This is a genomic window from Lysobacter oryzae DSM 21044, assembly GCF_059568595.1.
In genome coordinates, this window is sequence record NZ_JCANTQ010000014.1 from 166,144 (window position 1) to 266,497 (window position 100,354).

At 68.1% G+C, this 100,354-nt stretch carries 104 protein-coding genes, 1 tRNA gene and 1 pseudogene (1 of these 106 cut by a window edge); 43 read left to right on the plus strand and 63 right to left on the minus strand.

The genetic code is table 11. The annotated features are described in order from the left end of the window. The 5 genes from BP05_RS14715 to BP05_RS14735 all read left to right on the plus strand — a co-directional run. On the plus strand, window positions 1–830 hold the 3' portion of the coding sequence (locus tag BP05_RS14715; RefSeq protein ID WP_496364779.1) for a sensor histidine kinase. It extends 379 nt beyond the left edge of the window; 830 of the gene's 1,209 nt are visible here — the last part of the coding sequence; the start codon falls outside the window, past its left edge; the stop codon is at window positions 828–830. Beyond that, window positions 827–1,480, plus strand: coding sequence for a response regulator (locus BP05_RS14720; RefSeq protein WP_496364781.1), 654 nt, complete (start codon window positions 827–829; stop codon window positions 1,478–1,480). The genes BP05_RS14715 and BP05_RS14720 overlap by 4 nt, the downstream gene beginning before the upstream one ends. Window positions 1,481–1,719: 239 nt before the next feature. After that, a complete protein-coding gene (locus BP05_RS14725) occupies window positions 1,720–2,799 on the plus strand; it encodes a polyketide cyclase (protein ID WP_496364783.1) in 1,080 nt (359 codons plus the stop codon). 108 nt (window positions 2,800–2,907) lie between these two features. Then, the gene (locus tag BP05_RS14730) at window positions 2,908–3,276 is read left to right on the plus strand and encodes a DUF423 domain-containing protein (RefSeq protein WP_496364785.1); all 369 of its coding nucleotides are present in this window, start codon (window positions 2,908–2,910) and stop codon (window positions 3,274–3,276) included. A 3-nt stretch (window positions 3,277–3,279) separates the two neighbouring features. Next, the gene (locus BP05_RS14735) at window positions 3,280–3,954 is read left to right on the plus strand and encodes a DNA-3-methyladenine glycosylase family protein (protein WP_496364787.1); all 675 of its coding nucleotides are present in this window, start codon (window positions 3,280–3,282) and stop codon (window positions 3,952–3,954) included. Window positions 3,955–3,970: 16 nt separating this feature from the next. On the opposite strand, the gene BP05_RS14740 is transcribed toward BP05_RS14735, so the two are convergent. The 8 genes from BP05_RS14740 to BP05_RS14775 all read right to left on the minus strand — a co-directional run bounded on the left by BP05_RS14740 (window position 3,971) and on the right by BP05_RS14775 (window position 9,193). Next, complete coding sequence (locus tag BP05_RS14740; RefSeq protein WP_496364789.1) at window positions 3,971–4,768, minus strand: M15 family metallopeptidase; 798 nt, start codon at window positions 4,766–4,768, stop codon at window positions 3,971–3,973. A 9-nt stretch (window positions 4,769–4,777) separates the two neighbouring features. Further along, window positions 4,778–5,269, minus strand: coding sequence for a hypothetical protein (locus BP05_RS14745; RefSeq protein ID WP_496364791.1), 492 nt, complete (start codon window positions 5,267–5,269; stop codon window positions 4,778–4,780). Window positions 5,270–5,471: 202 nt separating this feature from the next. Further along, window positions 5,472–5,657, minus strand: a complete 186-nt coding sequence (locus BP05_RS14750) for a hypothetical protein (protein ID WP_496364793.1) — start codon at window positions 5,655–5,657, stop codon at window positions 5,472–5,474. A 30-nt stretch (window positions 5,658–5,687) separates the two neighbouring features. Then, window positions 5,688–6,212, minus strand: coding sequence for a PH domain-containing protein (locus BP05_RS14755; protein WP_496364795.1), 525 nt, complete (start codon window positions 6,210–6,212; stop codon window positions 5,688–5,690). Then, entirely contained in the window at window positions 6,209–7,012 is an 804-nt protein-coding gene (locus tag BP05_RS14760; protein ID WP_496364797.1) for a CPBP family intramembrane glutamic endopeptidase, read from the minus strand. The genes BP05_RS14755 and BP05_RS14760 overlap by 4 nt, the downstream gene beginning before the upstream one ends. After that, window positions 7,009–7,194 carry a type II toxin-antitoxin system antitoxin gene (locus BP05_RS14765; protein ID WP_496364799.1) on the minus strand — a complete coding sequence of 62 codons (186 nt, stop codon included), beginning with the start codon at window positions 7,192–7,194 and terminating at the stop codon, window positions 7,009–7,011. Before BP05_RS14765 ends, BP05_RS14760 begins: the two co-directional genes overlap by 4 nt. Before the next feature lie 107 nt (window positions 7,195–7,301). Further along, window positions 7,302–8,165 carry an SPFH domain-containing protein gene (locus BP05_RS14770; RefSeq protein ID WP_496364801.1) on the minus strand — a complete coding sequence of 288 codons (864 nt, stop codon included), beginning with the start codon at window positions 8,163–8,165 and terminating at the stop codon, window positions 7,302–7,304. Between the two features lie 113 nt (window positions 8,166–8,278). Next, window positions 8,279–9,193, minus strand: a complete 915-nt coding sequence (locus BP05_RS14775; RefSeq protein WP_496364803.1) for a hypothetical protein — start codon at window positions 9,191–9,193, stop codon at window positions 8,279–8,281. Between the two features lie 95 nt (window positions 9,194–9,288). Between BP05_RS14775 and purT the strand changes: the two genes are divergently transcribed. Both purT and BP05_RS14785 read left to right on the plus strand, forming a co-directional pair. Continuing rightward, window positions 9,289–10,488, plus strand: coding sequence for a formate-dependent phosphoribosylglycinamide formyltransferase (gene purT, locus BP05_RS14780; RefSeq protein ID WP_496364805.1), 1,200 nt, complete (start codon window positions 9,289–9,291; stop codon window positions 10,486–10,488). A gap of 49 nt (window positions 10,489–10,537) precedes the next feature. Then, on the plus strand, window positions 10,538–10,930 hold the full coding sequence (locus BP05_RS14785) for a hypothetical protein (protein ID WP_496364807.1): 393 nt from the start codon (window positions 10,538–10,540) through the stop codon (window positions 10,928–10,930). Window positions 10,931–10,949: 19 nt separating this feature from the next. Here the strand turns inward: BP05_RS14785 and BP05_RS14790 are convergent, their stop codons facing one another. The 5 genes from BP05_RS14790 to BP05_RS14810 all read right to left on the minus strand — a co-directional run bounded on the left by BP05_RS14790 (window position 10,950) and on the right by BP05_RS14810 (window position 14,644). Next, on the minus strand, window positions 10,950–11,282 hold the full coding sequence (locus BP05_RS14790; protein ID WP_496364809.1) for a hypothetical protein: 333 nt from the start codon (window positions 11,280–11,282) through the stop codon (window positions 10,950–10,952). 93 nt (window positions 11,283–11,375) lie between these two features. Next, window positions 11,376–12,125 carry an arginyltransferase gene (locus BP05_RS14795; RefSeq protein ID WP_496364811.1) on the minus strand — a complete coding sequence of 250 codons (750 nt, stop codon included), beginning with the start codon at window positions 12,123–12,125 and terminating at the stop codon, window positions 11,376–11,378. A gap of 106 nt (window positions 12,126–12,231) precedes the next feature. After that, the gene (locus tag BP05_RS14800) at window positions 12,232–13,077 is read right to left on the minus strand and encodes a hypothetical protein (protein WP_496364813.1); all 846 of its coding nucleotides are present in this window, start codon (window positions 13,075–13,077) and stop codon (window positions 12,232–12,234) included. Window positions 13,078–13,080: 3 nt separating this feature from the next. Beyond that, entirely contained in the window at window positions 13,081–13,998 is a 918-nt protein-coding gene (locus tag BP05_RS14805; protein WP_496364815.1) for an acyl-CoA thioesterase, read from the minus strand. Between the two features lie 73 nt (window positions 13,999–14,071). Next, window positions 14,072–14,644 carry an N-acetylmuramoyl-L-alanine amidase gene (locus tag BP05_RS14810; protein ID WP_496364817.1) on the minus strand — a complete coding sequence of 191 codons (573 nt, stop codon included), beginning with the start codon at window positions 14,642–14,644 and terminating at the stop codon, window positions 14,072–14,074. A 56-nt stretch (window positions 14,645–14,700) separates the two neighbouring features. Here BP05_RS14810 and BP05_RS14815 point away from each other — a divergent pair, with 56 nt between their 5' ends. The 5 genes from BP05_RS14815 to BP05_RS14835 all read left to right on the plus strand — a co-directional run bounded on the left by BP05_RS14815 (window position 14,701) and on the right by BP05_RS14835 (window position 19,488). Further along, window positions 14,701–15,198, plus strand: a complete 498-nt coding sequence (locus BP05_RS14815) for an MOSC domain-containing protein (protein WP_496364818.1) — start codon at window positions 14,701–14,703, stop codon at window positions 15,196–15,198. A 63-nt stretch (window positions 15,199–15,261) separates the two neighbouring features. Next, a complete protein-coding gene (locus BP05_RS14820; RefSeq protein WP_496364819.1) occupies window positions 15,262–15,786 on the plus strand; it encodes an alpha/beta hydrolase in 525 nt (174 codons plus the stop codon). Beyond that, the gene (gene rlmKL, locus BP05_RS14825) at window positions 15,783–17,924 is read left to right on the plus strand and encodes a bifunctional 23S rRNA (guanine(2069)-N(7))-methyltransferase RlmK/23S rRNA (guanine(2445)-N(2))-methyltransferase RlmL (RefSeq protein WP_496364821.1); all 2,142 of its coding nucleotides are present in this window, start codon (window positions 15,783–15,785) and stop codon (window positions 17,922–17,924) included. Before BP05_RS14820 ends, rlmKL begins: the two co-directional genes overlap by 4 nt. Before the next feature lie 4 nt (window positions 17,925–17,928). After that, the gene (locus BP05_RS14830) at window positions 17,929–18,534 is read left to right on the plus strand and encodes a class I SAM-dependent methyltransferase (RefSeq protein ID WP_496364823.1); all 606 of its coding nucleotides are present in this window, start codon (window positions 17,929–17,931) and stop codon (window positions 18,532–18,534) included. A gap of 93 nt (window positions 18,535–18,627) precedes the next feature. Beyond that, entirely contained in the window at window positions 18,628–19,488 is an 861-nt protein-coding gene (locus tag BP05_RS14835; protein ID WP_496364825.1) for a pirin family protein, read from the plus strand. Between the two features lie 74 nt (window positions 19,489–19,562). Here the strand turns inward: BP05_RS14835 and aqpZ are convergent, their stop codons facing one another. From aqpZ to BP05_RS14875, 8 genes are all read right to left on the minus strand, one after another. Further along, window positions 19,563–20,273: an aquaporin Z gene (gene aqpZ, locus BP05_RS14840; RefSeq protein WP_496364826.1), complete on the minus strand. Its 711-nt coding sequence runs from the start codon at window positions 20,271–20,273 to the stop codon at window positions 19,563–19,565. Between the two features lie 112 nt (window positions 20,274–20,385). After that, a complete protein-coding gene (locus tag BP05_RS14845) occupies window positions 20,386–20,826 on the minus strand; it encodes a hypothetical protein (RefSeq protein WP_496364828.1) in 441 nt (146 codons plus the stop codon). A 207-nt stretch (window positions 20,827–21,033) separates the two neighbouring features. After that, window positions 21,034–21,894, minus strand: a complete 861-nt coding sequence (locus tag BP05_RS14850) for a pirin family protein (RefSeq protein ID WP_496364830.1) — start codon at window positions 21,892–21,894, stop codon at window positions 21,034–21,036. Continuing rightward, on the minus strand, window positions 21,891–22,277 hold the full coding sequence (locus BP05_RS14855; protein ID WP_496364832.1) for a hypothetical protein: 387 nt from the start codon (window positions 22,275–22,277) through the stop codon (window positions 21,891–21,893). Before BP05_RS14855 ends, BP05_RS14850 begins: the two co-directional genes overlap by 4 nt. A gap of 75 nt (window positions 22,278–22,352) precedes the next feature. Further along, complete coding sequence (gene nfi, locus BP05_RS14860; protein WP_496364834.1) at window positions 22,353–23,027, minus strand: deoxyribonuclease V; 675 nt, start codon at window positions 23,025–23,027, stop codon at window positions 22,353–22,355. Next, window positions 23,027–23,551: a phosphoglycerate mutase family protein gene (locus BP05_RS14865; protein WP_496364836.1), complete on the minus strand. Its 525-nt coding sequence runs from the start codon at window positions 23,549–23,551 to the stop codon at window positions 23,027–23,029. Before BP05_RS14865 ends, nfi begins: the two co-directional genes overlap by 1 nt. Before the next feature lie 44 nt (window positions 23,552–23,595). After that, window positions 23,596–27,069, minus strand: coding sequence for a transcription-repair coupling factor (gene mfd / locus BP05_RS14870; RefSeq protein ID WP_496364838.1), 3,474 nt, complete (start codon window positions 27,067–27,069; stop codon window positions 23,596–23,598). A gap of 420 nt (window positions 27,070–27,489) precedes the next feature. Beyond that, window positions 27,490–28,107, minus strand: coding sequence for a GNAT family N-acetyltransferase (locus tag BP05_RS14875; protein ID WP_496364840.1), 618 nt, complete (start codon window positions 28,105–28,107; stop codon window positions 27,490–27,492). A 75-nt stretch (window positions 28,108–28,182) separates the two neighbouring features. On the opposite strand from BP05_RS14875, the gene BP05_RS14880 reads away from it, so the two are divergent. The 3 genes from BP05_RS14880 (at window position 28,183) to BP05_RS14890 (ending at window position 30,813) form a co-directional block, all read left to right on the plus strand. Continuing rightward, complete coding sequence (locus BP05_RS14880) at window positions 28,183–28,533, plus strand: MmcQ/YjbR family DNA-binding protein (protein ID WP_496364842.1); 351 nt, start codon at window positions 28,183–28,185, stop codon at window positions 28,531–28,533. After that, a complete protein-coding gene (gene chrA, locus BP05_RS14885) occupies window positions 28,517–29,812 on the plus strand; it encodes a chromate efflux transporter (RefSeq protein WP_496364844.1) in 1,296 nt (431 codons plus the stop codon). Before BP05_RS14880 ends, chrA begins: the two co-directional genes overlap by 17 nt. Before the next feature lie 86 nt (window positions 29,813–29,898). After that, window positions 29,899–30,813 (plus strand): cation diffusion facilitator family transporter, encoded by a 915-nt coding sequence (locus tag BP05_RS14890; protein ID WP_496364846.1) that lies wholly within the window; start codon window positions 29,899–29,901, stop codon window positions 30,811–30,813. Window positions 30,814–30,837: 24 nt separating this feature from the next. Here BP05_RS14890 and BP05_RS14895 read toward each other — a convergent pair whose 3' ends face one another. Further along, the gene (locus BP05_RS14895) at window positions 30,838–31,695 is read right to left on the minus strand and encodes a 23S rRNA (adenine(2030)-N(6))-methyltransferase RlmJ (protein WP_496364848.1); all 858 of its coding nucleotides are present in this window, start codon (window positions 31,693–31,695) and stop codon (window positions 30,838–30,840) included. An 85-nt stretch (window positions 31,696–31,780) separates the two neighbouring features. Here BP05_RS14895 and creB point away from each other — a divergent pair, with 85 nt between their 5' ends. Beyond that, on the plus strand, window positions 31,781–32,467 hold the full coding sequence (gene creB, locus BP05_RS14900; protein WP_496364850.1) for a two-component system response regulator CreB: 687 nt from the start codon (window positions 31,781–31,783) through the stop codon (window positions 32,465–32,467). A gap of 10 nt (window positions 32,468–32,477) precedes the next feature. Beyond that, on the plus strand, window positions 32,478–33,926 hold the full coding sequence (gene creC / locus BP05_RS14905) for a two-component system sensor histidine kinase CreC (protein WP_496364852.1): 1,449 nt from the start codon (window positions 32,478–32,480) through the stop codon (window positions 33,924–33,926). A 23-nt stretch (window positions 33,927–33,949) separates the two neighbouring features. On the opposite strand, the gene BP05_RS14910 is transcribed toward creC, so the two are convergent. After that, window positions 33,950–34,210, minus strand: coding sequence for a hypothetical protein (locus BP05_RS14910; RefSeq protein WP_496364854.1), 261 nt, complete (start codon window positions 34,208–34,210; stop codon window positions 33,950–33,952). Between the two features lie 228 nt (window positions 34,211–34,438). On the opposite strand from BP05_RS14910, the gene creD reads away from it, so the two are divergent. Next, window positions 34,439–35,833 (plus strand): cell envelope integrity protein CreD, encoded by a 1,395-nt coding sequence (gene creD / locus BP05_RS14915; RefSeq protein ID WP_496364856.1) that lies wholly within the window; start codon window positions 34,439–34,441, stop codon window positions 35,831–35,833. Between the two features lie 49 nt (window positions 35,834–35,882). On the opposite strand, the gene BP05_RS14920 is transcribed toward creD, so the two are convergent. From BP05_RS14920 to BP05_RS14950, 7 genes are all read right to left on the minus strand, one after another. Next, entirely contained in the window at window positions 35,883–36,431 is a 549-nt protein-coding gene (locus BP05_RS14920) for a phosphatase PAP2 family protein (protein ID WP_496364858.1), read from the minus strand. Beyond that, window positions 36,428–37,609, minus strand: coding sequence for a glycosyltransferase family 4 protein (locus tag BP05_RS14925; RefSeq protein ID WP_496364860.1), 1,182 nt, complete (start codon window positions 37,607–37,609; stop codon window positions 36,428–36,430). The genes BP05_RS14920 and BP05_RS14925 overlap by 4 nt, the downstream gene beginning before the upstream one ends. Window positions 37,610–37,705: 96 nt before the next feature. Then, window positions 37,706–39,625, minus strand: a complete 1,920-nt coding sequence (gene dxs / locus BP05_RS14930) for a 1-deoxy-D-xylulose-5-phosphate synthase (protein WP_496364862.1) — start codon at window positions 39,623–39,625, stop codon at window positions 37,706–37,708. A gap of 257 nt (window positions 39,626–39,882) precedes the next feature. Next, window positions 39,883–41,004, minus strand: a complete 1,122-nt coding sequence (locus BP05_RS14935; RefSeq protein ID WP_496364864.1) for a hypothetical protein — start codon at window positions 41,002–41,004, stop codon at window positions 39,883–39,885. Window positions 41,005–41,164: 160 nt separating this feature from the next. Beyond that, window positions 41,165–41,863, minus strand: a complete 699-nt coding sequence (locus BP05_RS14940; RefSeq protein WP_496364866.1) for an HNH endonuclease — start codon at window positions 41,861–41,863, stop codon at window positions 41,165–41,167. 111 nt (window positions 41,864–41,974) lie between these two features. Further along, complete coding sequence (locus BP05_RS14945; protein ID WP_496364868.1) at window positions 41,975–43,765, minus strand: acyl-CoA dehydrogenase C-terminal domain-containing protein; 1,791 nt, start codon at window positions 43,763–43,765, stop codon at window positions 41,975–41,977. 109 nt (window positions 43,766–43,874) lie between these two features. Further along, complete coding sequence (locus BP05_RS14950; protein ID WP_496364870.1) at window positions 43,875–44,354, minus strand: LEA/WHy family protein; 480 nt, start codon at window positions 44,352–44,354, stop codon at window positions 43,875–43,877. Window positions 44,355–44,740: 386 nt separating this feature from the next. Here BP05_RS14950 and BP05_RS14955 point away from each other — a divergent pair, with 386 nt between their 5' ends. Together BP05_RS14955 and BP05_RS14960 are read left to right on the plus strand one after the other, a co-directional pair. After that, window positions 44,741–45,787, plus strand: a complete 1,047-nt coding sequence (locus BP05_RS14955; RefSeq protein ID WP_496364872.1) for a hypothetical protein — start codon at window positions 44,741–44,743, stop codon at window positions 45,785–45,787. Between the two features lie 363 nt (window positions 45,788–46,150). Then, on the plus strand, window positions 46,151–47,200 hold the full coding sequence (locus tag BP05_RS14960; protein WP_496364874.1) for a hypothetical protein: 1,050 nt from the start codon (window positions 46,151–46,153) through the stop codon (window positions 47,198–47,200). An 86-nt stretch (window positions 47,201–47,286) separates the two neighbouring features. Here BP05_RS14960 and BP05_RS14965 read toward each other — a convergent pair whose 3' ends face one another. The 5 genes from BP05_RS14965 to BP05_RS14985 form a co-directional block, all read right to left on the minus strand. Next, complete coding sequence (locus tag BP05_RS14965) at window positions 47,287–47,940, minus strand: response regulator (protein ID WP_496364876.1); 654 nt, start codon at window positions 47,938–47,940, stop codon at window positions 47,287–47,289. A 76-nt stretch (window positions 47,941–48,016) separates the two neighbouring features. After that, the gene (locus BP05_RS14970) at window positions 48,017–48,733 is read right to left on the minus strand and encodes a sensor histidine kinase (RefSeq protein ID WP_496364878.1); all 717 of its coding nucleotides are present in this window, start codon (window positions 48,731–48,733) and stop codon (window positions 48,017–48,019) included. After that, window positions 48,726–52,049, minus strand: a complete 3,324-nt coding sequence (locus tag BP05_RS14975; RefSeq protein WP_496364880.1) for a protein kinase domain-containing protein — start codon at window positions 52,047–52,049, stop codon at window positions 48,726–48,728. Before BP05_RS14975 ends, BP05_RS14970 begins: the two co-directional genes overlap by 8 nt. Then, window positions 52,046–52,942 carry an FHA domain-containing protein gene (locus BP05_RS14980; RefSeq protein ID WP_496364882.1) on the minus strand — a complete coding sequence of 299 codons (897 nt, stop codon included), beginning with the start codon at window positions 52,940–52,942 and terminating at the stop codon, window positions 52,046–52,048. The genes BP05_RS14975 and BP05_RS14980 overlap by 4 nt, the downstream gene beginning before the upstream one ends. Before the next feature lie 83 nt (window positions 52,943–53,025). Next, on the minus strand, window positions 53,026–53,880 hold the full coding sequence (locus BP05_RS14985; RefSeq protein ID WP_496364884.1) for a DUF6689 family protein: 855 nt from the start codon (window positions 53,878–53,880) through the stop codon (window positions 53,026–53,028). A 344-nt stretch (window positions 53,881–54,224) separates the two neighbouring features. On the opposite strand from BP05_RS14985, the gene BP05_RS14990 reads away from it, so the two are divergent. Further along, window positions 54,225–56,720 (plus strand): S8 family serine peptidase, encoded by a 2,496-nt coding sequence (locus BP05_RS14990; protein ID WP_496364886.1) that lies wholly within the window; start codon window positions 54,225–54,227, stop codon window positions 56,718–56,720. A gap of 225 nt (window positions 56,721–56,945) precedes the next feature. On the opposite strand, the gene BP05_RS14995 is transcribed toward BP05_RS14990, so the two are convergent. Then, a tRNA-Phe gene (locus tag BP05_RS14995) sits at window positions 56,946–57,021 on the minus strand. A gap of 165 nt (window positions 57,022–57,186) precedes the next feature. Between BP05_RS14995 and BP05_RS15000 the strand changes: the two genes are divergently transcribed. Continuing rightward, the gene (locus tag BP05_RS15000; RefSeq protein ID WP_496364888.1) at window positions 57,187–57,639 is read left to right on the plus strand and encodes a DUF6491 family protein; all 453 of its coding nucleotides are present in this window, start codon (window positions 57,187–57,189) and stop codon (window positions 57,637–57,639) included. A 7-nt stretch (window positions 57,640–57,646) separates the two neighbouring features. Here BP05_RS15000 and BP05_RS15005 read toward each other — a convergent pair whose 3' ends face one another. Genes BP05_RS15005 through ftsY form a run of 4 tightly spaced genes read right to left on the minus strand, consistent with a single transcriptional unit; the run spans window position 57,647 to window position 61,418 of the window. Continuing rightward, window positions 57,647–57,919, minus strand: a complete 273-nt coding sequence (locus tag BP05_RS15005; RefSeq protein ID WP_496364890.1) for an oxidative damage protection protein — start codon at window positions 57,917–57,919, stop codon at window positions 57,647–57,649. A 3-nt stretch (window positions 57,920–57,922) separates the two neighbouring features. Further along, window positions 57,923–58,990, minus strand: a complete 1,068-nt coding sequence (gene mutY / locus BP05_RS15010; RefSeq protein WP_496364989.1) for an A/G-specific adenine glycosylase — start codon at window positions 58,988–58,990, stop codon at window positions 57,923–57,925. A 17-nt stretch (window positions 58,991–59,007) separates the two neighbouring features. Beyond that, on the minus strand, window positions 59,008–60,285 hold the full coding sequence (locus tag BP05_RS15015; protein ID WP_496364892.1) for an AsmA family protein: 1,278 nt from the start codon (window positions 60,283–60,285) through the stop codon (window positions 59,008–59,010). Further along, window positions 60,282–61,418 carry a signal recognition particle-docking protein FtsY gene (gene ftsY / locus BP05_RS15020; protein WP_496364894.1) on the minus strand — a complete coding sequence of 379 codons (1,137 nt, stop codon included), beginning with the start codon at window positions 61,416–61,418 and terminating at the stop codon, window positions 60,282–60,284. The genes BP05_RS15015 and ftsY overlap by 4 nt, the downstream gene beginning before the upstream one ends. 65 nt (window positions 61,419–61,483) lie before the next feature. Between ftsY and rsmD the strand changes: the two genes are divergently transcribed. The 7 genes from rsmD to BP05_RS15055 all read left to right on the plus strand — a co-directional run bounded on the left by rsmD (window position 61,484) and on the right by BP05_RS15055 (window position 67,023). Continuing rightward, on the plus strand, window positions 61,484–62,161 hold the full coding sequence (gene rsmD, locus BP05_RS15025; RefSeq protein ID WP_496364896.1) for a 16S rRNA (guanine(966)-N(2))-methyltransferase RsmD: 678 nt from the start codon (window positions 61,484–61,486) through the stop codon (window positions 62,159–62,161). After that, window positions 62,158–62,661 (plus strand): pantetheine-phosphate adenylyltransferase, encoded by a 504-nt coding sequence (coaD, locus tag BP05_RS15030; RefSeq protein ID WP_496364898.1) that lies wholly within the window; start codon window positions 62,158–62,160, stop codon window positions 62,659–62,661. The genes rsmD and coaD overlap by 4 nt, the downstream gene beginning before the upstream one ends. A 58-nt stretch (window positions 62,662–62,719) precedes the next feature. Continuing rightward, window positions 62,720–63,211, plus strand: coding sequence for a hypothetical protein (locus BP05_RS15035; protein ID WP_496364900.1), 492 nt, complete (start codon window positions 62,720–62,722; stop codon window positions 63,209–63,211). Window positions 63,212–63,276: 65 nt separating this feature from the next. Further along, a complete protein-coding gene (locus BP05_RS15040) occupies window positions 63,277–63,528 on the plus strand; it encodes a YfhL family 4Fe-4S dicluster ferredoxin (protein ID WP_496364902.1) in 252 nt (83 codons plus the stop codon). A 65-nt stretch (window positions 63,529–63,593) separates the two neighbouring features. After that, on the plus strand, window positions 63,594–65,321 hold the full coding sequence (gene ggt / locus BP05_RS15045; RefSeq protein WP_496364991.1) for a gamma-glutamyltransferase: 1,728 nt from the start codon (window positions 63,594–63,596) through the stop codon (window positions 65,319–65,321). A gap of 80 nt (window positions 65,322–65,401) precedes the next feature. Further along, complete coding sequence (locus BP05_RS15050; RefSeq protein WP_496364904.1) at window positions 65,402–66,292, plus strand: MBL fold metallo-hydrolase; 891 nt, start codon at window positions 65,402–65,404, stop codon at window positions 66,290–66,292. Then, window positions 66,289–67,023, plus strand: coding sequence for a TMEM43 family protein (locus BP05_RS15055; RefSeq protein ID WP_496364906.1), 735 nt, complete (start codon window positions 66,289–66,291; stop codon window positions 67,021–67,023). Before BP05_RS15050 ends, BP05_RS15055 begins: the two co-directional genes overlap by 4 nt. Before the next feature lie 9 nt (window positions 67,024–67,032). Here BP05_RS15055 and upp read toward each other — a convergent pair whose 3' ends face one another. Next, window positions 67,033–67,665 (minus strand): uracil phosphoribosyltransferase, encoded by a 633-nt coding sequence (gene upp, locus BP05_RS15060; RefSeq protein WP_496364908.1) that lies wholly within the window; start codon window positions 67,663–67,665, stop codon window positions 67,033–67,035. A gap of 152 nt (window positions 67,666–67,817) precedes the next feature. Continuing rightward, window positions 67,818–69,314, minus strand: coding sequence for an aminotransferase class III-fold pyridoxal phosphate-dependent enzyme (locus BP05_RS15065; protein WP_496364909.1), 1,497 nt, complete (start codon window positions 69,312–69,314; stop codon window positions 67,818–67,820). Window positions 69,315–69,434: 120 nt separating this feature from the next. Here BP05_RS15065 and BP05_RS15070 point away from each other — a divergent pair, with 120 nt between their 5' ends. The 6 genes from BP05_RS15070 to secF all read left to right on the plus strand — a co-directional run bounded on the left by BP05_RS15070 (window position 69,435) and on the right by secF (window position 75,610). Beyond that, window positions 69,435–69,866 carry an Lrp/AsnC family transcriptional regulator gene (locus tag BP05_RS15070; RefSeq protein WP_496364911.1) on the plus strand — a complete coding sequence of 144 codons (432 nt, stop codon included), beginning with the start codon at window positions 69,435–69,437 and terminating at the stop codon, window positions 69,864–69,866. Between the two features lie 60 nt (window positions 69,867–69,926). Continuing rightward, complete coding sequence (queA, locus tag BP05_RS15075; protein WP_496364913.1) at window positions 69,927–70,991, plus strand: tRNA preQ1(34) S-adenosylmethionine ribosyltransferase-isomerase QueA; 1,065 nt, start codon at window positions 69,927–69,929, stop codon at window positions 70,989–70,991. A gap of 79 nt (window positions 70,992–71,070) precedes the next feature. Then, window positions 71,071–72,204, plus strand: a complete 1,134-nt coding sequence (gene tgt / locus BP05_RS15080; protein ID WP_496364915.1) for a tRNA guanosine(34) transglycosylase Tgt — start codon at window positions 71,071–71,073, stop codon at window positions 72,202–72,204. Window positions 72,205–72,386: 182 nt separating this feature from the next. Then, on the plus strand, window positions 72,387–72,725 hold the full coding sequence (gene yajC / locus BP05_RS15085) for a preprotein translocase subunit YajC (RefSeq protein WP_496364917.1): 339 nt from the start codon (window positions 72,387–72,389) through the stop codon (window positions 72,723–72,725). A gap of 58 nt (window positions 72,726–72,783) precedes the next feature. Next, a complete protein-coding gene (gene secD / locus BP05_RS15090; protein WP_496364919.1) occupies window positions 72,784–74,649 on the plus strand; it encodes a protein translocase subunit SecD in 1,866 nt (621 codons plus the stop codon). A gap of 13 nt (window positions 74,650–74,662) precedes the next feature. Then, entirely contained in the window at window positions 74,663–75,610 is a 948-nt protein-coding gene (gene secF, locus BP05_RS15095) for a protein translocase subunit SecF (RefSeq protein ID WP_496364921.1), read from the plus strand. 74 nt (window positions 75,611–75,684) lie between these two features. Here the strand turns inward: secF and BP05_RS15100 are convergent, their stop codons facing one another. Further along, entirely contained in the window at window positions 75,685–76,503 is an 819-nt protein-coding gene (locus tag BP05_RS15100) for an inositol monophosphatase family protein (protein WP_496364923.1), read from the minus strand. 96 nt (window positions 76,504–76,599) lie between these two features. Here BP05_RS15100 and BP05_RS15105 point away from each other — a divergent pair, with 96 nt between their 5' ends. The 3 genes from BP05_RS15105 (at window position 76,600) to BP05_RS15115 (ending at window position 80,592) form a co-directional block, all read left to right on the plus strand. Beyond that, on the plus strand, window positions 76,600–77,403 hold the full coding sequence (locus tag BP05_RS15105) for an RNA methyltransferase (protein ID WP_496364925.1): 804 nt from the start codon (window positions 76,600–76,602) through the stop codon (window positions 77,401–77,403). 100 nt (window positions 77,404–77,503) lie between these two features. Beyond that, entirely contained in the window at window positions 77,504–78,424 is a 921-nt protein-coding gene (locus BP05_RS15110) for a phosphate/phosphite/phosphonate ABC transporter substrate-binding protein (RefSeq protein WP_496364993.1), read from the plus strand. 35 nt (window positions 78,425–78,459) lie between these two features. After that, the gene (locus BP05_RS15115) at window positions 78,460–80,592 is read left to right on the plus strand and encodes a putative bifunctional diguanylate cyclase/phosphodiesterase (protein WP_496364927.1); all 2,133 of its coding nucleotides are present in this window, start codon (window positions 78,460–78,462) and stop codon (window positions 80,590–80,592) included. Window positions 80,593–80,612: 20 nt separating this feature from the next. Here the strand turns inward: BP05_RS15115 and BP05_RS15120 are convergent, their stop codons facing one another. Next, window positions 80,613–81,251, minus strand: a complete 639-nt coding sequence (locus BP05_RS15120) for an exopolysaccharide biosynthesis protein (protein WP_496364929.1) — start codon at window positions 81,249–81,251, stop codon at window positions 80,613–80,615. Beyond that, a complete protein-coding gene (locus tag BP05_RS15125) occupies window positions 81,235–82,563 on the minus strand; it encodes a hemolysin family protein (RefSeq protein ID WP_496364931.1) in 1,329 nt (442 codons plus the stop codon). Before BP05_RS15125 ends, BP05_RS15120 begins: the two co-directional genes overlap by 17 nt. Before the next feature lie 306 nt (window positions 82,564–82,869). On the opposite strand from BP05_RS15125, the gene BP05_RS15130 reads away from it, so the two are divergent. Both BP05_RS15130 and BP05_RS15135 read left to right on the plus strand, forming a co-directional pair. Further along, entirely contained in the window at window positions 82,870–83,496 is a 627-nt protein-coding gene (locus tag BP05_RS15130; protein WP_496364933.1) for a DUF47 domain-containing protein, read from the plus strand. Window positions 83,497–83,506: 10 nt separating this feature from the next. Further along, the gene (locus BP05_RS15135) at window positions 83,507–84,628 is read left to right on the plus strand and encodes an inorganic phosphate transporter (RefSeq protein ID WP_496364935.1); all 1,122 of its coding nucleotides are present in this window, start codon (window positions 83,507–83,509) and stop codon (window positions 84,626–84,628) included. A 67-nt stretch (window positions 84,629–84,695) separates the two neighbouring features. Here BP05_RS15135 and BP05_RS15140 read toward each other — a convergent pair whose 3' ends face one another. Then, entirely contained in the window at window positions 84,696–85,106 is a 411-nt protein-coding gene (locus tag BP05_RS15140) for a type III secretion system chaperone family protein (protein WP_496364937.1), read from the minus strand. A gap of 77 nt (window positions 85,107–85,183) precedes the next feature. On the opposite strand from BP05_RS15140, the pseudogene BP05_RS15145 reads away from it, so the two are divergent. The 3 genes and pseudogenes from BP05_RS15145 to BP05_RS15155 form a co-directional block, all read left to right on the plus strand. Then, window positions 85,184–85,516, plus strand: a pseudogene (locus BP05_RS15145) (MGMT family protein); the annotation flags it as partial. A gap of 154 nt (window positions 85,517–85,670) precedes the next feature. Next, entirely contained in the window at window positions 85,671–86,333 is a 663-nt protein-coding gene (locus tag BP05_RS15150; RefSeq protein ID WP_496364939.1) for a rhomboid family intramembrane serine protease, read from the plus strand. A 14-nt stretch (window positions 86,334–86,347) separates the two neighbouring features. Next, window positions 86,348–87,268, plus strand: coding sequence for a hypothetical protein (locus BP05_RS15155; RefSeq protein ID WP_496364941.1), 921 nt, complete (start codon window positions 86,348–86,350; stop codon window positions 87,266–87,268). 46 nt (window positions 87,269–87,314) lie between these two features. Here BP05_RS15155 and BP05_RS15160 read toward each other — a convergent pair whose 3' ends face one another. From BP05_RS15160 to BP05_RS15240, 17 genes are all read right to left on the minus strand, one after another. Next, window positions 87,315–89,363: a M13-type metalloendopeptidase gene (locus BP05_RS15160; RefSeq protein ID WP_496364943.1), complete on the minus strand. Its 2,049-nt coding sequence runs from the start codon at window positions 89,361–89,363 to the stop codon at window positions 87,315–87,317. 190 nt (window positions 89,364–89,553) lie between these two features. Further along, entirely contained in the window at window positions 89,554–91,626 is a 2,073-nt protein-coding gene (locus BP05_RS15165) for a M13 family metallopeptidase (RefSeq protein WP_496364995.1), read from the minus strand. Between the two features lie 283 nt (window positions 91,627–91,909). Then, window positions 91,910–92,590 (minus strand): YoaK family protein, encoded by a 681-nt coding sequence (locus BP05_RS15170; RefSeq protein ID WP_496364945.1) that lies wholly within the window; start codon window positions 92,588–92,590, stop codon window positions 91,910–91,912. Between the two features lie 72 nt (window positions 92,591–92,662). After that, entirely contained in the window at window positions 92,663–93,211 is a 549-nt protein-coding gene (locus BP05_RS15175; protein ID WP_496364947.1) for a GNAT family N-acetyltransferase, read from the minus strand. A 22-nt stretch (window positions 93,212–93,233) separates the two neighbouring features. Next, on the minus strand, window positions 93,234–93,593 hold the full coding sequence (locus tag BP05_RS15180; protein WP_496364949.1) for a hypothetical protein: 360 nt from the start codon (window positions 93,591–93,593) through the stop codon (window positions 93,234–93,236). A gap of 85 nt (window positions 93,594–93,678) precedes the next feature. Next, window positions 93,679–94,185, minus strand: coding sequence for a hypothetical protein (locus BP05_RS15185; protein ID WP_496364950.1), 507 nt, complete (start codon window positions 94,183–94,185; stop codon window positions 93,679–93,681). 83 nt (window positions 94,186–94,268) lie between these two features. Further along, window positions 94,269–94,655: a hypothetical protein gene (locus tag BP05_RS15190; RefSeq protein WP_496364952.1), complete on the minus strand. Its 387-nt coding sequence runs from the start codon at window positions 94,653–94,655 to the stop codon at window positions 94,269–94,271. 208 nt (window positions 94,656–94,863) lie between these two features. Then, window positions 94,864–95,268, minus strand: a complete 405-nt coding sequence (locus tag BP05_RS15195) for a VOC family protein (RefSeq protein WP_496364954.1) — start codon at window positions 95,266–95,268, stop codon at window positions 94,864–94,866. A gap of 48 nt (window positions 95,269–95,316) precedes the next feature. After that, window positions 95,317–95,790 carry an SRPBCC family protein gene (locus BP05_RS15200; protein WP_496364956.1) on the minus strand — a complete coding sequence of 158 codons (474 nt, stop codon included), beginning with the start codon at window positions 95,788–95,790 and terminating at the stop codon, window positions 95,317–95,319. 93 nt (window positions 95,791–95,883) lie between these two features. After that, a complete protein-coding gene (locus tag BP05_RS15205) occupies window positions 95,884–96,237 on the minus strand; it encodes a DUF3147 family protein (protein WP_496364958.1) in 354 nt (117 codons plus the stop codon). A gap of 89 nt (window positions 96,238–96,326) precedes the next feature. After that, entirely contained in the window at window positions 96,327–96,815 is a 489-nt protein-coding gene (locus BP05_RS15210; protein WP_496364960.1) for a TspO/MBR family protein, read from the minus strand. Between the two features lie 191 nt (window positions 96,816–97,006). Then, entirely contained in the window at window positions 97,007–97,255 is a 249-nt protein-coding gene (locus tag BP05_RS15215; RefSeq protein ID WP_496364961.1) for a hypothetical protein, read from the minus strand. Between the two features lie 294 nt (window positions 97,256–97,549). Then, window positions 97,550–97,870 (minus strand): hypothetical protein, encoded by a 321-nt coding sequence (locus BP05_RS15220; RefSeq protein WP_496364963.1) that lies wholly within the window; start codon window positions 97,868–97,870, stop codon window positions 97,550–97,552. 101 nt (window positions 97,871–97,971) lie between these two features. After that, on the minus strand, window positions 97,972–98,277 hold the full coding sequence (locus BP05_RS15225; RefSeq protein WP_496364965.1) for a hypothetical protein: 306 nt from the start codon (window positions 98,275–98,277) through the stop codon (window positions 97,972–97,974). A gap of 55 nt (window positions 98,278–98,332) precedes the next feature. Then, complete coding sequence (locus BP05_RS15230) at window positions 98,333–98,557, minus strand: hypothetical protein (protein ID WP_496364967.1); 225 nt, start codon at window positions 98,555–98,557, stop codon at window positions 98,333–98,335. A gap of 107 nt (window positions 98,558–98,664) precedes the next feature. Continuing rightward, window positions 98,665–99,051 (minus strand): MAPEG family protein, encoded by a 387-nt coding sequence (locus BP05_RS15235; protein ID WP_496364969.1) that lies wholly within the window; start codon window positions 99,049–99,051, stop codon window positions 98,665–98,667. A gap of 99 nt (window positions 99,052–99,150) precedes the next feature. Next, a complete protein-coding gene (locus BP05_RS15240) occupies window positions 99,151–99,417 on the minus strand; it encodes a YciI family protein (protein WP_496364971.1) in 267 nt (88 codons plus the stop codon). Between the last annotated feature and the right edge of the window lie 937 nt (window positions 99,418–100,354).

Here is a 100,354-nt window from a genome sequence, read left to right on the forward strand (position 1 = left end):
GCAGCAACCTCGCGACCGTCCCGGTGTTCGTCAACGCGCTCGACTTCCCGCCGATGATCGGTGTGCTGCAGTCGCTGCTGTACCTGGGGTTTTCCAGCTTCGTCTTCGTCACCGCCCTGGTCGCCCGCCAGCAGGCCGAGGCGCGCGAGGAGCAGCGCCGCCTCAATGCCGAACTGCGGGCCACCCGCGCCCTGCTGGGCGAGAGCGTGCGGGTGAACGAGCGCACCCGCATTTCGCGCGAACTGCACGACCTGCTGGGCCACCACCTCACCGCGCTGAGCCTGAACCTGGAGGTCGCCGGCCACCTGGCGCCGGAAGGGCGGGCCCGGGAGCACGTCCAGCAGGCGCATACGCTGGCCAAGCTGCTGCTTACCGACGTGCGCGAAGCCGTCAGCCAACTGCGCGAGGGCGGGGCGATCGACCTGGCGGCGGCGCTGCAGCCGTTGTCGGAGAACGTGCCGGCCCTCGACATCCACATGGACATCGAGGCGCCGCTGACCCTGGACGACCCCGAGCGTGCGCACGTGCTGTTGCGCTGCACGCAGGAAATCATCACCAACACGGTGCGCCACGCCAATGCGCACAACCTGTGGATCCATGCGCGGCGCGAGGGTGGCAACATCGTCGTCGACGCGCGGGACGACGGGCGCGGCGCCGATGCACTGGTGGCGGGCAACGGCTTGCGCGGCATGCGCGAGCGCCTGCTCCAGTACGGCGGCGACCTGCGCATCGAAACCCAACCCCGGCCTCACCCCGAAGCGGGATTCCGCCTGCGGCTGACCCTGCCGGCCTCGGCCACCCTGGCCGCAAGCGAAGGAGCGATTGCATGAGTGAAAAGAGCATCCGTGTGCTGCTGGTGGACGACCAGACCCTGGTGCGCCAGGGCGTGCGTTCCCTGCTGGCCCTGGCCGAAGGCATCGAGGTCGTCGCCGAGGCCAGCGATGGCAAGCAGGCCGTCGACATGATTCCGCAGATCCAGCCGGACGTCGTGCTGATGGACATGCGCATGCCGGTGATGTCCGGCCTGGAGGCCCTGCAGGCGCTGGCGCGCACGAACTCGCTGCCGCCGACGATCATCCTGACCACCTTCGACGACGACCAGCTGGTGCTGGCCGGCCTCAAGGCCGGCGCCAAGGGTTACCTGCTCAAGGATGTGTCGCTGGAGCAACTGGTCGGCGCGATCCAGGCAGTGGCCGACGGCGGCTCGCTGGTGCAGCCCGCGATGACCCAGCGCCTGCTTTCGGGCCTGGAGCACATGCGCAACGACTTCGTCAGCCTCGACCGGCCCGATCCGCTGACCGAGCGGGAAACGGAAATCCTGCGGCTGATGGCGGGGGGCTTTTCGAACAAGGAGATCGCCAACTCCCTGGGCGTGGCCGAAGGCACGATCAAGAACCATGTCTCCAACATCCTGAGCAAGCTCGGCGTACGCGACCGCACGCGCGCGGTGCTCAAGGCATTCGAATTGCAGCTGGTCTGAGGAATGCCAGGCCGGTGCCGCGGCTCCGCGCGGCGCCGGCGCTCCGGGAGCGATGGACGCCCTGCGCCCCGCCCGGGCGAATGCTTGACCGACTTTGCGCTTTCGTGGCGGCCGGCGGTGCGCATGGGCCGCCGGTCCGGCTCGCCCCCGCGTCGATGCTGCCGTGCAGCCGCCTGCTGGGTTACGATTGCCGACTTGCGCCCCGGCCGATTGCCGAGACCGGGCCCTGGAGAACCTGAATGACCCGTCTGCTCGAGATCCTGATTTCCCTGGCGATCGTCGCCGTGCTGTTCACTGTCGTCGGCTTCATCCTGCCGTCGAGCCGTCATCTGGAAAACTCGGTTGAGACCAACCGCAAGATGACCATCGTCTTCGACACCTTGAACAGCGTGCGCCGCTTCAAGGACTGGAACCCGTCCGTCGCCGGCGACCCCAAGATCAAGATCAACGTGTCGGGCCCGGAATCGGGCGTTGGTTCCAAGGTCAGCTGGCAGTCGGAAGAGAAGGCACTGGGATCGGGTAGCTGGACGATCAGCAAGAGCGAACCGGGCAAGCTCGTCGCTTACGCCATCGAAGACGTCGACCGCGGCCACAACAAGCGTTCGGAATTCACGTTCACCCCCACCGGCAAGGGCGGCCGCAACATCCAGATCACCCAGAGCTACGACGTCGACTACGGCATGAACCTGCTGGGCCGCTACTCGGGCCTGTACGTGACCAGCCACATCGGCGAGAAGATGAAGCTCGGCCTGGCCAGCCTCAGCAACATGCTGGCCACCATCCCGAACCTCGACTACACGGTGCTGGGCAAGGACGATCCGTCGATGGCGCCGAAGCTGGTCGACCGTCCGGGCGAGAACCTGCTGGTGCTGAATGCCGCGGTTCCGCTGAACCAGATCACGATCCAGAACCAGATGAAGACCAACATCGAGTGGATCAAGAAGAACATCGCCGCCAATGGCCTGGAAGCCATCGGCCCGGTGCGCATCATCACCAACGAATACGGCAGCTCGATCTACTCGTTCGACGTCGCCCAGCAGGTCCGCAAGGCGGGCACCGACCCGACCGTCAAGCTGGAAGGCCTGAAGCTGGCGAACAACGTCGAGCTGCTCTACAACGCTCCGAGCAAGATCGCCACCGTGCCGTTCAAGGGCCACATGTCGAACCTGCAGAACGTGCGCGACGCACTGCGCGCGTGGGCGATGACCCGCGGTTACGAGACCACCGAGCGCGCCTACGAGTCGTGGAAGAACGGCATCGACCCGGGCTTCGCCCCGGGCCAGGAAGGCGAGTACGACGTGGTGTGGGCGGTCAAGTAAGCGACCCCGCATCGTTCCAGCAAGACGCCGCGCACCGCGCGGCGTTTTGCTTTCTGGCGGACGGCCAGCCGCCGTCCACGGGGATCGCCCACGGCGTATCGTGTGCGCATGTACACACCTGACGAACTTGCCCTGCGACTGCGCGTGCTCACCGCGTCCGGGGCCGTGCTCGCGGCGCTGGCCGTGGCCTTGGCGGCCTATGCAAGCCACGCCGTCCACGGGCAGGCACAGGCGGCGTTGCAGACCGCGGCGGCCGTCGCGTTCGGCCACGGCGTCGCCCTCGCTACCCTCGCGCCGCCGGCGCGCCTGCGGGCGCACTTCCTATCGCTGAGCGGGCTGTTGCTTGGCACCCTGCTGTTTTCCGGCAGCCTCGTCCTGCACCATGCGCTGGACCTGCCCCTGCGGCTCGCACCCTTCGGCGGCGGCGTGCTGATTCTGTCCTGGCTGCTCTACGCGGCCGCATCGCTGAGGCGCTGACCGATGCCGCGACACAGCCGCGGGTTTGATACCGATGCCGCCTTCGACCACCTCACCCGGCGCGATCGCAAGCTCGGTGCGTGGATGAAGAAGCTGGGGCCGATCGAGCGGGATCCACGCTGGCGCAAGCCGTTCGATCCGGTCGACGCGCTGGCCCGGGCGATCCTGTACCAGCAGCTCAGCGGCAAGGCGGCGGCGACGATCGTGGGGCGGGTGGAAGTCGCCATTGGCAGCGACCGCTTCCACTGCGACACGCTGGCGAAGATCGATGACCCCGCCCTGCGCGCCTGCGGTGTCTCCGGCAACAAGACGCTCGCGCTGCGCGACCTGGCCGCGCGGGAGGAGCGCGGCGAGATCCCGGACCTGCGCCGCATGAGCACGATGGACAACGACGCGATCATCGAGGCGCTGACCCACATCCGCGGCATCGGCCGCTGGACGGTGGAAATGATGCTGATGTTCCGCCTCGGACGCCCCGACGTGCTGCCCGTGGATGACCTTGGCGTGCGCAAGGGGGCGCAGGTCGTCGACAAGCTCGACGAAATGCTCAAGCCGAAGGAGTTGCTGGAGCGAGGCGAGCGTTGGGGTCCGTACCGGACCTATGCGAGCCTGTACCTATGGCGGATCGCCGACGCGGGCACGAAGGCGAAGGAGCCGACGAAGCGTTCGCAGGAGTAGGCGCTCGTCCGCGCGATCAGGCGTCGAAGCGCCAGTGCCAAGGCTCGTAGACGATGCCGTGCGGGTTGTCGCGCGGGTAGCTCATCACGAATCCGTAGCCGGCCGCGTTGTCCCGCAGCCATGCGAAGGCGCCCGTGCGCTCGAAGCTTTCTTCCGCGGGCGGCTCGTCCAGGGTGCCGATGTCGAGCGCGCGGCCGGAATGGTGCTCGCTGTAACCCGGCGCCGCGTTGACGGTGAGGATCTCGTCCACCGTCAGCCCGCGCGCGAGCTTGCGCTCGAAGATCCCCAACTGGTAATCGTGGCCGCGATAACCCGAGATCGATTCCAGCACCACGCCGTCGTGCAAGGCCGCGGCCTGCATCGAGCGCCAGGCCCGCGCCGCGGGCGAGACCAGCCACAGCGGACGGCGGAAGCGGTCGAAGCCGGCGAGCGCGAGCGCCACCGGCTCGGCTACCAGCGGCAGGCCGGTGCGTTCACCGTAACCGTGGTCCAGGCCGAGCGAATGCAGGCGTTCCTGCAGGCGTTCAAGCGGTAGTTCACCGATCGTGTCCAGGCCGGCGCGACGGGGTTCGGCAAGGTGGTCGAGCAGGGCGAGCGCAACTTCGATGCCGGCTTCGCGTCGCAGACGTGGAACCAGGGCAAGCAACCCTTCGGGCAGATCCGCGGCGAGGTACTGGCCATCGCGCTTGCGCCGCAGCACGTGCCGGGCGCGCGAAAGCGCACGCGCATCGTGGTTGCTGCGCGCCCGCAGCAGGCCGCCGGGCCAGATCTCGATATCCGGCGTGTTCAGCAGCAGGTGCGAGGCGGCGCGCATCGCCGAAGGTTAGCTGGTGTAGATGCGCGGCGCCATTGCATTGAGCGCGGCGAGCAGCACCTGCGGCTGCTGCAGCGAGAGCAGCAGGTGCGGGCCACCATGCTCGGGCAGCCACAGCACGCGTCGCCGGTCGGTCAACAGGTAGAAGCCTTTGCCCCATTGGCGCGTGCGGAACCAGCCCGTCTGGTAGCCGGGCAGGGAGGCGCCGAAGGTACCGCGGCCCGGCAGCAGTTCGGTGCGTTCCTCGAGATCGACGATGCGGGCGCGTTCGAGCTCCAGTCGCGAGGCTTTCACTCGGCGCGTATGCACGCCCGCGCGGATTACCAGCACGTCCGCTTCGAGCGTCACCGAGCGGCGCCTGACCTGGCAACAAAGCAATGCAACGACAAGGAACAGGCCGAGTGCGGCCGCCCACAGCGAGGGTTGCGCGCGTACCGGGGCGGGCAGGAATGCGAGCAAGGCGATCGCGGCCGTGCCTGCGCCGACGCCTGCGGCTGGCATGGCGATGGCCTTTCGCGTGGGCGACACGACCTCGTATCGCCCAGCCGACAGCGTGCTTCGCATTGCGTCTGCTCCCCGGTCGTCCCCAGGGCGCCGATTGTGGGGCGGCCGGCTGCGCCGTCCCGCCACCAATGCGCGGTTACGCCAAGCGCCGTCTCGTTGCAGCGACGACGCCCATCACATTCGTTCCGGGACGCTCGCGTCAGTGACGCGATTCGCGCCAGGCCAGCAGCGACACTGCGCCGGTCACGAGGGCGGCGACACCGCTGGGCCATAGCGGCACGGCATAGCCGTTGACGATGATGTCCCAGCCAAGCAGCAGGCGGGTGAGCTGCAGCAGTGCGATCACGGCCAGCAGCAGGCAGGCTAGGGAAGTGAAAGGTTTCATCACAGACTCCTTGCGCGCCGTGGCGCGTGGTCAGGACGGTGTCGCGGCTCGCAGGACATCCAGCAGCGCCTGCGGCTTGTCCAGGCTCAACAGCAGGCGGCGACCGGAGCGTTCGTTCAAGACCAGTACCCGGGAAGGATTGGTCAACAGCACGAAGGCGCGGCTGCGATCGCGCAGGCGGAAGTGCCCGAGTTTCAGGCCGGGAAGGCGGGTCGCCATCAGCTTCAGGATCGGACGGAGTTCCGTGCGTTCGCGCAGGTCGATGATCCTTGCATCATTGAGGTCCAGCTCGCCAAGGGCGATGCGTCGGGAATACATGCCCGCATGCACCCGCAGTTCGCCCGCGTCGATTTCAACGCGCCGCCGGCGGATCACGATCGCGATCAGGACGGCAGACAGCAGCAACACGGGAAGGAACAAGAGCAGCTTGGGTTCCGCGCGCGCCGCGACCACCATGCCCGCGCCAGCGGCCATCATGGCCAGTCCGGGCAAGAACCAGGCCTTGCGCAGGTCCGGGGGCGTGACCGCGAATTCCTGGTGTGCCGAGCGGTTCATGGCGTGGCATTTCCTGCAAGCGGCGCCAGGACATGCAGCACGATGTCGGCGCTGAAGTGGGCGAGCATCGCCATCTCGATGCCGCGCTTCCAGTACAGCCAGCCGAAGACGATGCCGGCAAGGCCATTGAGCAGCAGCGTGCGCGCGACCACGATGCCATCCAGGCCCCACAGCGCCGCGGCCGCCGGCAGGTGGCCCATGCCGAACAGCACGGCCGCGAACAGGATGGCGACCCAGTAAGCAGCAGGCGGGAGTTGCCGGCGGCCGAAGCGCGCCAGCAGCCACGCCACCAGCGTCATCAGGAACAGGCGCAGTTGTAGTTCCTCGGCGATGCCGCCGTAGAACGAGGCAAGCAGACCGTTGAGCGCGGAGCGGCCGGCGCCGGGATCGGCGAGCGGATGCAGCGGGCGAGGCAGCAGCGGATCCAGAACGAGGCTGGCAGCGACGATCGCGCTCGCCGCAAGCACGCCCAGCACCACGGCTTGATAAGGCCGCAGCCGCGGCCAGGCGGGCTTCCGCCTGGCGACCAGCGCTTGCAGCAGCGGACTGCCGAGCCCGACCCGATGCCCCATGCGCAGACCGGCGAAGGACAGCAGTCCGAGCAGCACGAACGCCTGCATCGCCTGGAGCGCGGCGAGCACCGGCAGTGGCACCGGCACACGTTCCGCCGCGCCGGGAATCGTCTGCAACAGATACGGCAGCACCGCGACGACGCTCACCGCGGCGAGCGCGCCCCAGACTAGCGCGATCCTGGCGTCGGTCGTCCAGCGCGGCGCGCCGGTGTTGGTGTGTGCGCTCACTCGTCCTGCTCCGGGGGGTCGTCCTGGGGCGGCTTCGGCAGCCGTCCCGCCTTGCGCAACGCATCGCGCAGCACGTACTCGATCTGGGCGTTGAGGCTGCGCAGTTCGTCGTCGGCCCAGCGCTGCGCCGCGTTGAGCACGTCGGCGTTGATGCGAAGCGGATAGGCCTTCTTCTCCGCCACCGCTTCAGTCCTTGCGCCGTTGCCGGCGCCGGCTGGCCGCGATCGCGACGACCAGGATGACGACGATGGCACCAATGGCACCGATGGACGCTGTCATGGCGGCGTCCTCAGTACAGCGTGCCGGCGTTGACGATCGGCTGGGTGGCGCGTTCGCCGCACAGGACCACCAGCAGGTTGCTCACCATCTGCGCCTTGCGTTCCTCGTCGAGGTGCACGACGCCGTTCTTCTGCAATTCGGCCAGCGCCATTTCGACCATGCCCACGGCGCCGGCAACGATGCGCGTGCGCGCGGCGATGATCGCGTTGGCCTGCTGGCGCTGCAGCATCGCCTGGGCGATCTCGGGTGCGTAGGCGAGGTGGCTGATGCGCGCATCCAGCACCTGCACGCCCGCATCGGCGAGGCGGTCGGCCAGTTCCTGGCGCAGGTGCTGGCTGATCTCGGTGGCGTGGCTGCGCAGCGCGAGCTGGCCTTCCTCGTGCTGGTCGTAGGGATAGCTGGTGGCCATGGCACGCAGCGCCGACTCGGACTGGATATGCACGAAGCTTTCGTAGTCGTCGACGTTGTAGACGGCCTCGGCGCTGTCGACGACCTGCCACACGATCACCGCGGCGATCTCGATCGGCGAGCCATCCAGTTCGTTGACCTTGAGCTTGCCGCTCTCGAAGTTGCGCACGCGCTGGCTGATCTTCTTCTTAGCGTAGAAGGGGTTGTTCCAGCGCAGGCCGTTGTCCTTGACGGTGCCGATGTACTTGCCGAACAGGCTGAGCACGGCAGCCTGGTTCGGTTCGACCATGTAGAGGCCGAACAGGCAGAAGAAGGCCAGGACGCCGATCACGGCTGCTGCGGCCAGCATGACCGGCGACCCCGCGGCGGCGCCCGTCACGAACAGGTAGGCGGCCAGCAATCCGCCCACGATCAGGCCGAGCAGGGTCGGGATGCCGGGGAGGGACTGGGTCGGGTTCTCTTTCATGGCGGGTCTCCTGGGTTGCCGTAATGGTGATATCAATCTGATATCAACAGCAAGCGGCGGCCGATGAACGGTCGAACGCCCGAGCATTCCCGTCAAGAACTGCGGCGCCAGCTTTACGGCTCGATGCGATACAGCGGTGCCGGAATGAATTCCCCGGTCGCATACAGGGCCTTGCCGTCGCGCGCCCACCCCAGGGCTTCGGCCTGCGGGATCCACGGCAATTCGGTGACCTTGGGCGCGGCGGCGACGGCCTGCTCCCACGACTGCCCGCCAAGACGCGGGTAGAGCAGGAGGTTGCGGTAGGTCATCACCGCAAGCGTGCGGTCGTCGGGCGAAATATCGGCCGCGGTGACCTGGTTCATGATCCGCGCCTGCTTGGGGTTGGCGCGCAACTCCGCCTCGGTTGGTTGCGGGACGCCGGCGAGGGTGGCGATGCGGCGGGCCGTCTGGATTCCGTGCTGCGCCCGCAGCGGCAGCACGAACACCTCGGGCGGCTGCCGCTTCTTGGAGATCAGCAGCACCTGCCCCGCCTGTTCGTCGACCGCAACGGCTTCGCAATCGCGCGCGCCATCGGGCCAGCGGAAGGCGATCGACCAAGCCGGCCTGAGCCGCGCGTTCTGCAGCTGCGCGGGCTCCTCGATCACGTGCAGTTGCAGGGTGCGGCGCAAGCCGCCGTTGTCGCCGGTGTCGGCGACCAGCAGGTAGTCGTGTCCGTCCATGCGGAAGGCGGCCATGTCCTCCCAGTCGGTCTTGGTTACGCCTTCGATGCGCACGGTGGCCAGGCGGTCGCCGTCGGTGTTGACCGCGAACAGCCGCGCGGGATTGCCGCCGTCGTCGTGCAGCCACAGCACATCGCGATGCCGGCGCGAGGCCGCAAGACCGCTTATCTCCGCCAGTTGCGAGTCCAGCAACACGCCGGTCAATGAACCACCATGGGCTTCGCCGGTCGTGGCGCCATCGCGCGAGCAGCCCGCGATGCAGAGCACGGCAAGGACGAGCAGCAGCAGGGGGCGGCCGATACGCGACATGGCGGAAGCATCGCACGCGTGGCGCAATCCGGTCACGACCGAAGCTGGCCGCTAAACTAGCGGGCCCCACGTCCAGCGCCATGCGCAACGCTCCCATGACCCAGCTCGGTACGCCGCTTTCCCCACATGCCTGCCGCGTGCTCCTGCTCGGTTCGGGCGAGCTTGGCAAGGAAGTGGCGATCGAGTTGCAGCGTTTCGGCGTCGAGGTCATCGCCGCCGACCGCTATGCCGACGCGCCGGCGATGCAAGTCGCCCATCGCAGCCACGTGCTCGACATGCTCGACGGCGCGGCCATCCGCGCGCTGGTCGCGCTGGAACGCCCACACCTGATCGTCCCCGAGATCGAGGCGATTCACACGCAGACGCTGGTGGAACTGGAGCAGGAATTCGCCGAGCGCGGCACCGGTACCCGCGTCATCCCGACCGCGCGCGCCGCGCGGCTGACCATGGATCGGGAAGGCATCCGCCGGCTCGCGGCGGAGACGCTGGGCCTGCCGACCTCACCGTACCGGTTCGTCGATACCGTCGAGGACTACCGCGATGCGGTGCAGGCGATCGGCCTGCCATGCGTGGTCAAGCCAGTGATGTCGTCGTCGGGCAAGGGCCAGTCGCTGGTGCGCAGCGCGGCCGAGGTGGACGCCGCGTGGGACTACGCGCAGACCGGCGGCCGCGCCGGCGCCGGCCGCGTGATCGTCGAAGGCTTCGTCCGTTTCGACTACGAAATCACCCTGCTGACGGTCCGGCATCGCGACGGCACCAGCTTCTGCGAGCCGATCGGCCACCTGCAGCGCGACGGCGACTACCGCGAGAGCTGGCAGCCGCAGCCGATGTCGGCCAGGGCACTGGAGCGCGCGCAGCAGATCGCCCGCGCGATCACGGACGACCTCGGCGGCTGGGGCGTCTTCGGCGTCGAGCTGTTCGTGCAGGGCGACGAGGTGTGGTTCAGCGAAGTCTCGCCACGCCCACACGACACCGGGCTGGTTACGCTGGCCTCGCAGGACCTGAGCGAGTTCGCCCTGCATGCGCGCGCGATCCTCGGATTGCCCATCCCCGCGATCCGCGCGCAGGGCGCGGCGGCCTCGTGCGCGGTGCTGGCCCAGGGACACGGCGTGCCGGTGTTCGACGGCGTCGATTCCGCGCTGGCGCAGGCCGACACGCAGCTGCGCCTGTTCGGCAAGCCGCGGGTCGAAGGCCACCGCCGCGTGGCGGTGACCCTGGCGCTGGCGGACACCGTCGAACAGGCCCGCGAACGTGCCCGAGATGCGGCCGCGGGCCTGCGCATCGAGCTGCGCTGAACATCGGGCTGTTGGACGCAGCCCTACGTCACTGAACCGGAGCGCTTCCATGAACGATGCACACGGCTATTTCGTCTTCTTCCATCCGCAGGCGCTCGAGGCGCTCGGTGAGCCGATCAAGCCCTACCTCATCGGCGAAGGCGACAACCAGCACGTCCTGTGCCAGGAAGTCGATACCGCGGGCGCACTGATCGAGATGACCCTCGCCGGGCAGACCGCGCAGGGCAAGACGGTGCAGATCGAACTGATGGTGCCGGGCTCGATGGTGCGCATGATCGTGTCGGCGCACGGCGACGAGCAGTTCGGGTTCCAGCCGCGCTTCGGCGGCCTGCCCGCGCAGACCTTGCCGCCGGTCGGGCCCACGGCCGCACCCGCGCAAGCGGCGCCGCAGTCGGTGCCGGCGGCGAGCGATGCGCCGACGCAGACGCCGCCCAAGCCCTGAGCGTGTACCAGCGCGCGCCCTAGAGCGCGCAGCCGTACTTCGCGAACTCGTCCTTTGCCACGTCATGGGTGATGCTGCAGGCCTGCGGCAGCGTGGCGCGATGCTGCGGATCGGCGGCCGCCTCCTTCCAGGTGGTGAACAACTGGTGCGCCTCGCTCGCCAACGCCGCGCGCTCGCTCGCCGGCACCTTGCCGTGGATGCAGGCATCTACCCGGGCGAGGTAGTCGTCGCATTGGACGATGCCGATCACCCGGTCGCCGGGCAGGCTGGCGTCCCTGGATTCGGCCTGCGAACAGGCAGCCAGCGACAGGCACAGCAAGGCGGCGGCCGGGATGGCGATGCGGGTCTTCATGGATGCGGTCCCCTTGCGATCGCGAGGTGCGATCGATGACCGCGTACTTCACGGCGCGGGTGTTACCGGATCATGAATGCGGGATGGCACTGCCTACGCCGCGGTGAAATCCAGTTCCCGCCATTCGCGTCCGTCGAAGCCTTCGAGCGGACGGAACCTGCGCTTGTAGTCCATCTTGCCGTGGCCGGCGATCCAGTAGCCGAGGTAGAGATGCGTCCGCCCGGTGCTGCGCGCCCATTCGATCTGCTTGAGGATGGCCAGCGTGCCCAGACCCCGATCGGAGAATTCCGGGTCGTAGAACGTGTACACCGCGGACAGCGCGGAATCGACCACGTCGGTAACCGCGACGGCCAGCAGCCTGCCGCTGCCATGGTCGGCATGTTCACGCAGTTCGATGAAGCGGCCTTCGCTCCAACTGCCGACCAGGAACTGGTCGAACTCCGTCGCGCCGTGGCCGTCCATGCCACCGCCCGCGTGCCGGGCCGCGAGATAACGCCGGTACAGCGCGAGTTGCTCCTCGGTGCGCTCCGCGGGACGCACGCGCATGTCCAGCCGCGCGTTGCGCGCCAGGCAGCGGCGCTGGCTGCGATCCGGACGGAAACGCGCAACCGGGACGCGTACCGCCACGCAGGCGCGGCAGTGCGCGCAGTGCGGCCGGTAGACGATGTCGCCGGAACGGCGGAATCCCCAGCCCAGCGCCAGGGGATACAGGTGCTGCATGCGCGGATCACGCGGGTCGAAGACGAGGTCGCGCGCAACGCGATCGGACCAGTAGCCACAGGTGTGCTCGGTGGTCTGGAACAGGCGGAAGTCGTCTGCGTACTGGCCGGGATCGGTGCCCATGCGGGCAGCATAGCGCCGCCGCGCGCGGTCGTTGCGTTCACCGGGTGAACCCGTGGCTGCGGCCTGTCCTCGCAGGGCCCGGACAGGTAGCCGGTCCGGCGCGCCTTCACTCGGTCATGCCGTAGGAGGCGACGTGGCGCAGCACCTTGACCACCTGCCAGGCGCCGCCGACGCGCTTCACTTCCAGCGTCTTGTAGTGCGCGAACTGGCCGTGGTGGAACGACTCGAACTCGACGGTGCCGGCGTCGGGGCCGGTCGGCTTGAACGCGCGCACCGTCGCCAGCAGCGCCGGCTTGCCGGTAGCCGCCTGGTAGCTACCGCGATCGGGGTCGAACTCGCGCACGCATTGCGACATGGGCACGACTTCGTTGGCAGGCTGCTTCATGGCGGCAATCACCGCGGCCGAGGCATCGGCATCGTCGATGGCCAGGCACAGCACCATCTTCGGGGCGGCCAGTTCCCTGGCGAATACCGCCAGCGCCAGCGACTCGGGCGTGCCGCCGGTGCGCGCGGCCTTGTCCGAGACAACCGGCCTGGCTGGCGCCGTCGCCTGCCGCGGCGCATAGCAGCCGCGCAGCATCGCCAGCACGATGATCAGGACGATGCCGCCCAGCAGGATGAGCTTGAAGCGGAACATGCGCTTCTGCGCCGGCGATTTCTCCAGCCGCACTTCCTCGGTGCGGAAACTCAGCGGCTGGAAGCTGTCGCTGGGGCGCGTGGATTCGAGCAGGCCGTTGTCGCGCAGGATCTCGCGGGCGCGGGTGTGGTCCTCGGACTGCACCACCCATACCGCCGGCTTGGGCGCCGAATCGTCGCTGTAGCTGGCGCGGCTGCGCATCTTGCCCTTGTAGCTGCGGCCGTTGCTGATGCGCACTTCGATGCCGGCATCGCGCAGCAACTGCGCGACCGCTTCGACGTTCTCGAGGCGAAGACTGCTGAATACCTGACGCATCGGTTACTTCGCCTTGGTGTCTTGCCCGGCACGGGCCTGCTTTTCCTCATTCGCGTGGACAACGCGGATGAGGCCTTCCTGCGCGGTGCTGGCGACGAGCCGGCCCTCGCGGTCGTAGATCATGCCGCGGGCCAGGCCGCGCGCGGACTGCGCGCTGGGACTGTCGATCGAATACAGCAGCCAGTCGTCGGCGCGGAACGGGCGGTGGAACCACATCGCGTGGTCGAGCGAGGCCATCTGCACGTTCGGCTGGTAGTAGCTGATGCCATGCGGGAAGGTCGCCGTGCCGAGCAGGTGGAAATCCGACGAGTAGGCGAGCAGGGCACGGTGCAGTTCCGGCGCGTCGCCGACCTTCTCCGACAGGCGAAACCACACGTGCTGGTAAGGCGGGCGCTTGGGCGGGTTGAGCTCGTCGCGCGGGTACACGTGGCGGAACTCGAACGGCCCCTGCCGCGACACCCAGCGCTGCACCTTGGTCGGCAGCGTCGCGAGGATCTCCGGCGCCAGCGCGGGCGCGGCATCGATGTCCTCCGGCTTGGGCACTTCCGGCATCGACAGCTGGTGCTCGCCGCTGTCCTCGTCCTTCTGGAACGAGGCGGCGAGGAACAGGATCGGCTGGCCGTGCTGGATCGCGGTCACGCGCCGCACCGAGAAGCTGCCGCCGTCGCGCGTGCGGTCGACGACATAGACGATCGGTGCTTCGATGTTGCCCGCGCGCAGGAAGTAGGCGTGTAGCGAATGCGCATTGCGCGGCTCGCTCGCCGAATCCATCGTCGCCTGAGCGGCCGACAGCGCCTGGCCCAGGACCTGGCCGCCGAACACGTACTTGGTGCCGATGTCGCGGCTCTGGCCGCGGAACAGGTTGTCCTCCAGGCGTTCGAGCGAAAGCAGTTCGATGAGCTCGGAAACGGGGGAGGTCATGGGCGTGGCGGCCGGCGTGGGAAGGCCCGGATTATATCGGCCGGCGACCGACGCCCGGCTCCGGGCCGTGGTGTCAGGGGCGCAGCCGCTGCAATCGCACCGAATCCATCACGCGCTGCCACGGAAACAGCGGTCCCGGATCGCGCTTGCGCGCGACCTGCACTGCGGGATCGTCTGCGGCGGGCTCGGTGGCCCTATCGAGGTCCTCGTGGCCGGCGATCTGCCGCAGCGACGGCAGGTCCGCCTGCAGCGTCTGCAGCAGGGCGATCAGGGATTCGATCTGCGCTTCGGTGTACGGCTCGTCCATCGCCTGGTGGCGCGAATCGTGCCAGTCCGGATAGCGGCCGGTGTTCACCAGTTCGATTCCGATCGCGCGGGTGTTGTAGCCGCGCACGTGGTGCGCGATGCGCTCCAGCGGCACGTACTGGAAGACGCTGCCGTCGCGGTCGATGTAGTAGTGGCCGCTGTTGCCGGTGCCCGAGGCATACAGCTCGCGTTCGCCGAACTCCCTGGCCATCGCCATGTCCGGCAGCTCGGTGCAGTGGATCACCACCAGGTCGATCTGCGCCAACGGCCGCTCGTCGAGACGGGCCTCGTAGGGCAGCAGGTCGACGGTGATGGGCAGCGGCGGCGGGTCGGGCAACATGCGGCGGATGCTAGCATTCGCCTTCGTTCCAACTGCTCGCCTCAGTGAGGGCTGACATGACCCTGCCACCGGCGGACTCCGAACTCGGCAAGCTGATGGCCACCCTGCCGCGTCCCGGCCGGGTGGAGTGGATCGGCCTGCGTCCGGCCCGCGGCCAGGCGATGCGCGAGGTGGATGCCGCCGAAGCCCTGGCCGGCAAGGGCCTAACCGGTGACCGCTATGCCAGCGGCAGCGGCAAGCGCGGCGTGACCCTGATCCAGGCCGAGCACCTGCCGGTGATCGCTGCGCTATCGGGCAACGCGAACGTGCTGCCTGCGCTGTTGCGGCGGAACGTCGTGGTCTCGGGCCTGCCTTTGATCGCACTGAAGGAACGGCGCTTCCGCATCGGCGAGGTCGTGCTCGAAGGCACGGGCGAGTGCGATCCGTGTTCCAACATGGAAAAGGCGCTCGGCCCGGGCGGCTTCAACGCGATGCGCAGCCATGGCGGCCTGTGCGCGCGGATCGTCGAGGGCGGCGTGTTCCGCCTCGGCGATGCGGTGGTCGCGCTGGCCTGACGGCGTCGCCCATCTTGAGGCGTTTGATCGCACACGCTCCCCACCGGATTACAACTGCGCCAAATGCCCGGACACTGCATCCTCTGCCACGGTTTCGAGAGCGGTCCCGACCCCACCAAGGTGACTGCCCTGGCGGATGTCGCCGACCAGCTCGGCTGGACCCACGAGCGACCCGATTTCACCGACCTCGATGCGAAGCGCGAGATCAGCGGTCTCGGCGACGTGCACGCGCGCGTGCAACGCCTGCTCGCGCTCGCGCGCGAAGCCGCCGCACGCGGCCCGCTGGTGCTGGCGGGTTCGAGCCTCGGCGCCTGGATCGCCGGCAAGGTGTCGATGCAGGTGCCGGTGAAGGGCCTGTTCCTGATGGCGCCGCCGATCACTCTTGATGCCTCGCATCCGATCGAGGCCGCACGCGTGCCGACCAGCATCGTCCATGGCTGGGATGACGAATTGATCCCCGCCCTGCAGGTCGTGCAATGGGCGCAGCAGCGCCGCGCGCGCCTGCTGATGGTCGACGACACCCATCGGTTGTCGTCGCATGTCCACGCCAGCGCCGTCGCGTTCGGCCAGTTCCTGGAGTCGCTGTGAAGTTTTTCGCCAGTTGTGGCAAGGGCCTGGAATACCTGCTCGCCGACGAGTTGATGGCGCTGGGCTGTACGCGCGCCACCGCGACCATGGCCGGGGCGAACGCCGAAGGCTCGCTGCTCGACGCCCAGCGCGCCGTGCTGTGGTCGCGCCTGGCCAGCCGCGTGCTGTGGCCGCTGGCGGAGTTCGACTGCCCCGACGAGCGCGCGCTGTACGAGGGCGCCGCCGCGATCGACTGGCCGCAGCACCTCGCTGCCGGCGACACCCTCGCCGTCGACGCCCATGTCTCCGGCGACGCCCTCACCCACGCGCGTTACGCCGCGCAACGGGTGAAGGACGCCGTCGTCGACGTGATGCGCGCGCGCACCGGCGCGCGGCCGGACGTCGACGTCGAAGCGCCGGACCTGCGGCTCAACCTGGTCGTGCGCAAGGGGCGGGCGGTGCTGTCCGTCGACCTCGGTGGCGGACCGCTGCATCGCCGTGGCTGGCGCCGCGTGCAGGGCGAGGCGCCGCTGAAGGAGAACCTCGCCGCGGCCGTGCTGCTGCGTGGCGGCTGGCCGCGCGTGTATGCCGAAGGCGGCGCACTGCTCGACCCGATGTGTGGCAGCGGCACCCTGGTGATCGAGGCGGCGATGATGGCGGCCGACGTCGCCCCGGGCCTGCATCGCGAAGGCGGATTCCGGCCGACGCGTTGGCGCGGTTTCGATGTCGAGGCGTGGACGCGCCTGCGTGAGGAAGCGCTGGAGCGTGAAGCGAAGGGGCGCGATGCACTGCGGGCGGCGTTCCGTGGCAGCGACATCGATCCGCATGCGATTCGCGCGGCCCGCGAGAACGCGGAATCGGCGGGCGTCGACGCGGCGATCGAATGGAAAGTCGAGGATGTCCGCCAGCTGGCCATCAGTGAAGGCGCGGCCCCGGGACTGGTCGCGTGCAATCCGCCCTACGACGCCCGCCTGGCTGCCGATCCGGCGCTGTACCGAGCGCTCGGCGATGCCCTCAAGCGCACCGTCCCGCAATGGCGCGCCAGCCTGCTCTGCGGGGATGCCGACCTGGCGTTTGCCACCGGCCTGCGCGCGGCGAAGAAATACCAGCTGTTCAACGGCGCGATCGAATGCACGCTGATCGTCGCCGACCCGGTCGCGCCGCCGCAACGCGAGCGTCCGGAGCAGGCGCAGGCCTTGTCCGAAGGCGCGCAGATGGTCGCGAACCGTTTGCGCAAGAACGTGCGCAAGCTGAAGTCCTGGCGCGAGCGCGAAGGCGTGCACTGCTATCGCGCCTACGACGCGGACCTGCCCGAATACGCGGCCGCGATCGACGTCTACGAGACCGACGAAACGCCGCCGCGCAGGTTCCTGCACGTGCAGGAGTACGCCGCGCCCGCCGAGATCCCGCAGGACGTGCAGCGCCGCCGCCTCAACGAGGCGCTGGCTGCCGCGCGCGAAGTCTTCGACGTGCCGCGCGAACGCATCGCGCTGAAGACGCGCGCCCGCGGCAAGGGCGGGAGCAAGTACGGGCAATTCGACACGCGCGGCGAATTCATCGTCGTACGCGAGGGTGACGCCCGGCTGCGGGTGAACCTGTTCGACTACCTCGACACGGGGCTGTTCCTCGACCACCGGCCGATGCGCCTGCGCATCGCCGAGGAAGCGCGCGACGCGCGCTTCCTCAACCTCTTCGCCTACACCGGCGCGGCGACCGTGCACGCGGCGTTGGGTGGGGCGCGACAGACCACCACCGTCGACCTGTCGGCCACGTACCTGCAGTGGTGCGCGGACAACCTGCGCGAGAACGGCTTCGGTGGAACCAGGCACCGGCTGGTGCAGGCCGACGCGATGGAGTGGCTGGCGCATGACGAAGGCGAATACGACCTGATCTTCTGCGACCCGCCGACCTTCTCCAACTCCAAGCGTGCCGACGACTTCGACGTGCAGGCGGTGCACGTCGCCCTGTTGCAGGCGGCCGTGGCCCGGCTGTCGCGCGAGGGCGCGCTGTATTTCTCCAACAACTTCCGCCGCTTCCGCCTCGATGAAGCGGCGGTGGCGCAGTTCGCGCGCTGTACCGAGATCAGTCGGGATACCATTCCGCTTGATTTCGAGCGCAACGCCCGCATCCATCGTTGCTGGAAGCTGACCCGCCTGTGAGCCCATGAAGCGACCGCGCCCCGGTGTCTGGAAGTTCTTCTGGCAATGGCTGAAGAACCCGTTGCGCACCGCCGCGGTCGTGCCATCCAGTTCGGAGCTCGCCTACGCGATGATCGCCGAGCTGCCCGAGGACACGCAGCGCGTGATCGAACTGGGTGGCGGTACCGGCGCCATCACGCGCGAGCTGCTCGCCGCCGGCATCCATGCGACCCAGCTGCTGGTGCTGGAACTCAACGAGGAACTGCACACGCACCTGCATGCGCGCTTTCCCGCCGTCCACGTGGTGCTGGGGGACGCGCGTTCGCTGCCGGAGCTGGCGGCGGGTTGCGGATATCTCGACGATGGCCTCGCCGACGCGGTCGTGTCGGGTCTGGGCCTGCTCACCATGCCGCCCGTGTTGCAGCGCGAGATCCTGGAAGGGGCCCTGCAGTGCCTGCGCCCCGACGGCGTGCTGGTCCAGTTCACCTACGGTCCGACGGCCCCGGTGGCCGAGGCGGTCGTGAAGGAACTGGGGCTGCAGGTGCACCGTGGCGACTTCGTGCTGCGCAACGTGCCACCGGCCACCGTCTACGTGTATTCGCGGCGCGCTCCGGCTGCCGCCGCGCATTGACCCCATCGCCGGAACGGTCCTTCGCCGCGATGTCCCTACGGGCTTGCGGCGCCCGACGCCATCTTGTGCGCAGCCCACAGGAGCACGTTTCCAATGAACACCCTGGCCCCCACCACTTACGCCCGCGCAGTCCGCACCCTGCGCGGCCAGGCCACATCCGACGGTGCAGGCGTGCGCCTGACCCGCGTGATCGGCGGGCCGACGTTGCCGGACCTGGATCCGTTCCTGCTGCTGGACGAGTTCGGCACGGACCGGCCGGAGGATTACCTCGCCGGGTTCCCCGAGCATCCGCATCGTGGCTTCGAGACCGTGACCTACATGCTCGATGGCCGCATGCGCCATCGCGACAACCACGGCAACGAAGGACTGCTGACGCCGGGCTCCGTGCAATGGATGACCGCGGGTCGCGGCCTGGTGCATTCGGAAATGCCCGAACAGGAGGAAGGCCGCATGCGCGGCTTCCAGCTGTGGGTCAACCTGCCCGGCAAGGAGAAGATGACGCAGCCGCGTTACCAGGAATTCCCGGCCGAACGCATGCCGCTGGTGCAGCCGCGCGACGGCGTGCGCGTCAAGGTGATCGCCGGTGAGGTCGATGGCGCGCGTGGGCCGATCTCGCAGCCGGCGACCGAGCCGGTCTACCTGGACATCGCGCTGGCGGCGGGAAGCGCGTGGGAATACACGCTGCCGGAAGGGCACAACGCGTTCGCGTACGTGTTCGAGGGCGAGGCCAGCGTCGGCGACGGCGAAGACGCGCGCCGGCTCGATACGCACGAAATGGCGGTGCTCGGCGGCGGCGATGTGTTCAAGGCGACGGCCCTGGGCAAGGAAGCGCGCCTGATCCTCGTGGCCGGGCGCCCCCTGCGCGAGCCGGTGGCGCGTTACGGCCCGTTCGTGATGAACACCAAGCAGGAAATCATGCAGGCGTTCGTGGACTTCCAGGAAGGGCGCTTCTGATGCTGTGATTGCGCCCCGCCGCACTCGCAGAACGGCCACGCCTCGCGCGTGGCCGTTCGCGTTTTTGGGCCCGTTTACTCGCGTTCGAGCATGCGGTGCAGGTAGCCGCCCATCAGGCCGCCCAGGATCGGCGCCAGCCAGAACAGCCACAGCTGCGACAGCGCGACCGGGCCGGCGAACAACGCAACGCCGGTCGAGCGCGCGGGATTCACCGAGGTATTCGTCACCGGAATGCTGACCAGGTGGATCAGGGTCAGGGCGAGGCCGATCGCGATCGGTGGGAAACCGGCCGGGACTTCGGGCCGGGTCGCGCCCAGGATCACCACCAGGAACATCGTGGTCATCACCACTTCGCACAGGAATGCCGCCGCCACGCTGTAGCCGCCGGGCGACATCGCGCCGTAGCCGTTGCTGGCGAACACGCCGGCGGCATTGGGATCAAGAGCGAACGTGCCGCTGCCGCGGGCGATCTGCATCAGGATGAAGCCCGCGAGGATCGCGCCGGTCACCTGCGCCACGATGTAGGGCAGCAGCTCGCGCGCGGGGAAGCGGCCGCCGGCCCACAGGCCTAGGCTGACTGCCGGGTTGAAATGGCCGCCGGAGATATGCCCGAGCGCGTACACGCCGGTCAGTACGGTCAGGCCGAAGGCGAGCGAGACGCCAAGCAGGCCGATGCCGAGCGGATTGCCGTCGCCGCCGAATTTCGCCGCCAGCACCGCGCTACCGCAGCCGCCCAATACCAGCCAGAACGTGCCGACGAGTTCGGCGCCCAGTCGGTTCAGCATGGCCGTGCCTCCGCGCGGTCCCGAAGGGACCGGTCCGCTGCCGATCCTACGCCGCAAAAAACAGAACGGCGCCGGCAGTCGTCCCGCCGGCGCCGCTTGTGGTTTGCGTGCGTCAGTTGCTGCTGAGCCGGGTCGAACCGAATTTCATCGACTGCGTCTGCTGCAGCACCTGGTTCAGCTGCTCCGGCGAATTGGCCTGCACCCACATGTAGGCGATGCGGCCGTCGGGCAGCTGCACGGCGGTTTCGCGCGCCTGGATCTGCGTGCCGGCGATTTCCGTCCGGTACCAGGTGACCTCGCGGCCGTCGATGGTCACGCGTTCGGCGCGGTTGCCTCCCTTGGCCTTGAACGGCGAGTCCTTCGCAATGGTCATGCCGAACGCCTCGCTGCCGTCCTCTCGCAGGGCGCGACAGAAATCGGAGCTGGCGCTGCCGCGGTGTTCCCAGGTCAGCCCGGTGTCGGCGGAGAGGTACGGGCAGGCGCCCGCGTCCTGGGCCGAAGCTGCGCCGGCGAGCGGCAACAGCAGCGGCAATAGCCAGATTGGCTTGTTCATGGCGTGTCCCCCTGTGCGGTGTTGCGAAGTACGTTAAGGGCCGGTGAAAGGCTGCGACCCTGGACCGAACATAGCGCCGTTTTGGGGGCTTGACAAATTCCGGCGTTTCACATCTCTGAATCTGGCGATCGTATCGGCCGAAACGGTTTCACCGGCAACCTGAGCCTTCTCAATCAATGGCTTAGGTGGATCCCAAGAGCCTCGGGCTCAGCGCTCGGGCAGGGGGATGAATTCGGTTTCGCCCGGCACTGCGCCGAAGCGGCCTTCCAGCCAGTCCAGCTTGGCCTGCTCGATGCGGTCCTTCGAGCTGGACACGAAGTTCCACCACATGTGGCGCGGCGCATCCAGCGGCTCGCCGCCGAGCAGCATCGCCTTCACCGGCGTCTTCGCACGCAGGCGTGGACGGGTGCCCGGATCCAGCACGACCAGGTGCTGCGCGGGAATGTCGGCACCGTCGAGCTGGGCATCGCCTTCGAGGACATACAGCGCACGTTGCTGGTGGCCGTCGTCGAGGTCGACCTGCGCATCGGCGTCGAGATCGATCGCGACGTACAGGGTGTCGGCGAACACGCGCACCGGCGATTCCTCGCCATACCCGCGCCCGGCCACGATGCGCAGCCACGCGCCGTTGCGACGCTGCTGCGGCAACGTTGCCGCTGCGTGGTGGAAGAAGCCCGGTTCGGCTTCCTCGTGGCTGCGCGGTAGTGCGACCCAGGTCTGCATGCCGTGCACGGGGTGCGCGTGCTCGCGCACCGCCGGCGGCGTGCGCTCCGAGTGGGCGATGCCGCGGCCGGCGGTCATCCAGTTGACGTCGCCGGGATCGATGTCCTGCACGCTGCCCAGCGTATCGCGATGGGTGATGCGACCCGACCACAGGAACGTCACCGTCGCCAGGCCGATGTGCGGATGCGGGCGCACGTCCACGCCGCGACCGGCCTCGAACGTCGCCGGTCCCATGTGGTCGACGAACACGAACGGTCCGACCGAACGTGCCTGCAGCGAGGGAACGGCGCGACGCACCTGGAAGCCACCCAGGTCGTGCACGCGCGGCGCGATGATCATGGTCACGGCGAGGTGCCCCCGGCAGGCGCGGCGCTATCGACGCGGACGGTCACGCGCGGTGCGGGGCCCAAGGCAAGATCGACCAGTTGCAGTCGCCACCGGCCGGCGTCAGCCGAGGGCGTGCGCTCGGTGTTGAGGATGATGCGTGTCGGGGTTCCCGCGCCCCCGTGGTAATCGAACAGCACGTCCGCGTCGCCGGCGCGGATGCACTGCACGTCGGGCGGGCAGCGCGAATCGTTGGCGATGCCGATGTAGCGCAAGGTCGACGCGTCCGGGAGCGTGACGCGTTGGGCCGTCGCCATGGTGAAGTCCTGCCCGGCCGTGACGCCACCACCGGTGGCGCAGGCGGACAATGCGACGAGCATGCAGGCTGCGAGCAGACGGACCATGTCGGTTCCCATTGCGGACGTTGCCGCAAGGCTAGCACCGCGCCCGCAAGCGTGCGGTCGTCAATTCGGAACGGTCTATTCGTCCAAGCGCGAGGCGAGGCGGTCGGCCAGGCGCGTGGGTTCGGGTAGGCGATGGCTCGTAACGAAGCGCATCGTCATCTCTGGTGCGGTCGCCATCGCCACGCGATGGCCGGGCGAGACGATCAGGGGCAGGCAGCCAGGCTTGCTGCGCAGCAACCAGCCGATGTGCTGGCCCTCGTCGCGCAGGGTGGTGAACGCGCCGCGCATTTCATGCAGGGCGGTCGAGCTCTCGCCTACCAGCACCTTCGTCGCCACGCCGATCGTCGGAAGGTCGCTGGCCACGCCGAAATGCGCGGCGATGCCGAGCCGGCGCGGATGGGCGATGCCATGGCCGTCGATGAAGGCGAGATCGGGTGGCGCGGACAGCGATGACAGCGCCGCCAGCAGAGCGGGCAGCTCGCGGAAGCTCAGGAGGCCGGGGATGTAGGGCATCCGGGTCGGCAGTCGCACCACCTGCGTTTCCAGCACCTGCAGGTTGGCCGCATCGAGCAGCACGGCCGCGGCGCGCGTGGTCGCCCCCTCGTCCTCAAAGCCCACGTCGAAGCCGGCGATTGTGCGCAGCGCCTTCGGGAACGCGTCCTTCAGGCTCACCCGTTGCGCGAGTTCGTCCTGCACGGCGCGCAGGGCGGCGGTGTCGCCGCTCCATTCGGGCAGGGGCTCGAACGCCATCAGTAGCGCTCCTCGCGCAGCGTCGCCTCGCCGTCGGCCGTGATCGCGATGGTGATGCGGCGGTCGAATTCGCCATCGGCCATCGGCGCCACGCGGCAGCCGCACAGCGCGGCGGCAATCGCCGGCACGGTGTTGCTGTGGCCAACCACGAGCACCGTGCCGTCGCGATGATCGCGGCGCAGTTGCGCGGCCAGGTCGGCCGCGGAGCGGCTGGCGTCGTAGGTGATGACCGGCAACGCATGCGACTGCGCGGAAGGCGTCGCCGTCGCCTGCGTGCGCCGGTAGCCCGTGGCATAGGCGGCACGCAGCGGTGCGGATGCGAGCGACGCGGACAGCACGCGTGCGCGCGCTGCGCCGGCGTCGGACAGCGGTGGGTCCTTGCTGCCGTCGTCGGCCTTCTCGGCGTGGCGGACGAGGACGAAGGTCGCTCCCGCATCGCGCGCCGGCTGGCCCGCGCAACCGCCGATCAGGGTGGCCAGGAGCAGCGCCGCGCAGGCGCGGGTGGCGCGCATGTTGGCGGGCATGGTTCGTCCCGTTCCAGCCATGTTCGAACGTACGCTGGCGGCGATCATGCCGCCGCCCGGTCCAGCATGGTCAGCAGGCCACGCGCCGCCGCGACGCGCGAGGCGGCATCGGGAAGCTCCAGCTTCACCTTCAGCTTGTCCGGCCCGTCCATCTGGTAGAGCTTGGGTTGGCCCTGGATGAGCTTGATCACCGCCATCGGATCGACGTTGGGGCGTTCGACGAACTGCAGGCGTCCGCCCTTGTCGCCCAGGTCGAGCTTGCGGATTCCGAGCGCGGTGGATTGCAGCTTCAGTTCGGCGATGGTGAACAGATGCTTGGCCGCATCCGGGAGCAGGCCGAAGCGGTCCACCATCTCCACCTGCAGCTCGCGCAGCTCATCCGCATCGCGCGCGCCGCTGATGCGCTTGTACAGGGTCAGGCGCGTGTGCACGTCGGGCAGGTAATCGTCGGGGATGAGCGCGGGCACGTGCAGTTCGACTTCGGCGCCGCGCGCTTCGTGGGCGTCCACGTCCGGCAGCTTGCCCTGCCTGATGGAACGGACCGCGCGCTCCAGCAGCTCGGTGTACAGGCTGAAGCCGACTTCCGCCATCTGCCCGCTCTGGTCCTCGCCCAGCAGTTCGCCGGCGCCGCGGATCTCCAGGTCGTGGGTGGCCAGGGTGAAGCCGGCACCGAGTTCGTCCATCGCCGCGATCGCGTCCAGGCGCTTGCGCGCGTCTTCGGTGATCGCCTTGCGGTCGGGCACGACCAGGTACGCGTACGCGCGGTGGTGCGAACGGCCGACGCGGCCGCGCAACTGGTGCAGCTGCGCCAGGCCGAAGCGGTCGGCGCGGTGGATGATGATGGTGTTGGCGTTCGGGATGTCGATGCCCGACTCGATGATGGTCGAGGCCAGCAGTACGTTGAAGCGCTGCTTGTGGAAGTCGAGCATCACCCGCTCCAGTTCGCGTTCGGGCATCTGCCCGTGGGCGATGCCGATGCGCGCCTCGGGCACGAGTTCTTCTAGCTGGCGTTGCATCCGCGCCATGTGCTCGACGTCGTTGTTGAGGAAATACACCTGGCCGCCGCGCGACAGCTCGCGCTGGAACGCTTCGCGCAACTGCGCGTCGTCCCATGGCACGACGAAGGTCTGCACGGCGAGGCGATGCGCCGGCGGCGTGGCGATGATCGACAGGTCGCGCAGCCCGGCCATCGCCATGTTGAGCGTGCGCGGGATCGGCGTGGCGGTGAGCGTCACCAGGTGCACGTTGGCGCGCAGGGCCTTCAGCGCTTCCTTCTGGCGCACGCCGAAGCGTTGTTCCTCGTCGACGATGACCAGGCCCAGGTCCTTGAAGCGCACGTCGCCTTGGAGCAGGCGGTGGGTGCCGACGATCACGTCGATCTTGCCCTCGGAGACGCGCTGCAGTTCGGACTCGATTTCCTTCTTGGTCTTGAAGCGCGACAGCACCTCGACCTTGATCGGCCAGTCGGCGAAGCGGTCGCGGAAATTGCGGTAGTGCTGCTCGGCCAGCAGCGTGGTCGGCACCAGCACCGCCACCTGCTTGCCCGCGGCCGCGGCGACGAACGCCGCGCGCACCGCGACCTCGGTCTTGCCGAAACCGACGTCGCCGCAGACCACGCGGTCCATCGGCTGCGAACTGGCGAGGTCGCGGATGACCGCTTCGATCGCGGCGTGCTGGTCGGGCGTTTCCTCGAACGGGAACGTCGCGGCGAACGGCTCGTACATGGCGCGGTCCACGTCGAGCGCCAGGCCGGCGCGGGCGCGGCGCTTGGCCTGGATCTCGAGCAGTTCGGCGGCGACGTCGCGGACCTTTTCCGCGGCCTTGCGCTTGGCCTTGGTCCACGCTTCGCCGCCCAGCGAATGCAGCGGCGCGGTTTCGGCCGATGCGCCGGAGTAGCGGCTGATCAGGTGCAGTTGCGCGACCGGCACGTACAGGCGGTCGCCCTTGGCGTATTCGATCTCGAGGTATTCGCCGGGCAGGCCGCCGGCTTCCAGCGTGATCAAGCCGCGATAGCGGCCGACGCCATGGTCCTCGTGCACGATCGGCGCGCCTTCGGTGAGTTCGCCGAGGTCGCGGATGATCGCTTCGGGCTCGCGCCCGGCGCGCTTGCGCCGACGCGGTTGCGCGGCGCGTTCGGGGAACAGCTGGCGTTCGGTGAGGACGGCGAGCGCCGGTTCGGTCAGGGCGAAGCCGTCTTCCAGCGGCGCGACGGCGATCGCGAAGCGGTGGTCGGCCGCGGCGAAGGCGCTCCAGTCCGCGACCACGGCCGGGCGCAGTTCGGCGGCCTGCAGCAGCTCCAGCAGGGCTTCGCGCCGGCCGGGCGAATCCGCGGCGATGAGTGTGCGGCCCGCATAGGTGCGCAGGAACGACTTCAATGCTTCCGCCGGCTGCGCGTCCTTGGCGGCGACCGGCAGCGCCGGCGCGGGCTGGTCGCCCAGGGCGGAGGCGCGCTCGCGCTGCGGGTGCTGCTCGCCGCACACCTCGACGCGATCGCCCCGGTTGAGCTGTTCGCGCAGCGCATCCGGCGACAGGTAAAGCTCGGTGGGCGGCAGCAGCGGGCGTTCGAGGTCGTGGCGCCGTTGTTCGTAGCGATCGGCGGTCTGCTTCCAGAACTGTTCGGCCGCGTCGAGCGCGCCGTCCGCGATCACCGGCAGCGCATCGCCGGCGAGGTAGTCGAACAGGGTCGAGGTCTGCGCGAAGAACAGCGGCAGGTAGTACTCGATGCCGGCCGGCGCGATGCCCGCCTTGAGGTCCTGGTACAGCGCGCTGCGCCGCGTATCGACGTCGAAGCGGTCGCGCAGGGCGTCCAGGGCGCGCTTGAGCGCGGCATCGTCCAACGGCAGCTCGCGGCCGGGCAGCAGGTGCACGGCGTCGATCTTGTCGAGCGAACGCTGCGATTCGGGATCGAACACGCGGATCGTCTCGATCTCGTCGTCCAGCAGTTCGACGCGGTAGGGCGAGTCCGCGCCCATCGGGTACACGTCGAGCAGGCCACCGCGCACGGCGAAATCGCCCGGGTCGAGCACCTGCGGGACATGGCGGTAACCCGCGCCCTCGAGGCGCCGCTTCTCGGCGTCGAGGTCGAGCCGCTGGCCGACGCGCACGTCGAAGCTGCCGCCCACCACATGCTTCAGCGGCGCCAGGCGCTGCAGCAGCGTCTGCACCGGCACGACCACGATCCCGCGCTTCAGCGTGGGCAGCCGATGCAGCGCCGCCAGGCGCTGCGAGACGATGTCCGGGTGCGGGCTGAACTGGTCGTAGGGCAGCGTTTCCCAGTCCGGAAACGGCAGCACCGGCAAGCCGCCTTCGGCGCCGACCAGCGTGCGCAGGTCGGATTCGAGCTGGTTGGCGCCCTGGTTGTCGCGCGCGATCGCGAGGATCGGGCCGGCATGCGCGCTCGCCGCCGCGGCGATATGGAACGCCAGCGCGGAGGGCGAGGCGGGCGCTCGCCACCAGGCACGCTGCTGGCCGGATTTCGGCAGGGGTGGGGCGGGGAAGTTGGAAGCGGAATCGTTCATGGACACGGCGCGCAAAACAACGGCAGCGCCGGACGCGTGCAAGGGCGTCCAGCGCAGCAAGGGCGCGCAGTTTACCGCGCGGTGCGAGGCGGAACGCTTACCCTGTCCAGCGGATTTCGGCCCGGCCGGCGCCCGGTTATCCGGTGGTGAACCGATGGATGATCGACTTCACCTCGGGGACGCGCTCAGCCCGGAGTGTTCGCGCCCCCGATCCTCCTTGGCCCGCACTTTGGTCTCCGATGACATAGGCGCGGTGACCTGGCGAGCGAGTGTTGGGAGCACGGCGCACGACTTCTGCGAAGTGGCACGGCGGTGGCGCGGCGTGGGACAGCCGAGCGCTGAATGTCTCGTTCGATCGGCGCTAGCCGGGCGCGTGTCCGGAGACGGGCCCTGCGGTCGCAGGATGTCCCTGGAAGCGAATTACCGCCCGCCGTGCTGCGGCTGGACGGACGTCCACTGGTCGGACGGGACGCGGCTGGGGGTGCGCGGTTTCAGCTCCAGCCTGACCCGCACCAGTCCTGGCGATTCCTGGCGGAATTCACGCTGGAAACCCAGCGACTGGGCCAGCGTCAGCATGGGGGCGTTGTTCTCGAGCACGTCGCCGTAGAGGCAATTCAGCTTCTTGCCCTTCGCCCACTTCACCAGCCGGGTCATCAGGTAGCGGCCCAGGCCCATCTGCTTGATGTAGCGGCTTACCAGGATCGCGAATTCGGCATCGCGGCCGTTGTCGTCGATCGCGACCCGCGCGACCGCGCCGATCAGAGCCTCGCCCGGCGGCAGCGGCTCGGCCACCACCAGTGCGAACTCGGTCCGCGGGTTGACATGCGTCAGCCGCTCGGCGGCTTCCGCCGAGAGTTCCTTCACTGCGTGCAGGAAGCGCTGCCGGATCTCATCGGGCTCCAGCAGGCCGAAGCCGGCGCGCAATGGCTCGCCGTCCTCGGGGCGGATTGGGCGAATCAGCACCTGCCGTCCGTTCGACAGCGTCAGGCGTTCATGCCAGGGCGGGAGGCGCTCGCGCGTGGGGGATGCTCCTGTCATGGGCCGATATTGGCACACTGCCTGTTTAGAACTTCATCACACTCACCCGCCCGGGTGAGCATCGGTGGTCAGGACATGAACGAAAGCGCGCTCCGCAAGCTCACCGCTCCATGGCCTGGTGTCGAGGCCGCGATCAAGTGGGAGGACGATCTGGTCTTCACCGTGGCCGGAAAGATGTTCTGTGTCACCTGCATTCGTGGCGCCCACAAGGGCTCGATCAGTTTCAAGGTCGAGGACGAGCGCTTCCTCGAATTCACCGGGCGGCCCGGCTTCGTTCCCGCGCCGTACCTGGCGCGCGCGCACTGGGTGCAGATCGCATCGCCCAAGCCGCTGCCCGCCGCCGAGCTGCGCGAGCTGATCCGTCGCAGCTACGAGCTGGTGCGCGCGAAGCTGCCGAAGAAGACCCAGCGTGAACTCGCCGACTGAGGCGTGCCCGCGCCCGCGATTCGGCCAGGCGTTGCGCTTCTGGCTGGCGCTGGGCTGCATCAGTTTTGGCGGGCCGGCCGGGCAGGTGGCGATCATGCACGGCGAGCTCGTGGAGAAGCGGCGCTGGATCGACGAGACATCGTTCCTGCGCGCACTGAATTTCTGCATGCTGCTGCCTGGCCCCGAGGCGATGCAGTTGGCGACGTTCCTGGGCTGGCGCCTGCATGGTGTGCGAGGCGGCGTTGTCGCGGGCATCTCGTTCGTGCTGCCGGCGGCGCTGCTGATGGCGCTGTTGAGCTGGGCGTACCTGCATTGGCAATCGCTGCCGCTGATGGTTGGGGTGGTGTTCGGACTGCAGGCGGCGGTGCTGGGCATCGTCGTGCATGCAGCGCAACGGATCGGCGCACGCGTACTGAAGACGCCCTGCATGGCCGTGCTTGCGCTGGTCGCGTTGCTCGCCATCGCATTGCTGCACGTGGCGTTTCCCTTGCTGTTGCTGGGTGCCGCCGCGATTGGCTGGTGGGCGTGGCGCTATCGCCCGGCCTGGCTCCCGGAAACCCAGGCGGCGTCACCAGTGCACGCGTCGGTGTCGCGCACCGGTCTTCGACGCGCGGCGCGCATTGCCGCGACCTGCGTGCTGCTGTGGTGGGCGCCGATCCTCGCCGCGGGCGCCTGGCTGGGAGAGGACAGCACGGCGTTCGCGATGGGTGTGTTCTTCAGCAAGACGGCGCTGTTCACGCTCGGTGGCGCGTATGCCGTGCTGCCTTACGTCGCCGCGCAGGCTGTCGACGTGCACGGGTGGCTGGCGCCGGCGCAGATGATGACGGGGCTGGGCCTGGCGGAAACCACACCCGGCCCGCTCATCCTGGTGCTGGAATTCGTCGGCTTCGCGGGCGGCTGGCAGCATCCGGACCTGGCGACGCCGCTGGCGTCGGGGCTGCTCGGGGCGGCGATCGCGGTGTGGGCGACCTTCCTGCCGAGCTTCCTGTTCGTACTCACTGCCGCGCCATGGATCGAGGGCATCGGCCGCTGGCCGCGCGCGAGCGCGATGCTGGCGGCGGTGACCGCCGCGGTGGTCGGGGTGATCGCGCACCTGGCCTTGTGGTTTGGCTGGCGGCTCCTGTCCTCGCAGGATTGGCGCGGGGCGGTGCTGGCGCTGGCGATCGCTGCAGTGGTTCACGCGGGCCTCGCACGATGGCGCTGGCCGGTGGCGGCGATCGTTCCCGCGGCGGCGATGGCCGGTGCGGTGGCGCAGTTGCTGGTTCCGCTGGCAGCGTGAACCCGCGCCGGGCCGGCGTCGGCCCGATGCTAGAATTTCCGGGCTTTTTCCCGCTGCAACAAGCTCCAACCAGAAAGGAATGATGCATGGCCGGTGGTGGTGACTCGACCCGCGCGATCTTCTTCGCGCTCGGTGCCAATTTCGCGATCGCGGTGTCCAAGGGCGTCGCGGCGTTCTTCACCGGGTCCAGCGCGATGCTGGCCGAGACCGTGCACTCGCTCGCCGACTGCGGCAACCAGCTGCTGCTCCTGCTCGGCATGCGCCAGGCCAAGCGTCCGCCCTCGCCGGACTATCCGCTCGGTTACGGCAAGGCGATCTATTTCTGGTCGTTCCTGGTTGCGCTGATGCTCTTCAGCGTGGGCGGCATGTTCTCGCTGTACGAGGGCATCCACAAACTCCAGCATCCCGAGCCGCTGAAGCAGTGGTGGTGGGCCGTGGGCGTGCTCGTGTTCGGTATCGGCGCCGAAGCCCTGTCGATGCGCGCCTGCCTGCAGGAAGTCGCCAAGGCGCGCGGATCGCGCACGCTGTGGCAGTGGTTCCGCCAGAGCCGCCAGGCCGAACTCGTGGTGATTTTCGGCGAGGACCTGGCTGCGCTGTTCGGCCTGGTGTTCGCGCTCGTTGCGGTGGTCCTGTCGGTGGTGACGGGCAATCCGCTGTGGGATGCGATCGGCACCATCGCCATCGGCGCACTGCTGGTGGTCGTCGCCGTGTTCGTCGCCATCGAAGTCAAGGCGATGCTGATCGGCCAGAGCGTCGAGCCGGAACGCGAACAGGAAATGCGCAGCTTCATCGAGGCGCGCGAGGAAGTCGGCCGCGTCATCAGCCTGATCACGCTGCAGCTGGGCAACGAGGTGATGGTTGCCGTGCAGGCGGAAATGAACGACCGCCAGACCACGCACCACCTCGCGGAAGAGATCAACCGCGTGGAGCGCGCGTTCAAGGCGCAGTTCCCCGAGGTGCGCTGGAGCTTCTTCGAGCCGGACCTCAAGCCGCAGATCTGATTCGGCCGGGCTGATGCGTTCCGCTCAGGGCGGGGTGCGCAGCCATTCCAGCCGGGAGTGCGGCTTGCGCTCGCCGAGCGCGGTGGTGAGCGCATGCAGCGCGGGCGCCAGCTTCGCGTCGAGTTGGAACGGGGCGTTGAGGATCAGCAACCCGCTGCCGTTCATGTGCAGCGGCGAGTCGTCGGGACGCACCAGCAGCTCGGCCACCAGTGCCGATTTCGCTGGCAGCGTGGCCGCCCGGCGGTAGAAGGGCTGCAAGGCACGGCCCAGCTTGATCGGATACCAGAGCATGAAACAGCCCTGCGGCCAGCGGCCGAGGGCTTCGCGCAGGGCATGCAGCGCGGTGTCGAACTCTTCCAGCTGGGCTTCGTACGGCGGATCGATCAGGACCAGGCCGCGGCCGAACTTCGCCTCGCCGATGCGCGGGGGCAGCAAGGCCTTCATCGCCGCATAGCCATCCCGCTCGTGCGCGGCGATGCGTGGATCGGCGGCGAAATTGGCCTTGAGCTGGGCGGCTTCCTCCGGGTGCAATTCGCACACCGCGATGCGATCGTCCGCACGCAGCGCGTGGGCGAGCAACCACGGCGAGCCCGGGTAGGCGGTGCGGCCGTGCTCGTTGCGGCAGGCGCGAACGGCCTGCAGGTAGCGCTGGAGCAGCGGATTCGCCGGTGCCTCCGCCAGCAGCCGGCCGATGCCGTCTTCCGCCTCGCCGGTGCGCTGCGCCGAATTGCTGTCGAGCGCGTACAGGCCGCGGCCGGCGTGGGTGTCCAGCGCGAACAGGGGCGCCGGCTTGGCAGTCAGGGCATCGCACACCGCCAATAGGGCGACATGCTTGAGCACGTCGGCATGGTTGCCGGCGTGGAAGGCGTGGCGGTAATTCATGCCGCTAGGGTACCGCGTCGGCTCGATGCGATGGCCGCCACGGCGTGCTCTATCCTTGCCGCATCGCCGCTTCCGCCTGCCTCGCATGCCGCGCATCCTGCTCGTCGAAGACGAACCCGCCATCGCGCAGACGGTGCTGTACGCCCTGCGCACGGAAGGCTTCGAGGCACGGCATTGCCTCACCGGCGGCGAAGCGCTGCGCGCCGCGAAGGAAGCCCGCTTCGACCTGGCCGTGCTCGACGTGGGCCTGCCGGACATCGGTGGCTTCGCCCTGTGCCTGGAGCTGCGCCGCCTGGACGCCGCCAAGGGTGGCAACCTGCCGGTGATCTTCCTCACCGCCCACGATGCCGAGCCCGAGCGCATCCTCGGCCTGGAGATCGGGGCCGACGACTACATCACCAAGCCGTTCTCGCCGCGCGAGCTGGTGGCGCGGGTACGCGCGGTGCTGCGCCGCGGCCAGGCCGGCGCTCCAGGTGCCAGCGCGCCTGGCTTCGAGCACGATGCAGATGGCCACCGCATCCGCTATCGCGGGCGCCTGCTCGATCTGACCCGCTACGAATACGGCCTGCTGGCGGCACTGCTGCAGCGCCCCGGTGCGGTGCTCAGCCGCGCGCAACTGATGGATCGCGTCTGGGGCGACGCGTTGGAAAGCGGCGACCGCACCATCGACACCCACATCAAGACCTTGCGCGCGAAGCTGCGGACGGTGGCGCCGGAAGCGGACCCGATCCGCACGCACCGCGGCCTGGGCTATTCGCTCGAGTCCGCATGAGCGCCCCGCGATGAAGATCGGCCTGCGCATCTTCCTCGGCTACTTCCTGATCGTCGCGCTGGCGGCGTTCCTGCTGATGCGCGTGTTCGTCGCCGAAGTGAAGCCCGGCGTGCGGCAGGCGATGGAGGACACGCTGGTCGACACCGCCAACGTGCTGGCGGAACTGGCCAGCACCGATTTCCTCAGCGGGCACATCGCCGACGGCGAGTTCGCCCGGCGCGTCAGCGCCCTGCGCAGCCGGAAGGTCGACGCGCAGATCTGGGGCCGCCGCAAGCACGGCATGAGTTACCGCGTCTACGTGACCGACGCGCGCGGCATCGTGGTGTTCGACAGCGACGGCATCGCCGTCGGCAAGGACTACTCGCGCTGGAACGACGTCTACCTGACGCTGCGCGGCCACTACGGCGCGCGTTCGACGCCGAGCGATCCCAAGGACGAGACCTCCTCGGTGATGTACGTGGCGGCGCCGCTGCACGACGCGCAGGGGCACATCATCGGCGTGCTCACCGTGGCCAAGCCCAACCGCGCGATCGCACCGGTGATCGCGCGCAGCCAGGCGGTGGTGATGCGCTGGGGCGTGGTGCTGCTGGGCGCGGCGCTGCTGATCGGCCTGGTCGTCGCGTGGTGGCTGTCGCGGCAACTGGGCGGCCTGCGGCGCTACGCGCATGCCGTCACCGCCGGGGAGCGCGCCAGCTTGCCCGACGCGGCCGGCGAATTCGACGAACTCGGCCGCGCGCTGGAGACGATGCGCAACCGCCTCGAGGGCAAGCAGTACGTCGAGCAGTACGTGCATGCGCTGACCCACGAGATGAAGAGTCCGCTAGCGGCGATCCGTGGCAGCGCCGAACTGCTCGAGGAAGCGCACGGCGACCAGCAGATGGCCGAAGCCGACCGCCTTCGCTTCACCGCCAGCATCCGCCTGCAGAGCGAACGCCTGGCGCAGATGATAGACAAGCTGCTGGCGCTGGCGAGCGTGGAGCATCGGCAACGGCTGGAGCATCCCGAGCCAATCGGGGCTGCCGAACTCGCGCGTGCGGCCGTGGAGCAGTGCGCGCCGCGCCTGGCGCGCGATCGCCTGGGGCTGGAGGTGGACGTGCCCGCCGATTTGCCGGCACTGCAGGGAGACGCCTTCCTGCTGCGACAGGCGCTGGTGAACCTGATCGAGAATGCCGCCGACTTCTCGCCGCACGGCGGCGTGATCCGGCTGCGGGCGCAACTCGACGGCGCGAGCCTGCGCTTCGAAATCGCGGACGAAGGCCCGGGTGTCCCGGACTATGCCCTGACGCGGGTGTTCGAACGCTTCTATTCGCTGCCGCGTCCGGATGGCGGCAGCCGCAGCAGCGGACTGGGGCTGTGCTTCGTGGCCGAAGTCGCGGCCCTGCACGAAGGCAGGGCCGCGTTGAGGAACCGCACGGAAGGCGGCGCGATCGCGAGCCTGGAACTGCCCGTCCCGCGCTGACCCGCGTTGCGGCAGGTCGCCGGTCAGGCGTTTTCGGCGATGTGCTTGGATGAAACGAGCTTGCCGGCCTCGAGCAGGTGGCCGCTCATCCTGCCCAGTTGCTTCACCTGGTCCTGCATGGAATCCAGGATCGTGAGCGTGAAGGCGAACTCCGCAGGCGTGGTCCAGCCCGGATTCCGGATGATGCGCAGCAACTCCTTGAGGTCGGTGCCCTTGCCGAGATGGGCGAGGGCGTCGCTCAGTGCGGTGATCTTCTTGTCGAGTTCTGCGATGTGGTTGGGCATGTGTGCTCTCCTTGGCTGAGCCGGTGAGGGCGGACGTCCGACCGCGCCGGCTCCCGCGGTCGAAGGTGCTTCCCTAGCGGCGCTGGTCGATCTCCTGCGCCCTCCGAGGTAGCAAACGCCGTGGCGGCGGCAATGCGGTCACCGACTTCACCCTCGCTTCATGCTCGCGCCATCGTGGAACCATGGGCCGTGCGCACCCTGTCGCCATCGCCACGACCGGAGGTAGACATGCGCCTGCTGCTGAAACTCGCTTTCGTATTCGCGATGACCATCGCGATCATGATCCCGCTGATGCTGATCCGCGGCACCATCAGCGAGCGGCAGTTCTACCGCAACCAGGCCGTCGCCAACATCGCGCGCAGTTCCGCCGGTGCACAGGCGTTCTCCGGGCCGGTGCTGGTGGTGCCCTACGTGGAGACGGTCGAAGTCGAGGAGAAGAACGACAACGGCGAGGTCATCCGCAAGGTCAAGCGCGACGGCGCATCGGGCCACTGGACGTTCTTCCCGGAGCGCCTGGACGTGCGCGGCAAGCTGCTGCCGAACACGCGCCGGCTGGGGCTGCACGAAGTCCGCGTGTACGAACTGCAGGCGCAGGCGCAGGCCGGCTTCAACGTGCGTATTCCGGCGGACGAAAATCCGGAGCTGCCGCGGCGGATCGGCCAGCCGTGGCTGAGCTACGGCATCGCCGACGTGCGCGGGCTCGCCGGCACCCCGCAGTTGGGGGTGGATGGGCGCGACGTGGCGCTGGAGGAAGGATTCGGCAGTCGCGACGGCGGCGGCGTGCATGTGCGCCTGCCCGCGCCGGTCGCAGGTACGCAGCTGAAACTGGACACGCGCCTGGACCTGAAGCTGGCCGGCACCGAATCGCTGGCGCTGGTGCCGCTGGCGCGCAGCAACGTGTTCAAGCTGGAATCCGCCTGGCCGCACCCGCGCTTCGGCGGCGACTTCCTGCCGCGGCAGCCGAGCGTGGGCGCCAAGGGCTTCTCGGCGCAGTGGGAAGTGTCCTCGCTGGCCTCGAATGCGCAGGCACAGTTCCTCGCCGGCAAGACGCTGCCGTCCACCGAGGCCAACCGCGGCTACGGCCGTGGCGAAGGCGGTAACGATCCCGCGTTCGACACCAGCGGCATCGATGCGGTCGGCGTGGCGCTGGTCGATCCGGTCAACGTCTATTCGCAGGCCGATCGCGCCAGCAAGTACGGGCTGCTGTTCGTGGTGCTGACCTTCGTCGGCTTCTTCATGTTCGAACTGATCAAGCAGCTGCCGATCCACCCGGTGCAGTACGGCCTGGTGGGGCTCGCGCTGGCGATCTTCTTCCTGCTGCTGGTGAGCCTGAGCGAACACATTGCCTTTCCCTGGGCGTATCTGGTCGCGAGCGTGGCCTGCATCGGCCTGCTCGGCTTCTACCTCAGCGCGGTGCTGCGCAGCGTCGGACGTGGCCTGGGTTTTGCCGCGATGCTGACGACCCTGTACGCGGCGCTGTACGGCTTGCTGGTCTCGGAGGACAACGCGCTGGTGCTGGGTTCGGGCCTGCTGTTCGTGATCCTCGCCGCGATCATGCTGATCACGCGCAAGGTCGACTGGTATCAGCTCGGCAACGCACGCCCGCTGGCGGCTTCGGTCTGACGGTTGTCAACCCGGGGCGCGACGGCGACGTCGTGCCCCATTGCCTGTTTCAGGCCAACAGCGACACGCCGGGCACCAGCCACAGCGACAGGCCGGCCAACGACACGCCGATGCCGGTCGCGGCGAGCACGTCGCTCGGGTAGTGCAGGCCCAGCACGACCCGCGACACCGCGACGCTGGCGGTGAAGGGAATCAGCAACCACGCCAGCAGCGGGTAGTGGGCGAGGGCGACCACGGTGAAGGCGACCGCGTGCAGGGTGTGACCGGACGGGAACGAGAACTCGTCCAGTGGCGCCACCCATGCGCGGATGCGCGCATCGCTGGCGAACGGTCGCGGTCGCCGCGTCCAGCGTTTGAGCAGCTTGTACAGCGTGAGCGCGATCAGGCCGGTGGCGGCGAGGTGGGCGGAAGCGGCGAGCCCTTCCACGCCGTCGACGACGACCAGCGCCGCCATCAGCCCGTACCAGAACACGCCGTCGCCCAAGCGGCTGACGGCGGCGAAGTAGGCGCGCGATCCATCGGGTTCGCCCAAGCGGTTGGCGCGCAGGCACCAGCCCGATTCGTTCGCAAGGAAGCGTTTTGGCACGGTGGTCTTCATGCGATCTCCCGGTCGGCCTGCGGATCGGTGTCGAAGGTGCTGGTGCGCGCGCCTGCGTCCGCCAGGCTCTGCAGCAGCGCGTCGAAATCGGCCGCCACCTGCTCCGGATGCAGCCCGGCCATTGCCTCGCGGCCGGCCCGGCCCATCGCGGCGCGCAGCACCGGTTCGCTGCCGATGCGCACGACCGCGCGCACGAAGCCATCGTCATCGCCGTCGGCGATCGCGGCGCCATGGACCTCGTCGCGCAGGTGCTCGCGTGCGGCGCCGTAGTCGAAGGCGATGGTCGGCACGCCGCTGGCCATGGCCTCGAGGGTGACGTTGCCGAAGGTCTCGCTGTGGCTAGGAAACACGAACAGGTCGCCGCTGGCGAAATGCCGGGCCAGCGCCTCGTCGCGCTGGATGCCGCAGAAGACGAAATCGGGATTGTCGTGCTGGATCCTGGCGCGCGCGGGGCCGTCGCCGACCCAGACGAAGCGTGCGTCCGGACGGACCTTCTGCAGTTCGCGGAAGGCGCGCACCGCCAGGTCGAGGTTCTTCTCGGCGGCGATGCGGCCGACGTAGATCGCGACGAGGCCGTCCTCGCCCACGCCCCATTGCGCGCGCAGGGCGGGATCGCGGCGTGCCGGATCGAACAGCTGCGTGTCCACCGCGCGTGGCAGCAGCACCACGTCGTTGAAGCCGTGATCCTGCAGGAAGCGTTGCAGTTCGCGCGTCGGCACCAGGGTCGCATCGGCGCGGTTGTGGAAGCGCCGCATCCAGCGCAACGCCGTCTGCGCCAGGAACGCCGCGCCGTAGTCGCGCATGTACTGATCGAAGCGGGTGTGGAAGCCAGTCGATGCGGGGATGCCCAAGCGCCGCGCGGCGCGCAATGCCGACCATCCCAGTGGGCCTTCCGTGGCCACGTAGATGGCGTCCGGCCGTGATTCTTGCCACTGCGCGACGAGCTTGCGCGTGGCCGGCAACCCGAAGCGCAGGCCCGGATAGCGGGGCAGCGGCGCGCCGCGGACGAGGAATTCGTGTTCGGCGCCGGTCGCGTCGGCGCCTTCGTTCACCTGGCGCGGGCGCACCAGCGAGACCTCATGCCCGCGGCCGCGCAGTCCCTGTTCCAGACCTTGCACGGTAAGGGCGACGCCATTGATTTCCGGCGGGTAGGTCTCGGTGACGATCGCGTAGCGCATGCGCAGCTCCCGGTTTTGGGGAGCTTGCGCAGGCGGCGTGTCGCGCCGGTTTCAGGCCGATGACCGCGCGATGACGCGGCGTTTCGACGGCAGGGTTCAGAGCGCGGCGCTGCGAGCCTGCGTTGCCGCCAGTTGCGGCCAGCGCGCCAGCACCGCGGCGCGGATGCCCGCGGCGTCGAGGCCGGCTTCAGCCAGCAGCTGCTCGCGGCTGGCGTGGTGCTGGAACGCGTCGGGCAGGCCCAGGTGCAGCATCGGCAGGACGATGCCTTCGGCCGCCAGCAGTTCGGCTACACCCGCGCCGGCGCCGCCGGCGACCACGTTGTCCTCGAGGGTGACGAAGCCGTCGTGGGTCTTCGCCAGTTCCAGCACCAGCTCGCGGTCCAGCGGCTTGACGAAGCGCATGTTGGCCACGGTCAGGCCGAGTTCCTCGCCGACCGCCACCGCCGCCGGCACGATCGCGCCGAACGCGAGCAGGGCGATGCGCGTGCCGCGCCGCCGCAGTTCGCCCTTGCCGATCGGCATCGTGTCCAGCGTGGGCTGCACGGCCACGCCCGGGCCGGTGCCGCGCGGATAACGCACTGCGGCCGGGCCCTGGTAGCGATGGCCGGTGGAGAGCATCTGCCGGCATTCGTTCTCGTCGGCCGGCGCCATCACGACCATGTTGGGCACGCAGCGCAGGTACGAGAGATCGAGGTTGCCGGCGTGGGTCGCGCCATCGGGGCCAACCACGCCGCCCCGGTCGATCGCGAACAGCACGTCGAGGTCCTGGATCGCCACGTCGTGCACGAGCTGGTCGTAGCCGCGCTGCAGGAACGTGGAGTAGATCGCGACCACCGGCTTGGCGCCCTCGCAGGCCATGCCGGCGGCCAGCGTCACCGCGTGCTGCTCGGCGATGGCGACGTCGAAGTAGCGCTCGGGGAATTCCTTGCTGAAGCGGACCAGGCCGGAGCCTTCGCGCATCGCCGGGGTGATGCCCATCAATTTGGGATCGGCGGCGGCCATGTCGCACAGCCACTCGCCGAAGACGTCGGTATAGGTCGGCTTCTTCGCGCCCGTCTTGGCGACGAGGCCCTTGCTCGGATCGAACGGGCCGACCGCGTGGTAGCCGATCTGGTCGTCCTCGGCGAGCTCGTAGCCCTTGCCCTTGGTGGTGATGATGTGGAGCAGTTGCGGGCCCTTGAGGGTCTTCAGCGTCTTCATCGCCCCCAGCAACGCGCCGATGTCGTGGCCGTCGATGGGACCGGTGTAGTGGAAGCCCATTTCCTCGAACAGCGTGGACGGCACGAACATGCCCTTCCAGTGCTCTTCCCAGCGCTTGACGAACTTGGCGGGCGCGCCGTGCTTGTCGCCAAGCAGCCGCTTGCCGCCTTCGCGGATGGCGTTGAGCGTGCGGCTGCCGGTGAGGCGGCCGAGCATCTTGGTCAACCCGCCGACGTTCTCGGAGATCGACATCTGGTTGTCGTTGAGGACCACCAGCAGGTTCGGTTCGCTGCCTCCATTCGCATCGCCCATGCCGCCGGCGTGCATCAGCGCCTCGAAGGCCATGCCCGCGGTCATCGCGCCATCGCCGATCACCGCCACGACCTTGCGGTCATCGCCCGCGCGCTGCAGCGCAACCGCCATGCCGAGCGCGGCAGAGATCGAGGTGGACGAATGGCCCACGCCGAAGGTGTCGTACTCGGATTCCTCGCGCTTGGGGAACGGCGCCACGCCGTCCTTCTGCTTGACCGTGTGGATGCTGTCGCGGCGGCCGGTGAGGATCTTGTGCGGGTAGCACTGGTGGCCCACGTCCCAGACCAGGCGGTCGACCGGGGTCTCGAACAGCCAGTGCAGGGCGACGGTCAGCTCGATCACGCCCAGCCCGGCGCCGAAATGGCCGCCGACCATCGCCACCTGTTCGATCAGGTACGCCCGCAGTTCATCCGCGATCGCGCGCAGTTCTTCTTCCGGGAACTGGCGCAGGTCGGCTGGAACCTGGATGCGGGAGAGACGTGGATAACGCTGCGGATCGATCATGCGGGGGGACGTGCCTGGGGGAAGCCGGCCACGACGGCGCGAATGGCAAGTCGGTCATTGTCCCGCCCGCGCGGCCGCGGGACAACCGATGCGGCAGGAAAGATGGGGCCGCGCGCGCGGCTGGTCATGCCCGGTTCCGGGCTCTACTGGCTGATTGGCGGCTCGCGCACGCTCCGAACCGCCGCAGGAGCGGTCCTGACCCTCGTTCGGACAGCGCATCGCATCAATGGCGGGGCAGCGCCCGCCTTGAGAGTGAATCAGCGCCCGCGCAGGCGCCCGAACAGGCCGCCGGACTTCTGCGGTTCGGGCTCGGGCTCCGGCTCGCGATACGGCTCGGCGTAGCCGGTGGCGAGGTTCGCGTTGACGAAGTCGGCGACATCCGTAACCGGCACGCCGCAAGCGGCGCTCACTTCTTCCAGCGTGGCCGGTCCCTTCATCATCGCGGTGGCGATGCGGAAGTGCTTCGGGAACTCACGTTCGGTCTGCGGCCACTTCAGCAGGCGGTACTGGGCATTGGCGTCGAAGCCGGGCATCAGCTTGCCCTTGCCGGCCTGCAGGGCGCAGAACCACAGCAGTCGCGCCAGCGGCTGGGCCGCGCCGTGCATGGTGGATTCGTTGGTCCAGGTCGCCGCGTCAACCGCGACGAAATCGTCGGCCTTGAGCACGGACTCGACGTGGGAGGTCAACGGCTTGAGCGTCGCCGGGCCAAAGTACTGATGGTTATCGAGATCGAGCAGCACGCCCGTGCCGCCGCTCTGAAGGCGCACACGGCCGTTGAGCTGTCCCGGCGCGAGCCAGTCGATCAGGGTGCGATCGCGCGGCGGGGCGGGCGGAGCCTGCGGTGCCGGCGCCGGCGTCTCGATGACCGGAGCCGTAGCGCTGGGAGCGGGCGGTGCGGCGCTGGGCGCTTCCACGCGTGGCGGCGGCGGTGCGGCGGGCGTATCCAGCGTGGCGCTTACGGCGGCGGAAGAAGGCTGGTCCGGAGCGGCAGCTTCTTCGCTCACCGGCTTGGCGAGTTCTTCCGGCAGCTGGTGCTGCGGCGCGGGCGCGGGCGTGACGCCATGCGGGGCGCCTTCGGACGGAGCGATCTGGTGCAGCAGCTCGGCGACCGATTCGGCGTTGAACGGCTTGCCAAGGCGGAAGTCGGTTTGCGCGCGAGGTGCGGAGGTGAGGCCGATCACCACCTTGCCGGCGCCATGCAGGCGCAGCCAGCTCATCGGGCCGTACATGCTGTCCATGTCGACCACGACGTGCGTCGCGTCCTGCTCGGACACCAGCGGCCAGCGGCCGCCCAGGCGCATGCTCGCCTCGGCGAAGGCGGATTTCAGGGCGGTTTCCGTGTTGGCATCCATGCCGGTCAGGCCGAACGTCGGGAGCATGTTCCGGTCTTCTCGCGAATATGACAGGCGGCGAGTGTTGCGCGGTGGCAGGGGGCCGTCAACGCGCGGTCAACGTCAGCTTGTGACGTACTTCGCGCAGATGCGGCTCCAGTCCGCTCGCCCGGGCCGCCGGCCGCCGGTTGCCGCGCGTTGAATCGGGCTATTGGACCGCCAGCTCCGGTCGCTTGCGCTTGGGCAGCTGTGCCTTCAGGAACGCCATCTGGTCCGCGAGGATGTTGCGGTTGCTGAGGATCAGGTGTTCGACCCAGCTCGGGCGGTACGGCACCGCGAGCAGAGGCATGCCGGCCTGCTGCGGCGTGCGGTTGCCCTTGCGCGAATTGCACTGGAAGCAGGCCGCGACCACGTTTTCCCAGACGTCGCGTCCGCCCTTGGACACCGGCAAGACGTGGTCGCGGGTGAGGTGCGGGCGGTTGAAGTCATGCCCGCAATACAGGCACAGGTAGGCATCTCGCGCGAAGAGGGCGGCATTGGTGAGCGCGGGCGTCGGATCCAGCGCGTGTGCTCGCGCATGACCGCGGGCAGCGACGATGGGGTGCAGCTCGATGAGGCTCTGCGTGCCGGTGCTGCGGCAGGTGCCGCCGTGCACCTGCAGGCATGGATCGCCGAGCGTCCAGGCCACGGCGCCGCGCGCATAGAGACAGGCAGCGTCCTGCCAGCTCATCCAGTCGAGGACGCGGCCGTGGGCATCCAGAGAAAGCAAACGGACCGCATTGAGGCGGTCCGTAGAGGGTCGGGCAACAAATTCGGGCGTCGAATGGAGGGCTGGATCTCGCGCGAGCATGTCCGCCGCACGGGTTCCAGTTCGGACCAGCCTCAGGTTGGCTCTGTCGGTCTCCATTGGGAAACCAGCTTATACGCCTATGTTTACGTTTTGTGTACCCGCGGTGCCGAATGCGCGAGCGGCCGGACATTCCCGCTTGCGCATGAATGCGCAAGCGGATGCCGCCGCTCAGGCGTCGAACGCCGTGTCCTCGAGCGCCGTCAGCGTGCTGGCGGGGCTTGCCATCGCCGCAGCGTGGGCCAGCGTGCGCGGCAGGATCCGCGCGAAGTAGAAGCGCGCGGTTTCCAGCTTTGCCTGCTTGAATGCGTCCGGATGCGACGAGGCATGCGCGGCCGCCACGCTGCGCGCCCACCAGTAGGCAAGGGTCACGTATCCGGAATACATCAGGTAGTCGTAGGACGCCGCGCCGATTTCCTCCGGACTCGCGATGGCGCGCTGTCCCACCTGCAGGGTCAGCTGCTGCCATTGCGCGACTTTCTCGCGCAGCGGGCCGATGAATTCGGCGACGCCCTCGTTGCCGGACTCGCTGTCGCAGAACTGCGTGATCATGCCGAGGAAGATCTTCAGTCCCGCGCCCTGCAGCTGCATGATCTTGCGGCCGAGCAGGTCCAGTGCCTGGATGCCGGTGGTGCCTTCGTACAGCGTGGTGATGCGCGCATCGCGGGCGAGCTGCTCCATGCCGTGCTCGGCGATGTAGCCGTGCCCGCCGAAGCACTGCAGCGCCTGGTAGGTACATTCCACGCCCCACTCGGTGAGGCAGGCCTTGACGATCGGGGTGAGGAAACCAACCAGCGCATCGGCGCGCTGGCGCTCTTCTTCGGTCGGCGCACGCTCGGACACATCGACCTGGAGTCCCGCGTAGTAGCTGAGTGCGCGACCACCTTCGACCAAGGCCTTGCAGGTCAGCAGCATGCGGCGCACGTCAGGCTGGACGATGATCGGATCGGCCGGTTTGTCGGGGAACCTGGCGCCGGCCAGGGATCGACCCTGCAGCCGCTCGCGCGAATAGCGCAAGGCGTTCTGCCAGGCGCGGTCGGACAAGCCCAGGCCCTGCACCCCGACACCGAGGCGCGCAGTGTTCATCATGGTGAACATCGCCATCAGGCCCTTGTTCGGCTGGCCGATCAGGTAGCCCTGCGCGCCGTCGAAGTTCAGTACGCACGTCGCCGAGCCGTGGATGCCCATCTTGTGCTCGATGCTGCCGCAGCGCACCGCGTTTGCATCGCCGATCGCGCCGTCGCGCGCGACCTTGCGCTTGGGCACGATGAACAACGAGATCCCCTTGCTGCCGGCGGGCGCATCGGGAAGCTTGGCGAGCACCAGGTGCACGATGTTCTCGGTCATGTCGTGCTCGCCGGCGGTGATGAAGATCTTGGTGCCGGTGATGGAATACGACCCGTCGGTGTTCGGCACGGCCCGGGTCTTGAGCAGGCCGAGGTCGGTGCCGCAGTGCGGCTCGGTCAGGCACATCGTCCCGGTCCAGCGACCGTCCACCAGCGGCTTGAGGAAGACCTCGCGCTGCCAGTCCTCGCCGTGGTGCAGCAGCGCGTCGGTGGCGCCGTGCGAGAGCAGGGGAAAGTTGCCCCAGGCCAGGTTCGCCGCGTCGATCATCTCCTTCAGCGGCACGCCGGCACTGTAGGGAAGTCCCTGCCCGCCGAATTCCACCGGCGAGACCAGGCCGGTCCAGCCGCCATCGATGAATTGGGCATACGCCTGCTTGAAACCGGGCGGCGTGGCGACCGCGCCAGTGTCCTTGTCGAACCTGCAGCCGATGCGATCGCCGGTCTCGTTGAGCGGCGCGAGGACCGTCTCGGTGAAGCGCGCGGCTTCGTCGAGCACGGCGTCGAGCACGTCGCGCGTGGCTTCGGTGTGGCCGAGGCGGGCATATTCCTGTTCGGCGCCGAGCATGTCGTACAGCACGAAGCGCATGTCGCTGAGGGGTGCTTTGTAAGTGCTCATGTCGGCTGCCGTAGGTTGCGAATGGTTGACCGGCGAGGCCGGTGTGCCGAAGTCTGCTTCGGCGATCTAGAGCCGGGACTTCAAGCGGCGTGAGCGGCTGGCTGACCGATCAGCGCAGCACGCCGGGAAGTCCAGGGGCGGGATTGAGCTCGCTGCCGCGCTTGATGGTGAAGCTTCGCTGGCGCTTTTCGTCCGGCGTTGCGGTGATCGTGCCGCTCAGCGTGTAGGCAATGCTGCGGCCGCCGGCGAGTGCGTCGGCAACGGCTAGCTTGCCGGCGGCCTGGGGCGTCAGGACGGTGGTGAACACGTCGGCCGACTCCGGGCCGATGGAAATCGCCGGCTGCGCGGTGACATGGCCCGCCTCGTCATCTCCGAACGCGAGCACCAGGTCGACCGCGTCGAAACGCATCGGGATGCTGCTGAAGTTCTCTATCCGCAGCTCGACCGACCAGCGCCCATCGCCACGCACGGTGAGCTGCTGGACCTGCGCGGAGGGCTCGGAAACGCGGCGCACCGGGCCGTGTGAGCAGGCCGCCAGCAGCAGGGTCGCCGCGATTGCAACGCCACGCATCCACGATCCTGCTTTCATGCCCGCCGCCTCCATCGTGATTGGAAGGTGAGCATACAACGCGTGGAAGAAGCGAAGCCGGCCATTTTCCAGCCATTGTGCGCGTGTCCGCGGCTCACGGACGGATGGTCCGTCCATTGCAGCCCTTCGCGGTGGGCGTCGAGTTGCTCGCCATGCGCGGGCCGTTCGTCTTCCCCTCACATCCAGTCGTCGGAGGCACGAAGCACATGGCGTGCGCGCCTAACGATTTGCGTCAGTCCGCGCGCGAGGTGCGACGAGGTGCCGTGCGCGGTTGCGTCACAACCTGCCACTTAGGCGCGGCCCCAGGCGGTTTCAATCCTTCACGTCACTCAAACGCAGCGCATTTCTAGCCTTGCGATGCCATTGGGGCATCTCTGGGGGGTTCTATGAAAGCTCGTCTGATTGCAGTTTCTGCCGTCCTGGCTGCCGGCGCCGCTATCGCCGCCACATCCGCGACAGCCGCAAGACCTGCTGCAGCTGGCTACGTTCCCGTGACCGAACGCGGGCAGGCGGCCGCGCAGATCGTGCGGAAATGGGCCGGGTATGTTCAACACGTGCACCACACCGCCCCGGTTGCCTGGGCGCGCGCCATGGGCCCGCTGTTCGCGCAGGCGGACCTGTACAACATGAAGCGCGCGGCACAGATGACAACCTATGAAGGCATGATGGCCACCCTGCTGGGCCAGCGGATCACGGACCGGGAAATCATCGACAAGATGGCCAAGTCGGACGGCTCCCTGGGGGTCATCCAGTCGCTCGGCAGTCCGTCTTCCGACCTGGTCTACACGGCGATTCCGCCGTGCCGGATCATCGATACCCGACTGGCTGGCGGACCCATCGCCACGGACTCGGTGCGCGACTTCAACTCGTCCGGCACCGATTTCCTTGCCCAGGGCGGAGATGGCGGCGATTGCGGGATTCCCGCCGATGCGTCCGCGATCCTGATGAACGTCACCGTCGTCGACCCGACGCGACAGGGTTACCTCACGCTGTACCCGTTTGGAACGGCGCGACCGCTGGCCTCGCAGTTGAACTATGTGATCGGCGACATCAAGGGGAACGAGGTGATCGTGAAGCAGACTCTCGGCCAGCCCTACGACTTCTCTGTGTATGCAAACGGCGCTACCCATGTCGTCGCAGACGTCGCCGGTTATTTCATGGCGCCCGTGGCAACGGCGTTCGAATGCGTGTCGGCGACGAGCGCGACAACTACGGTAGCGGCAGGCGACGGCTGGGATCTCTCGGCCACCTGTCCGACGGGCTTCTCCGGCGTCGGCGGCGGCCTGGATATTCCCGCGGGCAGCGACGACATGACCACGAGCGAGTCCCATCCGATTGGCACCACCGGCTGGCATACCTCGGGTCGCAACACCTCCGGCGCGACCCAGATCATCAAGACGCGCGTCACCTGTTGCCGGGTGCCTGGGCGCTGACGGACGGGACGCACGACATGCCGACGCCCCTTCGGGGCGTTGGCATGTCGGGAGGGCGCGCGGGGTGCGCACGGCTGCGCTCGATGTTGCGAATTGGCGAGAGCCGTGTGAAATCGGCGCGATATGTGAGCCGTTCGTCGCGAAAAAGATGCCGTTCGTAAGGACGTGGGCCGTTGAGCGCCGCCAGTCCGGCTCTGCGCGCCACTCCAGACACAAGGCGGGGCGCGGGTCCATGACCCTGTCCGTCACAAGTTGCCAATTGTGAGGGGCGTCACGCTTTGGAATTGCACGAATGTGACGGTGTTCCCACTTGCCCTGCCGGCATAGCATGGCCGCACCAATGGGGGCATAGGGGAGCCCGATATGAAAGTCCGTCTGATCGCAATTTCTGCTGTGCTCGCGGCGACCGCCGCCATCGCCACCACCGCCACCGTCACGGCTGCCCGTCCGGGTGCCGGGTCCTACGTTCCCGTGACGGAACGCGGCCAGGCGGCTGCGCAGATCATTCGCAAGTGGGCTGGCTACGTGCAGCAGGTCCACCGCACCAGCCCGACCGCCTGGTCGCGCGCCATGGGCCCGCTGTTCGCCCAGGCGGACGTCAACAACATGAAGCGCGCCGCGCAGATGACGACCTACGAAGGCATGATGGCCACGCTGGTCGGCCAGCGCACGACTGACCAGGCCATCATCGACCAGATGGCCAAGTCGGACGGTTCGCTCGCCGTGATCCAGGCGCTGGGCAGCCCGTCCTCCGACCTGGTGTTCACGTCCATCACGCCCTGCCGAATCCTCGACACGCGCCTCTCGGGCGGTGCCATCGCCACCGATGGGGTCCGCGACTTCAATTCGTCGGGCCTGGACTTCATGGCCCAGGGTGGTTCCGATACCGACTGCAGCGTGCCGGCTGACGCTTCCGCGGTCCTGGTCAACGTGACCGTCGTCGACGTGAAGCGCCAGGGTTACCTGACCCTTTACCCGTATGGCGTCGAGCGCCCGCTGGCCTCGCAGCTCAACTACAACGTGGGCGACATCAAGGGCAACGAGGTCATCGTCAAGCAGACCCTCGGCCAGCCCTTCGACTTCTCGATCTACGCCAACGGCGAAACCGACGTCGTCGCCGACATCGCTGGCTACTTCATGGCCCCGGTGGCTGGCGCACTGGAGTGCATCACCGCCAACGGCACCCAGTCGCAGGTCGCGGCCGGCGCGGCTTATTCGCTCACCGCAACGTGTCCGACCGGCTACGCGGTCTCTGGCGGCGGCGTGCGCGTGCCGGGCGGCAGCACCGACATGACCACGAGCGAGTCGTATCCGCAGGGCAGCACGAGCTGGCTGGTCAACGGCCGCAACACCTCGGGCGCCTCGCAGACGATGCAGGCCCGCGCCAACTGCTGCCGCGTGCCGGGCCGCTGATCCAAGCTTCAATCGGCTGTAGCGCGAACGCCCCTTCGGGGGCGTTCGTTTTTTTGGGCAACAAACGCTCAATCGCGCGCGGCGATTCAGTCCAGCAGGCCCTTGCGCAGGGCGAACCGCACCAGTTCGGCGGTGTTGCGCACGCCGACCTTGTCGAGCACGCGGGCGCGATGGTTCTCGGCGGTCTTGGCGCTGATGTCCAGGGCGCGGGCGATTTCCTTGGTGGTCATGCCCTCGGCGATGAGGTGGAAGACCTCGCGCTCGCGCGTCGTGAGCCGGCCGTACGGATCATCGACCTGGCGTTCCGGATTCTGCAGTTGCTCGGCGAGGATGCGCGCCGCCTGCGGCCCGAAGTAGCCTCGACCGTCGCGCAGGCACTGTATGGCGGCGAGCAGTTCGGACGCGGCACTGTCCTTGACCAGGTAGCCGGAGGCACCGGCACGTACCAGTTGCAGCACGTATTCGTCTTCGCTGTGCATGGTAAGCACCAGCACCCGCGCTTCGGGCAGCGCCTCGCGCAGGCGGCGCACCACCTCGATGCCATTGAGGTGCGGCATCGAGATGTCGGTGATGACGATGTCAGGCCGGGTGGCGAGGGCCTTCTCTACCGTTTCCAGGCCATCGGAGGCCTGCGCCACTACCTGGATGTCGCCGGCGCTCTGCAGCAGGTTGACCAGCGATTCGCGGACCAGCGTGTGGTCGTCGGCGATCAGGACTCGGACGGCGGCTAGGTTCCCCATGCGCGCTAACCTGCGCGTGGCGAGGTCGTTGCGTCAAGCCGTGGCGGCGCTTCCCAGAGGCGGGGCGACGCCTGGGTCAGCTCGCGGGCAGCGGCACCACCGCGCGCAGGCGCGTGCCTTGGCCGGGCGTCGAATGCACCTCCAGCCGCCCGTCGTACAGGCGCAGGCGTTCGCGCATGCCGCCCAGGCCGCTGCCGCCGCTGTGCAACGCGGCCTCAGGGTCGCAGCCCCGCCCGTCGTCAGCCACCTGCAGTTGGATCAGGCCGGCGCGTGCGACCAAGCGGACCAGCACGCTGCCGGCCTGGGCATGCTTGGCGGCGTTGTTCAGCGCCTCCTGGGCGACTCGGAAGAGCAGGGTCTGCAGGTCGGTGTCCAGCACCGGCAGGGGTTCGATGTCGACGCTGATGTCCAGGCCGCTGGCCTCGCCCTGGCTGCGCGCGAGCCAGCGCAAGGCCGCTTCCAGGCCCAGGTCGTCGAGTACCGGCGGGCGCAGCAGCCGCGACAGCTGGCGGGTGTCCTCGAGCGTGTCGCCGCACAGGGCGATCGCGGCTTCCAGTGCGGCGCGCGTGTCCGTGCTCCCCACCGGGAGCGTGCCGATGATGGCTGCCAGCCGATGCTTGATCGCGGTCAGGTTCTGGCCGACGCCGTCGTGCAGCTCGCGTGCGAGGCGCCGGCGCTCGTCTTCCTGCACCCGCCAGACGGCGCGGCCGAGTCGGCGGAATTCGCGCTCGTTGCGCTGCAGGCGCTCGAGCAGGTCCTGGTACTGCTGGCGCAGGGAATCGAGGTCATCCATCGGCGTTGGCCAGCGGCAGGCCGCCGCTGCGCGGCGGTAGCGACTTGTCGAACGACGTCCGCAACGGGAGCGGTATGCGCGCGCGCAGCCTGCCGAGGGCGGCATCGGCGGCGTCGCCACACGAGGACGAAGCGTGCCCTGCGCTGTCGATGCAGCTTGCGCGCACCAGTTCATGCAACCGCCATGCATCGATGTATTCGCCCCGGCGCAGCAGCGGCATGGCCTCGCGATAGGCGGCCATCACGCCCTTGCCATCGCGCCGTTCCACCGCGCTTCGCATCGCGGCCAGCAGATAGCGCAGGCGCAGCGGCACGTTGCCGAGCGCGGCGGTCTGGCGATCCAGCATCGGCGGGAGCGATGGTTCCTGCAGCGCGACCTGCAATTGCAGCTGCTTCACGCCCGAGGCGCGTGCGAGCCGCCGGGCCTTGGCGACGGCGGTGGCGGCGGCGACGCGGTCGCCACCCCGGTTCGCAAGCTCCGCCTGCAGCAGCGCGGCAATCCCTTGTTGTTCCGCGGATGCCTGCGCGATGGCGCCGGCGAGGGTGGCCAGCGCCTTGGTCGCCTCCGCATCCGCGCGCACGGCCAGCAACGCCTGCACGCGCAGCAGACCGGCATCGGCGATGCCACGTCCATCTTCGCGCTCGCGGAACAGGGCTTCGGCCTTGGCCGCCTGTTCGATCGCGCTGTCGATGTGGCCCTGTTGCAGTTCGAGTTCCGCCAGGTTGCGCCGGCTCACCGCGGCCTCCTCGAGCATCTGCTGCTTCTCCGCGGCGGCCAGCGAGCCCTCGATCTGCCGGCGCGCTTCGTTCCACTGGCCGCGTGCGATCGCCAGCAGGCCAAGGTTCTGCTGCGTGCGGATGATGCCGGTCTGGTCGCCCAGCTCGCGGTAGGCGTTGGCCGACTGCACCAGGTACGCCTGCGCGTCGTCGTAGGCCCCAAGCTGGTAATGCGCGAAGCCGATGTCGTTGAGCGCCTGCGCGGTCCCGCCCTTCTCGCCGAGTTGCTGCCAGCTCTGCAGCGCGCCGCGGAAGTGGGCGAGGGCGGCGGGATAGTCGCCCCGCTCCTCGGCCAGGATGCCCTGCTCGTTCTCCACCGCCGCGAGGCCGCCGCGATCGCCCAGCGCCGCGTGCAGTCCGGCCGCCTGCTTCAGCGCGTCCGCGGCCTCGTCGAAGTTGCCCTGCTGGCTGAGGATATTGCCGAGATTGCGCAGGCTGGTGGCCAGGCCGCGACGGTTGCCGACCGCACGCCGCAATTCCACCGCTTCGCGGTACTGCTTCTCGGCATCGGCCGTCTGCCCCAGGCGGGCGTAGCCGATGCCCAGGGCGTTGGCGGTTTCGGCTTCGCCATAGCGGTTGCCGCTGCGCTTGTAGAGCACGAGGGCGCGCACGAGATGCTCGTCGACCGCGCTCTGCGCGTCGCCGGCGAGGATCGAGAACTTGCCCAGTTCAAACCAGGCGCGTGGATCGTTGGCGTCGCGCGCCACCAGCTTCTGCAGCGCGGTGATCGCGCCCTTGAAGTCGCCGCCCGCGCCGAGCGCGCGGGCGTAGCCGAGCTCGGCGAAGGTGTTGTCCGGCGCCTGCGCCAGCTCCGCCCGCCATTCGGCCGCCGCCGCGGGCGGGTCGCCATCGAGCAGGGCGCGTTCGGCGCGGAAGCGGCGTTGCAGAGCGGTCGCGCGCGCCTGGTCGGCGCTGCGCTGGCCGGCTTCGATCGCTTCGTACGCGGCGTCGGCTTCGCCGACGGCCTGCGCCATGTCGGCTTGCAGCAGCCAGGCCGGCGCGAAGTCCGGCGCTAGTTGTGTTGCCTTGCGCGCGAACGTCAATGCATCGGCCGGCGCGCTGCGTTGCCTGGCCAGCAGCGCCGCGCCGTATGCATCCAGCGCCTCGCCGCGGCACGGCGACGGGCAGGGCGGCAGCGCGAGGGAGAGTGCCGGTGCGCGTGCCCCCAGCGCGCGTGCCAGAGCGGGCGTGCTGGCCAATTGTGCGAAGGCAGCGGTGGGGTCGTCACCCATGGCGTCGAACGATGCCGGCCGGGCACCGTCCTGCTGCAGTCGCGCGCTGGCACGCCAGCGCCTGGCCACCGGCTGCAGCTCCAACTGCAATACCCGATCGGCACCGACGATGCGTTGCAGTGCCTTCGTGTCGAGGCTGGCCGCACCGGCAGGATCGAGTTGGCGCAGCGCCTGGTGCGTCCGCTCGTCTTCGACCACCGCGGTTCCCGCGCTCGCCTGCAGCGAATTGCGTAGCAAGGCGGCGAGCGCTGCGGCACGCGCTTCGCCGATCGCGCCGGAGGAAGACCGCAACGGCATCACCAGCACGCGATGCAGGGGCGCCACGGCGGCAATGCCGGCAGGCGTTGGGGGATGGGCATATCGCCATGCCGTATAGCCGCCGCCGCCGAGCACGGCCATGAGCACCGCAGCGAGCAGGGCATGCCTGCGGGTCAGCGCCAACTCGCGCGGAACCTCGCGGGTATCGATCGCGCGCACCACCGCCTCCGCGCTCTGCAGTCGGTGCGCCGGTTGCACGCGCAGCAGCCGGTCGGTCAGGCGGGCCAACCAGGCGGGCGTCTGGGGCTTGGCCTGCGTCACCGGCGGCGGCGAACGCAGCATGCGTTGCGCCAGGATCTCGCTCAGCGTGCCGCCCTGGAACGGCATGGCGCCGGTGAGCATTTCGTACAGGATCAGCCCCAGCGTGTAGAGGTCGCTGCGCGGATCGATGGCGTCGCCGCGCGCCTGTTCCGGCGACAGGTAATCGGGGGTGCCGACCACCGCCCCGGACTGGGTCAGTCCGTTGCTGGCCAGCGATCGCGCCACGCCGAAGTCGCTGATGTAGGCGTTGCCGTCGCGATCGATGAGCACGTTGGCGGGTTTGAGATCGCGGTGGATAACACCGCGCGCATGCGCGGCGGCCAACCCCTCCGCCAGTTGCCTGGCGATGCCGGCGGCGACGTCGGGCGCGAGCGCGCCTTCGCGGTCGAGGCGCCGGTCGAGGCCTTCGCCGTCGATGTAATCCATGCTGATCAGCCACTGGCCTTCGTGCTGGGCCAGGTCGTGGATGCGGACGACACGCGGGCTCGATACCTGCCGCGCCATCAGCAGTTCCTGGCGGAAACGCTCGAAGGCGCCGGCGCGCGAGGCGAGTTCGGGACGCAGCAGCTTCACCGCGACCGGGATGTCCAGCGCAAGGTCGGTGGCGCGGTAGACCACGCCCATGCCGCCGATGCCGAGCATCGCCTCGATACGGAAACGCCCGGCCAATACCGTGCCGGGCGCGTGCTGGTGCTGGGCGTAGAGGCCGGTGGCGGTCGGCTCGCTCATGTCGAGGTGTCCATGGGCGTCGGAGACGTGGCATGGCCGACGAGCGTGCGCCAGCGCGGGGCACTGTCGAGCGACTGCATCGCGCGGCGTGTGAGCAGGTACAGCGAAGCGCTCTCGGCGAAGGCGTTGAGCAGTTCCAGGTCGAAATCGGTGATGGGTTCGCCCGGTCCGCGGCGATCGGCGTAAACCGCGCCGAACACATTGCGGCCATCCGACAGCGGCAGGCACACCAGCGTCGTCAGGCCGCCAGCGACCACCGAGGCGCGTCCGGACAACCAGGCCTCGTTGCCAATGTTGTTGACGACCAGCGGCTTGCCGCTCGTGATGGCGCGCTCCACCGCGCCGACGCTGCCGGAGAACACGCGTTCGTCCAGCGCTCCGGCATCGAGCTGCAGGCTTGCGCAGACCATGAAGTCGCCCAGGCGCGGATTCGCCAGCAGCATGAAGCCGCGCGTGCAGCCCGACAGTTCGATCACGCCGCGCAGCACATGCGCGGGCAGGGAATCCGGGTCCGACTGCTGCGATACGCGCAGCGCCATCGCCTGCGAGAGTGCGCGCCGGTCGGCCTGGCGGCCGCGCAGGGCGGCGGCTTGCGACTCGTCCAGTTGGCCGAAATCGCAATAGCTGTCCCCCAGGCGTAGCCAGCACTGGGCGGGCAGTGGATGGTCGGTGACGGCGATGCCGTCGACGAAGGTGCCGTTCTTGCTGCCCAGGTCGCGCAGCCACCAGCGGCCGTCACGATGGTAGATCTCGGCATGGGCGCGCGAGACGGAAGGATGGGCGATGACGAGGTCGCATTCGGGGTCACGGCCCATGCGCAGCCGCTGGTCGGGCTGCAGCCATCGGCTCACGGCCGCGGCATCGGGCGGATACGCAATCAGGCGGGCCTGCATGCGGGCATCTTAGCGCGGGGTCCGCCACGCAGGCAGCAGCCGGACCGGGTCGCGACGACCCGATCCGGCGACGCGCGCGGAGGCTATTGGCCGAAGTCGCGCAGGTAGGCGACGCTGAAGCGCAGCGTGTTGGCGCCGGCCACCAGGTTGCCGGCCTGGTTGTCGACATCGCGCGTCGCGCGCCACTCGTTGGGAATGAACTGGCCGGCCCGCGCCTGGACCCGCGCGCGGAAGGCATCGACGGCGCTGATGGCGGCGGTGTAGTCCGCATTGTCGACCGCGGTCTCGGCCTGGTTGAGGTAGGCGTCGAGCGCGCCGCGTTCGGACTGCGGCAGCGCCGCGACCTTGCCGCGCAGCCATGCGAGCTTTTCCTCGATCACCGACGCGCTGGTGCGCAGGTCGGTGACGATGAGGAACTGCGAGAAGCCGCCGTAGGTCGTGCGCGCGCGCACGCTGCCCTGGGCGATCTCGTCGGTGACATCGCGGAACGCGCCGCCCAGCGGCGCCTTCAGCACGCGGAAGGAACTGCCGACGGAGTAGGGAATCGCGTGGGTGTGGATCTCCAGGCGTCCGGTGTTGCGGAAGCTGAGGCCACCCGTCGCCGGAGGCTCGATGGTGATCATCAACGGCAACGCGCTGGGCAGCGCCAGCAGGTTGAGATCCGGCAGGCGCGAAAGCAGCGCAGGATCGGCGAGGCTGACCTGCTGCGCGCTCACGCCCAGGCTGGCGGGGCTGAGCCCGGTGGCGTCCTGGAAGTCCAGGCTGAGTTCGGCGAGCGGGCTGGTCGGCGTGCCGATCACCGCATCGGCGTGATTGCCGGAGGCGGTCACGCTCACCGGCAGGCTCTGCGCGGCGACGCCTGCGCTCGCGAGCATGAGCAGGCCGCCGGCCAGCAGGCCGGCGAGGCGGGTCGAGATCCGGTTCAAGAACAAATTCATGTCAGACAGCTCCGCAAAGCGATCCCCGACGCTCCCGGCTTCGTTTCCGGATCGCGCGCCGCGGGGCACTGGCGGCGCGCCTGTTGCGCAGTCCCAAGCCATCCCAGAAGCCACAGCCGCGCACCCGGAGCGTACGTGGCCCGACCGCCCGGCGTCTGTAGGTGTTTACCCCCAGGTTGACGCGTGATTCAGGCGGATGAAGCCGGTGTGTAGGACTGGACCTGGCTGGGGGATTTTCCCCGGCCGGCATGGAGGCTCTTCCGGATGGGAGCGGGGCGGCAAGCCGGCGAACACTGCGATGGCGTGCTCCATCCCGTGAGCAGCCACCTTGGAGATCGTCCGCCATGTTGTTCCATGCCCCCATCAAGTTGAGCGCACTCGCCATCGGCCTGCTGGCCAGCGGCGTCGCTCTTGCCGATGCCCACCTGGATCCGCAACTGCTCTCGCGCATGGACAGCGCCGCCTCGACCGACGAACTCCAGGTCGTCGTGAGCTACAAGCAGTCCGCCCCGGTCACGCCGGGCCAGATCGCCGCGCTGCAGTCGCTCGGCATCACCAAGGGCATCACCATGCACACGCTGCCGATCGCCGGGATCGTCGCCACGCCGGCCGAGATCCGCGCCCTGGCCAAGCGCAGCGACGTCGCCTCGGTGTACTGGAACGCGCCGCTGCGCTACTTCAACAAGGAAGCGCGCGAGATCACCAGCACCGCACGCGCACAGGCCAACCCGGGCGACTACGGCCGCGCGGTGCCCTTCAGCGGGCGTGGCGTGACCGTGATGGTCAACGACTCGGGCATCGATGCCACCCACGACGACGTCAAGCTTGGCACGCACGTGGTCGACAACGTGCTGGCGCCGCAGAACGTGCTGGCGGAAGTCGCCGCCGAGCTGTCGCCCGGCATCGTGCCGATCACGCACCTCAACAACGTGCCCAACACGGACCTCGGATCGGGCCACGGCACGCACTGCGCCGGCATCGTGGGCGGCAACGGTGCACGCAGCAACGGCCTGTACCGCGGCGCGGCGCCCGGCGCCGACCTGGTCGGTTACGGCTCCGGCGCGGTGCTGTTCGTGCTCGACGCGGTCGGCGGGCTCGACTACGCGGCCACGCACCAGTTCGACTACAGCACGCCGATCCGCGTGGTTTCCAATTCGTGGGGTTCGTCGGGCAAGTTCGATCCCGAGAATCCGGTCAACATCGCCAGCTACGAGCTGTACAAGCGCGGCATCGTCAGCGTGTTCGCCGCGGGCAACGATGGCCCCGGCGAAGACACCCACAACCCGTACGCGCAGGCGCCGTGGGTGATCTCGGTCGGCGCCGGCGAGAAGGATGGCGTGCTCACCAGCTTCTCCTCGCGCGGCAAGCGCGGCGAGAGCGGCAGCTTCACCACCGCCGACGGCAAGACCTGGACCTACTACAACCAGCCCACGATCGTCGCGCCGGGCGTCGACATCGTCTCGACCCGCGACCTCGCCGGCGCGCTGCCGCCGCTGGAAGCGCAGCACGACGCGGAAACCCTCGACCCGCAGTACCTGCCGTTCTACACGCACATGAGCGGCACCTCGATGGCGACGCCGCACGTGGCCGGCATCATCGCGCTGCTGCTCGAGGCCAATCCGAACCTCACCCCGGCGCAGATCAAGGACATCCTGATCCGCACCGCGTCCAACATGACCGGCCGCCTCGCCTGGGAAGCGGGCAGCGGCCACGTCAACGCGTATGAGGCCCTCGCCGCGGCGACCGGCCTGCGCAGCGACTACGGTGCCACCGTCAACACGCTGCGCACCTTCAACAGCAACGCCGTGCTGACCGGCGGCGTACCGAACGTGCCGTTCTCGATCGACTTCGCGCCGGTCGGCACGGTGGAGTCGCAGAGCTTCACGGTCGGACCGGACATCGCCTGGGTGGCCGCGCGCGCCGAGGTGGGTGACAACACCATCGCCATCGTCCTGACCGATCCGGACGGCAACAAGTACGGCTCGTCGATCTCCGAGCCGGTGCTCAACGAAACGATCAGCACCGGCGCGCCGGGCAAGGCCGGCACCTGGACGGTCACGGTGCGTGGCATCGGCTCGGTCTCGGGCACCGCCCTGGACCCGCTCAAGGTCACCAACGGTTACGGCCTGCCGGGCACGGTCAGCGGTGAGATCAGCTTCCTCAAGAGCGGCGGCTACACCGGGCTCAACGACATCGCGGGCCATGGCGCGCGCCAGGCGATCGAGTTCGCGATCGCCAACCGGCTCATGGATGGTTACGCCGACGGCAGCTTCCGTCCCGACCAGATCCTCAAGCGTTCGGAAATGGCGCAATACCTGACCATGGGTGCCAGCGTCCGCCAGCACCTGCCGTTCAACGGCCAGCGCAGCGCCAGCGACGTGCCGCTTACGTCCTCCGCCTACGCCTACGTGGAAGCCGCCATTGCCAAGGGCGCACCGCTGCGCGACCTGAGCAATGCGCATGACGGCGTGATGGGCCTGGTCAACGGACAGTTCCGTCCGAACGACTATGTCACCCGGGTCAGCCTGGCCTACTCGCTGGTGCAGTCGATGGGCCTGCAGGAGCAGGCACGCGCGTTCAGCGGCGACCTCACCGTGTTCTACGACGGCAAGCGCATCGCGATCGACGACGCGGCTTCGATTCCCGCCAGCCTGCGCGGTTACGCGCAACTGGCACTGGACCAGGGCCTGATCAATGCACGCTTCGCGCTGACGCAGGGGCCGTTCGACCTGCAGCCCACGCTGCATGCCTACTTCGATCCGTCGCGGACCGTGACCCGCGCGGGCTATGCGGTGGCGGCCGGTCGCTTCCAGGCGGCGTACCAGGCGGCAGAGGACTGACAGGAATCGATTCGGGCGCACGGACGCGCCCAAGCCGATGGAAGAGCCCGCAGGGATGCGGGCTTTTTCATGCATGGCCCGCGGCCGCGCGCGCACGCGCAGGTGCCAGAACGTTGGCGTTCGATGCGTCCGCGCGCGCAGGCATGACGACTCGCCGCAACGGGCAGCCGCGGCAACGCCCGACAAAACAAAAGGGCCTGCATCGCTGCAAGCCCTTGAGATAAATGGTGGCCGGGGAGGGAATCGAACCCCCGACACGGGGATTTTCAATCCCCTGCTCTACCAACTGAGCTACCCGGCCGGATCAACAGCCGCGCTACGGCCGTGAAAGAGCGCGAATCATACGGTTCGGCCGCGCGGCTGGCAAGCAGGATCGGCGCTGAATGCGAAACGGACCGGGCATTCCGCGCGGTATTCGCGGGCGCATCATGGCGTAAACACAATGCCCACGGGCAGGGAGACCGCCATGATTCCGCTTCCGAAACCCCTGCAGGTCGGGCTCGGCGTGCTGGTGCTCGCGTTCTCGGCGTGCGCTACCGACGGGATGACCGACACCGACAAGCTCGCGCTGTATCGCGGGCATGCGATGGCCCCGGTCGCCAGCTTCCGCTACCTCAACCGCATCGATGGCTGGACCCCGCTGGGCGACGCGGCGCTCGCGATCTGGACGCGTCCGAACGAGGCCTACCTGCTCGAAACCAATGGTCCGTGCCCGGATCTCGAATTCGCCCAGGCGATCGGCCTCACCAGCCAGATGGGCACGGTCTATTCGCGCTTCGACAAGGTGATCCCGCGGGCCAACCCGGGCGGGGCCCCGCCGATTCCGTGCCAGATCCGCCAGATCCGCCCGCTCGACGTGAAAGCGATCAAGTCCGCGGAACAGGACATGCGGCGCCAGCGCCAGGAAGCGGCCGGCTGAGGCGGCCTCATTCCTCGGGCGGCACGTAACCCGCGGGCTTTTCCGCGGTGCCGCCGAAGAGGAATTTCTGCATCTCGCCTTCGAGGAACGCGCGGTGCTGCGGGTTCATTGGCGAAAGCCGGTTCTCGTTGATCAGCATCGTCTGGTGCGCCAGCCATTTCGCCCACGCCGGCTTGCCGATGTGGGCGAATACGCGCTTGCCCAGGGCGCCGGGCCACGGCACGAAATCGAGCCCCTCGGCGTCGCGCTGCTCGTAGTCGCAATGGATGGTGCGTGGCATGGGTCAGGCTTCCAGAAGCTTGCGGATCGGCGCGGGGATGCCGAGTGCGGCGAACTCGCCGCGTGCCACCCAGCGCAGGTCGTCATTGTCGCCGACGCGCTCGCGCAGGGCGACATCGCGCAGGCGCAGGGGCTGCAGGCGCAGCTTGTAATGACTGAATGCATGGTCGATGGCCGGCAGGGATTCGGCCTGGCCGAAATCGCCGGTGGCTTCACGTTCAAACCATTCCCGCGACCCGTCCACATCGTCCGCCTGCGGCAGCGTCCACAGCGATGCCCAGATGCCTGCCGGCGGGCGCCGCAGCATAAGGACGTCGCCGCCAGTGTTTTCCAGCCACAGCACGCAGGCGTGCCTCTGCGGTACGGCCTTGCCGGGCTTGGGCGTTGGCAGGTCCGCCACCTGGCCTTCGCGGAGGGCAATGCAGCTGTCCTGCACCGGGCACAGGATGCAGGCGGGGTCCGCGCGCGTGCACAGGGTGGCCCCCAGGTCCATCTGCGCTTGGGTGTAGTCGGCCATGCGTGCGTGCGGCAGGTGCGAGTTCGCGAGCGTCCAGAGATTCTTCTCGACCGAGGGCAGGCCGGGATAGCCGGCGATGCCGTGGTAGCGCGTCAGCACGCGCTTGACGTTGCCGTCGAGGATCGCGTGGCGATCGCCCCAGGCCTGCGAGAGGATCGCGGCGGCGGTGCTGCGGCCGATGCCGGGCAGGGCGGTAAGCGCATCGATGTCGCGCGGCAGCTCGCCGCCGTGCTGTTCCATGCACCGCTGCGCCGCTGCCTGCAGGTTGCGGGCGCGCGCGTAGTAACCGAGCCCGGACCACAGCGCCATGACGTCGTCGCGCGGCGCGGCGGCGAGCGATGGAAGCGTCGGCAGCGCGGCGACGAAGCGTTCGAAGTAGGGGATGACCGTCTTTACATGGGTCTGCTGCAACATGATCTCCGACAACCACACCCGGTACGGGGTGCGCGGGTGTTGCCAGGGAAGATCGTGGCGGCCGTTGCCGTCGAACCAGTGCAGCAGGCGGGCCGCGAAGTCGTCCGGTTCGCGGGCCGGCGTCGCGTTCGCGCCGGTCATCGAAGGTTTGCGCGGAGTCATGGCGCGTTTCCGGTCGTGGACGCGTCGTCGTCGAACTCGACTTCGACGCCTTCGAGTGTCGCTCCGGCGATCTCGAGCCGCGGTGTCCTCAGTGAACCGGAGAGCGGTGGCAACGGTGTTCCGTTCTCGCGCTCGATCCACGCCAGCATGTCCGGTAGCCGGAAGCGTCCATCGAAGCGCGAGGCATCGCGTCGAATCTGCAGCGATGCGGCATCCGCCAGGGACGGCGTGCCGTCGTAGCGCAACTGGAAGGGCAAGGGGGACTGCGACTGCCCGAGCGGCGGCGGCAGCGCGGGCCAGGCCTGGGGCCATCGTGCAAGGGCGCCGTCGAGTTGCAGGGTGAGCCTGCGTCCCAGCGCCAACTTGCCGTGCCCGTCGAGTTGCGGAACCGGGTCGTTGCTGTCGTTGCCGCGGCGGCGCAAGGCGACGCCGACCGGGGCCAGCGACCATGTCGCCTCATCGAAGCGCAGCGGGCCGTACAGCCCGAGCGCGAAGGGAACGCGGGCGGTCGCGGATTCGAAGGCCGCCGCGGTGCCCAGCCGCGCCGGCACGATGCGCAGCGCGTCGCCACCGACATGCAGTGGGCCTGACAGTGCGACCGTCGCGGGAATGCGCCAGTCGTTGCCATGCTCGATGGTGATCCGGCCGTGCGTGGCGAACCCGGTCGTGGCGTCAGAGATCAGCGCCTGTGGACGCACGATCGCCACCGAAAGGTCGACGGGGATGCTCAGCGGCGCATCGAGGTAGCGGCCACGCAAGCGCGCTGCGAGCGGCCTGCCCGGATCGAGCCTCGGCATGTCGGCGTCGATGCGGTCGATGCGCCAGTCGTCGTTGACGATCTCGCCGTCGCGGATGCGCAGGCCGTCGGTGAGGGTGGGCATGCGCTTCGTGGAGGGTGGCCGTGCCGCCAGCCAGTGCTGCAGGGCGGGCAGGTGGAGTCTCGGCGCGTCGAGCTCGATCCGGCGCGCCACCAGCGCACTGCCACCGGCGCGCAACGTCGACCACGGCAACGCCACCTGGATCCGCCGCGCGCTCAACATCACGTCCTTCGCCCCCGGTTCGCGCACGCGGACCTCGCGCAGCACCAGCATCGGCGCCCCGCGCAGCCGGTACTCGGCGTTGCCTGCCGCCTGGATCTCCAGGCCCAGCGCCGCGCCGAGCTGGCGGGTGACGATGGCCGCGACGCTGCGCGGGCGCGACAGCCAGTACGACGCCAGGAGCAACGCGACCGCGAGCAGCGCGAGGACGAGCAGGATGCGACGGCCGCGCGTCATCCGTTGCCGAGGGCGTCCGGCAGCAGGGCGTCGACGAATGCCTCGGCGTCGAACACGCGGAGGTCCTCAGGCCGTTCGCCGATGCCGGCGAAGCGGATCGGGATGCCGAACTCGCGCGCCAGCGCGAACACCACGCCGCCCTTCGCCGTGCCATCGAGCTTGGTGACGACCAGGCCCGTGACGCCGACCGCGGCATGGAACTGGCGCAATTGCGACAGCGCGTTCTGGCCGGTGGTGCCGTCGATCACCATCAGCACCTCGTGTGGCGCGGCCGGATCGAGCTTCTGGATCACGCGCTTGATCTTGCCGAGTTCGGCCATCAGCCCCTGCTGCGTGTGCAGGCGGCCGGCGGTGTCGGCGATCAGGACTTCGGTGCCGCGCGCCTTCGCGGCCTGCAGCGCATCGAAAGCGACCGAGGCGGCGTCGGCGTTCTGGCCCTGCGCAACCACGGGAACGCCATTGCGCTCGCCCCAGGCCTGCAACTGCGCCACCGCGGCGGCGCGGAAGGTGTCGCCGGCGGCGAGCATCAACGGCCGGCCCTCGTCCTTGAAGCGCTTGGCCAGCTTGCCGATGGTGGTGGTCTTGCCGACGCCGTTGACGCCGACCGTGAGCAGCACGAAGGGCGTGGCGTCGCGCGGGATCTGCAGCGGCTGCGCGACCGGCTGCAGCAGCGCGACCAGGTCGCCGCGCAATGCGGCGAGCAGGGCGTTGGCGTCGACGAACTCGCGCGCCTTCATCCGCTTGCGCAGGTCGCCGACCAGTTGCGAGGTCGCGGTGACGCCGACGTCGGCCATCAGCAGTGCGGTTTCGATCTCATCCAGCAGGTCATCGTCCAAGCGCGGGTTGCGCGAGAACAGGCCGCCCAGGCTGCGCGCGAAGGCGCTGCCACGCAGGCGGTCGCGCCAGCCCTTCTTGCCGGGCGCGGCGGCGGGTGCTTCGACCGACTTCACCGCGGCTGGCGCCGCGGGCTCGACCTCCATGGCCGCGGCGATGAATTCCGCCGGCACCGGCTCGGACTGCCCGGGATCCGCCTGCACGGGTTCGCCGTCGGGGGCGGGGCCTGCCTGCGGCGCACGCGGATCGTGGGGCGCCGGTGGCGCCTCGGATTTCTTGCGGCGGAAGAAATTGAGCATCGCGAGGGGGAAGCGTGAGTGCGCGAGAATGCACACATGATAGCCCCCCTGCCTCGTGCCGCCCGATGAACCGTCCGCCTTCCCGCTCCACGCCGGCCGCTCCGGGCAAGGTCCGCATCATCGGCGGCCGCTGGCGCGGCACGCGCCTGGACGTGCCCGCGGCGCCCGGCCTGCGTCCCACCGGCGATCGCGTGCGCGAAACGCTGTTCAACTGGCTGCAGCTGGTGCTGCCCGGCGCACGCGTGCTCGACCTGTTCGCCGGCAGCGGCGCGCTGGGACTGGAGGCGCTTTCGCGTGGCGCTGCCGCCGCCGTGCTGGTCGAGCGCGACGCGAAGCTGGCCGGCGCCCTGCGCGCGATCGCCACCCGCCTGCAAGGGGGCGAGGCGGCGAGCGTGGTCAACGCGGATGCGATGGCCTGGCTGCACGGGCAGGCCGACGGCAGCTTCGACATTGCCTTCGTCGATCCGCCGTTCGACGCCAACATCTGGGGCGGGGTGTTGCCGGTCCTGACCCCCAAGCTGCGCAGCGATGCCTGGCTTTACGTGGAGTCGCCGCACGCGGCCGAGGCGGCGCCGCCGCCGGAGTGGGCGCTGCATCGCGAAGGGCACACCCGCGAGGTCCGCTACGCGCTGTACCGGCGGCGACCCGCTGGGGGCGCTGATACACTGGCGCCCACTCCGGCCGGGCCAGCCGCCGCATCGCCAATTGAGCGAACCAACCCAGAGCGACCCACCCGCGAATGACCGCCCGCAACCGCATCGCCGTCTATCCCGGCACCTTCGATCCGATCACCAACGGCCACGTCGACCTCGTCGACCGTGCCGCGCCGCTGTTCGAGCGGATGATCATCGGTGTGGCGGCCAGCCCAGGCAAAGGGCCCGCGCTGCCGCTGGATCTGCGCGTGCAACTGGCGCGGGACGCGGTCGCCCACCACGGCAACGTGGAAGTCCGCGGCTTCTCCGGCCTGCTCGCGCATTTCGTCGAGGAGATGGGCGCTGGCGTGCTCATGCGCGGCCTGCGCGCGGTGTCGGACTTCGAATACGAATTCCAGCTGGCGAGCATGAACCGCCATCTGATCCCGGGCGTCGAAACGCTGTTCCTGACGCCGGCCGAGCAGTACGGCTTCATATCCTCATCGCTGGTTCGCGAGATCGCCCGCCTCGGCGGCGATGTTTCCGCCTTCGTGCCGCCAGCGGTCGCCTCCGCGTTGCAGGCGCAATGGCAGCGCGACCACGTTGCATGATCCATCCGCACCATCCACGCATAACAACCATGCACTACCAAGACTGGGGGAACGCCCGATGAAGATTTCGACCCGACTGCTGCTCGCCGCCTGCCTCGCACTGCCCTTCCTGGGCGCGTGCAAGAAGGAGGAAGCCGCGCAGGAAACCGTGAAGGCTGCCGTCGCCATGCCGACGACCGCCACCGACGAGAACGCCTGGAACGCGTACCTGACCGATGTGGTCACCCGCAACCTCGACAACGCGACCAGCACCTACGTCTACACCCTGCCGGACGAGTCGTCCGCCGACTTCCAGGGCGCGTACGACCGCCAGCTGGAGAAGGCCGAAGGCGACATGGCACGTGGTGGCGTGGAAGGCACGCTGCTCGCGTTCGGTGGCCCGAACTCGGCCAAGAGTGCCGACCTCGCCGTCGCCGCCTTCGCCCAGGCCGCCGCGGGCACGATGAAGGGTGTCAAGGTGCTCTTCATCGGCGCACCGGCCGACAGCGATCGCGTCAAGGTGGCGGTGGAGCCGTCGGGCGCGACCTACAAGTTCGTCGAAGCGAAGTAACGAGCGTGGCTCGCGCCCGCCGCGGCGGGCGCGAGTCGCCGACAGAGAAGTGAGTTGCCGCATCCATGGCGCTGAAGATCAACGAACTCTGCGTCAACTGCGATGTCTGCGAGCCAGCGTGCCCGAACCAGGCGATCTCGCAGGGTGAGACCATCTACGTGATCGATCCCGCGCGCTGCACCGAATGCGTGGGCCATTTCGACGAACCGCAATGCGTGGTCGTCTGTCCGGTCGAGTGCATCGACCCGGATCCCGCCTTTCCCGAATCCCACGAGCAGCTGCTGGCCAAGCTCGCGCGCCTGCAGGCGCAGGGCTGATGCGGCCGCGCTGACGCAATCCCCTCGAATCCGCCCAGCGGAGGAGTGACCCGCCCGTGACGAGAATGCCCCAGCCGTTGCGCACGCTGCTGTTTTCCGTGTTCCTGCTGTGTGTGCCGGCGGTCGCGTCCGCGGCACAGGCCGGGTCCGTGGCGTCCGCACCAGCCGCCACGCATGCGCCGGGCGCGGCCATCGCCAGCGGCCACGCGCTCGCTACTAAGGCAGGCCTGGACATGATCCGCGCCGGCGGCAATGCCTTCGACGCCGCGGTCGCGGTATCGGCGACCTTGTCGGTGGTCGAACCGATCAGTTCGGGCATCGGTGGCGGCGGCTTCTTCCTGCTGCACGATGCATCCAGCGGCAAGGACATCTTCGTCGACGCGCGCGAGACCGCGCCGGCGTCCGCCACGCCCGCCGCGTTCCTGGACGAGCAGGGCGAACTCAACCGCGATCGCGCCACCAACGGCCCGTGGTCCGCCGGGATCCCGGGCCTGCCCGCGGCGCTGGTGCACCTGGCGCAGAAATACGGCCGGTTGCCGCTGCAGACCACGCTCGCGCCCGCCATCCGCTTGGCGCGCGAAGGCTTCGAGATCTATCCGCGCCTGGAAAAGGGCTATGCCAGCCGCCGGGAAGTGATGGAGCGCTATCGCGGCACGCGCGCCGTGTTCCTCGCCGACGGGACGCCGCCGACCACGGGCGAGGTGCTCAAGCAGCCCGAACTCGCGCGCACCCTCGAGCTGATCGCCGCCAAGGGCTTCGACGGCTTCTATCGCGGCGAAACCGCGAAGAAGCTGCTGGCCGCGGTGAAGGAGGAGGGCGGGCGCTGGCGCGCCGGCGAACTCGCCGGTTACCAGGTAAAGGAGCGCAAGCCACTGCGCTTCCGCTACCGCGGCTGGGACGTGACCACCGCTCCGCCACCGTCGTCCGGCGGCGTCGCCCTGGCGGAGATCCTGCAGGTACTCGCAGGCTGGGACCTGTCCAAGCTCGATGACGCGCACCGCCACCACGTGATCGTCGAAGCAATGCGGCGCGCCTACCGCGACCGCACCATCTACCTGGGCGATCCCGACTTCGTGAAGGTGCCGCTGCGCCGCCTGGTGAGCCCGGATTACGCCGCCGGCCTGCGCGCGACCATCCATCCCGACAAGGCCACGCCGAGCGCGCTGCTGTCCGGCCAACCCGCGCCGCTCGAGGATGAGGAGACCACGCACTTCTCCATCCTCGATGCGGAAGGCAATCGGGTCTCGGCCACGCAGACCGTGAACCTGCTGTACGGCTCGGGCATGGTCGCGCCGGGCACCGGCGTGCTGCTGAACAACGAGATGGATGACTTCGCCCTGCGTCCGGGCACGCCCAATGCATTCGGGGTGATGGGTTTCGCCGCCAATGCGCCGCAAGCGGGCAAGCGCATGCTCAGTTCGATGACACCGAGCTTCATCGAGTCGCCGGACAAGCTGGCGGTGATCGGCGCGCCGGGCGGCAGCCGCATCATCACCGAGGTGCTGCTGGGGATCCTCGGCTACGACGCTGGCCTGAATGCGCAGCAGGTCGCGGCCTTGCCGCGGTTCCACCACCAGTGGCTGCCCGATGCGATTTCCGCCGAGAAGGGTGCGATCGATCCCGCGACCGTCGCCGCGCTGCAGGCGATGGGACACACCGTCAACGCCGCCGAGCCGACGTGGGGCAACTTGCAGACGGTGTCGTGGGACAAGCGCACCGGCGCGCTGGAAGGCGGCAGCGATCCGCGCAATCCGGTGGGCAACGCCGAAGTGCTGCCAAGCCCCGGCCGTTGACCCGGTGAAACATCGCGTCCGTATCGCTTGCATGGCGATCGGGGCGATAATCGGCCCGTGCCCATAGCGGATACGCGGCGATGAAACTCTGGTCCCTCTCCGGCAACAGCCAGAAGCTCGACGGCGGTGCCATGTTCGGCAACGCGCCGCGGGCGATGTGGGAAAAGTGGTCGCCACCGGACGCGCACAACCGCATCGACCTGGCCTGCCGTGCGCTGCTCGCCACGCCGCTGGCCGGCAAGACCGTGCTGTTCGAAGCCGGTATCGGCGCGTTCTTCGAGCCCAAGCTGCGCGAGCGCTACGGCGTGAACGAGGAACGCCACGTGCTGCTGGATTCGCTGGCGGCCGCGGGCTTCAAGCCGGAAGACATCGACGTCGTGGTGCTGTCGCACCTGCACTTCGACCACGCCGGTGGCGTGCTGGCGAAATGGGAAGAGGGCGCGCCGCCGCGGCTGGTCTTCCCCAATGCCAGCTACGTCGTCGGGCGCGAGCACTTCGAGCGCGCGCTGCACCCCCACGCGCGCGATCGCGCCAGCTTCATCGCCGAACTGCCGGCCCTGCTTCAGGCAACCGGGCGGCTGGAACTGGTCGATGGCGCACATTCGAAGACGCTCGGCAACGCGGTGCGCTTCCACTACAGCGACGGGCATACGCCCGGGCTGATGCTCTCGGAAATCGTCGGTCCGGAGATGGTCAACGGCGATGCCCATGGCGGCGTGGTGTTCTGTGCCGACCTGATCCCGGGTCGTCCCTGGGTGCACGTGCCGATCACGATGGGCTACGACCGCAACGCCGAGTTGCTGATCGACGAGAAAAAGCAGTTCCTCGAAGACAAGCTCGCGCGCAACGTGCATCTGTTCTTCACCCACGATCCCGGCTGCGCGCTCGCGCAGGTGGTGCGCGACGAGAAGGGCCGGTTCGCGACCGCGCACGAAGTCGCCGAGTTGCACGCGCGGGCCTTGGCCGCATGAGTGCCGGTGCCATGCCACGCGCCTTCATCGCGTCGGCGCTGGCGATCCTGGTTTCGCTGTCCTGCGCCGCCCCGGTGGCCGCGCAGGCCGAACCGGAGGGATTTCCCGATCCCGGCGCGGCGCTCGTGGATCCCGACTTCAAGGTCGCCACGCGCGAGTTCGGCCTCGACCGCCGCGTCGAGATGTACCAGTGGCGCTTGAGCGATCACGGCTACGAGCCGGTGTGGCATGGCGCCCTGATCGATTCCAGCGGCTTCGATCCGGCCCACGCGAACCCGCCGAAGCTGCTGCTGGACAACCGGCGCTGGTGGGCGGAGAAGCCGACGCTGGACGGCAAGCCGCTGGATCCGGCGGTGCTGCGCAGCCTGGGCGAATGGCGGGTGCTGCGCCCGGGATTCTCGCGGCTGCCGGCCAATCTTGCGGCGTCGTTCCAGCCCGAAGGCGAGGGCCTGGGCAGCGCCGAAAATCCGCTCGAACCCCGGATCGGCGACCTGCGCGTCACCTGGCGCGAACTGGTGTTGCCGCCGCTGGCCGGAAAGGTTGCGTTGCGCGACGGCATCTGGCGCCTCGTGGACGATCCCGAACTCGCCCGTCCGACGCCGGCGACGGTGCCCGCCGCGGCGCGGCCACAGCACGCGCAGCGCGTGTGGCAGTTCTTCGCCGTGGGACTGGTGGTGATCGCGGCGGCGGTCGTGGCCCTGCGACGCAGGAAGCACCACCGCGCAGGCTGACGACCGCGGTTACTCGTGGCGGGTGCCGAAGATCTTGTCGCCCGCGTCCCCCAGCCCCGGCAGGATGTAGCCCACCTCGTTGAGGCGCTGGTCGATCGCGGCGGTGTAGACCTCGACATCGGGATGCCGGGCTTCCAGCGCGCGCAGGCCTTCGGGCGCCGCGACCAGGAACAAGCCCTTGATGCGCCGGCAGCCCGCGGCCTTGAGCATGTCCACGGTGGCGACGAGGGTGCCGCCGGTAGCCAGCATCGGATCGAGGATGAGCGCCGTGCGTTCGTCCATGCGGCCGGTCAGCTTCTCGTAATAGCCGGTGGGCTTGAGCGTGCGCTCGTCGCGCTGCAGGCCGACCACGCCGACCTTAGCCGCGGGAATCAGTTCGAGCACGCCCGGCAGCATGCCCAGTCCGGCGCGCAGGATCGGCACCAGTGTGACCTTCGCGCCCTTGATGCGCTGGGTGGCGACTGGCCCGGCCCAGCCGTCAATGACGACTTCCTCGGTTTCCAGGTCGGCCGTCGCTTCGTACGTCAGCAGGGTGGCAACTTCCGAGGCGAGCTCGCGGAATTCCTTGGTGCTGATGCCGGCGGCGCGCATGAGGCCGAGCTTGTGCTTCACCAGCGGGTGGCGGACTTCGACGATCTTCATGGCGGGGAGGGTAGCGCAACTGGTCGCGCGCTCGCTCCCTTGCACGCCCGCGGCCGTCGCTCCCCGCACGGCGGGAAGAACGAAACGGAGATCCGGAAAACAGAAAGGCCGGCGAGAGCCGGCCTCCTGGAGCGCAACGGGGGAGTGGGCGCTCAAGCCGCGGCAGCTTGCTGTGCTCGCGGGCCTTCCTTCAACGCACGCGCGACCATGGCCACGACCAGGTCGATTTCCTCGCTGGTGATGCCGAAGGTCGGGGTGAAGCGCAACGAGTTGACGCCGCCGTGGATCACGCCGATGCCGTGTTCGCGCAGCCATTCCTCGGTCGAGCCGGCGCCGTAGCACTTGAACTCGTTCGACAGCTCGCACGAGAACAGCAGGCCGGTGCCCTGGACCTTGGTGATCATGCCGCCGAGCTCGGCCTTCAGCTTCTCCAGCTTGTCGGTCGCCTCCTTGCCCTTGGCGCGGATGTTCTCGCGCAGTTCCGGCGTCACCTGCTTGAGCACCGCCACTGCGACATCGAGCGCGCGCGGGTTGGTGGTCATGGTGTTGCCGTACAGTCCCTTCTTGTAGATCTCGCCGGCGCGCTTGCTGACCGCGAGCACCGACAACGGGTACTGGCCGGCGTTGAGCGCCTTGGAGTAGGTCTCCATGTCCGGCGCCTCGACGTTCTCGAAGCCGGGGTAGTCGATGATCGACAGCACGCCATTGGCGCGCAGGCCGGCCTGGATCGAGTCGACCAGCAGCAGCGAGCCGTGCGCCTTGGTCAGCTCGCGCGCGGCGTTGTAGAACGCCACGGGCACGCCGCGGCCCGGATCGCCTTCGCCCATCACCGGCTCGAGGAACATCGCCTCGATGAACCAGCCGTTGGCCTCGGCCTCATTGAAGATCTTCTTCAGCGCATCGATGTCGTACGGCTCGACCGCCAGCACGGTGTCTTCGCCGCGGAAGCTGGCCAGGTGCTGGATGTAGGTCTTGCGCGAGGAGTCCGAATACAGCGCCGGACGCTCGGTGCGGCCGTGGAAGCTGCCCTTCACCACCAGGCGCTTGATCGCGCGGCCGGCGTGCTTCGCACCCGGGTCGGTCATCGTCTTGGCATTCGCATCGACGATGCGCGACGCCAGCGAGACCGATTCCGAACCGGAGTTCAGGCACAGGAACTTCTCGTACGGGCAGGCGCCGCGGTTGAGGCCGATGGCGGCGCGGATCGCCTTTTCGAAGCGCAGCTGCGACAACGAGGGGGTCATGATGTTGGCCATCGCCTGCGGCTTGGCCATCGCGTCGATCACCGCCTTGGGCGTGTGGCCGAAGCCGAGCATGCCGTAGCCGCCGGAGTCGTGCAGCACCGCGCCCTTGAGGGTGACCACCCACGGGCCGCGGGCGGCGAGGGCGATGTAAGGGTTCACGCCGTCGTCGGGATAGAAGTTGACGTAGCCGGCCTGCACGGCGCGCAGCTGCGCGTCCTCGTCCAGGTCGAGCAGGTCGGCGAACTCGCCCTTGACCTGTTCGTACTCGGCCGCCGCGGCGTCGATTGCCTCCACCAGATCCGGATGCGAGGTGGCGAACCGGGCGAGAACGGCGTCGTCGAGGCCCACGGTGCGGCGCTTGCCGGCATGGGCGCGCAGGGGCGCGAGTTTGGCGGTCAGGGCCATGAGGGTCTCCGGAAAAGGGGCCATCCGACTTATTATCGGGATTAATTCGTCGATCGGTAGTACGGATTTGGACGAAATAATCGTATATTTCGTCAATACGACGAACCGGGCCGCGCTTTTGTGAAGATCACCGCCTCCGACCAGCAATTGCTGACCGTACTGCGCGAAAACGCCCGCGCCTCGACCGCGGAGATCGCGCGCCGCCTCAAGCTGTCGCGTACCACCGTGCAGAGCCGGATCGAGCGCCTCGAGCGGGAAGGCGTCATCGGTGGCTACACGATCCGGGTCAACGACGCGGCCGAACGCGGCCACATCCGCGCCCACATCATGATCACCGTGCTGCCCAAGCGCATGGCGGCGGTGGTCGAGGCGCTGCATGGCATGCCCGAGGTGCGGGCGCTGCATTCGGTCAGCGGGCCCTTCGACCTGGTGGCGATGGGGGTCGTGCCGACCGCCGCGGAGATGGACGAGCTCACCGACCGGATCGGCGCCATCGACGGGGTCGAGCGGACCACCTCGTCGATCATCCTGTCGGCCAAGTTCGAGCGCTGACAAGCCGGGCGCCGGGCGGAAAGCCCTACAATTGCCGACTCTTTTGCGCCGCGCCTGCCTTTGAAGAAGTCCGATTTCCATTACGACCTGCCGCAGGAACTGATCGCCCAAGCCCCGCTCGCGGAACGCTCGGCCAGTCGCCTGCTGGTGGTGCCGCCGGGCACCGCGCCGTTCGAGGACCGCGTTTTCCGCGACCTGCCCGCGCTGCTGCGCGCAGGCGACCTGCTGGTGTTCAACGACACCCGGGTGATCCCGGCGCGCCTGTTCGGGCAGAAGGCCACCGGCGGCCGGGTGGAGATCCTGATCGAACGCCTGCTCGGCGGATCCGACGCGCGCGTGCAGCTGGGCGTGAGCAAGTCGCCCAAGCCGGGCGCACGCATCGCCCTGGATGCGGGCGGCGAACTGGAAGTGCTGGGGCGCGAGGGCGAGTTCTACCTCGTGCACTTCCATGTGCCCGAGTCGCTGGAACAGTGGCTGCTCCACGCCGGACGGCTGCCGCTGCCGCCCTACATCCAGCGCGAACCGGGCACGGATGACGACGAGCGCTACCAGACCGTGTTCGCGCGCGAAGTCGGTGCGGTCGCCGCGCCGACGGCCGGCCTGCATTTCGACGACGCGCTGCTCGACGCGTTGCGGGCGAAGGGGGTGCAGTTCGGGCACGTCACCCTGCACGTGGGCGCGGGGACATTCCAGCCGGTGCGGGTCGATGATCTCGCCCAGCACGTGATGCACAGCGAATGGCTCAACGTCGGCGCCGAACTGATCGAACAGATCCGGCATACGCGCGCGGCAGGCGGGCGCGTGGTCGCCGTGGGCACCACGGTCGTGCGCGCGCTGGAAAGCGCGATGCGCAACAACGAAGCCGGCGACGCGGAACTGCAGCCGTTCGCGGGCGAGACGCGCCTGTTCATCCTCCCGGGTTACCGCATCCGTTCGGTGGACGCGCTGATCACCAATTTCCACCTGCCGGAAAGCACGCTGCTGATGCTGGTGTCGGCATTCGCGGGCAAGCAGCGCATGTTCGCCGCGTACGAGCACGCGATCCGCGAGCGTTACCGGTTCTTCTCCTACGGCGACGCGATGCTGCTGCATCCGCGCGGCGATCTGGACGAGCCGAACCAATGAATGCGTCGCAACGCGCCGCGGAGACCCGCATGCGAGCTCTTGAATCCAACCTGCAACATCCGGCCCGGATCGCGCTGCGATGAGCCGGATGTCCTTCGAACTGCTGAAGACCGACGGCGCCGCGCGCCGCGGCCGATTGACCTTTCCGCGCGGCACCGTGGAAACGCCGGCCTTCATGCCCGTGGGCACCTACGGCTCGGTGAAGGGCGTGCTGCCGGAACAGGTGCGCGAACTCGGCGCCGAGATCATCCTCGGCAATACCTTCCATCTGTTCCTGCGTCCCGGCCTGGACGTGATCGCCGACCACGGCGGCCTGCACGGATTCGCGCGCTGGGACGGCCCGATCCTGACCGACTCCGGCGGCTTCCAGGTGTTTTCGCTGGCGCATCGCCGCAAGATCACCGAGCAGGGCGTGAAGTTCGCGGCGCCGACCGATGGCTCGCAGGTGTTCCTCGGGCCGGAAGAGAGCATGCACATCCAGAAGGTGCTCGGCTCCGACATCGTGATGATCTTCGACGAGTGCCCGCCGGTGCACGTCAACGGCGTGGCGGTCGGCGCCGACGTGGTGCAGCGCTCGATGGAGCTGTCGCTGCGCTGGGCCGAGCGCAGCAAGCGCGCGCACGAGGGCAACGACGCGGCGCTGTTCGGCATCGTCCAGGGCGGCGTGCACCACGACCTGCGCACGCGTTCGGCGACGGCACTCAAGGACATCGGCTTCGACGGCTACGCGATCGGCGGCCTGGCGGTGGGCGAGACCGAGGCCGAGCGCAACCGCATGCTCGACCATACGGCGCCACAGTTGCCGGACGACCAGCCGCGCTACCTGATGGGCGTGGGCCGGCCGGAGGACCTGGTGGAAGCGGTGGCGCGCGGCGTCGACATGTTCGATTGCGTGATGCCGACCCGCAACGCGCGCAACAGCCATTTCTTCACTTCGAACGGCGCCGTGCGCATCCGCAACGCCATGTACGAGCGCGACACCCGCCCGATCGAGGAAGGGTGCGACTGCTACACCTGCCGCAATGGCTTCACCCGCAGCTACCTGCGCCACCTGGACCGGTGCAACGAGATGCTGGGTCCGGTGCTGGGGACTTTGCACAACCTGCGCCATTACCAGCGCCTGATGGCGCAGATGCGCGCCGCGATCGCCGGGGGAACCTTCCTGGCGTTCCGGGAGTCTTTCTACGCCGCCCGTTCCCAGCCGGTGCCCTAGGGCGTTTCCGGGCTGCGCCCGGGAAACCCCCAAGTGCTGTGCAAACTTCAAGCCCCGCCGCGCGCTGCCACACCCCCATTCGCACCTGTGGTGCGAATCGCCCCCTGGCTCAGGGGGCTGTCCGGGCCCGGTGCGGCGACGTGGCATAATCCGCCGTTATTTCGCCTTCGGACGCATCCAAGATGAACCTGCTCGACCTCCTGATCGCCCCCGCCTACGCCCAGACCGCGGCCCAGCCGCAGGGCATGGGTGGCTTTGGCCTGCTGATGCCCATCGCGCTGATCGCGATCATGTACTTCCTGATGATCCGTCCGCAGATGAAGCGGCAGAAGGAACACCGCGGCATGCTCGAGAAGCTGTCGAAGGGCGACGAGGTCCTGACCAACGGCGGCATCGCCGGCGTGGTCACCGAGATCGGCGAGAACTTCATCACGGTCGAAGTGGCGGACAACGTGCGCCTGCGTATCCAGAAGGGCGCCATCGCCAATGTCCTGCCCAAGGGCACCTTGAAGTCGGCCTAATCCGCCGCCACCACGCTTTACAAGTTGGCGGCCGGGGAGCTGCCACGGGATCCCTTCGATGCTGACTTACGCACGCTGGAAATACGTCGCTTTCCTGTTCGTCCTGCTGCTTAGCGCCGTGTACGCGGTGCCGAACATGTTCCCGCAGGACCCATCGGTGCAGGTCACCGCCAACCACGGCGCCCCCGTCGACGAGGCGCTGCGCACGCGCGTCGCCGGCAGCCTGCAGAAGGCCGGCGTCGCGGTGAAGCAGGTCGAGATCGACAAGAAGAACAACCTGCTGGTCCGCCTGGCCAGCCCCGACCTGCAGGTCAAGGCGGCTGACGCGCTGCGTCCGGAGCTGGGCAGCGACTACATCGTCGCGCTCAACATCGCCTCGACCGTGCCGGACTGGCTGGAAAAGGTCGGTGCGCGGCCGATGTCGCTGGGTCTCGACCTGCAGGGCGGCGTGCACTTCCTGATGCAGGTGGACCAGAAGGCCGCCCTGGAAAAGCGCCTGGAAGCCACCACCGAAGACCTGCGCGTGATGCTGCGCGACAACCGCGTGCCGTACGTGTCGGTGGATCGCCGCCCGGACAACAGCATCGTCGCCACGCTGCGCGATGCCGCCGCGGCGACCGCGGCCGCCGGCGTGATCACCAAGAACCAGCCGACCCTGCTGCAGCAGCCGCAGGGCAACCAGATCGTGCTGCAGGTACAGCCCGCGGAGCTGCAGCGCTACGCCGCCGACGCCATCGAGCAGAACGTTTCCACGCTGCGCAACCGCGTCAACGCGCTGGGCGTCGCCGAGCCGGTCATCCAGCGCCAGGGTAGCGACCGCATCGTGGTCGAGCTGCCCGGCGTGCAGGACACCGCGCAGGCCAAGCGCATGATCGGCGCGACCGCCACGCTCGAATACCGCGCGGTGGTCGATGGCAATCCCATCGAGGCCGTCGAGAGCGGCAACGTGCCGCCGGAAGCGCGCGTGTACTACCGTCGCGAACGCGGCCCGGACGGCAAGCAGATCCCGATCCTGCTCAACAAGCGCGTGATCGCCTCGGGCGACCAGCTGGTCGGCGCCACCACCGGCTTCGACCAGCGCAGCGGCACCCCGACCGTTTCGGTGCGCCTCAACAGCGCCGGCGGCCAGCGCATGTTCGACTTCACCAGCGAGAACGTCGGCAAGCCGATGGCCGTGGTGTACATCGAGCGCCTGCCGGAAGTGAAGGTCGTCAACGGCCAGGAAGTCCGCAGCACCCGCGTCAGCGAGGAAGTGGTGTCGGTCGCCACCATCCAGGGCGTCTTCAGCAACGAGTTCCAGACCACCGGCCTGAGCAGCCAGGAAGCCGCGGACCTGTCGAAGCTGCTGAAGTCGGGCTCGCTGGCCGCGCCGATGGACTTCGTGGAAGAACGCATCGTCGGTCCCAGCCTGGGCAAGCAGAACGTCGAGAACGGCCTGAAGGCGGTGACGTATTCGTTCGCTTTCGCGCTGATCTTCTTCCTCGTCTACTACCGCATGTTCGGCGTGATCACCTGCATCGCGCTGCTGCTCAACCTGGTGATGGTGTTCGCACTCATGTCGTTCTTCGGCGCGACCATGTCGCTGCCGGGCCTGGCGGGCATCGCCCTGACCGTGGGCATGTCGGTGGACGCCAACGTGCTGATCAACGAACGCATACGCGAGGAATTGCGCCTGGGGCTGCCGCCGCAGACGGCGATCGCGACCGGTTACGACCTGGCCTCCGGCACCATCCTCGACGCCAACGTCACCGCGTTCCTGGTCGGCCTGGCGATGGCGGCGTTCGGCACCGGTCCGCTGCGCGGCTTCGGCGTCACCACGATGCTCGGCATCGCCACTTCGGCCTACACCGCCGTATCCGTCTCGCGCGCCATCGCCACGCTGATCTACGGTGGCCGCCGCAAGCTGAAGTCGATCTGGATCTGAGGGAGCCGCTTCCATGAAACCTTTCAACGTGTTCCCGTACGACAGCAAGATCGACTTCATGCGCGTGCGCATGGCGTCGCTGGTCATCGCCGCCCTGCTGATGTTCGCCGCGATCGGGGCGATGGCCGTCAATGGCTTCAACTTCGCCCTCGATTTCACCGGCGGCGTCGGCGTCGAGTTGCGCTTCGCCAAGCCGGTTGAGGTCGAGGCCGTACGTTCGCGCCTGGCTGGTGCCGGCTACGAAAACGCGCAGGTGCAGAGCTTCGGCACCGGCACCGACCTGCTGATCCGCTTGCAGAAGCGCGAAGGCGGCAGCGGCGCCACCACCAGCATCGCGCAGGAGGTCAAGCAGGCCGCGTCCACCGCCGAGAACCCGGCGGAGGTGCGCAGCAGCGCCGAGATCAGCGCGCAGGTGGGCAAGGAACTGCGCGACAAGGGCATCCTCGCCCTGGTCTTCGTGGTCGTCGGCTTCCTGATCTACATCTCGTTCCGGTTCGAATGGAAGTTCGCGGTGGCGGCGATCATCACCACCCTGCACGACGTGTTGATCGTGGTCGGCTGGTTCGCGCTGACCGGGCACGAGTTCGACCTGACCGTGCTGGCTGGTGCGCTATCGGTGATGGGCTACTCGGTCAACGACACCATCGTGGTGTTCGACCGAGTGCGCGAGAATTTCCGCTCGATGCGTGCCAGTCCCTCGGAAGTGCTGAACGCCTCGATCAACCAGACGCTGTCGCGTACCGTGATCACCTCGTTCGTGGCCTTCCTGACCGTGCTGGCGCTGTACATCTACGGCGGCAACTCGCTGCGCGGCATGGCCGAATCGCAGATGCTCGGCATCATCATCGGCACCCTGTCCTCGATCTTCGTCGCCTGCCCGCTGCTGATGTGGCTGGGCGTGAGCAAGGTCGACCTGATGCCGAAGGCGCGTGACGAGGCGGCGCTGGCGCGTCGTCCGTAAGCGTCGCCGCCTCGGAGTAACAAAAAAGGCCGCGCATCGCGCGGCCTTTTCTTTTCTTGACGAAGCGGTGGAGATCAGTCGAGGGCGTTGGCGTAGCCGGTCGCCACGATCCTGGTCTGCAGCGCGTCGCAGATCTTGAGGTTGCCGGCCACCAGCGGCCGGCCCATCAGGCCGCGGGTGTCCATCGGGCCGGTGGAGCGCCCGCGGTAGTCCACGACCTTGCCGCCCGCCTCGCGCACCATCAGCACGCCGGCGGCGATGTCCCACGGCTTCACGCCCGACTCGAAGTAGGCGTCGGCACGACCGCAGGCGACGTACGCGAGGTCGAGCGCGGCCGAACCGGTGCGGCGGATGTCCTCGGCGTCCTGCAGCAGGGACTCCACGCACTTGAGCTGGGCGCCGACGTTCTTGCGCTCGCGCGGCGGGAACCCGGTGATCAGGAACGCCCCATTGAGGTCCTTGCGCTCGGCGACGCGGATCTTCTTGTCGTTGAGGGTGGCGCCGCTGCCCTTGCTGGCGGTGAACAGGTCATTGCGCAGCGGGTCGAAGATCACGCCATGGACCGGCTCGCCGTTCTCGACCAGGGCGATCGAGACGCAGAAGTGGGGGAAACCGTGCAGGTAGTTGCTGGTGCCGTCGAGCGGATCGATGACCCAGGTGAAACGCCCGGACCCCTGCGCGCCGCCTTCCTCGCCGAGGATCGCGTAGTCGGGCGTGGCCCGGCGCAGTTCCTTGATGATCGCGGTCTCGGCCTGTCCGTCGACTTCGCTGGCGTAGTCCAGCCGGTCCTTTTCCACCACGTTCAGCGCGTCCAGCTTGTGCATGTTGCGCAGCAGGACGTTGCCGGCGGCGCGGGCGGCCTTGACCATGAGGGTGACGGCGGGCTTCTGCATGGCGTTACGGGCCTCTGTTCGGGCTGGGGACGGGCTGGCGGTGCGAAAGAGCGGGCCGGCGCCTGGGCCGGGGCGCGGAGTTTACCATTGCCGCGCATGAGTACCGATTCGATCCAGGGGCCCGCGACGAGCGCCGCCCCCCAAACCTACGCCGCCGACCGTATCCGCATCGTCCTGGTCGGCACCCAGCACCCGGGCAACATCGGCTCGGCCGCCCGCGCCATGAAGACGATGGGCCTGTCGCGCTTGGTCCTGGTGGCGCCCGAGCGCAGCCCGGACGCGGACTCCTACGCCCTCGCTGCGGGCGCCGACGACGTGCTGGCGGCAGCCACGACCTTCGCCACCCTCGCCGAAGCGGTAGCCGACTGCCGCGTCGTCCTGGGCTGCACGGCGCGCAGCCGCCGCATCGCGCTGGAAGAACTCGAGCCCCGCGCCGGCGGTGTCCGGGCCGTGGCCGAAGCCGCGGCGGGCGCCGAGGTGGCGATCGTGTTCGGCCGCGAACGAACCGGCCTGACCAACGACGAGTACGAGCTGTGCCATGCCGCGGTGCACATCCCGGCCAATCCCGAGTACAGCTCGCTCAACCTCGCCATGGCGGTCCAGGTGCTGAGCTACGAGGTGCGCCTGGCCGCGCTGGCGGCGGCGCCGTCCCCGGCCGGCGAGGACGAGCGGCGCGAGCCGCCGGCATCGCACGCGGAGATGGAAGGCTTCTTCGCCCAGCTTGCCGAGACCCTGGACGCGATCGATTTCCACAAGGGCCGCGCGCCGGAGTCGGCCATGCGCAAGCTGCGGCGGCTGTTCCTGCGCGCCCAGCCGGATGCCCGCGAGGTGCGGATCCTGCGGGGCGTGCTCGCGGACGCGCAGCGGATGGCCCGGCTGGCCGGGGAAGGCGGGGGCTAGCCGCTGTGCGCACAGCGGCGCAAGGCTCCCCACGCCCGGGCGTTTTGCTTTAGTCTGCGGCGTCGAGTTGCTTTCCGGTTTCCACTGCTTGAGCGCCAGACTGTCCGCCCCACTGCGACGTATCGCCGCCCTGGCGCTCGCTTTCGCCCTGTTGCTCCCGCTGCCGGCCCTGGCCGGTGATCCGGGCGTGCTGGTGATCGGGCGGATCAGCGACGATCCCAAGGCGCATTACGAGCAGCTCAAGTCCTTGCTCGATTACGTCGTGCCGCGGATGAAGGACGTCGGCATCCGCGAGGGCCGGATCCTGATGGCCAAGGACGCCACGCAGATGGCGAGCTACCTGCGCCGCGGCCGGGTCGACTGGGTGACCGAAACAGCGGGCACCGGCGTCCTGCTGAAGCAGCGTGCGGGTGCCAAGCCGCTGTTGCTGACCGAGCGCGACGGGACCAGCCAGTACCACGCGATCTTCTTCGCCAGGACCGACAGCGAAGTGCGTTCGCTAAACGACCTGCGCGGCCATAGCGTGGCCTTCCAGCGTCCGACCTCGACCAGCGCCTATTTCCTGCCCGCCACCGAGCTGCTGCACCGCGGCAACTCGCTGGAGCTGCTGCTGTCGCCGACCGACAAGCTGGATTCCAGCGTCGTCGGCTACGTGTTCGCGCGTTCCGAACTCAATATCGCCACCTGGGTGCACAAGCGCCTGGTCGACGTGGGCGTGATGAGCAACCTCGACTGGGACAACCCGCGCCGGGTGCCAGCCGCCTTCCGCCAGGACCTGCGTGTCATCGGCGAAACCGGCAACGTACCGCGCGCCCTGGAACTGGTCCGGAGCGATCTGGATCCCAAGGTCGAGGCCCGCCTGCGCAAGGTGCTCTGCGATGCCGCCAAGGATCCGCAGGCACGCGAGGCGCTGCAGGGCTTCTTCCAGACCACGCGCTTCCTTCCCGTGGATGCGGCGTCCCAGCACGCGCTGGACGACCTCGCCGACGGTGTCGCCCGCGTACGCAGCGAAGTGGAATAAGGCGGACGACGCGTGATCGACGGGGCGAGCTGCGGATGAACCTTCGCTACGGGCTGCAGGCCCGCTTCCTCGCCCTGATGGCGCTGGCGCTGCTCGTGGTGCTGGCGCTGATGACCCTGCTGTGGAGCCGGCAGGCACGCATGCAGTCCGAAGTCGAAGGTGTCACCCGCGACGGCATGGAGCGCATCGTCAGCGCCAGCCTGCGCCGCCAGGGCGAGGGCGTGGTGACCCAGCTGTCGGAATCGCTGGCCAACCCGCTGTACTACTTCGACCTGGACGCCATCGGCGTCCTCAGCCGGGTCACGCTCAACCAGCCCGGCATCCGCTACGTGCTGGTTTACGACGTCGAAGGCAACATCCTTCACGACGGCAGCGAGGAGATCCCCAGCTACGGCAAGCGCATGGACGACGCGATGGCGGCGCAGACCATCGCCGCGCCGCAGCTGCTGACCCAGTTCAGCGAAGACGTCATGGACGTGGCCGCGCCGGTGCGGATCGGCAACGAACGCATCGGTGGCGTGCGTGTCGGCTTCGACCTGCGCGGACTGCGCAACGACCAGGACGCGGCGGTGTCGGACCTGCGCGCGCGCCTGAACGAGCTTGGCCGGCGCCAGCTGTTGTGGGTGGTGGTGCTCAGTGCCGGCCTGATCGGCCTGGGCGTGCTGATGCTGTGGCTGATCCAGCGCTTCCTGGTGCAGCCGATCCGGCAGCTGGCCGATGCCGCGCACGCCATCGAGATGGGGCACTTCGAGGCGGCGCGCACGCCGGTCAGCAACCGCAACGACGAAGTGGGCGACCTGCTGCGCGCGTTCAACCGCATGAACACCTCGGTCGCGCGCCACGATCGCGAGATCCGGCGCATGGCCTACACCGACGCGCTGACCAGCCTCGCCAACCGCCTTGCCTTCCGCGAGACGCTGGACGAGCGCCTGCTGCAGATGCAGGGCGCGGGGCGCCAGCTGGCCTTGCTGTTCGCCGACATCGACGACTTCAAGCGCGTCAACGACACCCTCGGCCACGATGCCGGCGACGAGGTGCTGCTGCAGTTCGCGCAGCGCATCCGCGAGACGGTCAAGCGCATCGGCGGCGCCGGTGCGGCGCTGGCGCGCTTCGGCGGCGACGAGTTCGTGATCCTGGTGGAGCCCGATGCGCAGAACGGCCAGGACGCGCGCGAAGTGGCCAGCCGCCTCGCCGAGGCGCTGGTGAACGAGCTTGGCCAGCCCATCACCGTGCACGGCCGCCAGGTATTCCTGGGCACGTCGATCGGCATCACGCTGTTCCCGCAGGACGCCGCCGGCGCCAACGCGCTGATGAAGAACGGCGACATCGCGATGTACCAGGCGAAGGTCGCGGGCAAGAACTGCTACCGCTTCTACAGCCGCGCGATGGACCAGGCCGTGGAGCGCCGCGTGCACCTGGAGCACGAGCTGCGCGGCGCCTGGGATCGCGGCGAGCTGAGCCTGGTGTACCAGCCGCTGTACCGCGTTTCCGACAACGCCCTGCTTGGGGCCGAGGCGCTGCTGCGCTGGCAGCATCCCGAGCACGGCACGATCGCGCCATCCGTCTTCATCGATGTCGCCGAACAGAGCGGCCTCATCGAGATCCTGGGCCCGCAGGTCCTGCGCGCGGCCTGCCAGGACGCCGTGAGCTGGGGCGCGAGGCGCGGTGATCGCGAGCCGCTCTTCGTCTCCGTCAACGTGTCGCCGCGCCAGCTGCGCAGCGGCGACCTGCCGCAGATCGTGGCCAACGTGCTGCGCGACACGGGGCTCAGCCCCGGCCAGCTCCACCTCGAACTCACCGAGACCGCGGTGCTCGGCGATGAATCGCTGGCGAGCGCGATGCTCTCGCAGCTGCGCGAGACCGGCGTGCAGGTGTGGCTGGACGATTTCGGCACCGGCTTTTCCGGGCTCAGCCACCTGCGGCGCGTGCCCATCGACGGCGTGAAGATCGACCGCAGCTTCATCGCCGACATCCTCCGCGATCCCGACGACCTCGCGCTGACCACCGCGATCATCGCGATGGCGCACTCGCTGGGCATCATCGTGATCGCCGAGGGCGTGGAGCGCGAGGGACAGTACGAGCTGCTGCGCGAACGCGATTGCGACCTGGCGCAGGGTTACCTGCTCGGCCACCCGCTGACGATGGCGGAATTCCAGAAGCTGCTGTAGCTGGGATCCGCTGCGCGGGGTCAGATCAGCAGGTCGACCCAGCGCGTGGCGGCCGATGCCAGGCTGCCCGACAACACCCCGAACACCGCGATCGCAGCCACGCTGGCCACCCAGGCTGTCGCCAGCAGCCGGCCGTCGCGTTCCAGCAGCGCGAGCGCGAACAGCAGCAGCAACAATGCGAAAAGCACGTTGGTGAAAGGAATCGGCAGCGACAGCAGCAGGCCCAGCAGCACCAGGTTGAGGCCGGTGAAAGCGCTGGCGACCGGATGGTCGAGCAGCACGTGCGTGCGCGGCTTCACCACGCGCTCGAGGCGCGCCAGCCAGGGCCCCAACCGGTTGCGGAACGTCGCCATGGCATCCCGATGGGGACCGCGACGCCCGAGGAAGGCCGGCAGCCAAGGTTCGTTGCGACCGAACAACAGTTGCACCCCCACCAGGACCACGAGCGGACCGCTGATCACGCCGGCGATCCCGGGAATGAAGGCCGTCGGAATCGACAGGAATAGCAGCATGCCGAAGGCGCGTTCCTCGAGACCGCCGAGAACGTCGTCCAGGCGGATGATCTCGGCGGGGTCGCCTTCAGCGAACCGATCGAGCAGCACGCGGGTGCTGGCTTCCGGGGCTTCGGCCGGGCGGCCGCGCTCAATCGGTGGCGTCATCGTCGTGGCGTTCCTCGTCCCCGGCTTCGCGTTGCAGCAGCAGCTTGTCGATGCGTGGGCCGTCCAGGTCGACGACCTCGATGCGCCAGCCATCCCATTGGAAGTGCTCGCCCACGTGCGGGATGCGACCGAAATGCGCGATCACCATGCCCGCGGCGGTATGGAAGTCGTGTTCCTCCTCGCCGGGCAGTCCGCGGCCGCCGAGCAGCTCGCGCAGGTCTTCCAGCGGCAACGCCCCGTCGAGGTACCACGAGCCGTCCTCGCGCTGCACCACCGGCGGTTCGTGCTGGGCATCCTCGTCGGACTGGCTGTCGTAGATGCGGCCCATGACCGCGCCCATCAGGTCGTTGACGGTGACCAGGCCGCTGACATCGCCGTATTCGTCGACCACGAGCGCGAAGGACTGCTGCTCCTCGCGGAAGATCTCAAGCAGTTTCAGCGCGTGCGTCGACTCGGAGACGAAGAGCGCTTCGCGCAGTTCGCCGAACAGGTCGGGATCGGCGCGCCCGAGCGTGTCCAGGAGCGTCTTAACCTCGAGCACGCCGAGGACGTCGCTGTCGCTGCCGCGATACACCGGATAGCGCGAATACGCGTGCTCGCGCATGGTCGCCAGGTTCTCCTCGAGGCTGGCGGCCGCATCCAGCCAGACGATGCGCACGCGCGGCGTCATCAGGCTTTCCGCGGTGCGGTCGCCCAGGCTTAGCACGCGGTTCATCATCTTGCGCTCGTCGGCGTCGATCACGCCCTGCTCGTGGCTTTCGCTGACCAGCAGGCGGATTTCCTCTTCCGTTACGCGTTCGTCGCTGCCGCCGCCCAAACCGATCAGGCGCATCACGGTGCGCGTGCACCACGTCAATGCCATGACGAACGGCTTGGCCACCTTGGCGAAGAAATCCATCGGATAGGCGACGGCCGCGGCGATCTGCTCCGGGCGCAGCGTGCCGATGCGCTTGGGCACCAGTTCGCCGATGAGGCCGAATGCGAAGAGCATCAGCAGGAAGCCACCGGCGAACCCGATCTGGCCGGCGTAGGGGGCCAGCAGTGGCACGTTGCGCAGCGGCGCGGCGATCTCGTCGCCCATGGACTCGCCGCCGAAGTAGCCGATCAACAGGCTCAACAGGGAGATCCACAACTGCACCGCGGACAGGAAGCTCTCCGGATGCTCCGACAGTTCCAGCGCCTTGGCCGCACGGCGGCTGCCCAGCGCCATCTGCTTGAGACGGCTCTTGCGGGAGGTCATCACCGCCATCTCCGACATCGCGAAGAAGGCGTTGAACAGGATCAGGGCGGCGACGATCAGGAAACGCAGCATCCGGGCCGGTCCATGGAAGGGAGGTCAGCGCTCACGAGCGCGGCGGGGGCCAGCGGGCAGGGGGCAGGTACCGGGAACCGCGGTTTTGGGTCGTCGTCCATCGTGGAGGCGGCAGGGAAGGCGGGGGAATGTTAACAGCCGGGCGGGACCGCCCCGGCTGGGGCCATGCTGCAGTGGGGGCCGCGATGGCGGCGTACAAGGCGATCGCCACTGGTCGGGGAATGGCCGAAAGCGTCATGGAGCCGTCATAATCGCGCCCGCCGATCCGGCCCCCTCCTGACTCCGCCTAACCGACGAGGCTTCCGCATGTTCTCCCTGCAAACCATTTTCGGCCAAGGCATGCAGTTCTATACGCTGCTGGAAGCGGCGGCGAACGCGGCGCACGACAGCACCAAGGCGCTGCACGGAATGCTCAAGGACACCCAGCGCTCGCCCTCGCTGGACGCCTTCAAGCTGGCCCGCCAGCGCGAGCGCGAGGCCTCGGACAAGATCAGCCAGGAGCTGGTCAACAGCTTCATCACCCCGATCGAGCGCGAAGACATCGAGGCGCTCGGCACCGCCCTGTACAAGATTCCCAAGCAGGTCGAGAAGTTCGCCGACCGCTATTCGCTGGCGCTCACCCACCTGGAAGGCATCGACTTCGCCCCGCGCGCGGCCATGCTCGAGCAGGCGGCAGCCGTCGTGGTGAAGATGGTCCACGAGCTGCGCGAGATGAAGCTCGAACGCATGAAGGCGCTCAACGATCAGTTGCGCTCGATCGAGATGGAGGCGGACCGCCTGATGCTCGAGCTGTACCGCGACATCTATTCGGGCAAGCTCGACCACCTGCAGATGTTCCTGCTCAAGGAGTTCTTCGAAATCCTGGAAAAGGCCATCGACCGCTGCCGCGAAGCCGGCGTGGTCGCCTACGAAATCGTGCTGAAGAACAGCTGAGGCGCCGGTCATGCTGACCCTTCTGCTCGTCGTCATCGTATTGGCGCTGGCGTTCGAGTTCATCAACGGTTTCCACGACACCGCCAACTCCATCGCCACCGTGGTCGCCACCAAGGTCCTCTCGCCCGGGCAGGCGGTGATCCTCGCGGCGGCGATGAACCTCATCGGCGCGTTCTGGGGCACCGCGGTCGCCAAGACGATCTCGTCGGGCCTGATCAATACCGACGTGGTCGAGGTCACCTCGCAGGTGATCATCTGCGCGCTCTCGGGCGCGATCGTCTGGAACCTGATCACCTGGTGGCGCGGCCTGCCGTCGTCGTCGTCGCACGCCCTGATCGGCGGCCTGTGCGGCGCCGCCATGGCTGCGGCGCACAACGACTGGGCCGCCCTGATCTGGTCGAAGGTCGGCGATGAAGGCTGGACCTCCAACAAGGGCATCCTGTGGAAGGTGCTCGTGCCGATGGTGAGCTCGCCGGTCGCGGGCTTCCTGCTCGGCCTGCTCATCCTGGGGCTGCTGTACGCGATCATCGCCGGCATGAAGCGCGCCGGCGGGGCGCTGGCGCGCGCCGCGCGGCCGCGCTGGGTCAACGCGTTCTTCGGCAAGGCGCAGCTGGTGTCGGCCGGCTACATGGGCTTCGCCCACGGCACCAACGATGCGCAGAAGACCATGGGCATCATCGCGCTGGCGATCTTCGGCGCGCAGAGCGCCGGCGCGCTGGACAACCTGCCGTCGTGGCTCGGCTTCCTGCACCCGGGCGGCGGGGAAAAGGACATCGACAGCTGGATCGTCGTGACCTGCGCCCTGGTGATGGCGGCCGGCACCGCCGCCGGCGGCTGGCGGATCATCAAGACCCTCGGCCACAAGATGGTCAAGCTGCATCCCATCGACGGCTTCGCGGCCGAATCCGCATCGGCCACGATCCTGGTCACGGCTGCGCACTTCGGAATGCCGGTGTCGACCACGCACAGCATTTCCACCGCGATCATGGGCGTGGGCTTCGGCAAGAATCCGCGCAAGCTCAAGCTGACCGTGGTCGAGCGCATCGTCTGGGCCTGGATCCTCACCATTCCCGCCGCGGGTGGTGTCGCCTACGGCCTGTTCAAGCTGGTCGAGGCGATGGGCTGGTCGTGACCGGTCGCCGCCCGTAACGAAAAAAGGCCCGCATCGCGGGCCTTTTTCTTTGGCGACGCGCCGTGTGTCAGAGCAGGTCGCCACCTGCGGACATCATGCGCTCCATGCGGTCGCCCAGACCGCCGATCTCGAGCACCAGGCGGTCGACCTCGGCGGCATCGAGGCCCTCGTACGGGCGGTTCTCGATGAGCTGCAGGTACGGCACGCCATCGAGATCGCCGATCGCCAGGTAACCGACGACGCTTTGCCAGTTGAATGCCAGCGCACGCTTGGCATCCATGCCGGTGGTCGGGGAAACGGCGGTGCTGACGCGCAGGTACGGCCGGCCGTCGTCGTCGTCGAGTTCCGAAAGGAAGATCGACTGGTGCCGGGTTCCCTTTTCCAGCGACAGTTCGATGCAGATCACGTCCCCCTCGTGCAGGGTCGCGTTGTAACCGGCGGTCTTGACGTGTCGGCGGATGGAATCGAAGTTGCGCACGGGAAAGCTCCTTGCTGGGACTGGCTGCAGCGGCACCGGCAGGTATCGCGGGGGACAGCGGCGGCTATGCTACCGCGATGGAAGTGGACGCAACCAAACGCATCCTCGCGGCGATCCGCGCGATCCCGAAGGGGCAGGTGGCCGGATACGGCGAAGTGGCGCGCCGCGCCGGACTGCCCGGACGCGCGCGCCTGGTCGCGAAGTTGCTGAGCGGGAACGAGGATCGCAAGCTGCCCTGGCACCGGGTGCTGCGCGCGGACGGTCGCATTGCGTTTCCGGAAGGCTCTGAAGGTTGGCGTGAACAGAGTGCGAGGCTGCGCGCCGAAGGCGTGACCGTCGAGAATGGCCGCGTGCGCGGCCTGCGTGCGGCCGCGACGCCCGAGGAGGCGCTGGATGCGGCCCTGTGGGGCGCGCCGCTGCCGCCATCCAGGCGTCCACCGGCAAAGGCCGGCGCCGCCAGGAAGCCCGCGGCGCGCCGCTGAGGCGGTTGCCGCTCCGGGCGGACGCGGTGACGCGGCGAGCGTCGCGATCCCGTTACCATGGCGCATCCCCCGAGGTGCCCCGATGTTCTCCCGACTTCCCCCCGTTACCAAGGGCCTGTTGATCGCGAACGGCCTGATGTTCCTGTTGCAGCAAGTACTGGGCGATGAGCAGTTTTCCGTGCTGGCATTGTGGCCGGTCGGTATCGACGGCGATCCCTTCTCGCAGGGATTCATGCCGTGGCAGTTGCTCACCTATGCGTTCCTGCACGGCAGCTTCCCGCATATCGCATTCAACATGCTCACCCTGGCGATGTTCGGCTCGCAGGTCGAGTATGTCTGGGGCGCCAAGCGCTTCCTCAACTACTACCTGGTGTGCGTCGCGGGTGCGGCGGTGTGCCAGTTGCTGGTGGGCTGGTGGACGCTGTCGCAAGGTGGCGAGGCCTATCCAACGCTGGGCGCTTCCGGTGGCATCTTCGGCCTGCTGCTGGCCTACGGGATGATGTTCCCCAACCAGCGCGTGATGCTGCTGTTTCCGCCGATCCCGATGAAGGCGCGGACGCTTGTCATCCTCTACGCGGTGGCGGAACTGCTGTTCGGCTTGAATGGCTGGCAGCCCGGTGTCGCCCATTTCGCACACCTGGGCGGCATGTTGTTCGGATGGCTGTTGCTGCGCTACTGGAGCGGCAAGCCGCCGTTCGGACGCGGTCCACGACGTCGCACGGCCAGGTTCCGGGTGGTCAAGTGAGGCTAGCGAGTGCCTTGAAGCACGTGCTGCTGATGTCGGTATTGCTGCTGCCTTCCGGGATTGCCCACGCCGGTGAATCCGAGCCGGCGTGCGATGCCGATTTGACGGACGCATCGATCCTGGACGCCTATGACACCAATGCGGCCATGCCGCAAAGGCAAAGGGCCGTCCAGTACCTGATCGATGTCGCGCCCCGTTGCGCAGTGGGCGGGTACTCGGCCGGGCAGCTCTATCGGCACGGAGACAGGCTGCCGGGGAACCTGTTGGCCAGGGATTCCGAAAAGGCGCAGCAGCTGATCCGCGCATCCGCCGAGAACGGCTACTTGTTCGCGTATGCGGACCTGGTGGAAATGGCCCTCGCCGAAGGGCGGACGCGCGAGGCGATGCAGTGGACCCAGGTCTACCTGTATTTCGTCGTGCACCACAGCGAGAAGTTCGATCGCGCGAGTGGCAGCTTTACCCGTTCGGGCTACAACGGCGATCTGCTGGCGCGTGCGCTACTGGCGTGGCGTGCTGCCAAGCCCCGGCTGGAACAGACGCTGATCAAGGATGATCTCAACGACTATCTGCGCGGACACGAAGCGACGGTAGCCGAGCGGCTCCGTGCCCACGAGGCGGCAGCCATCAAGGTTGGAACGCCAACATCCGGGGAAAGCGAGAAGTTGCGGGTGGTGGCGGTGAAAGGCGGTTGCGACATGGACCTTGGCAGCGTGAGTTCCGCGTATGCCACGTACCTGGTCGAAGTCCAGCCCAGCGGCTCCGTCAGCCGCGTCGTGCTGGAGAATTTTTCGCCAACCGCCGAAGCCGCGATGCGCCTACGCAAGTGCGCGCAGGTCTACACATTCGGATCATTCAAGGGAAGCAGGGCGCAGGTGGCTCGCATACCCGTGATCTACGGATTCCCCGGCGGTCCAAGCCTCAGGGTCCGTAAGTAGAACGCGTCGGCAGGACACGCCGGCGCATCGGCTGATCGGCGAACGCCTACTTGCTGGCCGGTCCAGCAGGCACCGAGCCCGGCCACAGCTCAACGCGCTGCTCGGCCTTCGCCTGCATCGCGGTCCCCGCCTTGCAGCCGAAGGCATCGCCGAAGCCGCCCAGGTTGTACAGCGGTCCATTGACCCGCCATTGCCCGGGCGCGTAGACGCCGCTCGCCGCATGTTGGGCTGCGGCCTCCGGGCTCAGTTGCTGCGCCCACAGTCGTGCCCAACCGCTGAAGAACGCCTGGCGTGCATCCTTGGGCGCGGCAGGCTGCGCGGCGTTGAATGCATTCCACGCGAGCTCCACGCCGGCCTGGTCGGCGATGGCCACGTCGCGGACCCGGGCGCCGCTGACCCTGGTTCCGGCGACGGGAACCGGGTAGCTGGAATACTGCGCCGCGACGCGGTTACGGAGCGCATCCCACGCCGCCGTCTCGACTGGCGTCCACCAGTCGCGGAGTTCCTCCTTCGCATCCACCAGACGCCCCTTGTTGTCGACGGCGTGGCTCAGTTCACGGCCGGCGAGGGCGCCGAACGAACCGTACTGCGCCGCGACGCCGTCGCCGATGGCGAACACGGGCGGTTGCAGCACCGCCGCGGTGACGATCAGGCGATTGCCGGCAATGTCGTAGGCCAGGGCCGGTTGCTGCGGCAGCACGTCCCAGCGCCGGTCGGCATTGCCGCGGCCGATGCGCTTCATCTCCTCGCGGTGATGCCAGGTCGACGCGATGAGCATGTTGCTGCCGAAGCTGCCGCGGCCCATCGGCTGCACGGTGTAATCCAGGTCGCGCCGGGGCGCGCCGATCTCGATCTTCAGTCCGGCGAGCTTGGCCTTCGCTTCGGCCTTGGCCGGTTCGCCCAGCCGCGGGTCGGTGGCGATCGCGGCGTCGAGCGCCTTCAGGACATTGCCGGCGATTTCCTCCGCACGCGAACGCGTATCGGCGGTCAGGTTGCGGGCGACGTACTCGTGTCCGAGCATCGGGCCGGCGGCGAGGTTGATCGCATCCAGCACCAGCTGCTGTCGCGACGGTGGCACCGCTTGGCCTGCCAGCACGCGCCCGCGGAAATCGAAGTTCGCCTCGCGCCACGGCTTGGCCATGTACGGCGCCATCGCGTCGCCGACGCGCCAGCGCAGGTAGGTCTTCCATTGCGCCGGCTTGAGCGTGCCGACGAGCTTGTCGAGCTGGGTGAACAGTTGCGGGTTGGCGATCGACACCGCGTCGTCGTTCACGCCCTGCGCCTTGAGGAATTCGGCCAGCTGCAGCTTGCGATACGCCTTGCCTAGTCCGGCGACGGGCACGGGCGCATAGTTTGCGCGTGGATTGCGCAGGTCGACCAGCGGCCGGCTTGCCTGGGCGATGCGCGATTCCAGGTCGATGACCTGCTGCGCTTCCGCGGCGACCTTGTCCGCCGGCGTGCCGGTCAGCGCGAGGATCTTCTGCACGTAGCCGTTGTAGAGCGCGAGCAGCTTGCGGGTGTCGGCGTCGGCCCGGGTGTAGTAGGCAGGATCCGGCAGGCCAAGCCCGCCCTGGCTGAAGTAGCCGATGTGGCGATTCAGGTCGTTGAGGTCGACGTCGGCGCCGAAGTTGAAGGCGACCGGAATGCCGACCTGGTGCAGCGCCGCGATCGACGCGGCGACGTCGGCGGGCTTCCTGATCGCATTGATCCGTCCCAGCAGTGGCGCGATCGGATTGGCGCCATCGCGCTCGACGGCGGCTTCGTCCAGGCCGCTTGCCCAGAAGTCGCCGAGCAGCTTCTGCACATCGCCGCGAGGCGCGGTCATGGCCGCGTTGAGCAGGTCGATCTGCTGTTCGCGGGCGCGGTCGCTGAGCTGTTCCATCGCCGACAGCGAGGAAACTCCAGGCAGCAGCAGGTTGGATTTCAGCCAAGTGCTGTTCGCGTAGGTGTAGAAGTCGCTGCATGCGCTCGCAGCAGCGGGAGCGGTCGATGCCTTGGACTTGGTTTTCTTCTTCGCCGCCTGCGCATCGGCTGCGGCGGCGCCGGCGATCAGGGTGATGAGCAGGGCACAGGCAAGCGGTCGTGAAGAGGGCATCGCCGAGTCCGGTGGGGCGGGGCGGGCGAGTGTAGCAAGCGACCTGCGAACGGCATGACGACGCGCGAATCGCGGAAGAAAGCCCATGCAGCAGGCAAAAAAGAAGGCCCGGACGACGAGGTGCCGGGCCTTCGGGTCGGCCGCCGGAGTCCGGCGGCCCAGCCTTCATGCGATCAACGGATCGCGGTGATCACCAGATGACGACCTGCTTGTCGCCCTCACGCACCATCGGCTGGCCGGGCTTGCACGAGAACGCCGCGGCGAACGCCGGCAGGTTCGACGGCGCGCCGACCGCGCGGAAGTTGGCCGGTGCGTGCTCGTCCGTGGTGATGCGCGTCTCCAGCTCCTGCGGCGTGAAGTTGCGGCGCCACACCGTCGCCCAGTTGAGGAAGAAGCGCTGGTCGCGGGTCAGGCCGTCGGTCTTCGGATCCGGCTTGCCCGCCGTGGCCTTGAGCATCGCGTCGTACGCCGTGGCGAGGCCGCCCAGGTCGGCGATGTTCTCGCCGAGCGTGTGCTTGCCGTCGACATTCAACGCCGGCGTCGCCTTGTAGCCGTCGAACTGGGCGATCAGCTTGTCGGTGCGGCCGCTGAACGCCTTGGCGTCGGCCGGCGTCCACCACACCTCGAAGTTGCCGGTCGGTCCGAAGCGGCTTCCCTGGTCGTCGTAGCCGTGCGTCATCTCGTGGCCGATCACCGCGCCGATGCCGCCGTAGTTCATTTCATCCGATGCATTCGGATCGAAGAACGGCGGCTGCAGGATCGCGGCCGGGAACACGACCTCGTTGAGCGACGGGTTGTAGTAGGCATTCACCATCTGCGGCGGCATGCCCCACTCGGTGCGGTCGACCGGCTTGCCGATCTTGCCCAGGTCCCACTTGTAGTTGAACTCGTTCACCGCGAGGACGTTGCCGATGTAGCTGTCGCGCGCGGTGTCCAGGCCGGTCCAGTCGCGCCACTTGTCGGGGTAGCCGATCTTCGGAGTGAAGGCGGCCCATTTCTCCAGCGCCTTCTTCTTGGTCTCGTCGCTCATCCAGTCGAGCTTCTCGATGCGGCCCTTCAGCGCTTCGCGCAGGTTCTGCACGAGGGTTTCCATGCGCGCCTTCGACTCGGCCGGGAACGCGACCTTGACGTACAGCTGGCCCATGGTTTCGCCGGCCTGGGCTTCGATCAGGTCGAGCACGCGCTTGCCGCGCTCCTTGAGCTCCTTCTGGCCGCGCATCGTCTTGTTGTAGAACTCGAAGTTCTCCTGGACGAAGGCGTCGGACAGGTACGGCGACGCGGTGTCGACGGTGCGGTAGCGCAGGTAGCTCTGCCAGGTCGCCGGCGACACGTCATCGAGCATCCGGCTGACTTCGGCGTGGAAGGACGGAATGGCCAGCGAGAACATCTTCGGCGCGGCCAGGCCCTGCGAGTCGAAGAACTTGCTCCACGGGAAGTTCGGCGAGACCTTGTCGGCCTCGGCCAGGGTGACCGGGTGATAGAACAGCTCGGCGTCACGCGACAGTTCGGCGCGCGACTTCGATGCCTTCGCCAGGCGCGTCTCGAAAGCGACCACGTCCTTGGCCTGCTTGGCGGCATCGGCGGCGGCGACGCCCGACAGCTCCAGCACCTTGGCGACGTGCTGCTCGTACGCGGCGAGCTTTTCCTTCTGCTTGGGATCGGTGTAGTAGGTCGAATCCGGCAGGCCCAGACCGCCCTGGAAGGCGGTGGCAATGTTCATCGACGAGTCCTTGAAGTCCGGCGACGAACCGAAGCCGAACAGCACGTTCTCGCCCTTGGCGGCGCTGGTGCGCAGGTAGTCGGCCACCTTGTCCTTGCTGTCGAGCGCGGCGATCGCGTCCAGGCGCGACTTCAGCGGCGCGATGCCCTGCGCGTTGATCTTCTCCGCGTCCATGCCGGTGGCGAACAGGTCGCCGACGATCTTCTCGACGCCGGTGGCGCTCGTCTTCGCCGCGGCCTGCTCGGCGAGCTGGCGCTGCACGGCCTTGGAGCGCTCGCCGAGCATTTCGAACGAACCCCACGAGGTGCGGTCGCCCGGGATCGCGTTCGCCGCCAGCCACTTGCCGTTGGCATAGCCGTTGAAGTCGACGCAGGCGTCCTTCGCGGTATCCAGGTCGCCCAGGGTGAAGCGGTTCACCGGCGGCAGCTTGCTTTCATCGAGCGTGAACGGTGCCTCCGCGGTGGCGGCGGTCTCGGTCTTGGCGGCTTCCTCCTTCTTCGCGCAACCGGTGAGGGCGGCGGCGATGGCGAGGGGAAGGATCAGCAGGGACGACTTGGTACGGGGTGCTTTCACGAATTCTCCTGCCCGGAGGGCATGGCTGTGGTGGCGGCGCCGGAGGCGACAGGAGACTCTATCGCCTCCGCGCGTGCGGTTCCGGTGTCGAAGGTCATGGCGATCGGGGCGGCCCGCTCCCGGGCCGTGCCGGCAGGCCCCGACTGCGGATCGATGCGAGGCCCCGCTCGCAGGGCGCAGGTTGGATGAACGGGAGGGGGCGGCATCGGCCGCGAGGTGCCCATCCATTGGATGAGCAAGCAGCCCGGAAGCGTCAGGGATTGGCCTGCGTGGGCGCGGACTTGCGGATGCGGTACAGCCCATAGGCCAGCGACCCGGCCGCGGTCAGCGAGGCCGGCAAGGCGAGGGCGGTGTAGCCGAACCGCTGGAACGTGAGGGCGCCAACCACGCCGCCGCACAGGAACGCGGAAATGACCAGCAGGCACAACCGCAGCCGGCGCGCGTCCACGGGCAGGCCGCGCAAGGCATGTCCGAGGAATATGCCCAGGTCGGTGAACATTCCCGAGACGTGCGTGATGCGGATGACCGCGCCGCTGTAGGTGCTGGCCATGGCATTGAGCAAGCCGCAGGCGACGGCCGCCGTGTACATGCCGGAACCGCTGCCTGCGCGCAGCAGCGGAATGGACGCGAACAACAACAGCGATGCGAGCAGCAGTGCCACTCCGTACCGGCGGCCAAGCTGGAGCGTGCTGTCCTGGATGATGATCCCGCTGATGGCACAGCCCGCGACGAAGGCGAGGATCAGGGCGCCGAAGTGGGCGATGGCGCGTGTGTCCAGTGAAGCGATCGATTGCGCCAGCAACGACGTGTTGCCAGTGAGATGGGTGATCGCCTGGTGCTCGAAGCCCAGCAGGCCGATCACGTTCACGCTGCCCGCGATGAAGGCGAGCATCCAAGCACCGGTCCATACCCACGGCGGGAGCTTGGTGATCATCTCTGGCGGGTAGCCGCCGAGTGCGGCGAAGGGCGGAAGCTAGGCATCGTCGGATTCGGGCAGGATGGACTCTCAGGTACCGAGGATATCGTCCGGCACCAGCGAGTACACGATGGCGGAAGCCGGCTTGCCCTGGAACATGACCCGGTTGCGCGCCTCGACCTCGCGCGTCGCCCCCAGCTTCTCGGCCACCCGGAGGCTGGCCAGGTTGTGCGGGAGCACGACGATCTCAAGCCGGGTGAAGCCCAGCTCCCTGAAGCCCAGCCGCGCGGCGAGTGCCGCGCCGACGCAGGCGACGCCCTTGCCGCGATGTGGCGTGCTCACCCAGTAGCCGATATTGGCCAGGTTGTGGCCCCGGTCGACGTGGCTCAGGCCGGTGCCTCCGAGGAATTCGCCGCGCGTGCTGAAAATCCCCAGCGGAAACTCGCTCTGGTTGGCCCAGGACTCGATCGAGCGGTCGACCCAATTGACCGCGTCCGCAAGGGAATACCCGGCATGGCACCAGGGCAGCCAGTACGAGAGCGAATCGACCGATGCGCGCACGGCCTCGTACAGCGGCAGCGTGTCGCCGGCCGCAAGCGGCCGGACCAGGACGTCTCCGTGGGCGAGGGACAGGTTCATAAAATTGGGGCTCGGCGAGCGATCATTGCTCCCAGCTGAAAGGCGCGCCGATCGTGCGTCCGTCGATGGCCAGCACCGCATCGCGATGGCGCACCGACAGGACAAAGGGCTTCACGCTCGAATGCCCGCCGCAGTGCCGAAGCACGAGCACCTCGCGCCGCGGATCAAACGCTTCGAGGCGCCAGTCGCCCGGCGGCAGCACGATGCCGCGGGCATTTTCGTGGAAGCGGACCGCGGCGATGGTTGACGCGGCATCGTCGCCGACCTCGAAATCGATCCAGAAGCCGCCGCCTTCGAACGATAGGGTCGAAGTCGCCGCCGCAGGGCCGGCGATGCCGCACAACGTGGCCAGGACAAGCATCAGGATAGGTACGCGATTCATGCGGATCTTTCGTTCGTGGATCACGGATGGCGCACTGGCCGGCTTGGGCTTGCAGCGATTGTCACACGCCGCTGGCCTCGCCGGATCAGGCCGGGCCGCGACTCTCGATGTGGTGCAGCGCGGGCCCGATCGGCGAAAGCGACAGGCGCCAGAAGAACGCGCCCAGCAGGCAGAGCAGCAGGATGGCCCAGGCGAACCGGGGCGGCGTCCACGCCTTGATGGGAGGCATGTAAGCCGCAAGCGCCAGTGCCCCGCCCACCACGGTGACCGCATCGAAGCTCGCGCGTTGCCAGTAGCTGCCGCCCAGGTGCAGCCACATGCCGAACTCGTCGAAAGTCAGCGCCAGGCCCACGCCGTAAAGCGCGGCCACCAGGTCGAGCAATCTCCCCGAGGGGTGGGCGAAGAGGAGTATCGCCCCCACGACGGAGAGCAGGAAAATGCCGTAGTTCAGATGGTGGACGTGGGTCCCCCCGAGATGCAGGTAAAGATCGGGTATCGCGCGATCCATGATCAGCAGCACCAGCAACCGCGCGCACACGAACGTGACCACGAAACACATCAGGACGATGCGCTGGAGGTGCTTGGAGCTCACCGGAGGCCTGGGCGGTCTGGTTTGCATCGAGCCTGTCACATTGGTCATCGGAACTGGCCTGGGCGTCGTTCCGCAACTCCGCCTCAGTTGTTCCTGCTCATCCCCAGGTGGACCACGTTGCCGCGGACGCTGGCGAGGTCGACGTAGTACGTGGCGTCCGGCGCCGGCACGACCAGCCTGCGGCCCACCTCAGCCTTGTCGAAGCGATACACGTCGCCCGCTTCCGCCGATACGGTGAGCTTCACCGTGCGGCCTGTTACCCGGTCGACGCGAATCGTGAAGGCGCCGTCGGGTGTGGTGATGGAAGTGCCGGAGCGGACAGCCGTTGGCGCCAGGACGATCGGCGATGACGCCGGCGCGCCTGCGGTCGTGGCTTCCACGTGTTTTCCCGACGGATTGAATCGCGGGTGGCGATTGGCCATCCAGGCGCCAACGGCAACGACAGCGCCGACGCCGAGCAACCAGACCATCCAGTGCGTACGAGACCCGGCCATGTGTATGTCTCCCGCGGGCAGGCCCTCGGCTTGAGTCACACCGCCCGTCGCGACGGTACCTGAGCCTGCGTTCGCGAGCAAAGGTGGCGAAGACAGTTGCGCCGGAGCTAGCGCGCGGACATCAGCGGGCCGGCGAGCGCACGGCGTTGGATTGCATTAACCCGCCATGGGCGTAACCCACAGGTCAGGCGCCCTTGTTCTTGTCATCCCAGAGCATCGGTTCCCACAGTTCGACCTTGTTGCCGTCGGGATCCATGATCCATGCGAACTTGCCGTTTTCGTGCGACTCCGGGCCGCCGACGACCTCGACGCCACCGGCGTGGAGTTGCGCCAGCATCTCGTCGAGGTTGTCGACCCGATAGTTGATCATGAAGGACGAGTCGCTCGGGCTGAACCATTGACTGTCCTTGCCCGCGAGATGCCACACGGTGAGGCCGCGGTCTTCGGCCGTGTCGTCGGGCCATCTGAGGATGGCCCCGCCAAAGGACTCCAACTGCAGGCCCAGGTGCTTCTGGTACCACGCAGCGAGCGCGTCGCGGTCGCCCTTGCACTTCAGGAAGACGCCACCAATTCCCGTGATCTTTGCCATCGTGCCTCCAGATTCGTGGGCCCGTCGGAATTCGAACAGCCGGTTCGGCTAGCTCTGGCGTGAATGGCCGGGTTGCCCCTGCTCGACCGCGGACTTGATGTCGCGCAGGTCTTGCAGGAGCGCCTTCTTCGCCACGCCCTTGAACAACACTCCGACCGGGACGGACACCAATCTTGCAACGATACCTTGCGGCTTGGCCTCGTGCCTGCTGCACAGCGAAATTCCGTCTCTTGCCTCGGCAATGCTGAGGATCGAGGAGTACACGAATCCCTGTTCCTCCGACCGGGTCTCGTAATACTCGTTCTCGACGGCGCCAGTGATCCATTTGTCCGCGCTGGCCGACTTGCCGAACAGCATGCGGGTCTCACGCCATTTCAGTCCCACCAGGCCAGTTGTCGGCCTTTCGAGGATTTCGACGCTCTCGACGCCGCTGATGATCCTGGAAGCGCTATCGACGTCGGTGATCGCGGCCCAGACCGCCGCCCTCGTCCCGCTTATGGTTACCCGTGCTTCGACGATCATGCTGCGCTTCTTGGGGTTGAGGGGTCTGCTTTCCCGCTTGGCTGGAAGTGTCGCCACCGTGCGGCTCCGGCCGCGGAGGCGTGTCTGGCAAGGTTACGGCAACAGCTCGATGCCGAACTGACGGACGACCAGTGCAAACAGGCCAAAGCACAAGACGGTGATGCCAATGCTTGCCAGCATGGTCAGCCAGAAGCCGAGACGGGGCAGGAGTAGCGGGAATGCCAGGAACATCGGCAATGTCGGCAGCACGTACCAGAACGTATACCAGGCATGGTTCGAGATCTTGGCTTGAGGCTGTTTTTCGAGGTACAGCCAAATCAGCGCCAGGAATGTAACCAGCGGCAGAGCGGCGATGAAGCCACCCAGCTTGTCACTCCGCTTTGCCGCTTCGGAAACGATGACCACGACGGCTGCGGTGAGCAGGTATTTGGTGATCAGCCAGCCCATGGTGATATCTCCAAAACGGTCCTGACGCGCGAATCATGCATGGTCACGAAAACGGATTCGGCTTGCATCCATGGTGGTGCATGCACTCGTTACCCGAGAGCCTGAGGATTCAGCTGCCACACGGAGTAATTGAGCATGGAGGCGAAGCCCACCCAAAGAAGATACGGAATAAGCAGCACGCCGGCCAGCGCGCTGACGCGCCAGAACGCAATGAGCGTGGCGACGATGAGCACGACAAGTAAAACGATGTCCGCGAACGCCAGGGCGCCGAAGTGCCAACCGAAGAACAGCCAGCTCCACAGAGCATTGACCGCAAGTTGGAGAAGAAACAGGGTCAGGGCCGCGCGCGCAGCCCGGAATCCTCCCGTTCGCCAGACCAGCCAGGCGGCAATGGCCATGAGCGCGTACAGGACGGTCCACACGGGACCGAACAAGTTGGGCGGCGGCGCCCATTCCGGTCGAGCGAGCCCTGTGTAGAACGGCGCAGCCTGTATTGACGCGGCGCTACCAATTGCGGCGGCCATGAAGCTCACCAAGAGCCAAGCCGCAAATCCGATGATCTGCCTGGACATTGTCACCGCTCACCCTCCCTGCTCTTGCCTGAAATATCGAACTGGGTCGAGTAGCGACCTGGTTCGGATGCCGCTTCACGCCCACGGTGTCGCGCAGGCGGCGCCCGCACAGGCATCGTTCCCCAGCTTGCTCAGCTGCCAGAACCCCCGAAGCCGTTGATAGCCCGGACCACATACGGATTCAACCTGGGGCCATGTCAGGCTTGCCCTCGGCGACTCCCCGAAACCAGCCCTGCCAGGAAGCCGATGCCGGCACCCATGAGTGCGTGGTGGCCCAGCAAGCCTATGGTCGCCCCGACGGCAGCGCCGACGACGCCCAGAAAAAAGACGACAAGCCAACTGAGCGCCCGGGAATCGGATGAGATTTGTCCCGAGCGAACAGCTTGCTGCCGCTGCAGTTCGCCGATGAGCGCGTCCGCCGCGGCTTCAGACTGCTTCGTGTCCATGACTACCTCCCGTGTCTGATTTCCGGGCCGAACCGAGAGAGGCTCGGGCTGGATCATGAATTGTCAGAGCACGCCAGTGACGAACGCGACCAAGCAGAAAAAGAGAGCATCGCCGGGTGCAGTAGTCGTTGGGGAAATTGCCCCCACGCCACGACGCAAGAATTGGAAAGAGTGCAGGGGCGACTAAAGGTCGACCGAGAGGCGAGGCGGATCGTTGCATGGCCATTACTACCGAATGCAGGGCGGTTGAGCGACGGTGCAGGGAATGGATTTCAACTCTGGAATTCGTTGGTTCTACCCGGAAATTGGGAGCGAGAATTTGCGCGTCGTCCGCAAGGGCCAGATCAAGGTGAATTTCGCTCCGCCGACCAGGCGAAAGGCGGCGGAAACACCCCGCACCACGCCGAGCCTCTCTAGAACATCTCTTGCTCGTCGAAAGGAGTGGCGGGGATCAGACGTAAGCATGAACAGGTTGATCTCCTTGGGGCTCACGTCATAGCCCTCCAACTCGACCGAGTTGCCAAGCACCGCCTTGAGCTCGCCTTCAATCGTCGCGAGGAACTCTTCGTTATCCAGCGACTTGCGCCAGAATTTGATGACGAGCTGGTAGTCCATTCGTGCGATTGTAGACCTGACGCGTTGATTGGATTAGGGCGCGCGGTGGCCATCTCCGAGGCTCCCCAACGGCTGCTCGACGCCAGGCCGCGAAGTCATCGTCAGACCCCGGCCGGCGCGAACCAGCCACCGAAACCCCAGATGAGTGTCGTCACGAGAATCGCAACGAAACTCAGGGACGCAAGCACGCCGATTGCCGCAATGACGATGGCCTTCGATCTCGGCGCGGCGAGACGACTGAACATGGCAACAAGCAGGCCTGCCGCCATGGCTCCCAAGGCCATAGGCGCATATCCACCGGACGCGCCGGCAAGGTGAGCATGGATGTACTGGAACAGCGTGGCGCACGCAATGAGGACGCTGCCTACGGCCGCAAAAAGTACATACCAGCGAGCGCGTCTTTCCATGGGTCCAGCGCCTGGATTATCTCAGCCGCCAAGCGGCTTCGGCTTGCATGAATTGTCAGTCCGCCCGCCCGGCGACCGCGCGCATCGGCACTGTGGCCTGGTTGAGGCCCAGCCCAATCAAGGGAATGCAGAACCCAAAGCGAACTGGTGATTGCATCAGTTGATCGAAAATTAGGCACGACAAAGCCACGCCCGAGAATAACACCGTCATGCCAAGCATCACGCGCGTGGTCGAGCCAACTTGCAGGCGCCTCAGTCCGTAAAGCCCGAAGAACAGCATCGGAGTTCCCACTGTCGGCCCGCCATCAAGGTGCAAAGCTCTTCGTTTCCCATGTCTTCACCCTCATCAACTGCGGCTGCCCTGAATTTACGGGCTTCGGTGTATTGTCAGGGCGTGCCCCGGACAAACGCGCCCACCAATGCCGCTAGCAGAAGCGCCAGTATGGGGGCGGTCGACAGCGCGTAACCCACAGCGCGAGACTTGGGTGCGGCCATGTACGCGCGCCAGTAGATGAAACGACCCAGCAGGTAAACCAGGCCTGCGCCGGCCACCAGGGTTTGTGGCCAGTATTTTCCCGCGAGAAACAAGGCGGGCAGAAATGCCACGATTAGCTCCAGGCTGTTCATCTGCACGCGATAAGCGCGCTCGAACATCTCGTGGCCGACGACTGCAGGGGCAGCCACGCCATACTTTGCGCGGGCGCTGCCGACAAGTGCCCCGAAAAAAGTCAACTGAAGCACTGAAAATACCGCCACGATGTCGATGTAGTTCAAGAACGGCTCCAATCAGTGGGAAATGTCTTGAGCGGGACGAGGTCTCAACCAGTCGCGCCGACTGGCCTCGGATGAATGAATTGATGGCCCGCCCAAAAACTAGGCCAGTACCTCATTCCAGTCGATGATGCGCCAGGCGCTGACCACGCCGTTGGTGACAAATGGATCGCCTCGGATGAATTCTTCAGCCGCCTCGCGATGAGTAAAAATTCCTAGCGCACCTTCCGGTGGATTCCCGAGGGGGCCTGCCATGAGCAGGACGCCCCGAGCATGGAACTCGTCCAGCCGTGCGCGGTGAGCCGGAAAGTGCGTCATACCCTTACCGAGCCCATCACCGGAGACCTCATAAAGCATTGCAACCTTCATCGCGCTTCTCCACGTGCCGGTTGTCGAGCCTCGATCATGCCAAGCGACGAGGCGCCTGCTTGGATGAATTCCAGAAATCGACCACGGATCGGATCTTCATGTGAGGCACAACGCCTGAAGCAAGCTGAGCCGCGAGGCTTCGGCTTGAATGAATTGTTAGGCCGCGACACCGACATGGTCCGCGGCCAAGTTGTTTGCCTGTTGCGCGATATCAGTTATGGAGTCGGGTGACTGCTCGTGCCACCACTCTCCTTGCCACTGCGGCGCGCCGCTGCCCCGGATGAACCGTTGGACGCGGAACCCGTCAGAAACGCGATATACGCAGGCAAGTCGGGAGCCATCTCGAGAAACGACAGAAGAAAGTCGCTCCCACGAGTCGGGCACTACCACGTGGAAGTTTGCCCCAGCAATTTCGATAGCGTGCATAGCGGCCTAACGCCTGAATTAAGCCGAGCCGCGAGGCGGCTTCGGCTTGAATGAATTGTTAGGGCTGATGCCCTTGAACGTGAAGTAGAAAGCAGCTGCACTCGCCATCCCCAAGGCGCCAGCCGAAAGTACCCCCTGCAAAAAGTTTGGCCAGCCAGTCGCAGGCGGCCATACTAGGACCGTGCAAGGGGCAGACCCCACGGCGAAGCCGCAGCAAAGGACTTGCCACAGGCCAAACCGGTCAACCCGCATCAAAATCAACATGGCGGGCAATCCGAGACAAACGGAATGAGCCAGTGAAACACAAAAGATCAGTCCAAGTGCCCCAAGTGGAAAGAGTGCGTTGGCACCCATAAGCAGAAAGATGAGCTCAAACAGAACCGTCGGAGCCAAGGCTGCCGCAACCACTGACACTCCGACTGCGATGACATTTCTCATCAGCCCTAACGCCTGAATTAAGCCGAGCCGCGAAGCGGCTTCGGCTTGAATGAATTGTTAGGCGCCATGCCCG

Coding starts and splice junctions, on each gene's coding strand:
- mfd (WP_496364838.1), bottom strand. CDS start 27,069: ATGAACGATTCCGCTTCCAACTTCCCCGCCCCACCCCTGCCGAAATCC.
- BP05_RS14955 (WP_496364872.1), top strand. CDS start 44,741: ATGAAAGCTCGTCTGATTGCAGTTTCTGCCGTCCTGGCTGCCGGCGCC.
- BP05_RS15150 (WP_496364939.1), top strand. CDS start 85,671: ATGTTCTCCCGACTTCCCCCCGTTACCAAGGGCCTGTTGATCGCGAAC.
- BP05_RS14890 (WP_496364846.1), top strand. CDS start 29,899: ATGGCCGGTGGTGGTGACTCGACCCGCGCGATCTTCTTCGCGCTCGGT.
- BP05_RS15055 (WP_496364906.1), top strand. CDS start 66,289: ATGAGTGCCGGTGCCATGCCACGCGCCTTCATCGCGTCGGCGCTGGCG.
- ftsY (WP_496364894.1), bottom strand. CDS start 61,418: ATGCTCAATTTCTTCCGCCGCAAGAAATCCGAGGCGCCACCGGCGCCC.
- BP05_RS14975 (WP_496364880.1), bottom strand. CDS start 52,049: ATGAGCGAGCCGACCGCCACCGGCCTCTACGCCCAGCACCAGCACGCG.
- BP05_RS14750 (WP_496364793.1), bottom strand. CDS start 5,657: ATGAAACCTTTCACTTCCCTAGCCTGCCTGCTGCTGGCCGTGATCGCA.
- BP05_RS15215 (WP_496364961.1), bottom strand. CDS start 97,255: ATGGACACGAAGCAGTCTGAAGCCGCGGCGGACGCGCTCATCGGCGAA.
- BP05_RS15240 (WP_496364971.1), bottom strand. CDS start 99,417: ATGAAGGTTGCAATGCTTTATGAGGTCTCCGGTGATGGGCTCGGTAAG.
- BP05_RS14920 (WP_496364858.1), bottom strand. CDS start 36,431: ATGAAGACCACCGTGCCAAAACGCTTCCTTGCGAACGAATCGGGCTGG.
- BP05_RS14925 (WP_496364860.1), bottom strand. CDS start 37,609: ATGCGCTACGCGATCGTCACCGAGACCTACCCGCCGGAAATCAATGGC.
- BP05_RS15200 (WP_496364956.1), bottom strand. CDS start 95,790: ATGATCGTCGAAGCACGGGTAACCATAAGCGGGACGAGGGCGGCGGTC.
- nfi (WP_496364834.1), bottom strand. CDS start 23,027: ATGGCGTTCGAGCCCCTGCCCGAATGGAGCGGCGACACCGCCGCCCTG.
- BP05_RS14875 (WP_496364840.1), bottom strand. CDS start 28,107: ATGACAGGAGCATCCCCCACGCGCGAGCGCCTCCCGCCCTGGCATGAA.
- BP05_RS14910 (WP_496364854.1), bottom strand. CDS start 34,210: ATGCCCAACCACATCGCAGAACTCGACAAGAAGATCACCGCACTGAGC.
- upp (WP_496364908.1), bottom strand. CDS start 67,665: ATGAAGATCGTCGAAGTCCGCCACCCGCTGGTGAAGCACAAGCTCGGC.
- BP05_RS14835 (WP_496364825.1), top strand. CDS start 18,628: ATGAACACCCTGGCCCCCACCACTTACGCCCGCGCAGTCCGCACCCTG.
- BP05_RS14980 (WP_496364882.1), bottom strand. CDS start 52,942: ATGCAGGCCCGCCTGATTGCGTATCCGCCCGATGCCGCGGCCGTGAGC.
- BP05_RS15130 (WP_496364933.1), top strand. CDS start 82,870: ATGTTCTCCCTGCAAACCATTTTCGGCCAAGGCATGCAGTTCTATACG.
- coaD (WP_496364898.1), top strand. CDS start 62,158: ATGACCGCCCGCAACCGCATCGCCGTCTATCCCGGCACCTTCGATCCG.
- BP05_RS14935 (WP_496364864.1), bottom strand. CDS start 41,004: ATGCTCCCGACGTTCGGCCTGACCGGCATGGATGCCAACACGGAAACC.
- BP05_RS15220 (WP_496364963.1), bottom strand. CDS start 97,870: ATGGACTACCAGCTCGTCATCAAATTCTGGCGCAAGTCGCTGGATAAC.
- BP05_RS14895 (WP_496364848.1), bottom strand. CDS start 31,695: ATGAATTACCGCCACGCCTTCCACGCCGGCAACCATGCCGACGTGCTC.
- creB (WP_496364850.1), top strand. CDS start 31,781: ATGCCGCGCATCCTGCTCGTCGAAGACGAACCCGCCATCGCGCAGACG.
- BP05_RS15180 (WP_496364949.1), bottom strand. CDS start 93,593: ATGAATCGCGTACCTATCCTGATGCTTGTCCTGGCCACGTTGTGCGGC.
- aqpZ (WP_496364826.1), bottom strand. CDS start 20,273: ATGCTGAACCGACTGGGCGCCGAACTCGTCGGCACGTTCTGGCTGGTA.
- BP05_RS15040 (WP_496364902.1), top strand. CDS start 63,277: ATGGCGCTGAAGATCAACGAACTCTGCGTCAACTGCGATGTCTGCGAG.
- BP05_RS15105 (WP_496364925.1), top strand. CDS start 76,600: ATGAGTACCGATTCGATCCAGGGGCCCGCGACGAGCGCCGCCCCCCAA.
- BP05_RS14990 (WP_496364886.1), top strand. CDS start 54,225: ATGTTGTTCCATGCCCCCATCAAGTTGAGCGCACTCGCCATCGGCCTG.
- BP05_RS14755 (WP_496364795.1), bottom strand. CDS start 6,212: ATGAACCGCTCGGCACACCAGGAATTCGCGGTCACGCCCCCGGACCTG.
- BP05_RS14775 (WP_496364803.1), bottom strand. CDS start 9,193: ATGTCGCGTATCGGCCGCCCCCTGCTGCTGCTCGTCCTTGCCGTGCTC.
- BP05_RS14800 (WP_496364813.1), bottom strand. CDS start 13,077: ATGCGTCAGGTATTCAGCAGTCTTCGCCTCGAGAACGTCGAAGCGGTC.
- purT (WP_496364805.1), top strand. CDS start 9,289: ATGACCCAGCTCGGTACGCCGCTTTCCCCACATGCCTGCCGCGTGCTC.
- BP05_RS15135 (WP_496364935.1), top strand. CDS start 83,507: ATGCTGACCCTTCTGCTCGTCGTCATCGTATTGGCGCTGGCGTTCGAG.
- BP05_RS14790 (WP_496364809.1), bottom strand. CDS start 11,282: ATGAAGACCCGCATCGCCATCCCGGCCGCCGCCTTGCTGTGCCTGTCG.
- BP05_RS15065 (WP_496364909.1), bottom strand. CDS start 69,314: ATGGCCCTGACCGCCAAACTCGCGCCCCTGCGCGCCCATGCCGGCAAG.
- BP05_RS14820 (WP_496364819.1), top strand. CDS start 15,262: ATGCCCGGACACTGCATCCTCTGCCACGGTTTCGAGAGCGGTCCCGAC.
- yajC (WP_496364917.1), top strand. CDS start 72,387: ATGAACCTGCTCGACCTCCTGATCGCCCCCGCCTACGCCCAGACCGCG.
- ggt (WP_496364991.1), top strand. CDS start 63,594: ATGCCCCAGCCGTTGCGCACGCTGCTGTTTTCCGTGTTCCTGCTGTGT.
- BP05_RS14830 (WP_496364823.1), top strand. CDS start 17,929: ATGAAGCGACCGCGCCCCGGTGTCTGGAAGTTCTTCTGGCAATGGCTG.
- BP05_RS14725 (WP_496364783.1), top strand. CDS start 1,720: ATGACCCGTCTGCTCGAGATCCTGATTTCCCTGGCGATCGTCGCCGTG.
- BP05_RS15115 (WP_496364927.1), top strand. CDS start 78,460: ATGAACCTTCGCTACGGGCTGCAGGCCCGCTTCCTCGCCCTGATGGCG.
- BP05_RS14730 (WP_496364785.1), top strand. CDS start 2,908: ATGTACACACCTGACGAACTTGCCCTGCGACTGCGCGTGCTCACCGCG.
- secF (WP_496364921.1), top strand. CDS start 74,663: ATGAAACCTTTCAACGTGTTCCCGTACGACAGCAAGATCGACTTCATG.
- dxs (WP_496364862.1), bottom strand. CDS start 39,625: ATGATCGATCCGCAGCGTTATCCACGTCTCTCCCGCATCCAGGTTCCA.
- BP05_RS15005 (WP_496364890.1), bottom strand. CDS start 57,919: ATGCCACGCACCATCCATTGCGACTACGAGCAGCGCGACGCCGAGGGG.
- BP05_RS15120 (WP_496364929.1), bottom strand. CDS start 81,251: ATGACGCCACCGATTGAGCGCGGCCGCCCGGCCGAAGCCCCGGAAGCC.
- BP05_RS15175 (WP_496364947.1), bottom strand. CDS start 93,211: ATGAACCTGTCCCTCGCCCACGGAGACGTCCTGGTCCGGCCGCTTGCG.
- creD (WP_496364856.1), top strand. CDS start 34,439: ATGCGCCTGCTGCTGAAACTCGCTTTCGTATTCGCGATGACCATCGCG.
- BP05_RS15205 (WP_496364958.1), bottom strand. CDS start 96,237: ATGGGCTGGCTGATCACCAAATACCTGCTCACCGCAGCCGTCGTGGTC.
- BP05_RS14960 (WP_496364874.1), top strand. CDS start 46,151: ATGAAAGTCCGTCTGATCGCAATTTCTGCTGTGCTCGCGGCGACCGCC.
- BP05_RS14865 (WP_496364836.1), bottom strand. CDS start 23,551: ATGCCCGCCAACATGCGCGCCACCCGCGCCTGCGCGGCGCTGCTCCTG.
- BP05_RS15195 (WP_496364954.1), bottom strand. CDS start 95,268: ATGGCAAAGATCACGGGAATTGGTGGCGTCTTCCTGAAGTGCAAGGGC.
- BP05_RS15100 (WP_496364923.1), bottom strand. CDS start 76,503: ATGCAGAAGCCCGCCGTCACCCTCATGGTCAAGGCCGCCCGCGCCGCC.
- BP05_RS14720 (WP_496364781.1), top strand. CDS start 827: ATGAGTGAAAAGAGCATCCGTGTGCTGCTGGTGGACGACCAGACCCTG.
- creC (WP_496364852.1), top strand. CDS start 32,478: ATGAAGATCGGCCTGCGCATCTTCCTCGGCTACTTCCTGATCGTCGCG.
- BP05_RS14985 (WP_496364884.1), bottom strand. CDS start 53,880: ATGAATTTGTTCTTGAACCGGATCTCGACCCGCCTCGCCGGCCTGCTG.
- BP05_RS14855 (WP_496364832.1), bottom strand. CDS start 22,277: ATGGTCCGTCTGCTCGCAGCCTGCATGCTCGTCGCATTGTCCGCCTGC.
- BP05_RS15225 (WP_496364965.1), bottom strand. CDS start 98,277: ATGGAAAGACGCGCTCGCTGGTATGTACTTTTTGCGGCCGTAGGCAGC.
- BP05_RS14940 (WP_496364866.1), bottom strand. CDS start 41,863: ATGGAGACCGACAGAGCCAACCTGAGGCTGGTCCGAACTGGAACCCGT.
- BP05_RS15190 (WP_496364952.1), bottom strand. CDS start 94,655: ATGGTCTGGTTGCTCGGCGTCGGCGCTGTCGTTGCCGTTGGCGCCTGG.
- BP05_RS15050 (WP_496364904.1), top strand. CDS start 65,402: ATGAAACTCTGGTCCCTCTCCGGCAACAGCCAGAAGCTCGACGGCGGT.
- BP05_RS15160 (WP_496364943.1), bottom strand. CDS start 89,363: ATGCCCTCTTCACGACCGCTTGCCTGTGCCCTGCTCATCACCCTGATC.
- BP05_RS14950 (WP_496364870.1), bottom strand. CDS start 44,354: ATGAAAGCAGGATCGTGGATGCGTGGCGTTGCAATCGCGGCGACCCTG.
- BP05_RS15000 (WP_496364888.1), top strand. CDS start 57,187: ATGATTCCGCTTCCGAAACCCCTGCAGGTCGGGCTCGGCGTGCTGGTG.
- BP05_RS14795 (WP_496364811.1), bottom strand. CDS start 12,125: ATGGGCACCGATCCCGGCCAGTACGCAGACGACTTCCGCCTGTTCCAG.
- BP05_RS14805 (WP_496364815.1), bottom strand. CDS start 13,998: ATGACCTCCCCCGTTTCCGAGCTCATCGAACTGCTTTCGCTCGAACGC.
- BP05_RS14945 (WP_496364868.1), bottom strand. CDS start 43,765: ATGAGCACTTACAAAGCACCCCTCAGCGACATGCGCTTCGTGCTGTAC.
- BP05_RS14740 (WP_496364789.1), bottom strand. CDS start 4,768: ATGCGCGCCGCCTCGCACCTGCTGCTGAACACGCCGGATATCGAGATC.
- BP05_RS14965 (WP_496364876.1), bottom strand. CDS start 47,940: ATGGGGAACCTAGCCGCCGTCCGAGTCCTGATCGCCGACGACCACACG.
- BP05_RS14815 (WP_496364818.1), top strand. CDS start 14,701: ATGACCCTGCCACCGGCGGACTCCGAACTCGGCAAGCTGATGGCCACC.
- BP05_RS15015 (WP_496364892.1), bottom strand. CDS start 60,285: ATGACGCGCGGCCGTCGCATCCTGCTCGTCCTCGCGCTGCTCGCGGTC.
- BP05_RS15035 (WP_496364900.1), top strand. CDS start 62,720: ATGAAGATTTCGACCCGACTGCTGCTCGCCGCCTGCCTCGCACTGCCC.
- BP05_RS14770 (WP_496364801.1), bottom strand. CDS start 8,165: ATGAAAGAGAACCCGACCCAGTCCCTCCCCGGCATCCCGACCCTGCTC.
- BP05_RS14970 (WP_496364878.1), bottom strand. CDS start 48,733: ATGGATGACCTCGATTCCCTGCGCCAGCAGTACCAGGACCTGCTCGAG.
- BP05_RS15170 (WP_496364945.1), bottom strand. CDS start 92,590: ATGATCACCAAGCTCCCGCCGTGGGTATGGACCGGTGCTTGGATGCTC.
- BP05_RS14785 (WP_496364807.1), top strand. CDS start 10,538: ATGAACGATGCACACGGCTATTTCGTCTTCTTCCATCCGCAGGCGCTC.
- BP05_RS15125 (WP_496364931.1), bottom strand. CDS start 82,563: ATGCTGCGTTTCCTGATCGTCGCCGCCCTGATCCTGTTCAACGCCTTC.
- rsmD (WP_496364896.1), top strand. CDS start 61,484: ATGAACCGTCCGCCTTCCCGCTCCACGCCGGCCGCTCCGGGCAAGGTC.
- BP05_RS15230 (WP_496364967.1), bottom strand. CDS start 98,557: ATGCTGTTCTTCGGGCTTTACGGACTGAGGCGCCTGCAAGTTGGCTCG.
- tgt (WP_496364915.1), top strand. CDS start 71,071: ATGAGCCGGATGTCCTTCGAACTGCTGAAGACCGACGGCGCCGCGCGC.
- mutY (WP_496364989.1), bottom strand. CDS start 58,990: ATGACCGGCGCGAACGCGACGCCGGCCCGCGAACCGGACGACTTCGCG.
- BP05_RS14810 (WP_496364817.1), bottom strand. CDS start 14,644: ATGTTGCCCGACCCGCCGCCGCTGCCCATCACCGTCGACCTGCTGCCC.
- BP05_RS14880 (WP_496364842.1), top strand. CDS start 28,183: ATGAACGAAAGCGCGCTCCGCAAGCTCACCGCTCCATGGCCTGGTGTC.
- BP05_RS14845 (WP_496364828.1), bottom strand. CDS start 20,826: ATGAACAAGCCAATCTGGCTATTGCCGCTGCTGTTGCCGCTCGCCGGC.
- BP05_RS14735 (WP_496364787.1), top strand. CDS start 3,280: ATGCCGCGACACAGCCGCGGGTTTGATACCGATGCCGCCTTCGACCAC.
- secD (WP_496364919.1), top strand. CDS start 72,784: ATGCTGACTTACGCACGCTGGAAATACGTCGCTTTCCTGTTCGTCCTG.
- BP05_RS14745 (WP_496364791.1), bottom strand. CDS start 5,269: ATGCCAGCCGCAGGCGTCGGCGCAGGCACGGCCGCGATCGCCTTGCTC.